111 protein-coding genes, 2 tRNA genes, 1 other RNA gene and 4 pseudogenes (1 of these 118 running past the window's edge) are annotated in these 115343 nt (G+C 52.0%); 67 read left to right on the top strand and 51 right to left on the bottom strand.

Going from position 1 to position 115343, the window contains the following annotated elements:
- From ACLJZ5_RS07835 to ACLJZ5_RS07815, 5 genes are all read right to left on the bottom strand, one after another.
- Positions 1-608 carry the 5' end (the start) of a DEAD/DEAH box helicase gene (locus ACLJZ5_RS07835; RefSeq protein ID WP_024797637.1) on the bottom strand. The gene continues 1591 nt to the left of window position 1, outside the view, so the window shows 608 of its 2199 coding nt (coding positions 1-608); the start codon lies at positions 606-608; its stop codon lies off the left edge, out of view.
- On the bottom strand, positions 605-1921 hold the full coding sequence (locus ACLJZ5_RS07830; RefSeq protein ID WP_024797638.1) for an ATP-binding protein: 1317 nt from the start codon (positions 1919-1921) through the stop codon (positions 605-607). Before ACLJZ5_RS07830 ends, ACLJZ5_RS07835 begins: the two co-directional genes overlap by 4 nt.
- A 3-nt stretch (positions 1922-1924) precedes the next feature.
- Positions 1925-4252 carry a TerB N-terminal domain-containing protein gene (locus ACLJZ5_RS07825; RefSeq protein ID WP_024797639.1) on the bottom strand — a complete coding sequence of 776 codons (2328 nt, stop codon included), beginning with the start codon at positions 4250-4252 and terminating at the stop codon, positions 1925-1927.
- Positions 4253-4434: 182 nt separating this feature from the next.
- Positions 4435-5493, bottom strand: a complete 1059-nt coding sequence (locus ACLJZ5_RS07820; protein ID WP_228373340.1) for a nucleotidyl transferase AbiEii/AbiGii toxin family protein — start codon at positions 5491-5493, stop codon at positions 4435-4437.
- A gap of 9 nt (positions 5494-5502) precedes the next feature.
- The gene (locus tag ACLJZ5_RS07815) at positions 5503-6120 is read right to left on the bottom strand and encodes a DUF6088 family protein (protein ID WP_023202708.1); all 618 of its coding nucleotides are present in this window, start codon (positions 6118-6120) and stop codon (positions 5503-5505) included.
- Positions 6121-6318: 198 nt separating this feature from the next.
- Between ACLJZ5_RS07815 and ACLJZ5_RS07810 the strand changes: the two genes are divergently transcribed.
- A complete protein-coding gene (locus tag ACLJZ5_RS07810; RefSeq protein WP_023202707.1) occupies positions 6319-6564 on the top strand; it encodes an AAA family ATPase in 246 nt (81 codons plus the stop codon).
- Positions 6565-6866: 302 nt separating this feature from the next.
- Here the strand turns inward: ACLJZ5_RS07810 and ACLJZ5_RS07805 are convergent.
- The 4 genes and pseudogenes from ACLJZ5_RS07805 to ACLJZ5_RS07790 form a co-directional block, all read right to left on the bottom strand.
- A pseudogene (locus ACLJZ5_RS07805) lies at positions 6867-6971 on the bottom strand (IS5/IS1182 family transposase); the annotation flags it as partial.
- Positions 6972-7354: 383 nt separating this feature from the next.
- Positions 7355-8698, bottom strand: a complete 1344-nt coding sequence (locus tag ACLJZ5_RS07800) for a ferric reductase-like transmembrane domain-containing protein (protein ID WP_228373341.1) — start codon at positions 8696-8698, stop codon at positions 7355-7357.
- 50 nt (positions 8699-8748) lie between these two features.
- A complete protein-coding gene (locus ACLJZ5_RS07795) occupies positions 8749-9012 on the bottom strand; it encodes a YdgH/BhsA/McbA-like domain containing protein (RefSeq protein ID WP_024797641.1) in 264 nt (87 codons plus the stop codon).
- A 25-nt stretch (positions 9013-9037) separates the two neighbouring features.
- Positions 9038-9661: an FMN-dependent NADH-azoreductase gene (locus ACLJZ5_RS07790; RefSeq protein WP_023254044.1), complete on the bottom strand. Its 624-nt coding sequence runs from the start codon at positions 9659-9661 to the stop codon at positions 9038-9040.
- A gap of 100 nt (positions 9662-9761) precedes the next feature.
- Between ACLJZ5_RS07790 and ACLJZ5_RS07785 the strand changes: the two genes are divergently transcribed.
- Positions 9762-10676 (top strand): LysR family transcriptional regulator, encoded by a 915-nt coding sequence (locus ACLJZ5_RS07785; protein WP_024797642.1) that lies wholly within the window; start codon positions 9762-9764, stop codon positions 10674-10676.
- A gap of 190 nt (positions 10677-10866) precedes the next feature.
- Here the strand turns inward: ACLJZ5_RS07785 and ACLJZ5_RS07780 are convergent, their stop codons facing one another.
- The 3 genes from ACLJZ5_RS07780 to ACLJZ5_RS07770 all read right to left on the bottom strand — a co-directional run bounded on the left by ACLJZ5_RS07780 (position 10867) and on the right by ACLJZ5_RS07770 (position 12099).
- Positions 10867-11100 carry an Arm DNA-binding domain-containing protein gene (locus tag ACLJZ5_RS07780; RefSeq protein WP_345789036.1) on the bottom strand — a complete coding sequence of 78 codons (234 nt, stop codon included), beginning with the start codon at positions 11098-11100 and terminating at the stop codon, positions 10867-10869.
- A gap of 110 nt (positions 11101-11210) precedes the next feature.
- Positions 11211-11286: transfer RNA gene (locus tag ACLJZ5_RS07775), tRNA-Phe, on the bottom strand.
- 105 nt (positions 11287-11391) lie between these two features.
- On the bottom strand, positions 11392-12099 hold the full coding sequence (locus ACLJZ5_RS07770) for a DUF554 domain-containing protein (RefSeq protein WP_024797643.1): 708 nt from the start codon (positions 12097-12099) through the stop codon (positions 11392-11394).
- Between the two features lie 424 nt (positions 12100-12523).
- Here ACLJZ5_RS07770 and ACLJZ5_RS07765 point away from each other — a divergent pair, with 424 nt between their 5' ends.
- Positions 12524-14659 carry an ornithine decarboxylase gene (locus ACLJZ5_RS07765; protein ID WP_024797644.1) on the top strand — a complete coding sequence of 712 codons (2136 nt, stop codon included), beginning with the start codon at positions 12524-12526 and terminating at the stop codon, positions 14657-14659.
- 61 nt (positions 14660-14720) lie between these two features.
- Here ACLJZ5_RS07765 and ACLJZ5_RS07760 read toward each other — a convergent pair whose 3' ends face one another.
- The 4 genes from ACLJZ5_RS07760 to mutY form a co-directional block, all read right to left on the bottom strand.
- On the bottom strand, positions 14721-15977 hold the full coding sequence (locus tag ACLJZ5_RS07760; protein ID WP_024797645.1) for a nucleoside permease: 1257 nt from the start codon (positions 15975-15977) through the stop codon (positions 14721-14723).
- A 216-nt stretch (positions 15978-16193) separates the two neighbouring features.
- Positions 16194-17279, bottom strand: a complete 1086-nt coding sequence (gene mltC / locus ACLJZ5_RS07755; RefSeq protein WP_000976289.1) for a membrane-bound lytic murein transglycosylase MltC — start codon at positions 17277-17279, stop codon at positions 16194-16196.
- 112 nt (positions 17280-17391) lie between these two features.
- Positions 17392-17667, bottom strand: a complete 276-nt coding sequence (locus tag ACLJZ5_RS07750) for an oxidative damage protection protein (RefSeq protein ID WP_000091706.1) — start codon at positions 17665-17667, stop codon at positions 17392-17394.
- Positions 17668-17694: 27 nt separating this feature from the next.
- On the bottom strand, positions 17695-18747 hold the full coding sequence (gene mutY, locus ACLJZ5_RS07745; RefSeq protein ID WP_001148959.1) for an A/G-specific adenine glycosylase: 1053 nt from the start codon (positions 18745-18747) through the stop codon (positions 17695-17697).
- A gap of 154 nt (positions 18748-18901) precedes the next feature.
- Between mutY and trmB the strand changes: the two genes are divergently transcribed.
- The 5 genes from trmB to ACLJZ5_RS07720 all read left to right on the top strand — a co-directional run bounded on the left by trmB (position 18902) and on the right by ACLJZ5_RS07720 (position 23091).
- Positions 18902-19621, top strand: a complete 720-nt coding sequence (gene trmB, locus ACLJZ5_RS07740; RefSeq protein WP_024798290.1) for a tRNA (guanosine(46)-N7)-methyltransferase TrmB — start codon at positions 18902-18904, stop codon at positions 19619-19621.
- On the top strand, positions 19621-19947 hold the full coding sequence (locus ACLJZ5_RS07735) for a YggL family protein (protein WP_001107574.1): 327 nt from the start codon (positions 19621-19623) through the stop codon (positions 19945-19947). Before trmB ends, ACLJZ5_RS07735 begins: the two co-directional genes overlap by 1 nt.
- Before the next feature lie 49 nt (positions 19948-19996).
- Positions 19997-20716 (top strand): DUF2884 domain-containing protein, encoded by a 720-nt coding sequence (locus ACLJZ5_RS07730; protein WP_000984827.1) that lies wholly within the window; start codon positions 19997-19999, stop codon positions 20714-20716.
- A gap of 188 nt (positions 20717-20904) precedes the next feature.
- Positions 20905-21951: an L-asparaginase 2 gene (gene ansB, locus ACLJZ5_RS07725; RefSeq protein WP_000394189.1), complete on the top strand. Its 1047-nt coding sequence runs from the start codon at positions 20905-20907 to the stop codon at positions 21949-21951.
- A 132-nt stretch (positions 21952-22083) separates the two neighbouring features.
- Positions 22084-23091, top strand: coding sequence for a DUF1202 domain-containing protein (locus tag ACLJZ5_RS07720; protein ID WP_024798289.1), 1008 nt, complete (start codon positions 22084-22086; stop codon positions 23089-23091).
- Positions 23092-23182: 91 nt separating this feature from the next.
- Here the strand turns inward: ACLJZ5_RS07720 and hemW are convergent, their stop codons facing one another.
- From hemW to ACLJZ5_RS07695, 5 genes are read right to left on the bottom strand one after another with little or no spacing between them, the layout of a single operon-like run.
- Complete coding sequence (hemW, locus tag ACLJZ5_RS07715; protein WP_024798288.1) at positions 23183-24319, bottom strand: radical SAM family heme chaperone HemW; 1137 nt, start codon at positions 24317-24319, stop codon at positions 23183-23185.
- Entirely contained in the window at positions 24312-24905 is a 594-nt protein-coding gene (locus ACLJZ5_RS07710) for an XTP/dITP diphosphatase (protein WP_023195148.1), read from the bottom strand. Before ACLJZ5_RS07710 ends, hemW begins: the two co-directional genes overlap by 8 nt.
- Positions 24906-24912: 7 nt before the next feature.
- Positions 24913-25203, bottom strand: a complete 291-nt coding sequence (gene yggU / locus ACLJZ5_RS07705) for a DUF167 family protein YggU (RefSeq protein WP_001277203.1) — start codon at positions 25201-25203, stop codon at positions 24913-24915.
- Entirely contained in the window at positions 25200-25766 is a 567-nt protein-coding gene (locus tag ACLJZ5_RS07700; protein ID WP_001094848.1) for a YggT family protein, read from the bottom strand. Before ACLJZ5_RS07700 ends, yggU begins: the two co-directional genes overlap by 4 nt.
- 18 nt (positions 25767-25784) lie before the next feature.
- A complete protein-coding gene (locus tag ACLJZ5_RS07695; protein WP_000997812.1) occupies positions 25785-26489 on the bottom strand; it encodes a YggS family pyridoxal phosphate-dependent enzyme in 705 nt (234 codons plus the stop codon).
- A 17-nt stretch (positions 26490-26506) separates the two neighbouring features.
- On the opposite strand from ACLJZ5_RS07695, the gene ACLJZ5_RS07690 reads away from it, so the two are divergent.
- Positions 26507-27487: a type IV pilus twitching motility protein PilT gene (locus ACLJZ5_RS07690; protein WP_024798287.1), complete on the top strand. Its 981-nt coding sequence runs from the start codon at positions 26507-26509 to the stop codon at positions 27485-27487.
- 131 nt (positions 27488-27618) lie between these two features.
- A complete protein-coding gene (locus ACLJZ5_RS07685; protein ID WP_024798286.1) occupies positions 27619-28305 on the top strand; it encodes an IclR family transcriptional regulator in 687 nt (228 codons plus the stop codon).
- A gap of 46 nt (positions 28306-28351) precedes the next feature.
- On the opposite strand, the gene ruvX is transcribed toward ACLJZ5_RS07685, so the two are convergent.
- The 8 genes from ruvX to metK all read right to left on the bottom strand — a co-directional run bounded on the left by ruvX (position 28352) and on the right by metK (position 35742).
- Entirely contained in the window at positions 28352-28768 is a 417-nt protein-coding gene (ruvX, locus tag ACLJZ5_RS07680; protein WP_000017096.1) for a Holliday junction resolvase RuvX, read from the bottom strand.
- Positions 28768-29331 (bottom strand): YqgE/AlgH family protein, encoded by a 564-nt coding sequence (locus tag ACLJZ5_RS07675; RefSeq protein ID WP_020437849.1) that lies wholly within the window; start codon positions 29329-29331, stop codon positions 28768-28770. The genes ruvX and ACLJZ5_RS07675 overlap by 1 nt, the downstream gene beginning before the upstream one ends.
- Positions 29332-29546: 215 nt before the next feature.
- Positions 29547-30494 (bottom strand): glutathione synthase, encoded by a 948-nt coding sequence (gene gshB, locus ACLJZ5_RS07670; RefSeq protein WP_000593248.1) that lies wholly within the window; start codon positions 30492-30494, stop codon positions 29547-29549.
- Between the two features lie 19 nt (positions 30495-30513).
- Positions 30514-31245 carry a 16S rRNA (uracil(1498)-N(3))-methyltransferase gene (rsmE, locus tag ACLJZ5_RS07665; RefSeq protein WP_001675718.1) on the bottom strand — a complete coding sequence of 244 codons (732 nt, stop codon included), beginning with the start codon at positions 31243-31245 and terminating at the stop codon, positions 30514-30516.
- Positions 31246-31321: 76 nt separating this feature from the next.
- Positions 31322-32029, bottom strand: a complete 708-nt coding sequence (gene endA / locus ACLJZ5_RS07660) for a deoxyribonuclease I (protein WP_024798336.1) — start codon at positions 32027-32029, stop codon at positions 31322-31324.
- A 95-nt stretch (positions 32030-32124) separates the two neighbouring features.
- Complete coding sequence (locus ACLJZ5_RS07655) at positions 32125-32622, bottom strand: SprT family zinc-dependent metalloprotease (protein ID WP_000856775.1); 498 nt, start codon at positions 32620-32622, stop codon at positions 32125-32127.
- A 78-nt stretch (positions 32623-32700) separates the two neighbouring features.
- Positions 32701-34095 carry a galactose/proton symporter gene (gene galP / locus ACLJZ5_RS07650; RefSeq protein ID WP_001113171.1) on the bottom strand — a complete coding sequence of 465 codons (1395 nt, stop codon included), beginning with the start codon at positions 34093-34095 and terminating at the stop codon, positions 32701-32703.
- 492 nt (positions 34096-34587) lie between these two features.
- Positions 34588-35742 carry a methionine adenosyltransferase gene (gene metK / locus ACLJZ5_RS07645; RefSeq protein ID WP_001062140.1) on the bottom strand — a complete coding sequence of 385 codons (1155 nt, stop codon included), beginning with the start codon at positions 35740-35742 and terminating at the stop codon, positions 34588-34590.
- A gap of 55 nt (positions 35743-35797) precedes the next feature.
- On the opposite strand from metK, the gene ACLJZ5_RS07640 reads away from it, so the two are divergent.
- The 6 genes and pseudogenes from ACLJZ5_RS07640 to ACLJZ5_RS07615 all read left to right on the top strand — a co-directional run bounded on the left by ACLJZ5_RS07640 (position 35798) and on the right by ACLJZ5_RS07615 (position 40338).
- Complete coding sequence (locus ACLJZ5_RS07640) at positions 35798-36097, top strand: hypothetical protein (protein ID WP_001543499.1); 300 nt, start codon at positions 35798-35800, stop codon at positions 36095-36097.
- 59 nt (positions 36098-36156) lie between these two features.
- Entirely contained in the window at positions 36157-36306 is a 150-nt protein-coding gene (locus ACLJZ5_RS07635) for a hypothetical protein (RefSeq protein WP_001751809.1), read from the top strand.
- 85 nt (positions 36307-36391) lie between these two features.
- Entirely contained in the window at positions 36392-36523 is a 132-nt protein-coding gene (yqgB, locus tag ACLJZ5_RS07630; protein WP_000729109.1) for an acid stress response protein YqgB, read from the top strand.
- An 8-nt stretch (positions 36524-36531) separates the two neighbouring features.
- On the top strand, positions 36532-38508 hold the full coding sequence (gene speA, locus ACLJZ5_RS07625; protein ID WP_031617850.1) for a biosynthetic arginine decarboxylase: 1977 nt from the start codon (positions 36532-36534) through the stop codon (positions 38506-38508).
- A 144-nt stretch (positions 38509-38652) separates the two neighbouring features.
- Positions 38653-39383, top strand: a pseudogene (locus ACLJZ5_RS07620) (hypothetical protein).
- A gap of 154 nt (positions 39384-39537) precedes the next feature.
- The gene (locus ACLJZ5_RS07615; protein ID WP_001576357.1) at positions 39538-40338 is read left to right on the top strand and encodes a FadR/GntR family transcriptional regulator; all 801 of its coding nucleotides are present in this window, start codon (positions 39538-39540) and stop codon (positions 40336-40338) included.
- A 314-nt stretch (positions 40339-40652) separates the two neighbouring features.
- Here the strand turns inward: ACLJZ5_RS07615 and ACLJZ5_RS07610 are convergent.
- Positions 40653-40922: pseudogene (locus tag ACLJZ5_RS07610) on the bottom strand (hypothetical protein).
- Positions 40923-41571: 649 nt separating this feature from the next.
- Here ACLJZ5_RS07610 and ACLJZ5_RS07605 point away from each other — a divergent pair.
- From ACLJZ5_RS07605 to speB, 6 genes are all read left to right on the top strand, one after another.
- Positions 41572-43044 carry a mannitol dehydrogenase family protein gene (locus ACLJZ5_RS07605; protein ID WP_023242890.1) on the top strand — a complete coding sequence of 491 codons (1473 nt, stop codon included), beginning with the start codon at positions 41572-41574 and terminating at the stop codon, positions 43042-43044.
- A gap of 2 nt (positions 43045-43046) precedes the next feature.
- On the top strand, positions 43047-44063 hold the full coding sequence (locus ACLJZ5_RS07600; protein ID WP_000853907.1) for a zinc-binding alcohol dehydrogenase family protein: 1017 nt from the start codon (positions 43047-43049) through the stop codon (positions 44061-44063).
- 13 nt (positions 44064-44076) lie between these two features.
- On the top strand, positions 44077-45084 hold the full coding sequence (locus ACLJZ5_RS07595; protein WP_000104231.1) for an Ldh family oxidoreductase: 1008 nt from the start codon (positions 44077-44079) through the stop codon (positions 45082-45084).
- A 38-nt stretch (positions 45085-45122) separates the two neighbouring features.
- The gene (locus ACLJZ5_RS07590) at positions 45123-45617 is read left to right on the top strand and encodes a YhcH/YjgK/YiaL family protein (RefSeq protein WP_024798338.1); all 495 of its coding nucleotides are present in this window, start codon (positions 45123-45125) and stop codon (positions 45615-45617) included.
- Positions 45618-45840: 223 nt separating this feature from the next.
- Complete coding sequence (locus tag ACLJZ5_RS07585) at positions 45841-46503, top strand: alpha/beta fold hydrolase (protein ID WP_077914058.1); 663 nt, start codon at positions 45841-45843, stop codon at positions 46501-46503.
- Between the two features lie 204 nt (positions 46504-46707).
- Entirely contained in the window at positions 46708-47628 is a 921-nt protein-coding gene (speB, locus tag ACLJZ5_RS07580; protein WP_000105550.1) for an agmatinase, read from the top strand.
- A 100-nt stretch (positions 47629-47728) separates the two neighbouring features.
- Here the strand turns inward: speB and ACLJZ5_RS07575 are convergent, their stop codons facing one another.
- Entirely contained in the window at positions 47729-48487 is a 759-nt protein-coding gene (locus ACLJZ5_RS07575) for a M48 family metallopeptidase (RefSeq protein WP_000701825.1), read from the bottom strand.
- 275 nt (positions 48488-48762) lie between these two features.
- Here ACLJZ5_RS07575 and tkt point away from each other — a divergent pair, with 275 nt between their 5' ends.
- Positions 48763-50754: a transketolase gene (gene tkt, locus ACLJZ5_RS07570; RefSeq protein WP_000098648.1), complete on the top strand. Its 1992-nt coding sequence runs from the start codon at positions 48763-48765 to the stop codon at positions 50752-50754.
- Positions 50755-50797: 43 nt separating this feature from the next.
- On the opposite strand, the gene ACLJZ5_RS07565 is transcribed toward tkt, so the two are convergent.
- From ACLJZ5_RS07565 to ACLJZ5_RS07545, 5 genes are read right to left on the bottom strand one after another with little or no spacing between them, the layout of a single operon-like run.
- Complete coding sequence (locus tag ACLJZ5_RS07565; RefSeq protein ID WP_000956925.1) at positions 50798-51454, bottom strand: ABC transporter ATP-binding protein; 657 nt, start codon at positions 51452-51454, stop codon at positions 50798-50800.
- A complete protein-coding gene (locus ACLJZ5_RS07560; RefSeq protein ID WP_024797520.1) occupies positions 51448-52125 on the bottom strand; it encodes an ABC transporter ATP-binding protein in 678 nt (225 codons plus the stop codon). Before ACLJZ5_RS07560 ends, ACLJZ5_RS07565 begins: the two co-directional genes overlap by 7 nt.
- Entirely contained in the window at positions 52113-52820 is a 708-nt protein-coding gene (locus tag ACLJZ5_RS07555; protein ID WP_020839035.1) for an energy-coupling factor transporter transmembrane component T, read from the bottom strand. The genes ACLJZ5_RS07560 and ACLJZ5_RS07555 overlap by 13 nt, the downstream gene beginning before the upstream one ends.
- Positions 52821-53399, bottom strand: coding sequence for an ECF transporter S component (locus ACLJZ5_RS07550; RefSeq protein WP_000124001.1), 579 nt, complete (start codon positions 53397-53399; stop codon positions 52821-52823).
- Positions 53400-53424: 25 nt separating this feature from the next.
- Complete coding sequence (locus ACLJZ5_RS07545; RefSeq protein WP_024797519.1) at positions 53425-53850, bottom strand: PPC domain-containing DNA-binding protein; 426 nt, start codon at positions 53848-53850, stop codon at positions 53425-53427.
- 373 nt (positions 53851-54223) lie between these two features.
- On the opposite strand from ACLJZ5_RS07545, the gene epd reads away from it, so the two are divergent.
- The 6 genes from epd (at position 54224) to ACLJZ5_RS07515 (ending at position 60395) form a co-directional block, all read left to right on the top strand.
- Entirely contained in the window at positions 54224-55270 is a 1047-nt protein-coding gene (gene epd, locus ACLJZ5_RS07540) for an erythrose-4-phosphate dehydrogenase (RefSeq protein ID WP_000218338.1), read from the top strand.
- 21 nt (positions 55271-55291) lie between these two features.
- Positions 55292-56455 (top strand): phosphoglycerate kinase, encoded by a 1164-nt coding sequence (gene pgk / locus ACLJZ5_RS07535; protein ID WP_000111274.1) that lies wholly within the window; start codon positions 55292-55294, stop codon positions 56453-56455.
- Positions 56456-56556: 101 nt separating this feature from the next.
- Complete coding sequence (fbaA, locus tag ACLJZ5_RS07530; RefSeq protein WP_000034387.1) at positions 56557-57636, top strand: class II fructose-bisphosphate aldolase; 1080 nt, start codon at positions 56557-56559, stop codon at positions 57634-57636.
- A 222-nt stretch (positions 57637-57858) separates the two neighbouring features.
- Complete coding sequence (locus ACLJZ5_RS07525; protein ID WP_000389833.1) at positions 57859-58719, top strand: small-conductance mechanosensitive channel MscS; 861 nt, start codon at positions 57859-57861, stop codon at positions 58717-58719.
- A gap of 200 nt (positions 58720-58919) precedes the next feature.
- A complete protein-coding gene (gene argO, locus ACLJZ5_RS07520; RefSeq protein WP_000626876.1) occupies positions 58920-59555 on the top strand; it encodes an arginine exporter ArgO in 636 nt (211 codons plus the stop codon).
- 93 nt (positions 59556-59648) lie between these two features.
- Positions 59649-60395 (top strand): oxidative stress defense protein, encoded by a 747-nt coding sequence (locus ACLJZ5_RS07515; protein ID WP_000669854.1) that lies wholly within the window; start codon positions 59649-59651, stop codon positions 60393-60395.
- 265 nt (positions 60396-60660) lie between these two features.
- Here the strand turns inward: ACLJZ5_RS07515 and argP are convergent, their stop codons facing one another.
- Positions 60661-61554 carry a DNA-binding transcriptional regulator ArgP gene (gene argP, locus ACLJZ5_RS07510; protein WP_000828345.1) on the bottom strand — a complete coding sequence of 298 codons (894 nt, stop codon included), beginning with the start codon at positions 61552-61554 and terminating at the stop codon, positions 60661-60663.
- Positions 61555-61707: 153 nt separating this feature from the next.
- On the opposite strand from argP, the gene rpiA reads away from it, so the two are divergent.
- Together rpiA and serA are read left to right on the top strand one after the other, a co-directional pair.
- Positions 61708-62367 carry a ribose-5-phosphate isomerase RpiA gene (rpiA, locus tag ACLJZ5_RS07505; protein ID WP_000189741.1) on the top strand — a complete coding sequence of 220 codons (660 nt, stop codon included), beginning with the start codon at positions 61708-61710 and terminating at the stop codon, positions 62365-62367.
- Between the two features lie 266 nt (positions 62368-62633).
- Positions 62634-63866, top strand: coding sequence for a phosphoglycerate dehydrogenase (gene serA, locus ACLJZ5_RS07500; protein ID WP_001151627.1), 1233 nt, complete (start codon positions 62634-62636; stop codon positions 63864-63866).
- 381 nt (positions 63867-64247) lie between these two features.
- On the opposite strand, the gene ACLJZ5_RS07495 is transcribed toward serA, so the two are convergent.
- From ACLJZ5_RS07495 to zapA, 3 genes are all read right to left on the bottom strand, one after another.
- Positions 64248-64844 (bottom strand): 5-formyltetrahydrofolate cyclo-ligase, encoded by a 597-nt coding sequence (locus tag ACLJZ5_RS07495; protein WP_031617851.1) that lies wholly within the window; start codon positions 64842-64844, stop codon positions 64248-64250.
- A gap of 20 nt (positions 64845-64864) precedes the next feature.
- Positions 64865-65048: non-coding RNA, 6S RNA (ssrS, locus tag ACLJZ5_RS07490), on the bottom strand.
- 41 nt (positions 65049-65089) lie between these two features.
- Entirely contained in the window at positions 65090-65419 is a 330-nt protein-coding gene (gene zapA, locus ACLJZ5_RS07485; protein ID WP_001276011.1) for a cell division protein ZapA, read from the bottom strand.
- 166 nt (positions 65420-65585) lie between these two features.
- Here zapA and ACLJZ5_RS07480 point away from each other — a divergent pair, with 166 nt between their 5' ends.
- From ACLJZ5_RS07480 to ACLJZ5_RS07445, 8 genes are all read left to right on the top strand, one after another.
- Positions 65586-66164 carry a YecA family protein gene (locus ACLJZ5_RS07480; protein WP_000027236.1) on the top strand — a complete coding sequence of 193 codons (579 nt, stop codon included), beginning with the start codon at positions 65586-65588 and terminating at the stop codon, positions 66162-66164.
- A gap of 25 nt (positions 66165-66189) precedes the next feature.
- Positions 66190-67506, top strand: a complete 1317-nt coding sequence (pepP, locus tag ACLJZ5_RS07475; protein ID WP_000193681.1) for a Xaa-Pro aminopeptidase — start codon at positions 66190-66192, stop codon at positions 67504-67506.
- Complete coding sequence (gene ubiH, locus ACLJZ5_RS07470; protein ID WP_024797517.1) at positions 67503-68681, top strand: 2-octaprenyl-6-methoxyphenyl hydroxylase; 1179 nt, start codon at positions 67503-67505, stop codon at positions 68679-68681. The genes pepP and ubiH overlap by 4 nt, the downstream gene beginning before the upstream one ends.
- Positions 68682-68806: 125 nt before the next feature.
- Positions 68807-70009 (top strand): FAD-dependent 2-octaprenylphenol hydroxylase, encoded by a 1203-nt coding sequence (gene ubiI / locus ACLJZ5_RS07465; RefSeq protein ID WP_001192143.1) that lies wholly within the window; start codon positions 68807-68809, stop codon positions 70007-70009.
- 454 nt (positions 70010-70463) lie between these two features.
- Positions 70464-71558 (top strand): glycine cleavage system aminomethyltransferase GcvT, encoded by a 1095-nt coding sequence (gcvT, locus tag ACLJZ5_RS07460; protein WP_000068736.1) that lies wholly within the window; start codon positions 70464-70466, stop codon positions 71556-71558.
- Between the two features lie 25 nt (positions 71559-71583).
- On the top strand, positions 71584-71973 hold the full coding sequence (gcvH, locus tag ACLJZ5_RS07455; protein ID WP_001295377.1) for a glycine cleavage system protein GcvH: 390 nt from the start codon (positions 71584-71586) through the stop codon (positions 71971-71973).
- Positions 71974-72135: 162 nt separating this feature from the next.
- Complete coding sequence (gene gcvP, locus ACLJZ5_RS07450; RefSeq protein WP_024797516.1) at positions 72136-75009, top strand: aminomethyl-transferring glycine dehydrogenase; 2874 nt, start codon at positions 72136-72138, stop codon at positions 75007-75009.
- 455 nt (positions 75010-75464) lie between these two features.
- Complete coding sequence (locus ACLJZ5_RS07445; RefSeq protein ID WP_000819375.1) at positions 75465-76358, top strand: transporter; 894 nt, start codon at positions 75465-75467, stop codon at positions 76356-76358.
- Positions 76359-76405: 47 nt separating this feature from the next.
- On the opposite strand, the gene bglA is transcribed toward ACLJZ5_RS07445, so the two are convergent.
- Complete coding sequence (bglA, locus tag ACLJZ5_RS07440) at positions 76406-77839, bottom strand: 6-phospho-beta-glucosidase BglA (protein ID WP_024797515.1); 1434 nt, start codon at positions 77837-77839, stop codon at positions 76406-76408.
- 158 nt (positions 77840-77997) lie between these two features.
- Here bglA and yqfB point away from each other — a divergent pair, with 158 nt between their 5' ends.
- Both yqfB and trhA read left to right on the top strand, forming a co-directional pair.
- Positions 77998-78309, top strand: coding sequence for a N(4)-acetylcytidine aminohydrolase (yqfB, locus tag ACLJZ5_RS07435; protein WP_001182976.1), 312 nt, complete (start codon positions 77998-78000; stop codon positions 78307-78309).
- A 163-nt stretch (positions 78310-78472) separates the two neighbouring features.
- Positions 78473-79132 (top strand): PAQR family membrane homeostasis protein TrhA, encoded by a 660-nt coding sequence (trhA, locus tag ACLJZ5_RS07430; protein ID WP_000250289.1) that lies wholly within the window; start codon positions 78473-78475, stop codon positions 79130-79132.
- A gap of 115 nt (positions 79133-79247) precedes the next feature.
- Here the strand turns inward: trhA and ygfZ are convergent, their stop codons facing one another.
- On the bottom strand, positions 79248-80228 hold the full coding sequence (ygfZ, locus tag ACLJZ5_RS07425) for a tRNA-modifying protein YgfZ (RefSeq protein WP_024797514.1): 981 nt from the start codon (positions 80226-80228) through the stop codon (positions 79248-79250).
- A 249-nt stretch (positions 80229-80477) separates the two neighbouring features.
- Between ygfZ and sdhE the strand changes: the two genes are divergently transcribed.
- Positions 80478-80744, top strand: coding sequence for an FAD assembly factor SdhE (gene sdhE, locus ACLJZ5_RS07420; RefSeq protein ID WP_000351186.1), 267 nt, complete (start codon positions 80478-80480; stop codon positions 80742-80744).
- The gene (locus ACLJZ5_RS07415) at positions 80725-81138 is read left to right on the top strand and encodes a protein YgfX (RefSeq protein ID WP_000244756.1); all 414 of its coding nucleotides are present in this window, start codon (positions 80725-80727) and stop codon (positions 81136-81138) included. The genes sdhE and ACLJZ5_RS07415 overlap by 20 nt, the downstream gene beginning before the upstream one ends.
- Positions 81139-81190: 52 nt before the next feature.
- Here the strand turns inward: ACLJZ5_RS07415 and fldB are convergent, their stop codons facing one another.
- Positions 81191-81712 (bottom strand): flavodoxin FldB, encoded by a 522-nt coding sequence (gene fldB, locus ACLJZ5_RS07410; protein ID WP_001055885.1) that lies wholly within the window; start codon positions 81710-81712, stop codon positions 81191-81193.
- A 112-nt stretch (positions 81713-81824) separates the two neighbouring features.
- On the opposite strand from fldB, the gene xerD reads away from it, so the two are divergent.
- The 5 genes from xerD to lysS all read left to right on the top strand — a co-directional run bounded on the left by xerD (position 81825) and on the right by lysS (position 87927).
- Positions 81825-82721, top strand: a complete 897-nt coding sequence (gene xerD, locus ACLJZ5_RS07405) for a site-specific tyrosine recombinase XerD (RefSeq protein WP_024797513.1) — start codon at positions 81825-81827, stop codon at positions 82719-82721.
- Positions 82722-82744: 23 nt separating this feature from the next.
- Complete coding sequence (gene dsbC / locus ACLJZ5_RS07400) at positions 82745-83458, top strand: bifunctional protein-disulfide isomerase/oxidoreductase DsbC (protein WP_000745614.1); 714 nt, start codon at positions 82745-82747, stop codon at positions 83456-83458.
- A gap of 5 nt (positions 83459-83463) precedes the next feature.
- On the top strand, positions 83464-85197 hold the full coding sequence (recJ, locus tag ACLJZ5_RS07395; RefSeq protein ID WP_023181521.1) for a single-stranded-DNA-specific exonuclease RecJ: 1734 nt from the start codon (positions 83464-83466) through the stop codon (positions 85195-85197).
- A 104-nt stretch (positions 85198-85301) separates the two neighbouring features.
- Positions 85302-86400 (top strand): peptide chain release factor 2 gene (gene prfB / locus ACLJZ5_RS07390; RefSeq protein ID WP_010989230.1). Its coding sequence is split into 2 segments (ribosomal slippage): positions 85302-85376 and positions 85378-86400, totalling 1098 coding nucleotides; the frame shifts between segments, so codons are not numbered across the junction.
- 9 nt (positions 86401-86409) lie between these two features.
- Positions 86410-87927 (top strand): lysine--tRNA ligase, encoded by a 1518-nt coding sequence (gene lysS, locus ACLJZ5_RS07385; RefSeq protein WP_000003339.1) that lies wholly within the window; start codon positions 86410-86412, stop codon positions 87925-87927.
- A gap of 75 nt (positions 87928-88002) precedes the next feature.
- Here the strand turns inward: lysS and idi are convergent, their stop codons facing one another.
- Positions 88003-88548 (bottom strand): isopentenyl-diphosphate Delta-isomerase, encoded by a 546-nt coding sequence (gene idi, locus ACLJZ5_RS07380; protein ID WP_000133994.1) that lies wholly within the window; start codon positions 88546-88548, stop codon positions 88003-88005.
- 264 nt (positions 88549-88812) lie between these two features.
- Between idi and actS the strand changes: the two genes are divergently transcribed.
- Positions 88813-89571 carry an amidase activator ActS gene (actS, locus tag ACLJZ5_RS07375; RefSeq protein WP_000244328.1) on the top strand — a complete coding sequence of 253 codons (759 nt, stop codon included), beginning with the start codon at positions 88813-88815 and terminating at the stop codon, positions 89569-89571.
- Positions 89572-89650: 79 nt separating this feature from the next.
- Positions 89651-89724 (top strand) — tRNA-Gly (locus ACLJZ5_RS07370).
- 121 nt (positions 89725-89845) lie between these two features.
- Here ACLJZ5_RS07370 and ACLJZ5_RS07365 read toward each other — a convergent pair.
- Complete coding sequence (locus tag ACLJZ5_RS07365; RefSeq protein WP_077914059.1) at positions 89846-90652, bottom strand: DUF1460 domain-containing protein; 807 nt, start codon at positions 90650-90652, stop codon at positions 89846-89848.
- 189 nt (positions 90653-90841) lie between these two features.
- On the opposite strand from ACLJZ5_RS07365, the pseudogene vapC reads away from it, so the two are divergent.
- The 9 genes and pseudogenes from vapC to ACLJZ5_RS07320 all read left to right on the top strand — a co-directional run.
- Positions 90842-91012, top strand: a pseudogene (vapC, locus tag ACLJZ5_RS07360) (tRNA(fMet)-specific endonuclease VapC); the annotation flags it as partial.
- An 805-nt stretch (positions 91013-91817) separates the two neighbouring features.
- Positions 91818-92354 (top strand): STM3031 family outer membrane protein, encoded by a 537-nt coding sequence (locus ACLJZ5_RS07355; RefSeq protein ID WP_001038499.1) that lies wholly within the window; start codon positions 91818-91820, stop codon positions 92352-92354.
- 46 nt (positions 92355-92400) lie between these two features.
- Positions 92401-93033 carry a YfdX family protein gene (locus tag ACLJZ5_RS07350; protein ID WP_024798158.1) on the top strand — a complete coding sequence of 211 codons (633 nt, stop codon included), beginning with the start codon at positions 92401-92403 and terminating at the stop codon, positions 93031-93033.
- A 718-nt stretch (positions 93034-93751) separates the two neighbouring features.
- Positions 93752-94336 (top strand): fimbrial protein, encoded by a 585-nt coding sequence (locus ACLJZ5_RS07345; protein ID WP_017441094.1) that lies wholly within the window; start codon positions 93752-93754, stop codon positions 94334-94336.
- Between the two features lie 119 nt (positions 94337-94455).
- Positions 94456-96945, top strand: coding sequence for a fimbrial outer membrane usher protein StdB (gene stdB, locus ACLJZ5_RS07340; protein ID WP_024798159.1), 2490 nt, complete (start codon positions 94456-94458; stop codon positions 96943-96945).
- A gap of 40 nt (positions 96946-96985) precedes the next feature.
- Positions 96986-97729 carry a fimbrial biogenesis chaperone StdC gene (gene stdC, locus ACLJZ5_RS07335; protein WP_024798160.1) on the top strand — a complete coding sequence of 248 codons (744 nt, stop codon included), beginning with the start codon at positions 96986-96988 and terminating at the stop codon, positions 97727-97729.
- Complete coding sequence (locus ACLJZ5_RS07330) at positions 97726-98793, top strand: fimbrial protein (RefSeq protein ID WP_024798161.1); 1068 nt, start codon at positions 97726-97728, stop codon at positions 98791-98793. The genes stdC and ACLJZ5_RS07330 overlap by 4 nt, the downstream gene beginning before the upstream one ends.
- Positions 98794-98902: 109 nt before the next feature.
- A complete protein-coding gene (locus tag ACLJZ5_RS07325; RefSeq protein ID WP_000093333.1) occupies positions 98903-99409 on the top strand; it encodes a CaiF/GrlA family transcriptional regulator in 507 nt (168 codons plus the stop codon).
- Positions 99396-100151, top strand: a complete 756-nt coding sequence (locus tag ACLJZ5_RS07320) for a transcriptional regulator (protein WP_024798162.1) — start codon at positions 99396-99398, stop codon at positions 100149-100151. Before ACLJZ5_RS07325 ends, ACLJZ5_RS07320 begins: the two co-directional genes overlap by 14 nt.
- 212 nt (positions 100152-100363) lie before the next feature.
- Here ACLJZ5_RS07320 and ACLJZ5_RS07315 read toward each other — a convergent pair whose 3' ends face one another.
- On the bottom strand, positions 100364-101212 hold the full coding sequence (locus ACLJZ5_RS07315; RefSeq protein ID WP_025714788.1) for a nickel/cobalt efflux protein RcnA: 849 nt from the start codon (positions 101210-101212) through the stop codon (positions 100364-100366).
- Between the two features lie 122 nt (positions 101213-101334).
- Here ACLJZ5_RS07315 and rcnR point away from each other — a divergent pair, with 122 nt between their 5' ends.
- On the top strand, positions 101335-101607 hold the full coding sequence (gene rcnR / locus ACLJZ5_RS07310; protein WP_000019953.1) for a Ni(II)/Co(II)-binding transcriptional repressor RcnR: 273 nt from the start codon (positions 101335-101337) through the stop codon (positions 101605-101607).
- Positions 101608-101637: 30 nt separating this feature from the next.
- Here the strand turns inward: rcnR and ACLJZ5_RS07305 are convergent, their stop codons facing one another.
- Both ACLJZ5_RS07305 and ACLJZ5_RS07300 read right to left on the bottom strand, forming a co-directional pair.
- Positions 101638-102867: an amino acid permease gene (locus ACLJZ5_RS07305; RefSeq protein WP_000036837.1), complete on the bottom strand. Its 1230-nt coding sequence runs from the start codon at positions 102865-102867 to the stop codon at positions 101638-101640.
- Positions 102868-103008: 141 nt separating this feature from the next.
- On the bottom strand, positions 103009-103464 hold the full coding sequence (locus ACLJZ5_RS07300; RefSeq protein WP_001519547.1) for a multidrug/biocide efflux PACE transporter: 456 nt from the start codon (positions 103462-103464) through the stop codon (positions 103009-103011).
- A gap of 103 nt (positions 103465-103567) precedes the next feature.
- Here ACLJZ5_RS07300 and ACLJZ5_RS07295 point away from each other — a divergent pair, with 103 nt between their 5' ends.
- The 6 genes from ACLJZ5_RS07295 (at position 103568) to ACLJZ5_RS07270 (ending at position 110408) form a co-directional block, all read left to right on the top strand.
- Positions 103568-104431 (top strand): LysR family transcriptional regulator, encoded by an 864-nt coding sequence (locus ACLJZ5_RS07295; RefSeq protein ID WP_023138777.1) that lies wholly within the window; start codon positions 103568-103570, stop codon positions 104429-104431.
- 122 nt (positions 104432-104553) lie between these two features.
- Complete coding sequence (locus tag ACLJZ5_RS07290; protein ID WP_000665980.1) at positions 104554-105732, top strand: acetyl-CoA C-acetyltransferase; 1179 nt, start codon at positions 104554-104556, stop codon at positions 105730-105732.
- Between the two features lie 429 nt (positions 105733-106161).
- A complete protein-coding gene (kduI, locus tag ACLJZ5_RS07285; protein WP_000383270.1) occupies positions 106162-106998 on the top strand; it encodes a 5-dehydro-4-deoxy-D-glucuronate isomerase in 837 nt (278 codons plus the stop codon).
- Between the two features lie 56 nt (positions 106999-107054).
- Positions 107055-107816 (top strand): 2-dehydro-3-deoxy-D-gluconate 5-dehydrogenase KduD, encoded by a 762-nt coding sequence (gene kduD / locus ACLJZ5_RS07280; RefSeq protein ID WP_000602490.1) that lies wholly within the window; start codon positions 107055-107057, stop codon positions 107814-107816.
- Between the two features lie 353 nt (positions 107817-108169).
- The gene (gene araE / locus ACLJZ5_RS07275) at positions 108170-109588 is read left to right on the top strand and encodes an arabinose-proton symporter AraE (RefSeq protein WP_000253650.1); all 1419 of its coding nucleotides are present in this window, start codon (positions 108170-108172) and stop codon (positions 109586-109588) included.
- 112 nt (positions 109589-109700) lie between these two features.
- The gene (locus tag ACLJZ5_RS07270; protein ID WP_024797768.1) at positions 109701-110408 is read left to right on the top strand and encodes an aspartate/glutamate racemase; all 708 of its coding nucleotides are present in this window, start codon (positions 109701-109703) and stop codon (positions 110406-110408) included.
- On the opposite strand, the gene ACLJZ5_RS07265 is transcribed toward ACLJZ5_RS07270, so the two are convergent.
- Entirely contained in the window at positions 110380-111315 is a 936-nt protein-coding gene (locus ACLJZ5_RS07265) for a LysR family transcriptional regulator (protein WP_024797767.1), read from the bottom strand. The genes ACLJZ5_RS07270 and ACLJZ5_RS07265 overlap by 29 nt on opposite strands.
- Before the next feature lie 117 nt (positions 111316-111432).
- Between ACLJZ5_RS07265 and lysA the strand changes: the two genes are divergently transcribed.
- The gene (lysA, locus tag ACLJZ5_RS07260; RefSeq protein WP_031617852.1) at positions 111433-112695 is read left to right on the top strand and encodes a diaminopimelate decarboxylase; all 1263 of its coding nucleotides are present in this window, start codon (positions 111433-111435) and stop codon (positions 112693-112695) included.
- A 9-nt stretch (positions 112696-112704) separates the two neighbouring features.
- Here the strand turns inward: lysA and ACLJZ5_RS07255 are convergent, their stop codons facing one another.
- Together ACLJZ5_RS07255 and galR are read right to left on the bottom strand one after the other, a co-directional pair.
- Positions 112705-113727: a LacI family DNA-binding transcriptional regulator gene (locus tag ACLJZ5_RS07255; protein ID WP_077914060.1), complete on the bottom strand. Its 1023-nt coding sequence runs from the start codon at positions 113725-113727 to the stop codon at positions 112705-112707.
- Between the two features lie 10 nt (positions 113728-113737).
- Positions 113738-114766: an HTH-type transcriptional regulator GalR gene (galR, locus tag ACLJZ5_RS07250; protein ID WP_000201028.1), complete on the bottom strand. Its 1029-nt coding sequence runs from the start codon at positions 114764-114766 to the stop codon at positions 113738-113740.
- Between the last annotated feature and the right edge of the window lie 577 nt (positions 114767-115343).

Genomic DNA, 115343 nt, shown 5'->3' with positions numbered 1-115343 from the left:
GGTACTCGCTCCAGTTCCCCCAGCGTTGCGCTGAGTGCGACCCGAGGAACTGGATTGTCGATTCTTCCGAGCAGGTGATCGATTCGATTTAACAGAGAGAGAAGCTGCATACCTCGCTCAGAACCGATGAAAGCATGGAATTCATCAATGGCGATATATGTCAGTGGCGCGAAAGCCTGCTTTAACCATCCCGCATTGCGGATCAGCATCGCTTCCAGCGACTCCGGGGTGATAAGCAAAATACCGGCAGGGTTTTTCTTCGCTTTCAGTTTTTTGCTCTGCGCAACGTCACCATGCCAGGGCGTGACCGGTATCTCCAGCGCATCGCCGAGGCTTTCCAGCCGTCGATACTGATCGTTAATCAGGGCCTTAAGTGGGCTAATGTATAGAATGCCAAAACCGCCCTGAATATCCGCAATGGCAGAACAGGCGGGCAGGAAAAAAGCTTCCGTTTTACCCGCGGCAGTCGCGGCGCTGATCAGGACATCCCGATCGCCCGCTAATATCGGTGGAACGGCTTTTTTTTGCAGTTCCCGGAGATCGGCCCATCCCTGCCGGTATATCCACTTCTGTATCCGTGGATCCAGCCGCTGGTATTCGTTCATCATAATCTGAAGTCGGCCAGACCATCCTCATCGGCATCTTCTGCCGACGCTATTTCATCCATATCGCTGGGCTTTTCTTCCGCGATCGCAACATCAGCGATTAACTGTGACCACTGAATGGACGGGTTTTGTTCCAGCACGGCCAGCATATCCAGGAAGGCTTTAATGGTGTTTCGTGGCGTACGGAAATAAGCATCACCGATGGTATTGCTACAGTGGCGTAAGAATGCCGTCAGCGCATCATCAGGAACCAGATAGTTATCCGCATCGCCGCCGGAATAAACGTGACGCAGGTTTTTCAACAGAATATAGAGCTCTTCCGGCGTCAGGCTGGCTAAGTGTAGGGAAGGGGACGAATAATCAATCACCCCGGCACGCTGGGCGAAGCTGTTTTCCGCCAGCCGAGACTGGAGCGCTTCGTAGCTGTATAGCCCCTTGCGCGGATCGAACAGGAACTCTGGCGTACCGCCAAGTAAAAAGCCAATATACTCAGCCGTTCCTTGCAGACAATCATTCAGAATACGCAGTATCTGTTCATAGTTCGCAACCCTGGCCTGCGTATTGCTTAGTTTGTACAGATTGACCATCTCATCCAGATTAACCAACAGACCAGCGTATCCAGCCTGACGGACAAACAGGCTCATCAGCTTTAGCGAATCGTAGAAAGAGGCATCAGAGATAATGGTGCGCACACCCAGATCGTTACGGGCGTCGGTTTTCGTGGTGTATTCACCTCTTAGCCAGCGGATGGCATTTGATTTCAGTGTCTCATTATCCTGCTCGTGGCCCTGCCAGTAACATTCAATGACTTTGGCGAAATCGTAACCGCCAACCATATCAGATAGGTCAGCGAGCTTTTGGTGAATAATCGTCGGAACCGTCACGTTTGTACTTTCTGCTTCTTTTCTGGCTTCCGTAATAAAGCGCTCAACCACGCTTAATAATGCATTTCCGTCAGGCTTATTGCGCGTGGACAGATTTTTCATTAGCTCAGAATAGAGGTTACGCGCCTGTCCACCCGTCGCGTGGATACGCCTGTCCGGGGATAAATCGGCACTGATTGTCACCAGCTTTTTCTCTAGTGCGATTGAGCGCACAACGCTTAAAAAGAATGTCTTACCGGAACCGTATTCCCCGATAACCAGCCGGAATCCAGCACCGCCATCAGCGATACGCTCAATATCCTGATACAGCGCTTTTATCTCGTTGACCCGACCAACCTGAATATGCTGAATGCCAATTTTAGGCGTAACGCCTGACTTCAGTGACTGAATAATGGCGTCTCTTTCTTTGAGACGAATACGAATGTCAGACATAAATTATCCTTTGAGTTCTTGTGCAATTTCCAGGTCAACGTAAATATCATCGTCATCATCAAGCACCGGGGCGTCAACCTGTTCGAAAGACCAGTCATTAATTGCTTCAATCGCGCCGCTTAGCATCAAATTAAATTGCTGGCATAGCTCAGCGACTTCGTTTCGCGCCCAACGCTCTTTTTCCAGCAAACGTTGGTAAAGCTGGTGATGTGCCTCATCAAGACCTGCGCCAGTATGTGGCGGGATCTCCGCTGGGGATTCGTCTGCGGGTTCATCTTCGGTGAAGATGGTGTTCAGTAACTGGCGTACGTCCGTGGTATCAGACTCATGACGGGCAAGGATCCGTTCATCAAGAGAAAACGCGCCGCTCGTCGTTGATGGGGTTTGTAACGTAGCTGTCGGAGTTGTTTCTGCGGTTGACAGACGGTGGATATCGCTGGTGACGGTACTGCTGTCCAGGCCGAGGCTGGTGTAGATTTTTTCCAGTTGCTTAATTTCCGCCGGATCGATTTTTCCATCTGCGCAGGCGACGCTGATAATCACGTTGCCAATAGTGGATTTATCTTTATCGCTGAGTTGCTCAATTTTACCTTTCAGACCGGCCTGATTTGCAGGCGTATTGAGCCGCCAGGTGAGGTAGGCGTGCAGCGAGCGTTTTTCTGTTGGCGACAACGCATCATTGTGATCAATGGTTTTTTCCAGCGTGACCTGTTCAGCAACATCCACGCACTTGTCCATTTGCGCAATCATGGCGCCCAGCCGAAGCGCCACAGAGACTGACGTAAATTCCGCCGACGGTACGTAGAATTCCGCATGTCCTTCGGGAAACAAAACAATATGTCCTTCTGGTTCTGGCCGGACAAGGTGATAGCGCATATCCGGCGCAATGCCGTAGCCTGCTCGTCTGGCGAAATTTTGCATCAGCTCGGCTTCTTTCTTATTAATCTTATCCGGTACAGGCATACCCAGGCTGGCCCAGAAATCAGCTACTGTCGCTAGTCCTGAATGTTCACGGATTTTCTCATCTGCCCAGTGTTTAAATTCAGCAAACAAACGTTCTGCATCTTCGGTCAGTATTTCATCGGGAAGCAGCATGATGGCGGCGACATCACTTGGTGATGCATCTTTTTTACCGAGATAGCGACTGTAGGCATCCAGCGCGTTGATACAGGATTCTGCAACAGGAATTAATTTCTGAACTGGGGCTTTTAAAACGCTGGGATCGGGAAGATCCATCTGTTTTTTTACCTGAAGTTCCCGAAGCGTACCACTGGCGGGGGTATAGCTTAAATATAACCGTGTTTTGTTGGGTTTGACGACAATACCGTCACCGTATTTTTGAGTATAACGCTGTTTGAATAACGCGGAAAACTCAGAATGACATCGACGGGCAGGCGTGCGCAGGGTGTAATCGGGAAAATAGTGTATCCATGCCAGTGCCAGATCGGCACAAACAGGTTGTCCTTTATCGACCACTGTCGCCAGATTTAATCTGAACAGTAATGAACTCCTCGACGAAAAATACTCGTTCTCGCTGTGCATAGATAGCAGCTTTGGTCTGAGAATGATCATCATTTCCAGCAACTGCGTTGCATAATGCCGGAAGGAACCGCTTGCCTGAAATACGGTTCTCAGGCGCGATATCTCTTCAAATAATGCTTTGAATTCATTGTCAGAAATGGATTCTTGTGTGCCATCTGCCAGTACGCGGCGTTCAAGACCATAAAAATAGATAAAAACATAGCCAACAGGGCAACTCGCATCGCTGCGATCGCTTGCCAGCCAGTCAAGATAGGCACCACGGCAGCGAGGGGAGAGTGTGGCAAAGGTGGGCCAATATCCCAGAGATTCATCATAATAGTGGCGTGAACCAGGCTCAATGGATAAAGAGTCATTAACCAGAGAAGCATCGGAACCATCGTTATAAAGATATCCATATTCACTGTATGAATATGTTTTTAACTGCCCACCAAAATAAAAATTACCGTTCTTAATGACGATGTTTTGAATGGTGATGCTTTCTCCCGGTTTGACCCATCGCGCTGGCGTGGTATTGCTACGGGCAGCGCTTTCTCGCAATGGCTGGCGGCTGGTGCTGTATTCAACCGCCTGTCCATTAACAAAGCTAAAGGTTGCCAGTTCGTCATCATCGGATGCCTGAGAATGCATATTTGTCACGCTGCTGTCTGGCTTATTGAGAGATTCTTGTCGGGATGAATGATTTGTTTTGGTGATGATTTTGCTGTTTATATTGGGGGGAGGCGATTTTTTCTTTTTGGAAAACAGAAGCCAGATAACCGCCAGCATAATAACAAATATCCAGAAGCCCATTCCGTGCCCTTAATTGCTGATAACGCTTCCCGGCATTGTTCTACGAGCGGCAAAGGCGGTAAGCATAAAACTGGAAGAGAGATCGTAAAATGATACCGCGAATAGACTGGAGTACAAGCATAAAACTATTTTATTCAAAAGGCTTATGTCATATGGCTGAGGGATCAATTAGCAGGAATAATTTATATCGATGAACCACACATAAAACGATTGATATTATCCTGAGTATGGCGAAGGCGGTCAGCAATCTCAGTAAATCCGTCAGGCTCACGAAAGAACATTCCCCCTTCCACTGCCGTTTGATGATCCCCGGCGATCGCGGCGAACCGTTCAGCATCGTCAGGCAACAGTTGCAGGTTTCCGACAATCACCTGAGTAAAATCCACGCCCGGTACAGACCAGCGACGTTGCTTCATTTCGACCACATTGCCCATGGCTTCCAGCGTTTCATAGGGGCTGGCAAAATGATTACGCAGCAGACAATCCACATCATACCAGTGGCGTGCCAGTCGGGCCGGATTTGGCGCTTTGGTTTGCGTGCAGAATTGGTGCAGCGCCGTCAGCTTTTCCCAAAGAATATAGCCAGTGTCATAAGCGTTTACGGTCGCGGTGGATAACTTGAGTGTATCCATGCCTGCAATCCCGGACAGATAGCTTACAACAGGCATCAGATCGGTTGGCTTGCCACGATTTCGTCCGCCAAATTCCAACAGAATATGATCGCGCTGATAGGCCATACTGTCTTCTTTCACCCGTGGAAAATAGATATCGACTTTTTCGCCACCGCTGTTGAGTTCCATTTTTGCTTCAAGGCCCGAAATATCATAAATTTGAAAGCGTTGGTTTAACCGTTCTGCCAGCGCGTTTGTCCATTCTGTTAAGCGCTCTTGCTGCTGCTCTCTGAACCGGCGATTCTGGCTGTTATTTAGCGTGCTTTGCTCCCATGCCTGCTGTTCTTCCTCTTCTGAGTGACCTGCCAGATCGGCCCAGTGAACAGAAAGATCGATATCTTCAGAAAAACGCTCAATCACGTTCCAGCATTTGCTTAACGCCGTTCCACCTTTAAACGCGACAGATAAATCTCCCAGCAGATCCTCATTAAAAAGCAGCCGAAGGATCTCCGTTACCCAAAGATCCTTTTCCAGAAAGCTGGCTCCCAGCCCGGAGGGATGCTGCTGTGCCGCGTAAGAGAGGATTTCCTGAAGCTCAAGACGTTGTGATGCAGCTCCGGTAGTAATCAAAAATGTCCATCAGAGCGCCTTTTGCAACGTCATCAGGTGCGAGCGCCACGCGTGAAGCGCAGGCTCATTCATTAACTTTCCGGCAATCTGCCGCGCTTCAGCGGACGGGATGCTCAGCCGATGAAAAGCATTCTTCAGTGTTTCCGGTGGGGTATGTTGCTGATCCAGACTCAGCAAACCGCGCATCAGCTCTCCTTCAGGTCGGTTCAGCCAACGTAACCGGCTTGCTGATTTATGCTGGATCCGGACCAACTCATTGCCGACGCGGAACTCTCGCGTAGGGCCGTTTGACCAGTAGATGCGTTTAACCGGCGCCTGCGTTTGCAGCCCTAGCCGGTAAGCGGCTTCCAGCCCCTGAAGGGTGATTTTGTAACCGCGTTCCTTTGCCCATGCGGCGGCAACGGCATTGGCGCTGGCGACAACGTTTACGGATGGAAGGTTTTTTAACGGTTTTGGCCGGGAGTAGAAACCGCGTTCAACCCGGACCAGCAGGCCTTCTTTGACCAGACGACTCATTGCCTGTTGTACCGACGCGCGACTTCCCAGCGAGTAAAATCCGCTGATGGAAAAGGGAACGCCCCGCTTCATGCGGTGAACCCGCTGGCGGGCCAGAGCGGCAACAGACATTGATTCTCCTGTACTGACATTTTAATTGATATGTGATTTCATTGTATCCCTTGTATATCAAGGAGTCTAACATAAAAAATGTCAGTAACGTTCATTATAGAACAATTTATAAAATGGCAGTTATCAGTGAGGTTGCTTGCTGTAGGGAATGCCGGCGATAAAATATCCACATACAGAAGGCGGTGACAATGATATAGCATGGCCATTCTCTCCATCCACGGCGTTCGCAGTTATCAGGGTGAAAAGCCAGTAGAGTTCGACTTGAGTAAGTATGTCACTCTTATCTATGGACAAAACGGTTCTGAGAAATCAACCGTTTCTGGCTACTTTTATAAGCATGGTCGACCAGATTACAGCCGGTGCAGCCTGCAACCTCCATTGGATATGAACTACCTGGTGTTTAACCAGCAGTATGTAGACGATATTTTCAGTCAACCTTCTTAGCCGGGCATTTTCACTTTACATAGTGAAAATGCAGAAATAAAAACGGAAATAGATGATCTGGAAGCGGAGAGTAAAGTTTTTTTGCCCGGCGTGATGCTTTGGACGTGCAAAAACGCGACGTTGAGGGTATGGAAGAAAACATTAAAAATGGTTCTGCGAGACATATTTATGGGATTTGATGGCTGGAATCATGATCTTACCCAGTAATAGTGGACCCGCAACTAAGTGGGTAAACTCTCAACCAGAGGTGACTCACATGACAAAACCAGCATCAACCACCAAAAAGGCACGCAAGCAGCACACGCCTGAATTGCCTCGTCGTCCAGCCAGAAAGTGATGGAGTCGCGGTGGATAAGGGCTTTATTGTAGTTGCGCCAGTTGGTGATTCTGAACTTCTGCTTTGCCATGGGACGAGCTGTGTTGCCGGATGATGTGTGAACTGATCCTTCAACTCATCAAAAGTTCGATTTATTCAACAAAGCCGAAGATAACCCGTCTCTATCGATCATTACGTAGTAATGGAAACGGTGTGGAGGGGCGCACCTCTTTTTCATATCTAAGGGACGCCGTAGTGGCGTCCCTTAATTATTTACATAATCCCTTTTCTGACCAGAGGAGTATTAACCCACTCATGAGCTTCTTTACTTATCTCAGCATCCGGATCGCATTGTGCCAGTAGTCCGGAAAGTAAATTACAGAGCTATTTCTGAGATTCGGTTTCTTCGATTTGTTGTAAACCAATACCGAGGTAGCCTGAGAAAAATATGTATATGAATTTTCTCATCAATAATTAACGCATATTAAAACGATCATAATGGAAGGCTTTCTCTGATATCCCGTACTTTTGTAGTCCGGATAGTAGACTTTTCGCAAAACCTGCTGGCCCGCAAAACCAGACGTGAACGTTTTGGCTATTATCGCTTTCCATCATAATATGTTTGGCTTCCAGTTTCATCCCGGCATCGATACGGTGTAAAGTCACACCTGCTGCTGTACATAATAAATCGAGATTTACAGGGTACTGCAAATCATCATGCTGACCAACGCAATACCATAAATCAATAGGGCAGAGTTGGTGGTCTGAGTTTTTTAAATATTCCAACTGAGATATAAAAGGAGTGATACCGATCCCTCCCGCAACCCAGACCTGACGCTCAGATTGAATATTAAAGTCTAAATAACCCCAGGGGCCCTCAACAATCACGTCCTGTCCAGTTTTTAATTCTTTCTTTAGTGAATGTGTATGATCCCCTAATGATTTAATGGCAAAACGCAAGTGTTTTTTATCCTGGTAATAAGAGGCTATAGTGAATGGGTGTGCCTCTGCATCATGTTGAAATGTTAAAAATGAAAACTGCCCAGGTGTATGCAATAGAGGAGTGTCAGTATGTAGAGTTATTTCTATAATATCATTTGGGTAATAGTCGATGTTTGTGATGATCGCAACGCGTTTGTTTTTATAACCAATCATATTAAATAGTGAAAGGACGGCAGCGTAAATACCTGGAATACTCACAATTACCAGCAGAATGCCCGCAGGTGAATTCCACCAATATGTTTTAAATAGAACGGTAAAAATATGGAAAGCAGTAGCCAGGTAAAAAACAGGAAACAGACGATGTATAAAATGGAAAATGTTATAAGGGATTTTTTTTACAAGAGAAACCAGCACCAATCCTATCATCAGGTATGTAGACCATTCAGCAGCTAACAATCCTGCATAGATCAGTTGAGATTGCCATGAGCTTATCTGAACACTTCCCAGTGATCCTGGATGAGCAAGCCAGCCATTTTGCACCAGCCAGTGAGGTATTTTTTCGTCCAGCCAGTGCGCCAGCGTAAAGACTGTCGCGATAATACCAGCTTGTTTGTGTAAACCCCACGATTTATCCAGACCTTTCAGAATTCGATTCAACCAGGGTGAACGCAAAATCAGACACATAGCTAATGTCATAAAACACCATGCGACGCACCCACTAAAAAATAGAAAGTTTTGCCGAAACAGCCAAAAGATTTTAGATGTTTCAGCGTGGAATATTTCACCTGATAAGACAAAAATAAGACTTGCTGTGAGTAATGTTAAGCTACTCACAAAATACGTTATTTTCATAATGGCCTGTTTTTTAGCAGGCACGGGCAATTACCCGTGTCCTGGATAATAATTACGATTGATTGTAATTGTGATTATTTATAAAGAATAGCGGTGGCGTGTGATTGATTATCGATATGAAATGAAGTGATTCGATAATAATGAGCACCTGACGCTTCAGTTTTATTCTGAAGGAGTTGTATGATGCTTTCAGGATTTGTATTTATGGATGATACACTAACATGAGCAATTTCTTTCATGTCTGTTTCTGGATGACTAATTTCTGTTGCAGCAATGGATGTCTGCCCAAATAAAGAGAGTAAGAAAAAAGAGGTGACAATTTTTTTACTGATATTCATAAGAATTCCTTTCATATTAATAAACTTATCGATTAAAAGCATGAGCCAGCATACAGGGAATTTGCGCCAGCGAGTTTTTTTCTGCCAGAGATCTGCCTGGTACGGTTTTATCCACTCCTTCGGTGGGCAATATATGGACGTTAGTGATCCCCATCAAATTTAACGTTGACCGCAGATAGCTTTCCTGATGATCCAATTCCCGATGCCTGGTATCTGAATAAATTCCACCACGCGTGGAGACAATAAATGCTGGCCTGTCGACCAGTAACCCCGTTGCACCCGTAGAGGTAAAACGAAATGTCAGACCAGCCTGGCAAACCTGATCTATCCAGGTTTTCAGACCCGAAGAGACAGAGTGGTTAATCATCGGTGCACCTATTACTAATATATCGCAGAGGCTCAACTCCGCGATCGCGTTTCTGATACCCTCCACTTCACTTTGCGTTTGTGCGTCTGTAGACATTAACTTTCCCCCAAGCACCAGAAATGTCTCTTCGCGTAAGTGGGGTGGCGGTGTCCGTCCGAGATCGCGGTATGTCACGCTGGCATTCGGAAAGCGCTGGCAGATAGCTTTTGTCAGCGCCAGGCTCAGCTTTCGTGAGCTGGAGTTGCAGAGCATAGGGCTGCTGTCAATGTGGAGGATCTTCATGGTGTTCGTCTCATTTAAAACGTGTGGCTAGTTTAACCGTTCTTAAAATGATGTTTAAATAGACGAAATTGAACTTCATTGTTGCGATAAAAGAACAATCATGATTGACTGGAATGATTACTGGTATTTTGCCCTGATTGCAGAAGAAGGAAGCTACAGCCGGGCGGCAATACGTGCGCAAGTGTCCAAATCGGTGCTAAGCCGACGGATGTCGGCATTAGAGGAACAGCTTGGTGTACATCTGATTCAGCGGACAACCCGACGCCTTGCGCTGACCAAAGTCGGCGAGCAATTTGCGCAGGAGTGTCAGAAGCTGGTAAATCAAAGTGAGCGAGCCCGCGCTGTTGTTCAGGCGGTGCAGGAGTATCCACAGGGGACATTACGGATCAGTGCGCCGGTATTCATGGCAGAAACGTGGCTGGGAGCGCTCATCAACGAATTTATTGCTCGTTGGCCGCTGGCAAATGTGCAGCTCCTTGCTGTCAATCGCCCGGTGGATATGATTGCAGAAGGCATTGATATTGCGCTATCAGTAAGTTCAGGGGCATTGCCTGATTCTTCGTTGCACTATAAAAAAATCAATACGCTATACGATATTTTGGTTGCCAGCCCCCAGTGGGCCGAGCAACATCCTGATTTAAAGACCATTGGAGATCTTCACAGGGCTCCGGCAATGGTGAGACTGGCCGACGGTCGTATGCAATCGTGGCATTTAATCAATGGGAGTCAGGAAATCACCCTGTCACTTTCCCCCCGTTTGTATTCCAATAATCTGCGGGTTCTGTTACAGGCAGTCGCTGGCGGCAATGGTGTGGCTTTATTACCGTTTCCGGCCTGCAAGGAAGAATTGCAAAACGGGGGACTGGTACAAATTTTCCCCGAGTGGTCTGGCCAGCCAAGACAGATTTATGCACTATTCCCAGCGAACAAAGGAATGCCCGCAGTTGCACGCTATTTTATGGACGAGTTAACCATGCGGCAGGAGAAACTAAATTCAGGACATCAAAAATGTTAATTCATAGCGGCAGGGAACTGTCGCCGTGTTGTTGTAACAAATGACCAGACATGACTGTGGCAGATAATCCCGGCTTAGACATTCTGCAATCAGTTCAGAAGTCTTAAATATACGCTATGTTGCCGGGCATAAATATAGGGCGCAACGTCCCCCTCGCGGCTCACGTCCAGATAATCTGACCACCACTGCATCATCTCCATACGCGCCTCCATGTACTAACCTGCGGATAGGGGCCGAAAGTCAGACGATTTTCTTTACCGCCGAAGCGATAGCGGAAATACCATAGCTTAGAGCCGTCAGGTACAGAATTTGTGAATCGGTGATTTTTGTAGGTTTTTCGAGGGGGCGCGGCGCAGATCTTGCCATCAGTTAATATGAGGGTCTCTCCGTTCCTCGAACTGAATGAACCCTTAATCTGACCCACAATTTTCCGGATACGTAGGGATAAATCAAAACGCACCTGAAAAGATTTCCACGCTAAATCATTGAATTAAAAACACATGGGGATTTTTAAGGAAGTATAAAAAGGAAAGGTGGTGCCCGGACTCGGAATCGAACCAAGGACACGGGGATTTTCAATCCCCTGCTCTACCGACTGAGCTATCCGGGCAACGAGGCGCATTAAACCGTAATCGCCTCGCTTCGTCAACGAAATTTCTTCAAATCAACGTAGACTGCACAATCTATCACCACTTTGTTGCTATTGCACGCAGAATCAGGCAAAAAACATCGTCCATGCGGCGGAAATCGGCATCGCCAGCAACAGCGCCGGGAGCATATTCACTACCGGAAACATTTTGATTCCACATACACGCAAGCCGGTCGCCACCAGCAGCAGTCCGCCTACAGCGCTAAAGTCGCCCATCATTGCCGGCGTGGTCAGTGGAAGAATGAGGGTGGCGCAGGCGGCAAGCGTTAACTGGATAATCAACATCGGCGCGCAAATCGCCGAAACGGCGATGCCAAGCGAACAGGCGAAAATAATGGCAGTGAAAAAATCCAGAAAAGATTTAGCGATCAAAATGTTTGGATCGCCAGTCATCCCTTCATGCATCGCGCCGAAAATACCGGTGCCGCTGGCGCAAAAAAGTACAATGATAGCGACGTAACTTTGAATAAATGAGTCGTGTGTCGGCTTCTTACCCGATGCCATAAATAATTGTTGGATTTTCGCGACTGCGCCATTAATGCCTTTTTCCAGCAAACAAAACTCGCCGATAAGCGCGCCGACCAGCGTCGCCAGCACCATCACCGGAAGATTAGCGCACTTCATCACCAGCAGAATGCCAATTCCCAGAGAGCACAGACCAAAAATAGACGTCATTGAGACGCGAATCCGTTCTGGCAGACGCTGACTTAACAGCGCGCCAATAACGCCGCCGAATAAAATTGCGCCAGCGTTAATAAAAGGTCCAATTACCACAATGACTCCTGTTATTTGTCTTTCAAATTGCCTTATTATCACGCGATTAAGCTGTTAATAGCTTGATTATCTGTGACGTATAGAGCGCTGATTTTACCTTGCGCCGTCTGGTGAAAGGTGCCATGATTGCGCGAAATTTCTCCTGCCAGCATGGGGCTCGCCGGGATGAACATAGCGCCTTTATATTGTCTTCACTGTCGCCTGACTGCGCGAGGTTTGCCCCTTTCTTTCCTTTTTTTTGTCATCCCCGCTATGCGGTGAGGGCAGCGCACGCTCACTGCAGGACAACAGTAAAATCAGAAACAGTCTGTTTTTACTGATGTCTGGCGGTCGGAGCTGGTATCCAGTTTGACCCGGCATCTCGTTGGGCAAGGCATCGGCCTTGTCCGGGGTTACTCTACTCCCGAAACGGGTATTTGTGCTTATGAAATCAATGAATATTGCCGCCAGCGGTGAACTCATCCCCCGTCTCTCCACCCACCGAAACGTAGTGGCGCTGGACAGTACAGACTTTACCGATGTGGCCGCAGTCGTCATTACCCCTGCCGACAGCCGTAGCGGTATTCTGGCGTTGCTTAAACGCACCGGTTTTCACCTGCCGGTATTTATGCTTGCGGATGAACCCGTCAGCGCGCCTGTCGGCGTTACGGCGGTAATCGGCGGGAACGCGCAGGAATGGCTGGAGCTGGAAAACGCTGCCTGTCGCTACGAAGCGGAACTTCTGCCGCCCTTTTATGGCACCCTGACCCAGTATGTCGACATGGGGAATAGTACCTTTGCTTGTCCGGGGCACCAGCATGGCGAGTTTTTTAGAAAACATCCCGCAGGCCGCCATTTTTATGACTTTTTTGGTGAAAACCTGTTTCGTGCGGATATGTGTAACGCCGATGTGAAACTTGGCGATCTGCTCATACATGAAGGTTCTGCCAAACACGCGCAGAAATTTGCGGCAAAAGTGTTTAATGCGGATAAAACCTACTTTGTGCTGAATGGAACTTCGGCGGCGAATAAAGTGGTCACCAACGCCCTGCTGACGCGCGGCGATCTGGTGCTGTTTGATCGTAATAATCACAAATCCAACCACCACGGCGCCCTGATTCAGGCCGGGGCGACGCCGGTCTATCTTGAAGCGGCGCGCAACCCGTTTGGTTTTATCGGTGGTATTGATGCGCACTGTTTTGATGAAACGTACCTGCGCGACCAGATTCGTGACGTGATGCCGGAAAGCGCCGATGCGTCGCGTCCGTTTCGCCTGGCGATCATTCAGCTGGGTACCTATGACGGCACTATTTACAACGCCCGTCAGGTGGTGGATAAAATCGGGCATCTCTGCGATTACATTCTGTTTGACTCCGCGTGGGTAGGCTATGAGCAGTTTATCAATATGATGGCGGATACCTCGCCGTTGCGGCTGGAGCTTAATGAAAACGACCCAGGGATCTTTGTGACCCAATCGGTACATAAGCAACAGGCGGGGTTCTCACAAACCTCGCAGATCCACAAAAAAGATAACCATATTCGCGGCCAGGCGCGTTTTTGCCCGCACAAACGCCTGAACAACGCCTTCATGTTGCACGCCTCGACCAGCCCGTTCTACCCGCTGTTTGCGGCGCTGGATATCAATGCCAAAATCCACGAAGGGGAGAGCGGTCGCCGCCTGTGGGCGGAGTGCGTTGCGCTGGGCATTGACGCGCGTAAAGCCATTCTCGCCCGCTGCAAACTGCTTCAGCCCTTTATCCCACTGGTGGTTGACGGCAAGCCGTGGCAGACATATCCGACGGAGACCATTGCCAGCAATCGTCGTTTCTTCAGTTTTGAACCTGGGGCGAAATGGCATGGCTTTGAGGGTTATGCGGATGACCAGTATTTTGTCGATCCTTGTAAACTGTTACTGACCACGCCAGGTATTGATGCCGATAGTGGGCGGTACACCGAATTCGGCATCCCGGCGACCATTCTCGCCCACTATCTGCGTGAGAACGGTATTGTGCCTGAGAAGTGCGATCTCAACTCGATTCTGTTCTTGCTGACACCCGCCGAGAGCGAAGAGAAACTGGCGCGGCTGGTCGCGATGCTGGCGCAATTTGAACGGCACATTGAAGACGATACGCCGCTTGCGGATGTATTGCCGACGGTTTTTCAGAAATACCCGGTGCGCTACCGCGATTACACCCTGCGTGAGCTATGTCAGGAGATGCACAACCTGTACGTTAGCTTTGACGTTAAGGATCTGCAAAAAGCGATGTTCCGCAAAGAAAGCCTGCCGCATGTGGCGATGAACCCACAGGACGCCAACAGCGCCTTTATTCGCGGCGATGTAGAGCTGGTGCGTATCAGCGAGGCGGACGGGCGTATTGCTGCCGAGGGGGCATTGCCATACCCGCCGGGCGTACTGTGCGTGGTGCCGGGGGAGATTTGGGGCGGCGCGGCGCAGCGTTATTTTTTGGCGCTGGAAGAGGGCATCAATCTGTTGCCCGGTTTTTCGCCGGAATTGCAGGGGGTATATAGCGAGACCGATGCCGATGGAATTCAACGCTTGTACGGATATGTTTTAAAGTAACGTTGCCTGCAGGCCGGATAAGGCATTTACGCCTTATCCGGCCTGCGAAACAGGGCAAGGATTAATGTGCAACGGGTTGCGAACTTGCCGGAACGCGAACGTGTTTGTATTTGAACAAGGCTACGAACGCAAAGGCCAGCACCAGCGAGTAGCCTGCGAAGATGAGCCACACGGTCTGCCAGTCGGTAATGCCGTTTTGAGTGTAATACTCCACCACTTTACCGCTCACAATGCCGCCCAGGATACAGCCGAAGCCATTGGTCATCATCAGGAACATCCCCTGCGCGCTGGCGCGGATTTCCGGGCGTACTTCTTTTTCGACAAACACCGAGCCAGAAATGTTGAAGAAATCGAAGGCGCAGCCGTACACAATCATCGACAATACCAGCAGAACGGTACCGAACGGCGTCGGGTCGCCATAAGCGAACAGGCCGAAACGCAGCATCCACGCCACAATACTGATAAGCATAACGTTCTTAATACCATAACGGTTCAGGAAGAACGGAATGGTCAGGATGAATAACGTTTCAGAAATCTGCGAAATCGACATCATCACCGAGGCGTGCTGCACGATAAAGCTACTGGCGAATAGCGGATCTTTATCAAAGCTATGCAGGAAGGTGTTGCCAAACATGTTGGTGATCTGCAGTTCCGCGCCCAGCATCATGGAGAAGATGAAGAAAATCGCCATCCGCTTATTTTTAAACAGCGCAAAAGCGTCAAGGCCCAGCATTGATGTCCAGCTCTGGTTTTTCTGTTGGTTCGCCACCGGAATGTGCGGCAGGGTAAAGGTAAACAGTACCAGCAGAACGGAAAGCGTCGCGCCGATATAAAGCTGCATATGGCTCAGCTCGAAACCGGAGAAACTCACGCCCCACATCGCCAGAATAAAGCCAATGGTGCCCCAGATACGGATAGGCGGGAAGTCAGTCACAATATCCATGCCGGCAGACTGCAGGCGGTAATACGATATTGTATTGATCAAGCCCAACGTCGGCATATAGGCCAGCGAGTTAAGCAGGATCACAAAGAACATCGCCCCAGGCGTAGTGACTTCCGCGGCCATGAATAGCGTGATGGCGCCGACGACATGACACAGGGCATAGACCCATTTCGCGCTCAGCCATTTGTCAGCCACAATGCCTAACAAGGTCGGCATAAAGACGGCGGCAATCCCCAGTGAACTATAAACTGCGCCAATAGATGCGCCGTCAAATTTTAAGGTGACGAACATATACGAGCCCAGGGTAGTGAGCCAGCTTCCCCACAGACAGAACTGCAGAAAAGAGAGTATTTTAAGCTGCAGCTTAAGATTCATGTTAATTTCCTCACACCTGAGAGCGGATGAATGTTTTAAAAGGCACATTTGCCGTTGTGATTTGGTGTGATTCTATCAATGAGAGGCGGGCTTTTTTTGTTACCTGTGACAAATATTTGCAAACAATTTCTGATTGCAAAGCAAAAGAGTGACGGAGTTAACACTTTTACCTTTCCCGCCTCTGTCATTTGCCGGCCAGAGACGGGATGCGATGGTTTATCGGCGGCGATACGATCGCTGGGCGGAATTCACCTTATACAGATAGCGGCGCGACTCCGCAGATGGATGTCGGGTGGTTAATATCTGGTACACATCCCCCGGCGACATGCGGTTAATCATATTCGCGGCCTGAATCTTATCGTTCGAGAATACGCGTAATACGCTGCCTGCGCCGCCATTGTAGGCGGTAATGACCGCATAGCGCCGCGACGTCGGATTCTCAATACCGCTCAGATAGACATTATTCAACATTGCCAGATACGCTGTGCCGGTATCGATATTGCTGGCGGGGTCGAACAGGAAGTTACGGCTTGGCGTGCCGGACTTACCCTGAGAACGGAAAACATCTTTCCCGGCGCTGTGTTGCACCACCTGCATCAGGCCCAGCGCATCCGCGTGGCTGACTGCATACGGGTTAAACGAGGACTCCGTTTGCATAATCGCCAGAATCAGCGACTCGTCAACGCCGTATTTACGGGAGGCCTGGCGTACCATGCCAATATATTTATGCGCGCGTTTATCAAGGTGGTTCGGCACCAGATTAATGGTGACGCTGTAAATAATACGCAGGCCGTTACTGCGGCTTTTGAGCCGCGTTTTCAGCAAGTAATCCGCGAATGTCGTGGCGCGGCCTTCCCAGCGAATAGGCTGGCCGGTATTGTCGAGGACCTGACCATACAGGAAGGGTTCTTTAGAAATTTTTATGTCATCGACATCGGAGTAAAGATCGACGGAGGTTGGGTCGTCACCCATGAGCAACGTTTTAATAATGGCCCGGCGCAGATGTGCGGTAGGTTCCGTCCCGGCGATGGTTTCAACGGTAATGGTCCCATCATCAAAGTTGATGTGGCTGCGGGTCTGGAACTGATCGGTATATTTGACGTAGTCTTTCGGCCCGGCGATCAGGACTTCCTTATATCCCCACAGATTTTCAATATTGTTGGCAAATTGCCCCATCAAAATATCAAAGCCGTTGGTATCCTTGACCCAGGCTTCATTATACGTCTCGCCTTTTTTGGTCGAACTGGAGCAGGAGATGAGCAACGGCGCAATAACAGCAAGCGCGAGTAATTTTTTCATCATTCCGGGAGTGCATGTTGTGTTGTCGTTATGCCATGTTGCCGGGCAGCGGCGCTAAGGGCTTATCCGGCATAACTCACAGGCCGAATAAGCGCAGCTTCATTCAGCAACGGGCCTATTTTTTATCTTCTGGCGTATAACCTTCGATATGAACGTCTTTGCCTTCGAACAGGAAGCTCACCATCTCCTGTTCCAGCAGCTTACGGTGCTCGGCGTTCATCATGTTGAGCTTTTTCTCGTTAATCAACATGGTCTGCTTATGCTGCCACTGCGCCCACGCGTCCTTAGAGATCTCGTTATAGATACGTTTTCCCAGTTCGCCAGGGTAGAGCTGAAAATCTTGCCCTTCAGCGTCGCGTTGCAGGTAAGTACAAAAAATCGTTCTGCTCATAAGTCATCCTCTTCATCGACCGGGGCGTTAAACTGGCGCTCCGGTACGTAACTGCTGTAACAAGCGCTCCACGGGGGCCGCCAGTCCGACTGACGGCGGTTGCGCTAAGTTATACCAGAGCGCGCTGCCTTCATCCATGCAGGCGTCCAGTGACGACACGGGAAGCCACATAGGCACAATATCCAGGTGGAAATGGCTAAATGTGTGGCGAAACGCGTTAAGCTGGGTCAAATTATCAGCATTAACATGCCGTTGCGCCAGCCATTCACGTAATTCATCTTCGCTGGCGAACTGCGGAAAGCAGTAGAGTCCGCCCCATAAACCGCTGGGAGGGCGCTGCGCCAGGAAAATCTCCTGATTATGCTGTAACAATAAAAAGTAACCCGTCCGCTCCGGCAACGTCTGTTTCGGTTTCTTGCCCGGATAGCGTGACCAGCTTTCATGCGCAGCGGCGATACAACCGTTTTGCAGCGGACACAGGGTGCACTTTGGCTTTGAACGCGTACAAACCATCGCGCCCAGATCCATCATCGCCTGATTAAAACGCTCCACGCCGCGTGCGGGCGTCACTTGCTCGCTCAACGTCCACAGCGTATTCTCCACCTCTTTTTTTCCAGGCCAGCCGCTAACAGCATAACAGCGAGCCAGCACACGTTTAACGTTTCCATCAAGAATCGGATAATGTTTACCTAACGCGAGGGAGAGAATTGCGCCGGCGGTTGAACGCCCGACGCCGGGTAGCGCGGCGATTTCGGCAAAAGTTTGCGGGAATTCTCCACCGTGAAGCGTCGCCACCTGTTGCGCCGCTTTGTGCAAATTACGCGCGCGGGCGTAATAGCCGAGCCCGGTCCATAAATGGAGTACTTCATCCAGCGGCGCATTCGCTAAATCCGTTACCGTCGGAAAGCGCGCCATAAATCGCTCAAAGTAAGGAATCACCGTCGTCACCTGCGTTTGTTGCAACATGACTTCCGAGAGCCATACTTTGTAAGGCGTCTTGTTAATTTGCCAGGGCAGCGTTTTCCGCCCGTATTTGTCGTACCAGTCCAGAACCTGGGCTGAAAATTGAGACGCTTGCATGGAAACTCATTCATTATTGCCGGGGGCAAGATTGCAGCACAGAGGCCGCAGGGTGTAAACCGGAACTTTCCGCAGTGCGCTTCATGCTTGCATCCGGCAACTAACTTTGGATAATGCCCGTTTTCAGAACTCAAACACAGCAGACTACACTTTTATGAAAAACGACGTCATTTCACCGGAATTTGATGAAAACGGTCGCCCACTGCGCCGTATTCGTAGTTTTGTTCGTCGCCAGGGGCGACTGACAAAGGGGCAAGAGCACGCGCTGGAAAACTACTGGCCGGTGATGGGCGTCGAGTTCAGCGAAGCGCCGGTAGATTTCGCCACGTTGTTTGGTCGCGAAGCGCCGGTGACGCTGGAGATTGGTTTTGGCATGGGGGCGTCTCTCGTGGCGATGGCGAAAGCGCGCCCGGAGCAGAATTTCCTCGGCATTGAAGTGCATTCGCCCGGCGTCGGCGCGTGCCTGGCGTCCGCTCATGAAGAGGGCGTTGAAAACCTGCGCGTCATGTGCCATGACGCGGTAGAAGTGTTGCATAAAATGATTCCTGACAATTCTTTATCGATGGTTCAGCTCTTTTTCCCTGACCCGTGGCATAAAGCGCGTCATAATAAACGCCGTATCGTTCAGGTGCCGTTTGCTGAACTGGTATTGAGCAAGCTGAAATTGGGCGGCGTTTTCCATATGGCGACCGACTGGGAAGCGTATGCGGAACACATGCTTGAAGTCATGTCTTCTATCGACAGGTACAAAAATCTGTCAGAGAGCAATGATTATGTACCGCGCCCGGAATCGCGCCCGGTAACGAAATTTGAACAACGTGGCCATCGTCTTGGTCATGGCGTATGGGACTTAATGTTCGAGAGGGTGAAATAATGGCAAAGAACCGTAGTCGTCGTCTGCGTAAAAAAATGCACATTGACGAATTCCAGGAATTAGGATTTTCGGTGGCATGGCGTTTTCCGGAAGGTACATCTGAAGAGCAGGTCGATAAGACTGTCGATGACTTTATTAATGACGTTATTGAGCCTAATAAACTGGCGTTTGACGGCAGCGGCTACCTGGCCTGGGAAGGGCTGATTTGTATGCAGGAAATCGGTAAATGTACCGAAGAACATCAGGCGATTGTGCGTAAGTGGCTGGAAGCGCGCAACCTTGAAGAAGTCCGAACCAGCGAACTTTTCGACGTTTGGTGGGACTAATGAGTACAGGGTCGGCAAATGCCGGCCCGCTTTGTCTTGAGGGAAAGTTATGATGCGCAAAACGCTGCTGGCGGCAGTGCTAACGTTTACGGCGATGGCCGCTCATGCAGATTACAAATGCAGCGTCACGCCGCGTGACGATGTGATCCTGAGTCCACAAACGGTGCAGGTGAAAGGTGAAAACGGCAACCTGGTGATCACGCCGGACGGCAATGTGATGTACAACGGTAAGCAGTACACCCTTAGCGCCGCGCAGCGCGAGCAGGCGAAAGATTACCAGGCGGAACTGCGAAGCGCGCTGCCGTGGATTGATGAGGGCGCCCGATCGCGCGTCGAAAAAGGCCGCGTGGCGCTGGATAAAATCATCGCTAAAGAGGTGGGCGAAAGCAGCAACATGCGTAGCCGTCTGACGAAGCTTGATGCGCAATTAAAAGCGCAAATGAACCGTATTATCGAACATCGTACGGACGGCCTGACGTTCCACTATAAGGCTATCGACCAGGTGCGTGCCGACGGTCAGCAGTTGGTGAATCAGGCGATGGGCGGTATTTTGCAGGACAGCATTAACGAAATGGGCGCCAAAGCGGTGCTTAAAGGCGGCGGCAATCCTTTACAGGGCGTGATGGGCAGCCTCGGTGGTTTGCAAACCGCTATCCAGAACGAATGGAAAAATCAGGAGAAAGATTTCCAGCAGTTTGGCAAAGATGTCTGTAGCCGCGTAGTAACCTTAGAAGATAGCCGCAAAGCGCTGGTTGGCAGCCTGAAGTAATCTTTCCTTTTTAAACAATGGTGTAGATCGTATCTGCGCCTTTTTATTCTGTTTTTTCCTGCATTTTGTTATCCATCTCTAAAAAATACTCTCTGTTGGATATATATCGCTGGTTAATCGTATGACATCACATTATTCGTCTGCAATATAGGGATAATGCGACCAGTTGACATAACTGGAGATATAACATGGAGTTTTTCAGGAAAACGGCATTAGCTGCTCTGGTAATGGGTTTCAGCGGCGCAGCGTTCGCTTTACCGAATATCACCATCTTAGCGACCGGCGGAACGATCGCTGGTGGCGGTGATTCAGCAACAAAATCAAATTATACGGCAGGTAAAGTTGGCGTCGAAAATCTGGTGGATGCCGTTCCTCAATTGAAGGACATTGCGGTAGTGAAAGGCGAGCAGGTCGTTAACATTGGCTCGCAGGATATGAACGATGAAGTCTGGCTCACGCTGGCGAAAAAAATCAATACCGAGTGCGACAGCACCGACGGTTTCGTGATCACCCACGGTACTGATACGATGGAAGAAACCGCTTATTTCCTCGATCTGACCGTGAAATGCAATAAACCGGTGGTACTGGTCGGCGCGATGCGTCCTTCCACGTCAATGAGCGCAGATGGCCCGTTCAACCTCTATAATGCGGTAGTAACAGCGGCTGATAAACAGTCTGCCAATCGCGGCGTGCTGGTGGTAATGAATGATACCGTGATGGACGGACGCGACGTCACTAAGACCAATACGACTGACGTGGCGACGTTTAAAGCGGTTAACTACGGCCCGCTGGGTTATATCCACAACGGTAAAATTGACTACCAGCGTACGCCAGAGCGTAAACATACCACCTCCACCCCGTTCGACGTGTCGAAGCTGACCGCGTTGCCGAAAGTCGGTATCGTTTATAACTATGCGAATGCGTCCGATCTGCCGGCAAAAGCGCTGGTAGACGCGGGTTATGACGGGATCGTGAGCGCAGGCGTGGGTAACGGCAACCTGTATAAAACGGTCTTTGATACCCTGGCGACCGCCGCGCACAACGGTACGGTAGTGGTGCGTTCTTCACGTGTGCCGACTGGCGCAACCACGCAGGATGCGGAAGTTGACGATGCAAAATACGGCTTTGTCGCTTCCGGCACGCTGAACCCGCAAAAAGCGCGTGTCTTACTGCAACTGGCGTTAACCCAGACTAAAGATCCAAAACAGATCCAGACGATGTTCAATCAGTATTAAAGAGAATGCCCCGGTCGGAAGGCCGGGGCCATCTTTGGAAGACCTCTCGCACAACCAACACTATTATCTTGCTAATTATCATCCTGGTTATGATAATCGTGGGCGTCATGTCTCTGGACGGGAGGTCCACAAGTGGTTCGACAATGGATTGCTGGCGCAGTGCTATTTGCCCTGATTTCAGGCTATAGTTGGGCAGAGGTTGCTCAACCCTCCGATAACATCTTAAAAGAACAGTTTAGTAAGCAGTACCACGGCATACTTAAACTGGATTCCATTACCTTAAAAAATCTTGATTCGACGGGCAATCAGGCCACCTGGTCTGCCGAAGGGGATATTTCTTCCCGTGAAGATATGTATACCGGCGTTGGTATGGCGGCGGATTATTATTTTGTTGAAAAAACCTGGACCAAAGAGCGTCCCGTTAAATTTTCTGCCATGTTAACCAGTAAAGGGACGCCAGCCTCTGGCTGGACGGTGAACTATTACTCATTACAAATGGCAGCCAGCGATCAGGGCCGGGCTATTGACGACATTAAAACGAATGATAAATACCTGATCGTCAACAGTGATGACTTTAACTATCGGTTTGGCAACATTGAAGCCTCCTGGCGTGCGCAGAAAGCGTCGATCCCCGGTCTTGAAGAACAACTCTCTGCCCTGGATAAGAAAATAGCGGTAGCTAAAAAAGAAGCGGACGCATATTGGGGAAAAGGCGCTGATGGGAAACCGTTGACCCGCGCCGAGGCGTTTAAAAAGACGTTAAAAGAGCGCGATGATTATGTAAAAGCCAACGATAGCAGCGTATATGCCGAGAAATACGAAAAAGAGGTCTATCAACCGGCATTAGACGCGTGCCGTAAGCAGAGTGAGCCGTGCAATGAAGCGGCTATTCAGCAGAAAAGAGATTTAGACATACACGAGCAACGGCGGCAGGTATTTTTGAAATCAGAAGAGCTGCGTCGAAAAGCGCAGAATGACTGGATAACGTTAGAGAAAGGACAATATCCGCTGAATATAGCGGTACAGAAACTTCAGATGCAACAGAGTGATATCCGTGTGAAAATTATGGATATTAATGACGGTTACGAGCGCTGGAAAAAAGATACGGACGATTTGCGTCGTAAAGGGGTTATTAAATAATGCGCTTGCCGGCGGCGCATTAACCGCCACAGGTCGGTAAGCGTCGCGCTATCAGGTATTTTACCCGCTGGCGCGACAGGCTTATTCCTTGTTATTCCGCGAGAAACAACTCAAGAAGAGAGTTTAAAAACAGTTTACCGTGCCGGGTAATCTGCCAGTATTGCTCGCATTCGGTCAGGTAGCCCTGGGCAATAGCCTCGTCGATTGGCTGACGAATAACCGCTTCCGTAAGCCCGGTATAGGCGACAAATTCGGCGCGAGGCGCGCGCTCCAGCAACCGAAAACGATTCATAAAGAACTCAAAGGGTTTATCGTCATCACTCACGTCACGCTGGCTTTCCAGGTAACGTCCCTGCATATAACCGCGTGGGTGACGGGTTTTGGTGGTGCGCAGGATCCTGCCGCCCGGGAAGGTGACTTTACCGTGGGCGCCGCAGCCAATCCCCAGATAGTCGCCAAAGCGCCAGTAGTTCAGATTATGCTGGCACTGATAACCGGGTTTGGCATAGGCCGACGTTTCGTATTGCTGATAGCCCGCGGCGGTTAATAACTGGTGGCCCTGCTCAAAGATATCCCACAGTGCGTCATCGTCCGGTAAAACCGGCGGACGCGAACCGAACAGAGTGTTGGGTTCAATCGTCAATTGATACCATGAGAGATGCGGCGGATTAAGCGCAATCGCCTGTCGCAAATCATTCAGCGCCTCTTCCAGCGTTTGGTCCGGCAATCCATGCATCAAGTCGAGGTTAAAGCTGCGTAGCCCAAGCCCATTTGCCAGTCTTGCTGCCCGCATCGCCTCTTGTGGACCGTGAATACGGCCAAGACGTTCCAGCTTAGGCTCACTAAAGCTCTGCACGCCAATGGAGATCCGGTTTACGCCGGCACGCTGATAGTCGATGAAGCGGTCGGCTTCGACCGTGCCGGGGTTCGCTTCCATGGTAATTTCTGCATCCGCCGCCAGATTCAGGCGTGCACGCACGCCGTCCAGCAGCGTTTGCATCGCCGGCCCGGAAAGCAGGCTTGGCGTACCGCCGCCAATAAAAATGGTCTTTACTTCACGCCCTTGCGCCCAGGCGACATCGGCGTCCAGATCGCTTAACAGATGCTGGACGTAGTCGTCATGCGGCACCTCGCCCTTCAACGCATGGGAATTGAAGTCGCAATATGGACATTTTTGTACACACCAGGGAATATGAATATAAAGACTGAGCGGCGGTAGTTTAGCCATTGCGTAACGCATCCAGCAGCAGCTTGAGCGCTTGTCCACGGTGGGAAATCGCGCTTTTTTCTTCACGGGTCAGTTCTGCGGCGGTTTTGCCTTCAGACGGTACGAAGAAAATGGGATCATAGCCAAATCCGCCATTTCCGACCGCCTGGCGAGTAATGACGCCAGGCCAGCTACCGTGACAGACTATCGGTGTGGGATCTTCGGCATGACGCAAATAAACCAGCACACAATGGAATCGCGCCTGGCGTTTGTCGTCCGGAACATCCCGTAGAGTATGCAGCAGTTTTTCCAGATTTTGCTGATCTGTCGCGTTTTCGCCAGAATAGCGCGCGGAATAGATACCCGGCGCGCCGCCTAAAACGTCAACGGCCAGACCGGAGTCATCGGCAATGGCGGGCAGACCGGTCATTTTAGCGGCATGGCGCGCTTTGAGAATCGCGTTTTCAATAAACGTCAGGCCGGTTTCTTCCGCGGAGTCAACGCCCAGTTCCGTTTGTGCTACCACATCAAGCCCAAAATCGCTTAACAGCGACGCGAGCTCGCGCACTTTACCGGCGTTGCCGGTTGCGAGAACAACTTTTTGCATGGAATACCTACTCAGTTAACGCCGCAATTTCCGGCGGGATCTGTTGCGGGTGAATAATTTTTACCTGTTTGTGACGGCCCAGCTCGCCTTTTTCGATGACGATCTGACTTTTCGCCACGCGAAACTGTTTACCGAGAAACTTGATCAGATGGCTGTTTGCCTGACCGTCAACCGGCGGGGCAGTAATGGCGACTTTCACCTCGTCGCCATGTAAGCCCACAATACTGTCGCGGCTGGCTTTCGGCTGAATATAAAGCCGTAACACCAGACCGTCTTCGCAGCGAGTCACAGCACTCATAACGCCATCCACAGCCCCGGCAGCAACATGTTGCCCGTCGCTTGTAAGACTTCAGCGATTCCCATATTAACGACATACAGCAGCAGCACCAGAACCATCGGCGAGAAGTCGATGCCGCCCATTGCAGGCAGTATACGGCGAATCGGGCTGAGCAGCGGCTCGGCAAGCTGAATCAATACATATTCAATCGGGCTACGACCCTGGCTCACCCAGCTCATGATAGCCATGACCAGCAGCACCCAGAAGATCAGCAGGCCGATTGTTTTAAGTAAGATAAGCACCGCGGCAATCCAGATAATCGCCTGAAACGTAATTACCTTAAACAGCACTATCGCCTTAATAACGCTAAGAATAAACGCCACCAGCAGGGAAGCGCTGTCAATCGGCCCCATTGGCGGGATAATGCGACGCAGCGGTCCGATGATGGGCTGCGTAATTTTCACCACGAACTGGGAGAAAGGGTTGTAAAAGTCACAGCGGGCCCACTGCATCCACACGCGCAATAATAGCACCATGGTATACAGCTCAATTACCGTTGAGAGCAGGAAGGTCAACGTATTCATGGCGTTCCTCAGTTTTCCTTAATTTTTTGTGTAATCACGAGCACCAAAGATAGCGGTGCCGATGCGCACCATTGTGCTACCTGCCGCAATCGCGGCTTCCATATCGTCGCTCATACCCAGAGATAGGGTATCAACGTCAGGGTAGCGTGCTTTCAGCCCGGCAAATGCTACAGCCATTTGACGTGCGACTTCAAACTGCCTTACATAATCTGACTCTGGCGCCGGGATCGCCATCAGTCCGCGAAGTCGCAGACGCGGCAGTGTAGCCACCGCAGCGGCCAGCTCATCCAGTTCCGCCAGCGGAATGCCTGATTTGCTGTTTTCATCGCTGATATTAATTTGGATCAGAACATTTAGCGCCGGCAGATTATCCGGGCGCTGTTCGCTCAGCCGCGAGGCGATACGCAGGCGATCGATGGTATGACACCAGTCAAAATGCTCGGCCACCAGCCGACTTTTGTTGGACTGTAAAGGGCCAATAAAGTGCCAGTGCAGGCCTTCCACTTTCGCTTCCTGAAAGTGGCGGATTTTTTCCACCCCCTCTTGTACATAATTTTCACCAAATGCCCGTTGTCCGGCGGCAATGGCTTCTGCGATGTCGCTCGCAGGTTTGGTTTTACTCACTGCAAGCAACGTAACTTCTTCTGAAGAGCGGCCGCAACGCGTCGCCGCGGCGGAGATTTTGTCCCGGATGTATGCCAGGTTATGCGCGATATCGTTCATTTTCCGAGGATGTTTATATGAATATGGAAGAAATTGTGACGCTTAGTGTAAAGCATAACGTCTCGGATCTACACCTGTGTAACGCCTGGCCTGCGCGATGGCGCAAACAAGGACGCATGGAGAACGCGCCTTTTACCGCGCCTGATGTCGACAGGCTTCTGCTTGATTGGCTTAATGATGCGCAACAATATCAGTGGCGAACGCACGGCCAGCTTGATTTCGCCGTCTCGCTGTCTGGCACGCGGCGCCTGCGCGCCAGTGCGTTCACACATCAACAGGGAACGTCGCTGGCGCTACGGCTATTGCCCGAGCGTTGTCCTGATCTGGCGGAAATCCAGACGCCGCCGATAGTACCCGCACTGCTTGCCAGCGAGAACGGACTGATTCTGGTCACTGGCGCTACTGGCTGCGGGAAATCCACCACGCTGGCGGCGATGGTGGGATATCTTAATCAACATGCCGATAAACACATCCTGACGCTGGAAGATCCTATTGAGTACCGTTACACCAGCAAGCGTTGCCTGATACAGCAGCGGGAAATCGGCCAGCATTGCGCCACTTTTGCCGCCGGGCTGCGCGCGGCGTTACGTGAAGATCCCGATGTCATTTTACTGGGAGAGCTGCGTGACAGCGAGACCATTCGCCTGGCGCTGACGGCGGCGGAAACGGGGCATCTGGTACTGGCAACCCTGCATACTCGCGGTGCGGCGCAGGCGGTGGAAAGATTAGTGGATAGTTTTCCGGCGCAGGAAAAAGAACCGGTACGCAGTCAACTGGCGGGTAGTCTGCGCGCTGTACTATCGCAAAAACTGGAGGTCGACAGACAGGAGGGGCGCGTGGCGTTGTTTGAATTACTGATTAATACGCCAGCCACAGGGAATTTGATCCGTGAAGGCAAACTCCATCAGTTGGCCCACGTGATACAAACCGGGCAGCAGCAGGGGATGATGACATTCGCCCAGAGCGCGCAATGGCGTCAGGCGCAGGGACGACTGTAGCGAAGATGGCGGCGTAGGGGCGTTGTAAAGTGTTGGCTGGCGCGGTGGATTGAACGGCATGCAGGCTTGTATCCTGGCGAACCGGCGTTAAAATCGCAGCTTTGTTAAAACCACAGCGAAGCCATTTAACGATGTCATCACAACCGAATCAAAGCCTGATAGATGGCATTCGCTGTCTGCAATATCTGGTCTCCAGCGACCGTGCTATCGGATGTCGCGAGCTTGCCCGGCTGATGGATATTAATACCACGCGCGTTAATCGCCTGTTAATGACGATGGCCTCTATTGGACTCACGATGCAGGATGAGCACCGACGCTATTTACCCGGGCCAGGCATTCATGCTTTGGCGGCGCAGGCGATTCGCGGTTCAGCGCTGTTCTCCCATGCGTTGCCTATCCTTGAGCGCCATGCGCCCAGAGACATCGTGGTGGCATTAGGCGTGCTATGGGAAGACCAGATTATCTATATTTATCACTCTACGCCGGGTTCGCAGGGAAGTCAGGCGTTGGCGGGGTTTCGTATGTGCCCGGCCTGGCAGTCGGTAACAGGAGTGGCGTTACTGGCGGCAGAAAGCGATGAGGCGCTAATGCAGCGTTTTACTCCGGAGCAGTGGCGTAATCTGGCGCCGCATGTGGCGCAGCAGCGCCAGCGGGGATACGTGCTGTGGCATCACGCTGATGGTGAAGTTTCTATGGCGCAACCGCTAGGCAAGCACGCCGCAGCGCTGGCCTTTGCGGGAATGTGGCGGATTGATGAGGCGGAGGCGACTGCGCGTTTACAGGCGTTGAAGGCATTAAACCAGCTTATTGCCCAGTAAGCCTGGCAACCGTGACCGCGTTATCCGCCTGCTGACAAAAACGGCTTTAATACCCCTGTTCAAAATAGCTTTCGAGGATAATCACGGCGGAGGCCGAGTCCACTTTGCCTTTGTTCAGCGCGCGATACCCACCTCGTTCAAACAGACCGGAGCGTGCTTCAACGGTGCTGAGTCGTTCATCGTGCAGCGTGACAGTTACCCCGAAACGCCCATGAATACGGTTGGCGAATTTACGTGCGCGCGCCGTCAGCGGTTGTTCAGTGCCATCCATATTGAGCGGTAGCCCGACAATAATTTCGTCCGGCTGCCACTCTTTCAGCAAACGTTCAATGAGCGTCCAGTCGGGCGTGCCGTCCTGTGCTTTGATTGCCGGAAGCGGACGGGCGGTGCCGGTAATGCGTTGTCCTATTGCAACGCCGATGCTTTTTGTGCCGAAGTCAAAGGCCAGTAAGGTGCCGCTCATCAGGCGTGCCCCGCAACGCCAGGCATGGTCAGAATATCAATGCCAATAAGTTTTGCCGCTTCGCGCCAGCGCTCGGCAATGGGCGTTTTGAACAAAATATTGAGATCGGCGGGCGCGGTAAGCCAGGCGTTATCAAGCAACTCTTGTTCAAGCTGGCCTTTATCCCAGGAGGCGTAGCCCAGCGCGACCAGCACATCGGAAGGCTGTTGTTGGGTACCTAACGTTTCCAGCACATCGCGGGAGGTGGTAATCACGGTATTGTCTGAGATACGAATGCTGGAGGCGAAACGTGACGGCGGAGTATGGAGAATAAATCCGCGATCTTCCGCCAGCGGGCCGCCGAGCATCACGGCTTTATCAAGACGAATTGACGAATCGCGCGGTTCCGGCGTAATTTTTAGTTTTTCCAGAATCCCTTCAATTTGCAGATTTTCCAAAGGCTTATTAATAATAATCCCCATAGCGCCGTCCTGGTTGTGCTCGCAAATATACACCACGGAACGGCGGAAAATCGGGTCCTGGAGCGCAGGCATGGCAATAAGAAAGTGATGCTGTAAATTCATTGTCAGAGGTTCTGTTTCCTGGTTCAAAAAAACGACAGCGTTCAGTATGTGGGGAAAGCGGACGGTTGTCACTCATATAAGCCGTCTTTTGCCAAAGGACGGCGGCCTTATCGGGCAATAGATTGCCGGATGGCGATGCTGATGCGCCGCCTTATCCGACCGGGGCGGCGTGATTGCTCAGGCCCGGTAAGCGCACGCCACCGGGCAATAAACCTTTACTTCGCCAGACGCGCTTCGATGGCGTCCATCAACATCCCGGTGATAGAGATCGGGTATTCCGCTTCAATTTCACGCACGCAGGTTGGGCTGGTCACGTTAATTTCCGTTAAGCGGTCGCCGATAATATCCAGACCGACGAAAATAAGCCCTTTGGCTTTAAGCGTTGGCCCAACGCGGCGGGCGATTTCCCAGTCGCTTTCGCTCAACGGACGGGGTTCGCCGCGACCACCAGCCGCCAGGTTGCCGCGGGTTTCGCCGCCCTGCGGAATACGCGCCAGGCAGTAAGGCACCGGCTCGCCGTCGACGACCAGGACGCGCTTATCGCCATCTTTGATAGCGGGCAAATAGTTCTGTGCCATGCAGTAGCGGTTGCCCAGCTCGGTCAGCGTTTCGGCAATAACGCCTATGTTAGGATCGCCTTCCTTAACGCGGAAAATGGACGCGCCGCCCATACCGTCCAGCGGTTTCATAATGATATCGCCGTGTTTTTCCCAAAACGCTTTGAGCTGCGCTTTATTGCGCGTTACTAGCGTTTCCGGCGTCAGGTCGGCAAACCAGGCGGTATACAGTTTTTCATTACAGTCGCGCAGGCTTTGCGGTTTGTTGACGATCAGTGTCCCTTCCTCTTCAGCGCGTTCCAGAATATAGGTCGCATAAATAAACTCGGTATCAAACGGCGGATCTTTGCGCATCAAAATGACGTCCAGATCGGCGAGTTTAATCTCCTGCTCGCTGCCGAACTCGTACCATTTATCGTAATTTTGCTCCACGCTCAACGTTCGCGTGCGGGCGCGGGCTTCGCCGTTAATCAGATAAAGGTCGGCCATCTCCATATAATGAAGTTCATAACCACGACGTTGGGCTTCCAGCAGCATAGCGAAACTGGTGTCTTTCTTGATGTTGATGTGTGCGATGGGGTCCATCACGATGCCGAGCTTGATCATTATTTTCTCCGTTAACGCTTCATCCTAAGTCGCCAAAACGCACCTGTAGCGCGGTAATGGCGGTGAGCGCGGTTGTCTCAGTACGCAGAACGCGAGGTCCTAACAGAATATCAGTAAACTGATAGCGCGCGGTCATCGCGATTTCGTCCGCCGACAGCCCGCCTTCCGGGCCGATCAGCAGTCGGACGCGTTCAACCGGCAGCGGCAGAGTGTTGATGCTGGCATGGGCGCGCGGATGAAGATTGAGCTTCAGCCCGGAATCTTGCTCGGCGCACCAGGCTTCCAGCGCCATCGGCGGGCGAATTTCCGGCACCCGGTTACGCCCGCATTGTTCGCAGGCGGCGATGGCGATCTTTTGCCACTGCTGGCGCTTTTTGTTCAGACGTTCATTATCCAGTTTAACGCCGCAGCGCTCAGAGAACAGTGGCGTAATGAGGCTTACACCCAGTTCGATCGATTTCTGGATAGTAAATTCCATTTTTTCACCGCGCGACATCACCTGGCCCAGATGGATATGTAGCGGCGATTCACGATCGTCGATTTCGCCTTTCATCACTTGCACTTCAACGCTTTTCTTACTGGCGCTAATGATTTCAGCATCGAATACCTGATTGCTGCCGTCAAACAGCTGTAACGCTTGTCCCGCTCCCATGCGCAGTACACGACCAATATGGTTGGCCGCATCTTCGCATAACGAAATCTGCGTACCGGACGTCAACAATTCAGGGTGATAAATGCGGGGAATACGCATAATAAAAAAATCCGCGTCATGGCCCCGGCGTTTGGCTATCCAGGGCATGGGTTAACAAGAATCCCGCTAGTGTAGGTTAGCTCTTTCGCGCCTGGCAAGCGCGTTGCACATAGGGATTATGATTACCCTGGACCTTCGCGATACGCGCATCGCGCTCGCACTCCCAGGCGGTAACGGGGTACTGCTTATCCCAGACGTTAAAAAGCTGCGTTTGTTGGCGGGAAAGTTTCAGTTGGTATTGGTCGCGCATATAAAAATAAGTGCGGGCGATTGCGCCACGGGCGCGGGCGGGCGGCTCGGCGATTTTCGCTTTAAAATCCACTTTCATGGCGCATTGCCCGTACTGACCTTCGCCGCCGTTCCACTGGCTATACATAAAGTTGCCGCGATCGCCATTCACTTCGCCAATCGCGGGTTGCAGGTTATGCATATCGCTTTCCATTTTGCGGTAGACCGGGTCTTTAGCGCAGTTTTTTCGCCCGCCGTCCTGCCAGCACTGGCGCTGATGACCGAATTGCCAGGCGGGGACAACGTGCTCCCACTCAATGCGTCTGGCGCGATTCTCGTTTTTACGCACCTTATAGCCGCAGGACTCCAGGTCTACGACGCCTTTTTTACCCTGCCAGCGGATTTGGCACCCGCAGTAAAAGCTGCCGGGCGCGTCGGCATTGACTTTGACGCTCGCCGCTTTGGCCTGAGAAAAATTGTTAATGCCGTCGGCCAATGCATGGCCTGAAAACGCTGCGGCCAGCAACGCAGCGGCAAAAGAAAAATTACGGTACATTGCACACTCCATAGCAAAACGAGCCCGCAACGTAACGAAAGTTGTGTCTGTATGCAATCAGTCCGCTCAGGAAAGTTCCCGGACGTTTCGGGAAACTACCCGGCGACCAGTGGTTCGCCGCAGTGAACGCAACGATAAACCGCTTCGCCGCGTACTACCCGATTATGACGGCGGACGGTGAGTTGATGTTGCTGGCATTGGCAATGGTAGGGAAAGGTATTGCGCCGTACGGATTGCAGCGCAAATTGATGAGTACGTCTGGCCGGAACGCCCAGCACGCTTTCCATCATCCACTTCCATTCCTTGCCATGCGGAGCCTTGCGTCCGAAGTGCTTCCACACCAACAGATGCGCCAGTTCATGCGGCACGACCTCTGCAATAAAGGTGTCGATGTTTTCCAGCAGTAACACCGGGTTGAGGCGGATTTCGTAGCTCTCCAGCCAGGCGGTGCCCGCCGAGGTGCCGCGTTGCGTATACACCAGTTTCGGCTCCGGATAATGTCTATCGAGCTTGAGGTTCGCTTGGGCGAGATTTTCCCGCAGGCGGCGCATTACGGCCTGCTGGATAGCGATAGGGAGACGAGGGGTTTTCATAGCGGCAGAGAATAGTGCGACGGAAGAGGGACTGCAAGAAAAACGCTTCCTCCTGTGGCAGGAGGAAGCGTGGAGGGATTAGTCGTGGGCGCCGATTTCGCGCAGTTTACGACCTTTCATCAGGTTACGTTCAATGTGTTCCAGCGAAACGTGTTTGGTTTCCGGCACCAGCCACAGGGTCAGCAGGATAAACAGCACGTTCAGGCCAGCGTAGACCCAGAAGGTGTTGGCGTTACCCAGATTGTTCAGCATGGTCAGGAACGTTGCGCCGACGATCATATTGGCGATCCAGTTGGTCGCGGTGGAGCAGGTGATGCCGAAATCGCGGCCTTTCAGCGGCTGGATTTCGGAGCACAGTACCCAAATCAGCGGACCAGCGCTCATCGCAAATCCAATGATGAACATCAGCAGCATAGCGATAGCGAAGTATTGCGCAGACGGCGAATGGATGCCGATGTGCATCATCGTACCCAGAATCCCCATACCAATCGCCATGACCAGGAAGCCCAGCGTCAGGGTCGGCTTGCGGCCCCAGCGGTCAACCAGGCCGATAGCGATGAAGGTTGCCAGGACGTTAGTCAGACCAACAATAACGGTGCCCCACATCTGCTCCGTAGTATTCGTGTACCCCGCCAGTTCGAAGATTTTCGGCGCGTAATACATGATGACGTTCATCCCGGTAAATTGCTGCATTACCTGCAACAAAATGCCAAGAAACACGGCGCGGCGGAAGTTGCTGTTCTCTTTGAACAGCGCCCAACCGCTCTGTTTAACCTGCAAACTTTCGCGAATTTCATCGAGCTCACGTTTTGCTTCCGCACTGGTGTCACGCAGGCGCAACAGGACGCGTTCAGCATCATGGAAGCGGCGTTTCGCCGCAAACCAGCGCGGGCTGTCCGGCAGGAAGAAGACGCCGATCAGCAGCAGAATGGCCGGGATGATGATCACGCCGAGCATCCAGCGCCATGCGCCGCTGTAGCTGAACGCGGTATCTGACAGATAAGCGCCCAGAATCCCGATGGTGATCATGAGTTGGTACATTGAGATCATACTGCCGCGAATTTTTTCCGGCGCGATCTCGGACAGGTACAACGGTGCAGTGTAGGAAGCGACGCCGACGGCCAGACCCAGCAGCACGCGAGAAATAATCAGGACTTCAACGTTAGGCGCCGCAGCGGAGAACAGCGAACCGGCGACGAACAGGATAGCGCCGATCATCAGGCTTTTTTTACGACCCAGCTTAAAGGAGAGCCAGCCGCTGCCGACAGCGCCGACGGCCGCGCCAAACATCATGGAGCTGACCACCCATTCCTGAGTGTGTGCGGTAATTTGAAACTCGTCGGTAATGAAGGGTAAAGCACCGGCGATAACGCCGATATCCAGGCCAAAAAGTAATCCTGCCAGGGCTGCAAGAAAGCAGACAAAAAATGTCATGGCCTTGTTGGAACGCCCTTGTTTTTTATTGTCAGGCATTATGCCCTCCGGTTGGGTTAGCAATTTTATCGATGTTAAGAGTAGGTGAGTACGCCGTAAAAAGATGTGAGGCTAATCACAATGGTGTAATCGTTTACACTACTATTTATCTCGGTGATTATTTAATTATCTGAAAAATAATAGTTTTAATAATCTTATAACTATATCAATCGCCTGGTATTCAGACAAAGTTGAAAAAATATGTAATATTTTCATCGCAGAATTAGCATACCGATAGTGATGCGGTCAGTTCTTAATGAAAATGAATGTAACCGCTTTCATGATGACTGAAACTGAATGATAAAAAGTGTAGTCGAAGAAACGAAAGGGGAGAGTGGATTGTGCTGCGCATCACAAAAAGGTCAGTATAAATACACGCTGGAACATCTGATAACGTTGCGTGTATCAGCAATGATAAAGGCCAGCAGGGCGCTGGCCTTGATAAGTACGGTATGGTTTACCTGACTGAAAAACAGCGTCAGGTGCGGGCGATTATTTCAGACCGGCAGCATCGCGCAGCAGTTGCGCTTTGTCGGTTTTTTCCCATGGGAAGTTTTCGCGACCGAAGTGGCCGTAAGCCGCAGTTTCTTTGTAGATCGGGTGCAGCAGATCCAGCATCTGAATCAAGCCGTACGGGCGCAGGTCGAAGAATTCGCGCACCAGCAGAATCAACTGTTCAGCAGGCACTTTTTCAGTACCGAACGTTTCCACCATGATGGACGTCGGCTCCGCTACGCCGATAGCGTAGGAGACCTGGATTTCACAGCGATCCGCCAGACCTGCCGCCACGATGTTTTTCGCGACATAACGCGCAGCGTAAGCTGCAGAACGGTCAACTTTAGACGGATCTTTACCGGAGAAGGCGCCGCCGCCGTGACGCGCCATACCGCCGTAGGTATCAACGATGATCTTACGACCGGTCAGACCACAATCGCCCATCGGGCCGCCGATAACAAAACGCCCGGTTGGGTTGATAAAAAACTTAGTGGACGTATTTAACCATTCAGACGGCAGAATGGGTTTGATGATCTCTTCCATCACCGCTTCTTGCAGCGATTTTTGGTCGATATCTTCTGCGTGCTGCGTAGAGAGAACCACGGCGTCGATACCGACGATTTTGCCGTCGTCATACTGGAAAGTGACCTGGCTTTTTGCATCCGGACGCAACCATGGCAGGGTGCCATTTTTACGCACTTCAGCCTGACGCTGTACCAGACGGTGCGCGTAGGTGATTGGCGCAGGCATCAGTACGTCGGTTTCATTTGTCGCGTAGCCAAACATCAGGCCCTGGTCGCCCGCGCCTTGTTCCAGCGGGTCTGCGCGGTCAACGCCCTGGTTGATATCCGGAGACTGTTTGCCAATTGCGCTCAGTACCGCGCAAGAGTTGGCGTCAAAGCCCATGTCGGAATGCACATAGCCAATTTCGCGCACCGTATTACGGGTAATCTCTTCGATATCGACCCAGGCGCTGGTGGTGATCTCACCGCCAACTAAAACCATGCCGGTTTTAACGTAGGTTTCACAGGCAACGCGTGCTTTCGGATCCTGTTGCAGGATAGCGTCCAACACGGCATCAGAGATTTGGTCTGCGATTTTGTCAGGATGCCCTTCTGATACGGACTCAGACGTAAAAAGGTGTTTTGCCATATTTAATTTCACCTAAGGAGAATTTAGTTAGCTCAAACTGTTGTGCGGAATAGTCATGACAGAAGATTCTACCATGAGTCTGAAGGTTACTGACACTGGCAGTCTGAGTGTTAATCAGTATGGATGGATTAACATCTGGACGGCTATTTTAGGTCACTTCTTCGCCCAATTTCCAGCTTTTTTTGAAGGCCGTCGCAATGTCGGTCAAAATCAGGCGGTAAACGTTTCTGATAATGCTGACATTATGCGCATTTATGCTTTGCTTTTTTTCTGCGTTCTGGGTATAAAACGCGACGCGCGGCTCATACAAAAGCACACGACGTTTTCTTCGTGTCGCCACTTCCAGCCGGGTTAAAACGTTGCTTTGGCTTGTGGGTTCGTCTTACGAGGCGGCCGTGGAGGTGATACGAGATAATGAACCGTTGTATTCTGCTGAATCTGTCGCATCGTTCTGGTGCGCGCATGTCCCCCGCAATCTGCATCTCTGCTTTGCATACCTGCCGATGTTATACCCATCTCGGCGCTTCTCAGGATTCCAGAGCCGGCAATGGCGCTGAAGACTGAACAAGGGCGCTCTTGTTAACGCAAGAGTTTTCTCGTGGTTTCGCCGAACCGTTATCTGTGAGTTCGGTTACGTGTTTACAATGATATGAAAAAGAAACCGGTCGCGCAGGCGGAGCATCAGCGCTATCTGCTGGAAAATCCGCTTGTCTATGGGTTGTTATCGCGTCTTCGGATTGCGATAGTAGTCAACTGTTTTACACTTGCTAATAAAAATTGAGGTTCGCTATGTCTGACGACATGTCTATGGGTTCGCCTTCGTCAGCAGGCGAACAGGGTGTACTACGCTCCATGCAGGAGGTTGCAATGAGCTCCCAGGAAGCCAGCAAGATGCTGCGCACTTACAATATTGCCTGGTGGGGCAATAACTACTACGACGTCAACGAGCTGGGCCATATTAGCGTATGCCCCGATCCCGACGTACCGGAAGCGCGTGTCGATCTTGCCAAACTGGTGAAAGCGCGCGAAGCGCAAGGTCAGCGTCTGCCGGCGCTGTTCTGCTTCCCGCAGATCCTGCAACACCGTTTGCGTTCAATTAACGCGGCGTTTAAGCGTGCGCGTGAATCTTACGGTTATAACGGCGACTACTTCCTCGTTTATCCGATTAAGGTCAATCAGCATCGCCGCGTGATCGAGTCCCTTATCCATTCCGGTGAACCGTTGGGGCTGGAAGCGGGGTCGAAAGCGGAACTGATGGCGGTGCTGGCGCATGCCGGCATGACCCGTAGCGTGATCGTCTGTAATGGTTATAAAGACCGTGAATACATTCGGCTGGCGCTGATTGGCGAGAAGATGGGCCATAAGGTTTATCTGGTCATCGAAAAGATGTCTGAAATCGCGATTGTGCTGGAAGAAGCCGAGCGCCTGAACGTGGTTCCTCGCCTGGGCGTACGTGCGCGTCTGGCCTCTCAGGGGTCCGGTAAGTGGCAATCCTCCGGCGGCGAAAAATCAAAATTCGGCCTGGCGGCGACCCAGGTGCTGCAACTGGTGGAGACCCTGCGTGACGCCGGGCGTCTGGACAGTCTGCAATTGTTGCACTTCCACCTGGGATCGCAGATGGCGAACATTCGCGATATCGCGACCGGCGTGCGCGAGTCCGCACGTTTCTATGTTGAGCTGCATAAGCTGGGCGTTAATATCCAGTGCTTCGACGTGGGCGGCGGTCTGGGCGTGGATTATGAAGGTACCCGCTCGCAGTCCGACTGTTCGGTGAACTATGGCCTGAACGAATATGCCAATAACATCATCTGGGCGATTGGCGATGCCTGCGAAGAGCATGGTTTACCGCATCCGACGGTGATTACCGAGTCTGGCCGCGCCGTCACTGCGCACCATACGGTACTGGTCTCTAACATTATCGGCGTGGAGCGTAACGAATACACGGATCCGACTGCCCCTGCTGAAGATGCGCCGCGCTCGCTGCAAAATCTGTGGGAAACCTGGCAGGAGATGCATAAGCCTGGCACTCGCCGCTCGCTGCGTGAATGGCTGCATGATAGCCAAATGGATCTGCACGATATTCATATCGGCTACTCTTCCGGCGCGTTTAGTTTGCAGGAGCGCGCCTGGGCGGAACAACTTTATCTCAGCATGTGCCATGAAGTGCAGAAGCAACTGGACCCGCAAAACCGTGCGCATCGTCCGATTATCGACGAACTGCAAGAGCGAATGGCGGACAAAATGTACGTCAACTTCTCGCTGTTCCAGTCAATGCCGGACGCGTGGGGAATCGATCAGCTCTTCCCGGTGCTGCCGCTGGAAGGGTTAGATCAGGTACCGGAACGTCGTGCCGTGCTGCTGGATATAACCTGTGATTCCGATGGCGCTATTGACCACTATATCGATGGCGACGGTATCGCCACGACGATGCCGATGCCGGAATACGATCCAGAGAATCCGCCGATGCTCGGCTTCTTTATGGTCGGCGCCTATCAGGAGATCCTCGGTAACATGCACAACCTGTTTGGCGATACTGAAGCGGTTGACGTGTTTGTCTTCCCGGATGGTAGCGTCGAGGTTGAGCTGTCGGACGAAGGCGATACCGTTGCGGATATGCTGCAATATGTGCAACTGGATCCGAAAACGCTGTTAACGCATTTCCGCGACCAGGTAAAACAGACGGATCTGGACGATGCGTTGCAGCAGCAGTTCCTTGAGGAATTTGAAGCGGGACTGTACGGTTATACTTATCTTGAAGATGAGTAATTAAGAGTATTCCGCTTGTGGGTCGATTTAATTATTTAAATCGACCCTTTTATATTTTATAAATTCTTAATTATCAGCGGCGTCGCTTCTCTATGTAATTTTATGCGCCTACAATCCCCCTAATAATTAAAAAGGGGGGTGAGTATGAGCAAATTTAAATTTAATGCCGTCATTGTTGGCTTGTTTTTGCTGTTAGGCGGCTGTTCCAGCGGAATGCAATCTAATAATGGCTCTTCATCCGACGTCGGCACCGCCTGGGGCGGCGACGGGCATTCATCGGTACAAAGCGTTTCGGTAGAACGTGCCGATCGAGAACCTGCCGAAATGGTGGTAATAAATTACTCCACTCAATATCCGTCAGGTTACGATAAAGTTTATAGTATACGTATCAGCGATCTTGAATATGCTGTGCGCGACGCTAATTTTAATTCGATTCCAATTACGCGTCGCTACAACGCATCAATGGGACAATGGCAATATAGTATTCCTGCAAGATCAGGGATGAACTATCAGTTATATATTCGTAATTACAGTCATGATACCAATTACGAAATCGTCGCAACGGTTGATGGCCTGGACGTGTTGAACGGAAAAGCAGGCTCGCTGAATCATCATGGCTATATTGTTAACGCTGGCGATTCACTGGCGATTAAAGGGTTTCGCAAAGATAAACACACTGAGGCGGCATTCCAGTTCGCCGACGTAGCTGACGCTTATGCGACCCACTCCGCGCAGGGCGATGTACGCAACATCGGCGTCATCGGCTTTGCCGCTTTTGCATTGCAGGGTAAAGCACAAATACGCTACCGCCTTGTTCCTCGCAGGCTTTCCCGGCAGACAATAACGGGTATGCGCCGCCGCCCTGCCGCAAATAAACCTGGCGTCAGGGCGTCAAATACGCGCTAGGCGAATCAGCGCCTTTCCTGCCGAGTCTGGTGGGGAAGGACTGTGTGACGCGCATAGCCGTAGGTTGTGGGAAAGAAACGACCACTCTCTGGCAGGGAAATTGTTTACCATAAACATTAGGATTTGTTTACACTACCCTCAAGTGGAGCAATTGCTGTCTACATAGGTATGTGCATGGAACAAATTTTAACCAAGCGGCGCTATTTTGATATAGGGCTGCAAATAGAAGAACTACTCTATTCAGGGGTATTTAAAGCTGGCGAGCGACTTCCGGCGGAGAGAGAACTCAGCGAGCGTTTTCAAACCAGCCGCACGACGATTCGTGAGGCGATTATTATGCTTGAGCTGAAGGGAGTGGTAGAGGTTAAGCAAGGCGCAGGCACTTACTTTATTGATAGTCTGGAGAAAATCAATCAAAAAGCGCTCTTGCCTTACTCAGACATAGGCCCCTTTGAATTGCTACAGGCCCGGCAGGTTATCGAAAGCAACATCACCGGTTTTGCCGCTACGCAAATAAGATTTAATGAACTTAAGCAGCTTAAACGTATTATTGAGCAGCAGGAAAAGCAGATTGGCGGCGACAGCGACAAATTTGAAGAACTGGATCGCCAGTTCCACAATATCATCGCGGAATCCACGCAAAATCGTGTATTAATGAAACAATCTGCCGAGCTGTGGCGGGCTGTCAGGACCGAAAATCCGCGCTGGAAGCAGTTAAACTATAAGTATTTACATAAAAAAGAGTTAAGAATGAAATGGGTGGAAGATCACCGTAGTATCTTCCTTGCATTGCAAAAACGCGATGCTGAGCAGGCCAGACAGGCTTCGTGGACCCATCTTGAAAACAGTAAAAATGAGCTGGTAAAAATCTTCCAACAGGATGATTCGCTGGAGGATTTTGATGATTTTTTCTTCGCCACCTGACGGCTATTTTCAGGCGGATGACATTTTTGTCAGCGATTAACCGGGCCTGCCGCCAAAAACAAGCCCGGAGAGAGGGAATCAGGCTTCGTAAATGCTCAGCTTATCCCAGTCAAACTCTACGCCAATGCCGTAGGTGTCCGGTGCCACGGCGCGATAATTGTCGACCACCAGCGGATGTTTGGTATATTGATCGATCGGGAAACTGTGAACCTCCAGTCAGCCAGTCTCGAATGCGGAAACCAGTCTGACGTGTAATTCCTGCATACCGAGCGAGCATACCAAACGACCGCCATTCGTCGACAGACGCGCCGCCTTCAACCAGCCATTTTCCACAGCGGCAGTTTTTCACGTTTGCCTTTCAAATCCCAAAGGGCGATATCCACCGCAGACATCGCAAACGACGCGATGCCTCCGCGACCCACATAGTGAATATGCTATTCCATAAAGTCATAGATATCGTCAATCGCAGCGCCATCTTTCTCTGACAGTACCGGGGCAAGATCGTGATCGATCATCGCTTTAATTGCATACCCTCCCTTTCCGCCGGTATAGGAATATCCGGTGCCAGTTGAACCGTCTTTCAGCGTAATCGTCGTGGTTACCAGTTCGAAATGGCTATTATGCCATGTTTCGCGTCAACTAAGACCTCGGCCAGAGGGGCTTTGAAAGCTTTGTTTCAACGTGCCTAATCTGCGTCTTCATCAATTTTTTCCTTTTTTCAATCAATGGATTAATTTGCCAATTACGTCTAAAGGCGGCTCACTCCTCATCGCTTTAGCAGCGACCCGGATGATCAAAACCGTAACTGATGTTCTTAGGTTAACGTTGATGCTGATAATAAATTGAGTTCATTAATTCACTAGACAAATTATCAGATTTGGTTTGCTGTATTTCGGGTAGTTATTGAACCAATCATGCGTGACATATACGCTCGCAGCGGGCGTGTTATTCAATAAGGTATTGTTTTTCATGTTTTTTAATGGTTTCAGGTTGTATGGGTGGTATGCCAATTCGTGGCCGATTTTTCTAATCAAAATCACGCTTTTGTGAATCGTAAAATTTATCCTGAGAAGCTAATTTTATAAATAATTGATAAATAAATTATTTTTATTCATTGGCTATTAGTCAGCATACCGAGATGAAGAATCCGGTGCCGTGAGTGTGATCATATTCACGGATTTTGGTATGCTGTTTAAGCAGAATTGGTAAACAAAACAGGAGTGGGAAAAATTCATGGACACTATAGCTCGCCAGTTAGACGCCGCAAGGCACCAATTCAAAACGACTTATTCACGTCAGGGAATGGAAGCCAACATCGTACATATTGGATTTGGCGCCTTTCACCGTGGTCACCAAGCGGTTTATAACGATCTCACGAATGAGATAACCGGCAACCGCTGGGGGATTTTTGAACTAAATCTGTTCGGCGATGCGGAGCTGGTGGATGCGCTAAATGCGCAAGAGGGGCTGTTTTCAGTGGTGGAAACGTCAGCCAGCGCCATCAACAGTCGCCTGGTTCGTACCGTCACCGGCGCGTTGCATACGCCGAAGTCAGGTATTCAGGCGGCGATCGAGAAGCTAACTGAGCCGCAGGTAAAAATTGTTTCGTTGACGATAACGGAAAAAGGTTACTGCACCGATCCGCGGTCCAGAACGCTCGATCTCAGCCATCCGCTCATCAAACACGATCTTGCCGATCCTGAACATCCCCGCTCAGCACTCGGACTGATCGTCGAAGCGCTACGGATACGCCGCCAGCAAGGGCTTCCCCCGTTTAGTGTACTGTCGTGCGATAACATTCCGGAAAACGGTCATTTGACCAAAACGGCGATCGTTACGTTTGCCGATAATCTCGATCCGCAACTGGCGGCCTGGATAGCGAAGCATGTCACCTTTCCTGGCACCATGGTCGATCGCATCGTGCCGGCAATGACGCCAGAGCAATTTGACATGATTAAAGACCAGATCGGTTTTGCCGATCCCTGCGGCATCGTATGCGAGGATTTCCGTCAGTGGGTTATCGAAGATAATTTCGTTGCCGGTCGTCCTGACTGGGATAAAGCAGGGGCGATGTTCGTCTCGGACGTGCTTCCCTATGAAGAAATGAAACTTCGTATGCTGAATGGCAGCCATTCGTTTCTCGCCTATAACGGCAGCCTGGCTGGATATGAGTTTATCTATCAGTGCATGGAAGACGACGCTTTTAAAACCGCCGTACATCATTTAATGACGGAAGAGCAGGCAAAATCGCTGCGCCCGAATTTGGCGGTAGATGTACATCAATATGCGCAGTTGCTCATTGATCGATTCAGCAACCCGAATATTAAACATAAGACCGGACAGATTGCGATGGACGGTTCTCAGAAGCTGCCTCAGCGGGCCGTCGATCCTTATCTGACGCTCCAGGCGCGCGGCGTTAAGGGCAGGGCGTTGGCGACGCTGATTGCGGGCTGGCTCCATTACGTCATTAATACCCTCTCTCAGGGGCAGAGTGTGGCCGACCCGCTCAATGATACCTTCAATGCGGCTATTAAAAATAAAAACACGCGATGGGAACAAGCGCTGTCTTTGCTGCAGATAAATAGCATCTTTGGAACGCTGGCCGGCGACAACGCAGACTTTTTAAACGACATTCAGCAGGCCTTTAACCATATTGAGTTACATGGCGTCACGGCCACCATTCACCGTTTATCTTCAAAGGGTTAAGTATGAAAACGCTTATCTGTAATAATCCGGGAAATATTGAATACATTGAAAGGGATATTCCTCATTTAAAAGACGATGAAGTACTGTTAAAAATTAAAGCGGTTGGTATTTGCGGCACCGATATCCATGCGTTTGCCGGCCGCCAGCCCTTTTTTGCCTATCCGCGCGTGCTGGGTCATGAAATTTGCGGCGTGGCGGAAATATTGGGTAAATCGTGCAGCACGGCGAAGGTTGGCCAACGCTATAGCGTTATTCCCTGTATTCCTTGCGGCGCTTGCGCAGCCTGCCGGGAAGGAAAAACCAACTGCTGTGAGAACGTCTCGCTGTATGGTGTTCACCAGGACGGCGGCTTTAGCGAATATCTGGCCGTTCGTGAACAAAATCTGGTTGAACTGTCGGATAACCTCACCGACAGCGCGGGCGCGCTGGTTGAGTGTTTCGCCATCAGCGCCCACGCAGTACGCCGCGCTGACGTGAAGCCGCAGCAAAACATTGTGGTGGTCGGCGCCGGGCCGATTGGGCTGGCCGCCGCCGCGATAGCAAAAGCCAAAGGCGCTCGCGTCGCGGTAGCTGATATTGACGCCGAACGCCGTCGTCTGGTAGCCGAAAAGGTAGGCGTTGCAACGCTCGATCCGTCGTCAGACGACTATATTGATGCGCTGAAAGCCTGTTTCTCCGGTGAATTAGCCGGCACTGTGCTTGATGCCACCGGCAATAAATCCTCCATGAGCCGCGCTGTCGATCTGATTCGTCACGGCGGAAAAATCGTCTTCATCGGGCTGTATATCGGCGAGCTCGTCATTGACGATCCGACCTTCCATAAAAAAGAGACCACGCTATTGAGCAGCCGTAACGCGACGCGGGAAGACTTCGAATGTGTCATTGAGCTCATGGCTCAGGGCGCTATTAGCGAAACAATGATGAAAAACCAGGAATTCGATTTCTATACGTTCGGCAACCAGTACCAGAAGAACGTGGTAGAAAACAAAAAATTGGTTAAAGGCGTTATCAAATTTTAATAGCGGGATAGTTATGTCAACAATATTAGTCAAAGAAAATGAATTGAAAGCGCTGGCGTTTAATAAACTCACCCAGGCGGGTCTTGACGCGCAAACGGCGCAGCAGGTAGCCGACGTTTTGGTTCATGCCGATATTACCGGCGTTCACTCCCACGGCGTTATTCGCGTAGAGCACTATTGTACCCGCCTGAACGCAGGCGGGCTCAATCCAAAAGCAACATTCAGCATCGAACAGATTTCGCCTTCAGTCGCTATTCTGGACTCTGATGATGGAATGGGACACTGCGCGCTGATAAAGGCGACAGATCACGCTATTAGTCTGGCAAGAGAGACGGGGCTGGGCTTCGTCAGCGTCAAAAATACGTCCCACTGCGGCGCGCTCTCGTGGTTCATTGAGCAGGCGACAAGCCAGGGAATGGTGGCTATCGCCATGACGCAAACGGATACCTGCGTTGCGCCGTATGGCGGCGCGGAGCGCTTTCTGGGGACTAACCCAATCGCCTTCGGCTTCCCCGTTAAAGACAGCCATCCGATGATCGTCGATATGGCGACCAGCGCCATTGCGTTTGGTAAAATTCTGCACGCCAAAGAAACCGGGAAACCAATAGGTCATGGTCTGGCGCTGGATAAAGAGGGACATATCACTACCGATCCGCATAAAATTGAAAATCTGCTGCCCTTTGGCGGACACAAAGGTTCTGGTATTGCCCTGGCGATTGATGCGCTCACGGGCGTCCTGATGGGGGCAAACTTTAGCAACCATATTGTTCGGATGTATGGCGACTATGACAAGATGCGCAAGTTAGCGAGTCTGGTTATCGTTATTGATCCGCAGATGTTGGGCAATCCGCTGTTTTCCTCAATAATGAGCACAATGGTCAATGAGCTAAGGGCTGTAAAACCGATGCCCGGTGTTGATAAAGTGCTGGCGCCAAACGATCCGCAAATCGCCTATAAAGAAAAATGTTTAAAAGAAGGTATTCCTGTGGCTGAAGGTATTTACCAGTACCTGATTGGCTGATAATTATAATCACGACCATTATTTAGGATAACTATAGTATGCTATATGGAAATATAGAGCAGCTTACTTTATTACCTTACGTTAACCACATTATTAAAAAACTTATCATCGAAGCGGTGAAGATAGCTGAAGATCAGCCTGCTGGTAGATATGAACTTTCTTTCCCGGAGTCATTTCTTATGATAAGCGAAGGAGAAACGCACTCTTCGTTAAACCGCAAAGCTGAACTTCATAAAAAATATATCGATGTTCAGATTTTACTAAGCGGTTATGAGGAGATTGGCTATTCCAACAAAATTGATACCAGGATAAAGGAGCTTGAGCATCTTCCTGATGACATCATCTTTCCTGAATGTGTCGCTAATGAGCAGTTCGTTACATTAAATCCTGGCGATTTCGCGCTTTTTTACCCCAACCAGGTCCACCGTCCGCTTTGTACGCGTGGTAAACCTGCGCCGGTTAAAAAAGCGATTGTGAAAATTCCGGCCACGGCATTTAGCGAGTTAAGCTCGCCCTGTCAGACGAAGGAATAAAGAAAGCGCCAAATGCAATTCAGGAAAGGACCTTCAAGTCATCCTGAATTGCAGCCAGAATGAATAAGGTGGCACTTTTCTGACTTCAGAGCCTTTTCGCGTTGAGGCTAATCGCGGAAAGGCTTTTTACGTTCTGTAAAAAGAGGATGCGGGGTCTCCCCGGTAAATAAGTGAAAATGATACGAATCGATTTTGATATTGTTTTTTGTTCAACCTGAATAATATGGTCTTTTACACGGAAAGTGATTGGCGAGGTGTTATGAATCATATTTTTAAATTCGCATTTATTTTTATTATCAATATTATATTTTTAATAAATGCTTCAGCAACAACGATGGACAAAGATAAATTTGTAGAAGCGAATGGTATCAAAATTCATTACGTTGAAGAGGGCGAGGGGCCTCCGCTGCTGTTGATTCACGGTGGTGGTCTGACGGCGAAAAGCTGGCAGGGATTAGCGAAAGAGGCATCTCGATATTTTCGCGTCATCATGCCGGACAGTCGTGGACATGGATTGACCAATAACCCGCAAGGAACGTTTAGCTATGATCTGATGGCGGAAGATATGGCGGCTTTTGTTAAAGCGCTGAAGCTGGAAAAACCGCTGGTGATGGGTTACAGCGATGGCGGCATGGTCGTTCTGAAGTTAACCAGCCGATACCCGGATCTAGCGCGCGCTGCTATCGTCGGCGGCGCAACGCATCGCTTTGCTACGACCCATTACATGCAGGGGATGGAAATTTTTTATGGTAAAGGAATGCCTCAGGCGGAGATGCCCCTCATTCCCGGTAGCGGTCACGCCATTTTCCAGACGCCGGGGAAAACACCGCTGTTTTACGCATTAGTGCTTGAGTTTTTACAGCGGCAAATCCCTAAGACCTCTTAACTGGCCGCGATGGACGTATGAGCCTACTGATTTGCGCTGGATATATATTTTTTTCGGGCGTTGTCTACTGTACCTGGCTAAACTGACTTCAATAATGCGGTCTGTCAGAGTAAACTTTGAGCCGTAAACAAATTCAAACCCTTCCTCGTCGGGCCTAACGACGCGGGAGGGTTTTTTTATATTGACTAAGAAGAGGTTTTTGCCATGAGCACCTTAGGTCATCAGTACGATAACTCACTGGTTTCTAATGCGTTTGGTTTTTTACGTCTGCCAATGAACTTCCAGCCGTATGACAGCGATGCCGACTGGGTGATCACTGGCGTACCGTTTGATATGGCAACGTCCGGTCGCGCTGGCGGCCGTCATGGCCCGGCGGCGATCCGTCAGGTGTCGACCAACCTCGCCTGGGAACATCACCGTTTCCCGTGGAATTTTGACATGCGCGAGCGCCTGAACGTCGTGGACTGCGGCGATTTGGTGTATGCGTTTGGCGATGCCCGTGAAATGAGCGAAAAATTACAGGCGCACGCTGAAAAACTGCTGTCTGCAGGCAAGCGTATGCTCTCTTTCGGCGGCGACCACTTCGTCACGCTGCCGCTGCTGCGCGCCCACGCGAAACATTTTGGCAAAATGGCGCTGGTACATTTTGACGCGCATACCGATACCTACGCTAACGGCTGCGAATTCGATCACGGCACGATGTTCTACACCGCGCCGAAAGAAGGCCTGATCGATCCGCATCATTCGGTACAGATCGGTATTCGCACTGAGTTTGACAAAGACAATGGCTTTACCGTGCTGGATGCCTGCCAGGTCAACGATCGCGGCGTGGATGATATTCTCGCTCAGGTGAAACAGATCGTCGGCGATATGCCGGTCTATCTGACCTTTGATATCGACTGTCTGGACCCGGCGTTTGCGCCTGGCACCGGTACGCCGGTGATCGGCGGTTTGACCTCCGATCGCGCCATTAAACTGGTACGCGGTCTGAAAGATCTGAACATTGTCGGTATGGATGTAGTGGAAGTCGCGCCGGCTTACGATCAGTCGGAGATCACCGCTCTGGCGGCCGCGACGCTGGCATTAGAAATGCTCTATATCCAGGCGGCGAAGAAGGGCGAGTAAGTTGTTTTGCCGGATGGCACTGCGCTTATCCGGCCTACGCTTACCGGGCCTGTGTAGGCCGGATAAGGCGTTCACGCCGCCATCCGGCACTGTTCGGGGATTATTTAATCCCGTCCGCGCTCATACGATCGCGCACATGCTGTGCGCGTGCGGCGGACGCCGGGTGATCGTCGAACATCGAGCTTTGACGACCCGCTTCCAGTTTTGCCAGTTTCTCAAAGCTGGTGGCGAGTCCTGCCGGACTGATACCGCGTTTGCGCAACAGATCGTAAGAATAATCATCCGCTTCGGACTCCTGACGCTGGGAGAACTGCGAGTTCACCAGTTTTTCGCCAAGATCGCCAAGCTGCGATTGCGACAGGCTGCCGACTACTCCTCCTGCCGATGCCGCCGCGACGCGCACGGCGTTAGTGCCCAGCGCGACCTGCATCCCTTTCTTTACATGACCCAGAGCGACATGGCCCATTTCATGGCCGATCACGGCTTCAACTTCGTTGTCGGTCATCATGTCCATCAGTCCGCTGTAGACGCGGATACAACCGTTCGCCATGGCAAACGCGTTGACGTCTTTCGTCTCGTAAACCTTATAGTTCACCGGCTGGCCGTTAATGTTATCCCCCAGCGCGGCGGCAATTTTTGTCAGTCGTTTAGCGTATTCGCTGCTCGCCGGCGCGATTTTCGCTTTGCTGTCGAGCTCTTGACAGGATTGATCGCTCAACGCTTTTACCTGCGCATCGCTTAACGTATAGGCCTGAAAAGCTTCAGCGCCCGAAGAAAGTAGTCCATTAGAGTCCATATTCTGGCAACCGGTCAGCACCGTCGCCATGCCCAGAGCAAGCAGTAAAGCGCGAATTTTCATTTTTCTCTTCCATACGAATTAATATTATTTTGAAATGCGCCCGTTGCAGATGAATTAGCGCCTGGGTTAAGTATAAAGAAAAGCGTGGCAGGCAAGTTAGCTAATTGCGCAACATGCGAGCACGATCCGGAGATTTCTGAAGCGGTAAAAGGATGTTCCATGTACATGACGCGCGGCTTGGGGTAAATTGTTGGCAAATTTTCCGGCGTAGCCCAAAACGCGCTGTCGTCAAGTCGTTACGGGCATGGCCTTTCAACATCCGATCTGGAGTCAAAATGTCCTCACGTAAAGAGCTTGCCAATGCTATTCGTGCGCTGAGCATGGACGCAGTACAGAAAGCCAAATCCGGTCACCCGGGTGCCCCGATGGGTATGGCTGACATTGCCGAAGTCCTGTGGCGTGATTTCCTGAACCACAACCCGACCAACCCGTCCTGGGCCGACCGCGACCGCTTCGTGCTGTCCAATGGCCACGGCTCAATGCTGATTTACAGCCTGCTGCACCTCACCGGCTATGACCTGCCGATGTCCGAACTGCAGAATTTCCGTCAGCTACATTCAAAAACCCCTGGTCACCCGGAAGTGGGCTACACCGCTGGCGTTGAAACCACTACTGGCCCGCTGGGTCAGGGTATTGCCAATGCCGTCGGGATGGCGATTGCAGAGAAAACTCTGGCGGCGCAGTTTAACCGTCCTGGCCACGACATCGTTGACCACTTCACCTACGTCTTTATGGGCGACGGCTGCATGATGGAAGGCATTTCTCACGAAGTGTGCTCTCTGGCTGGTACTCTGAAACTGGGCAAACTGATCGCGTTCTATGATGACAACGGTATCTCTATCGACGGTCACGTTGAAGGCTGGTTCACCGATGACACCGCGAAACGTTTTGAAGCCTACGGCTGGCACGTTATCCGTGGCATTGACGGTCACGATGCCGACGCCATTAAACGCGCCACGGAAGAAGCTCGCGCCGTGACTGACAAACCGTCCCTGCTGATGTGCAAAACCATCATCGGTTTCGGTTCGCCGAACAAACAGGGTACCCACGATTCCCACGGCGCGCCGTTGGGCGACGCGGAAATCGCGCTGACCCGCGAACAGTTGGGCTGGAAATACGCGCCGTTCGAAATCCCGTCTGAAATCTACGCCCAGTGGGATGCGAAAGAAGCCGGCCAGGCGAAAGAGTCTGCATGGAATGAGAAATTCGCGGCTTATGAGAAAGCCTTCCCGCAGGAAGCTGCTGAATTCACCCGTCGTATGAAAGGCGACATGCCGGCTGACTTCGATGCGAAAGCGAATGAATTCATCGCTAAACTGCAGGCTAACCCGGCGAAAATCGCCAGCCGCAAAGCGTCCCAGAATGCCATCGAAGCCTTCGGTCCGCTGTTGCCGGAATTCCTCGGCGGCTCCGCTGACCTGGCACCGTCTAACCTGACCCTGTGGTCCGGTTCGAAAGCGATTAACGAAGATGCCGCAGGTAACTACATTCACTACGGTGTGCGCGAATTCGGTATGACCGCTATCGCCAACGGTATCGCCCTGCACGGCGGTTTCCTGCCGTACACCTCCACCTTCCTGATGTTCGTCGAATATGCCCGTAACGCAGTGCGTATGGCAGCGCTGATGAAACAACGTCAGGTGATGGTGTACACCCACGACTCCATCGGTCTGGGCGAAGATGGCCCGACGCACCAGCCGGTCGAGCAGGTGGCAAGCCTGCGCGTAACGCCGAACATGTCCACATGGCGTCCGTGCGACCAGGTGGAATCCGCGGTGGCGTGGAAATATGGTGTAGAGCGTCAGGATGGTCCAACCGCGCTGATTCTGTCCCGTCAGAACCTGGCGCAGCAGGAACGTACTGAAGAGCAACTGGCGAATATCGCCCGCGGTGGTTACGTACTGAAAGATTGTGCGGGCCAGCCGCAGATTATCTTCATTGCGACCGGTTCTGAGGTTGAGCTGGCGGTTGCCGCTTACGAAAAACTGACTGCCGAAGGCGTGAAGGCGCGCGTGGTTTCCATGCCGTCCACCGACGCATTCGACAAGCAGGATGCGGCCTACCGTGAATCCGTGCTGCCGAAAGCGGTCTCTGCGCGTGTGGCGATTGAAGCGGGTATCGCTGACTACTGGTTCAAATACGTCGGCCTGAACGGCGCTATTGTCGGGATGACCACCTTCGGTGAATCCGCCCCGGCAGAGCTGCTGTTTGAAGAGTTTGGCTTCACGGTGGACAACGTGATCGCCAAAGCGAAAGCGCTGCTGTAATCCTTAATACGGCATAAAACGGGTCGCTTCGGCGACCCGTTTTTTATTCCCCCTTTGACAACCTGCCGTTTTCCAGCCGTACCACCCGTGAAAAATGACGCCGGGTAAACGCAGCGTCATGGCTAATCGCCACGACGCTGGTTCCCCGTGCCCGGCATGTCGCCAGCCAGTGTTCAAATACGGTTAGCCAGTGGGCGTCAAAATCCCGGCTGGGTTCATCCAGCAATAACACAGGCGGCGCCATCGCCTCCAGACTGGCGACCGCCACCATCCGGCGCTGCGCGGCGTGCAGATCAAGCGGGTGTGCCTCGGCGACGTCCGTTAGCTGGCATAACCGCAGCGCGGCCTGCGTGCGCCGTGAAATTTCCTCTGCCGATAAGCGCTGTAGTTTCAGCCCAAAAGCGACCTCTTGCGCGACATTGCTGTGGAAAATCTGGTTTTCCGCTTCCTGAAAGAGTACGCCGATAGCGGCGGCGCGTTGACGATTTTTAAGCTGCGCAATCGGCTCTCCATTAAGCGTTACCGAGCCGGAAGTGGGGGAAAGCAGGCCGGCCATAATCCGTAACAGCGTTGATTTTCCCGCGCCGTTATCGCCGGTCAACGCCAGCCATTCGCCGTCACGAAGTTCAAGCGAGATGGCGTGCAGACAGTCTGCTGCGGCATCCGGCCAGCGATAAGCGACCTGATTTAACGTCAACATAATGGGGTTAGCGCTCCGTCGCGCAATTGCCATACCCGCTGGCATCGCGTCAGAAAAGGAAAGTGATTACGTTCAAAAAGCACAATGAGAGAATGACGTTCCTGCGCCCACTGTTGTAACCGTTCCAGCAGCGTCCCGGTGGCCGCTGAGGTCAGCCGACTGAAGGCTTCATCAAGAACTAATAGCCTGGGCTGCATGGCAAGCGCGCTGGCAATCACTACCCGCTGCGTTTCGCCGCCGGAGAGCGTGCCGGGATGGCGATGGCGTAACGACTGGCAGTTTGTCAGAGTCAGCGCCTCGTCAATGCGCCGTAGAATTTCTGCTTCATGGAGGCCGAGATTCTCCGGGCCAAACGCCACCTCTTCCTCTACGCTAAAGGTACAGCCGGAAAGCTGTAAATATGGCGATTGCTGCACCAACTGGATGGTGGGCGACTGTTCTACCAGCGGGAGCCGCCCGATAGGGACGCCAAGCAGTAAGCCTGTGCCGTTAATATCGCCGGGGAGATAATCCGGATACCAGCCAGCCATCAGTTGCGCCAGCGTACTTTTTCCGCTGCCGTTATCGCCGACTATCGCCACTATTCCGGGTGTTGAATAGTGGAAATCAAAACATGCCGGCGGGCGTGTCGCATCGGACGGAAGATAACGAAACTGCTCTAACGTAACCATATCCACACTCCCGCTTCCGCCAGTATTAGCAGTACCATGCCATACCGCGCAACCCGTTGTAACATGCTATCTTTCGGCGCCCACAGCGTGGTTCGGGCTCGATGCAGCCGAAACCCCCGCATATCCAACGCCGCGCCGCGTATTGTCAGATCGTTAAGCGCATTTTGCGTAAGCGGCACGATCAGCGCAGGCATAGCCCGTAGCCGCTGATACCAGCCTTCATCCAGCGGTACGCCGCGCGCGCGCTGGGCTTCATGAACGATCGTCAGTTGTCGTTTGAGTTGTTCGACGACCAGCAGCGGGCCAGCGAACAGGTAAGCGATGCCGGGTGGCAGACGTGAAGCGAACAGGGCGCGAATAAACCGCTGAACCGGCACATACTGCATCCATAGCTGCGACGTCGACACGATCGCCAGCAGGCGTAGCCATAGCGTAACGGCATATATCCAGCGCTGCGGATCGCGAGGCTGCCCGCTTATCCATTCCGTTAGCCAACCGCCATGTACCAGCCATAGCCCAAACCCTAAAGACAGCATCAGCCAGGCGACATACTTCGCCCGCCGCCGCGTTGATTTCAGCGCCAGCAGACAGAGGAAGGCCGCCGCGCTATAAACCGGGAGCACGGTCTGCGCAGGGAGTAGCAGCGTGGTGCAGGCCGCCAACGCCCATAAGGTTAACGAGGTAAACGGATGCATTTAGCGTACGGCTGACATCGCAGGAAAATGCCGTGTCGTACGTAACGGTAGCTGACGCAGCAGCACCCAAACGATGATCGCCGTCAGAATTTTATCGACCAGATTAGCGCCTATGACGGTAATCGCGACCGACTCCACCAGGTTTTGGCCCATTGAATGCATCCAGGCGACGAATAAATCAGCGCCGCTACCGGTAACGCCGCCAAAAAGCGCGGTACGAAGCGGTACGGCGACCAGCGTCACCGCTAACGTAATGACGACCCCGCTGACGATCACTTTGGGCAGGGTACGAAACCAGCCTGCGCGCGCCAGCCACCCGGCGACCAGACCGATAACCATCGCTACCGGGGCAAACGCGGCAGCGATAGGGTCGGTAAGCAGCCCCCACAGCAAGTTGGTCAGAAGCCCAGTCAACATGCCGATGAACGGCCCTAACAGTACCGCGCTAATTAAGGTGCCGATCGAGTCGAGAAAAATAGGCAGCTTCAACATGCTAATAAGCTGTCCGCCAATCATATTGATGGCAATAGCGATGACAATCAGCACCAGAGACTGGCTGGAAAACGGGCGACGCGCCATAAAGTACCTCTTAAAGAGTCGTCAATTAACAGGAAGAAATATGCAGTTCGTCATAACCGGAAATGGCGCACGGTTGACGGCTGAACGTCAGCGCTGGCAGCTCGCCGATAACCAGTTCCAGCGTGGTACGCACGGTACACCCTGGCATCATATGGCCGCCGAGCATGGCCCCGTAGGGATCCGATACCGCGAGATGCAGATGCTCGCCGGTCAATTCAAGCGTGCCGTTTAGCGAGATAACTTCAAACGTGCCTGTGAGCGATGTGGTCGCCTCTTGCCCGGCATAACGCAGCGCAACGTCGGTCAGACTGCCGGTACACCCTGCAATCCAGGCGGCATGTAATTGGTTCTGTTGCACAAAGGCGTGTAATTGGGAAAACACTTCCTGGCCGGGAAGCAGACGAAGCGCGTAAAAGCGCGCTGTAGAGGCATTGTGGTGAGATACAGTCATCGTTACAGGACTCCGAGACTCGGACGTGGCGCTGATAATATAGACGCTGGCGACAGCGCTTTCTGATATAAATCAGTATTTGTGACGCGACGATGAAAAGATCTGACGGATGAACTGGTGATTCTTAAATATGGAATAAATTGCAGCGTAAGCGGCCATGAAATGTGATGCAGGTCAGATAACTGTCTTCTTCGACTGGACAAACATTCCTTTTATTCCCCGTTTCGCTTATTCTAGCTGAAGCGTTTCAGTTAATTAAATGTTCGACAATTAACCAATCAGTCGCAGTTTGCGACAGGTGAGGTTTTACTCGACGATGAGCTGCATTACTCTGTCAGCCTCATCTGAATCGGGATAGCCTTGCAGGAGACCTATGACCGTACGCATAGCGATTAATGGCTTTGGTCGCATCGGGCGTAACGTGGTTCGTGCTTTGTATGAATCCGGACGTCGGGCGGAAATTACCGTGGTGGCCATCAACGAGCTGGCGGATGCCGCAGGCATGGCGCATTTGTTGAAATACGATACCAGCCACGGGCGTTTTGCATGGGAGGTTCGCCACGAGCGCGAGCAGCTTTTTGTCGGTGACGATGTCATTCGTATTCTGCATGAACGAACGCTGGCGGATCTGCCGTGGCGCGAACTGGGCGTGGATGTCGTGTTGGATTGTACGGGCGTATATGGCAACCGGGAGCATGGCGAGGCGCATATTGCCGCTGGCGCGAAGAAAGTGCTCTTTTCTCATCCGGGCAGCAACGATCTTGACGCCACCGTCGTTTTTGGCGTGAACCAGAACCAACTGCGTGCGGAACATCGTATTGTCTCAAACGCGTCCTGTACCACGAATTGCATAATTCCCGTCATTAAATTGTTGGATGATGCTTACGGCATTGAGTCTGGTACCGTCACGACGATCCACTCCGCGATGAACGATCAGCAGGTGATCGACGCGTATCACTCCGATCTGCGGCGCACGCGCGCGGCCAGCCAGTCGATTATCCCGGTAGATACAAAACTGGCGGCAGGCATTACGCGTATATTTCCGCAGTTTAACGACCGTTTTGAGGCGATTGCGGTGCGCGTTCCAACCATTAATGTGACGGCGATCGATTTAAGCGTAACGGTGAAAAAACCAGTAAAAGCCAGTGAAGTCAACCAGTTGCTGCAAAAAGCAGCACAAGGTGCATTTCATGGTATAGTTGACTATACGGAATCACCGTTGGTCTCGATAGATTTTAACCACGACCCGCACAGCGCCATTGTTGATGGCACGCAAACCCGGGTCAGTGGCGCCCACCTGATCAAGACGCTGGTCTGGTGCGATAATGAATGGGGCTTTGCTAACCGGATGCTCGACACCACGTTAGCGATGGCCGCAGTTGGTTTCAGGCTCGACGCGTCAGCGTCGACAAAACTTTAAGCATCATTGAGAGGATTCACCATGTCTGTAATTAAGATGACCGATCTGGATCTGGCCGGGAAACGCGTTTTTATCCGTGCGGATCTGAACGTACCTGTTAAAGAAGGGAAAGTGACCAGCGACGCGCGTATCCGCGCCTCTCTGCCGACCATCGAACTGGCTCTGAAACAGGGCGCGAAAGTGATGGTAACTTCCCACCTGGGTCGTCCTACCGAAGGCGAGTACAACGAAGAATTCTCTCTGCTGCCGGTTGTTAACTACCTGAAAGACAAACTGTCTAACCCGGTTCGCCTGGTCAAAGATTACCTGGACGGCGTTGACGTGGCCGAAGGTGAGCTGGTGGTTCTGGAAAACGTTCGCTTTAACAAAGGCGAAAAGAAAGACGACGAAGCGCTGTCTAAAAAATATGCCGCCCTGTGTGACGTATTCGTGATGGACGCCTTTGGTACCGCGCACCGCGCGCAGGCTTCTACCCACGGTATCGGCAAATTTGCTGACGTTGCGTGCGCAGGCCCGCTGCTGGCCGCTGAACTGGATGCGCTGGGTAAAGCGCTGAAAGAACCGGCTCGTCCGATGGTGGCTATCGTTGGTGGTTCTAAAGTATCTACCAAACTGACCGTTCTGGATTCCCTGTCTAAAATCGCTGACCAGCTGATTGTCGGCGGCGGTATCGCCAACACCTTCGTTGCCGCTCAGGGCCACAGTGTCGGTAAATCCCTGTACGAAGCTGACCTGGTTGACGAAGCAAAACGTCTGCTGACCACTTGCGATATCCCGGTTCCGACCGATGTTCGCGTTGCCACCGAGTTCTCCGAAACCGCACCGGCGACTCTGAAATCCGTTAACGACGTGAAAGAAGACGAGCAGATCCTGGATATCGGCGATGCTTCCGCTCAGCAGCTGGCTGAAATCCTCAAGAATGCCAAAACCATTCTGTGGAACGGCCCGGTTGGCGTGTTTGAGTTCCCGAACTTCCGTAAAGGGACTGAAATCGTGGCGAATGCCATCGCTGATAGCGAAGCGTTTTCCATCGCTGGCGGCGGCGACACCCTGGCGGCAATCGACCTGTTCGGCATTGCTGACAAAATTTCCTACATTTCTACTGGCGGCGGCGCATTCCTCGAATTCGTGGAAGGTAAAGTTCTGCCAGCCGTAGCGATGCTCGAAGAGCGCGCTAAGAAGTAATCGTTACGGGCAGGGATTCCTGCCCGTTGATTTATTGCCGATCTGACATTCAGGGCGGCCCGTGTTTTTTCCCAAAGCCCGACGATACAGGACAACGAAACATGTCTAAAATTTTTGATTTCGTAAAACCAGGCGTGATCACTGGTGATGACGTACAGAAAGTGTTCCAGGTAGCAAAAGAAAACAATTTTGCTCTGCCGGCAGTTAACTGCGTGGGCACTGATTCCATCAACGCTGTTCTGGAAACCGCTGCAAAAGTTAAAGCACCGGTCATCGTTCAGTTCTCCAACGGCGGCGCTTCCTTCATCGCGGGTAAAGGCGTGAAAACTGACGTACCTCAGGGCGCGGCAATCCTGGGCGCTATCTCTGGCGCGCATCACGTTCACCAGATGGCTGAACATTATGGCGTTCCGGTTATCCTGCACACTGACCACTGCGCGAAGAAACTGCTGCCGTGGATCGACGGTCTGCTGGACGCGGGTGAAAAACACTTCGCGGCTACCGGTAAACCGCTGTTCTCTTCTCACATGATCGACCTGTCTGAAGAGTCTCTGCACGAAAACATCGAAATCTGCTCCAAATACCTGGCGCGCATGTCCAAAATTGGCATGACTCTGGAAATCGAACTGGGTTGCACCGGTGGTGAAGAAGACGGCGTGGACAACAGCCACATGGACGCTTCTGCCCTGTACACCCAGCCGGAAGACGTTGATTACGCGTACACTGAACTGAGCAAAATCAGCCCGCGTTTCACCATTGCCGCTTCCTTCGGTAACGTACACGGCGTTTACAAGCCGGGTAACGTGGTTCTGACCCCGACCATTCTGCGTGATTCTCAGGAGTATGTTTCTAAGAAACACAACCTGCCGCACAACAGCCTGAACTTCGTTTTCCACGGCGGTTCCGGTTCTACTGCTCAGGAAATCAAAGACTCCGTAAGCTACGGCGTAGTGAAAATGAACATCGATACCGATACCCAATGGGCAACCTGGGAAGGTGTTCTGAACTACTACAAAGAAAACGAAGCGTATCTGCAAGGCCAGCTGGGCAACCCGAAAGGCGAAGATCAGCCGAACAAGAAATACTATGACCCGCGCGTATGGCTGCGTGCTGGCCAGACTTCGATGATCGCTCGTCTGGAAAAAGCATTTAAAGAACTGAACGCGATTGACGTTCTGTAATGTAGTCTGTTGATTAAAATGGCTTCCCTCGGGAAGCCATTTTTTTATCGTTATTTCCGGAGAGCGGCGTTAACGCTTTCATCCGGCCAACTCACAGTGTGCCTGCCTTTTTGGGGATGATGCCGAAAAATGGCATATTCCTCTGTTTTTGTTTACCTTTAAAAAGTTCTTTTCGTGAGAATGATCTCATTTGCTTGTTTTGCTATGACCAAGGAATATTGAATGGAAGATTTGAATGTTGTCGACAGCATAAATGGTGCGGGCACCTGGCTGGTACGCAACCAGGCGTTATTGCTCAGCTATGCTGTGAATATTGTTGCGGCTATCGCTATTATCATCATCGGCTTGATTGTAGCGCGCGTGATCTCCAATACGGTAAATCGTCTGATGCGTGCGCGTCATATTGATGCGACAGTGGCCGACTTTCTTTCTGCGCTGGTGCGCTATGGGGTTATCGCTTTTACGCTGATTGCGGCTTTGGGGCGCGTGGGGGTTCAAACCGCCTCGGTTATTGCCGTACTGGGCGCCGCTGGTTTAGCCGTTGGCCTGGCATTACAGGGATCGCTTTCTAACCTTGCGGCTGGGGTATTGCTGGTTATGTTCCGTCCGTTCCGCGCCGGTGAGTATGTCGATTTAGGCGGCGTTGCCGGTACGGTACTGAATGTGCAAATCTTTTCCACAACAATGCGCGCGGTAGACGGCAAAATTATTGTAATTCCGAATGGCAAAATTATCGCGGGAAATATCATCAACTATTCTCGTGAGCCGGTTCGCCGTAACGAATTCATTATTGGTGTGGCCTACGATTCGGATATCGATCAGGTGAAACAGCTGCTAACGACGATTATCGAGTCCGACGATCGTATTTTAAAAGATCGCGAAATGACGGTGCGTTTGAATGAGCTGGGCGCCTCATCGATTAATTTTGTGGTGCGTGTCTGGAGTAAAAGCAGCGACCTGCAAAATGTCTACTGGGACGTGCTGGAACGTATTAAACGTGAATTCGACGCCGCTGGTATTAGCTTCCCGTACCCGCAGATGGACGTCAATTTTAAACGCGTGAAAGATAACGCCGCGGAGTAATTTTCCTCCCGTGCTGCCTGCCGGTGCTGCGCTTATCCGCCTCCAGTATTCTCTGGTTATTGAGCGGATAAGCGTAGCCGCCATCCGTTATTCAGTCTCTTCATTAGCTTTTCTTATTAGTGATTAAAATTATCAATTTCCGCTAATAATATTCCCGCGCTATAGTCTGCCTTTAAGAAAAACAGCTCAGGGTAGTTAACGTGATATCTTATTATTTTCAAGGGCTTGCCCTTGGCGCCGCCATGATCCTTCCGCTTGGCCCGCAAAATGCGTTTGTGATGAATCAGGGAATTCGTCGCCAGTACCACCTCATGATAGCGCTGCTTTGCGCGTTAAGTGATTTAGTCCTGATTAGCGCCGGTATTTTTGGCGGTAGCGCGTTGCTGATGCAGTCGCCGTGGCTGCTGGCGCTGGTCACATGGGGCGGGGTTGCGTTCTTGTTATGGTACGGTTTTGGCGCGCTGAAAACGGCAATGAGCAGTAATCTGGAGCTGGCCAGCGCCGAGGTTATGAAGCAGGGGCGCTGGAAAATTATTGCTACGATGTTGGCGGTAACGTGGCTGAATCCGCACGTTTATCTGGATACGTTTGTCGTGTTGGGCAGTCTCGGCGGACAACTGGCTATGGAGCCAAAGCGCTGGTTCGCCCTCGGCACGATTAGCGCGTCGTTCTTATGGTTTTTTGGGTTAGCGCTACTGGCGGCCTGGCTTGCGCCTCGACTGCGTACGGCGAAAGCTCAACGCATTATCAACATTCTGGTTGGGGTGGTGATGTGGCTTATCGCCTTCCAACTGGCGCGGGAAGGCGTCGCGCATATGCACGCGCTTTTCAACTAAGCGTTGTCTGATGGACAACAGGCCGATATCCGCTAAGCTTGCCTGCATGCGCCCTGTATATCAGGGCAATGACTGCAATATGGAGGAGAGACTGTGAAGTTCAAAGTGATGGCCCTGGCGGCATTAGTGGGTTTAAGTGCAATGTCGGCGCAGGCAAGCGAATTGCCGGAAGGCCCGCACATCGTGACTTCCGGTACGGCAAGCGTCGATGCTGTGCCTGATATCGCCACCTTAGCGATTGAAGTGAACGTCGCGGCGAAGGATGCGGCGACGGCGAAGAAGCAGGCCGATGAGCGCGTGGCGCAATATCTTTCCTTCCTTGAGCAAAATCAGATTGCGAAAAAAGACATTAGCGCGGCGAATCTGCGCACGCAGCCGGATTATGATTACCAAAACGGTAAAAGCATTCTGAAAGGGTATCGCGCGGTGCGAACCGTTGAGGTGACGCTGCGTCAGTTAGATAAACTTAATTCGCTGCTGGACGGCGCGCTGAAGGCGGGTCTGAACGAGATTCGTTCGGTATCGCTGGGCGTAGCGCAACCGGACGCCTATAAAGACAAGGCCCGCAAAGCCGCCATTGATGACGCGATTCATCAGGCGCAAGCGCTGGCAGCCGGTTTTAACAGCAAATTGGGGCCGGTTTACAGCGTTCGTTACCATGTCTCTAATTATCAGCCGAGTCCGGTGGTGCGAATGATGAAAGCCGCAGATGCTGCGCCGGTATCCGCGCAGGAAACTTACGAGCAGCCGACCATTCAGTTCGACGATCAGGTCGATGTGGTATTCCAGCTTGAACCTGGAACAGGGCAGACGTCGACAACGGCCGCCAGCACGCAGTAATCTCGCCCGGCCTGGGCGCTTCCAGGCCGCGTTTTCTCCCGGTGTTCTCGTTTTTTGCTCCGTATTACGCAATGAAATGAAGATTTGCTAATACGGTGAGCGTTTTGAATCGCCTTGTCGCCAGCAAAAAATAGCCAATGGCGCGTCGTTTTTTGCCGCCTGAACGCAATGATTTTGTGATGAATTTCAAAGAAGTGACGAGGGAATAATGGGTCATGCAGGCCGGATAAGACGTTCACACCGCCATCCGGCATTCATAGAGAGGCTAATCCTGACGCAGCACCTTGTGCCCGTACTCCAGCAGCGCGTCGGTCACTTTGCGCATCATTCGGCTTTCCGGGGCAAAGCGGTGCCAGTAAAGCATCCGGCGCTGTAGCAAACCAGGCGTTAAGTTGATCAACTCGCCGCTTTCCAGCTCTTTCTCAATCTGCAGGTGAGGGATCATGCAGCAGGTCGTGCCCTGACGCGCAAGCTGTACAAACGCTTCGGATGAATTAACGATATGGCACGGCACGCTGCCGGGCGGTAGATCGAAATTCTGTTGCAAAAAGGCCTGATGCATATCATCCAGATGGTCGAACGCGACGGCGGGCGCTTTCAGCAGCGACGACCGGGTAACGCCATTGGGGAAATAGCGCTCGGCAAACGGCTTTGACGCGACAAACAGATAGTCGAGTGCGCCCAGTTTGTCTACCAGGCAGCTGGGCAGCGCCTGATGCTGAATACTCACCGCGCCCACCACCTCGCCGCGCCGCAGACGTTCTTGCGTGCGCGTTTCATCTTCCACCTGTAAATTGAGACGGATAGGGGAGTCCGCCAGCACCGGCGCCAGCGCCGGAAGCAGCCAGGTCGCCAGACTGTCGGCGTTAACCGCCAGCGACAGAAGCAGCGGCGTAGAGCCGGTTTGTTCATCGCCCAGCCACTCTTCTTCCAGCAGTTCAACCTGACGCAGCAGAGCCAGTAATTTTTGTCCTTGTTCCGTGGGGCGAGGAGGAACGGTACGCACCAACAAAGGTTGTCCGAACATATTCTCAAGCTGTTTTATGCGCTGTGAGACGGCGGATTGCGTGATGCACAGCTTCTGGGCGGCGCGCTCGAATCCTCGTTCACGTATAACGGCATCCAGCGCCTGTAGTGTTCTGTAGTCCGGACGTTTCATTGTTGTGTCATGCTCCTGTTATTTTTTTCCGCACTATGACATAAATTTGCCGTCGGTACAGATGAAATCCGTAGCCTGTGTACGGACACGGAGATTTTTCCCGACAATGTTCTATAATGCGGCTGTATTTTCACACCACAGGCGAAACGATCTATGACGCAGGATGAACTGAAAAAAGCGGTAGGATGGGCGGCACTTCAGTATGTACAGCCCGGCACCATTGTGGGCGTTGGTACAGGCTCAACGGCCGCACACTTTATTGATGCGCTGGGCACAATGAAAGGCCAGATTGAAGGCGCGGTCTCCAGCTCGGACGCCTCGACTGAAAAACTCAAAGGCCTCGGTATTCATGTGTTTGATCTCAACGAAGTGGATAGCCTGGGTATCTATGTCGATGGCGCGGACGAAATCAACGGTCATATGCAGATGATCAAAGGCGGCGGCGCGGCATTAACCCGTGAGAAAATTATTGCTTCCGTGGCGGAGAAATTTATCTGCATTGCGGATGCCTCTAAGCAGGTAGATATTCTTGGCAAATTCCCGTTGCCGGTCGAAGTGATTCCGATGGCGCGCAGTGCGGTCGCTCGTCAACTGGTGAAGCTGGGCGGGCGTCCGGAGTACCGTCAGAACGTGGTCACGGATAACGGCAACGTGATTCTGGATGTTTATGGTATGGAAATCCTTGATCCCATCGCGCTGGAAAACGCCATTAACGCGATTCCGGGCGTCGTGACCGTAGGGTTGTTCGCCAACCGTGGCGCCGATGTCGCACTGATCGGCACGCCGGACGGGGTGAAAACCATCGTAAAATGATCCCGCCAGGCGTATTTCCTGCCGCGTAAAAAATTCGGTCAGGGCAAATTTGGTGACATGTATCACGTTTAATCGTTTGCCCTGCCGATCCCTCCAAAGAAAAAGTTATTCCCGGTATTTTCATCTGCTATTTCCCGCTGTATGCGATTCCTTCACGACGCTGGCGCAAACGTTCATATTGCCGTGATAATTTTTTTTGATATGTTGAAGGACGGATGCAAATCCATACACAACATCAGATGGCAAAAAAAGACAGGATCGGGGAAATGGCAAAGGTATCGCTGGAGAAAGATAAAATTAAATTTCTGCTGGTTGAAGGGGTGCATCAAAAGGCGCTGGAAAGCCTTCGTGCGGCAGGTTACACCAACATTGAATATCACAAGGGCGCGCTGGACGCTGAACAGTTGAAAGCGTCCATCCGCGATGCCCACTTCATCGGTCTGCGATCCCGTACTCATCTGACAGAAGAAGTGATTAACGCCGCAGAGAAGCTGGTGGCGATTGGCTGTTTTTGCATCGGCACCAACCAGGTGGATTTAAATGCGGCGGCAAAACGCGGTATTCCGGTCTTTAACGCGCCATTCTCGAATACCCGTTCCGTGGCGGAGCTGGTGATTGGCGAGCTATTGCTGCTGCTGCGCGGCGTGCCGGAAGCGAACGCCAAAGCGCACCGCGGCGTATGGAATAAACTGGCGGCGGGATCGTTCGAAGCGCGCGGTAAAAAGCTTGGCATTATCGGTTACGGCCATATCGGAACGCAGTTGGGCATTCTGGCGGAATCGCTGGGGATGCATGTCTATTTCTATGATATTGAAAATAAACTGCCGCTTGGTAACGCAACTCAGGTGCAGCACCTGTCTGAATTGCTGAATATGAGCGATGTGGTCAGTCTGCACGTACCTGAAAACGCCTCCACCAAAAACATGATGGGCGCAAAAGAGATTGCCCTGATGAAGCCGGGTTCGCTGCTGATTAACGCCGCGCGCGGTACGGTAGTGGATATCCCGGCTTTGTGCGACGCGCTGGCGACGAAACATCTGGCGGGGGCGGCTATCGACGTCTTCCCGACGGAACCGGCCACTAATAGCGATCCGTTTACCTCTCCGCTGTGCGAATTCGATAACGTGATCCTGACGCCGCATATCGGCGGCTCGACGCAGGAGGCGCAAGAAAACATCGGTCTGGAAGTCGCAGGAAAACTGATTAAGTACTCGGATAACGGCTCGACGCTGTCCGCCGTGAACTTCCCGGAAGTGTCGCTGCCGCTGCACGGCGGTCGTCGCCTGATGCACATCCACGAAAACCGCCCGGGCGTATTGACCGCGCTTAACCAGATCTTTGCCGAGCAGGGCGTTAACATTGCCGCACAGTATCTGCAAACCTCCGCCCGAATGGGGTATGTGGTAATTGATATAGAAGCCGATGGCGATGTGGCGGAGAAAGCGCTGCTGGCGATGAAGGCGATTCCGGGCACCATTCGCGCCCGTCTGCTGTACTAATTTCCTCTAAATGGGCAGGAGATGACCTGCCCATCCTTTCTTCTGGTTTCCCTGCCTCAACATCTCTTCGTGTAACGCATACATTCTGTTTTCGAGCCTTGCCGCAATTGGTAATTAAAGGCAGCGTTGCGTGTTGTACAGCAATAAAAGGAATTTACGATAAGGGCTCAGCATAGCGCTGAAACGGGAAAGCCCCTACCGAAGCAGGGGCTCTAAAAAGGAAAGGGACGATGATGAGATACGTCATCATGCTGCTGATCCTGTTAATCATCGCTACGCCAGCATATTAACAGAGAGTACGCAGGAGGGAGGTTCGCCTCCCTCACCCTTCACCGAGAAATTTAGGTCAAAAAAGCGACGCTGTCAATCGGCAAAACACGGCTACCACTCCCAAATTTTGGACGGCGTCACCACCGCAGGCAGCGGGATATCCCACTCTTCAACCGGCAGCTTTTCCACTAACTGGCAATCATGCGCGTAACCCACAGGTAGGATCTTATGCTGCTGCCAGTTTTGTAGCGTACGGTCATAAAATCCGCCGCCCATCCCCAGGCGCTGCCCGCCTTCGTCAAACGCCACTAACGACGTTACCAGCACATCCAGCTTTGCCAGCGGCAATACGTCGCGGACATCAAGCCGTGGCTCCTGGATCTTTAAGCGGTTGGTCACCAGCGCACTCTGCGGATGATAGTGCAGGAACAGGAGGTTGCCAGGGCTAAAGGGATGAAGAACCGGAAGGTAGACGCGCTTGCCCGCTTGCCATAGCTGTTCTATCAGCGGCTGGGTGTCGAGTTCGCCATCAAAGGAGAGAAACACGGCGACAGTGTGCGCCATCACGACGGGAGGAAAGCTGAGCATTCGGGCGGCGGCCTGTTGACCAAAGCGGCGTTGCTGCTCTGGCGTCAGCGCACGGCGACGTTGCCGAATCATTCGGCGGATTTCTTGTCGTGATAAAGAGAGTTCGGGAAGTTGCGTCATGGCTGTCGCCAGTCAGAAGGGGAATCTCCGAGATGCCGCCGCAGGCTGTAACCCTTGAACCCTTGGTTCAAGGTGAATGTGTCGTCACAGTTTTAAGGCTTCTCGGACGAACCGAGCATGCTCACCAACCGCGGAGCGCCACATTCTTGTGGTATGAAATATCGGCTCAGGGGACTGGCCCGCTTGCAAACATCTCAGAGAAATTCTGTTTTCACAATCACTTTACCATAGTAAAGCGAAAAGTGTTATTCAAAGTTTTGGCCCGTTTTTTCGGTTATGCGACCTTGATCAAGCAACGCCTGTTCGATGGTCTGTTGTAGCATCCGAATACGTTGTTCCATGCTCGCCGCGTAATCGCGGGTCTTCGCTTTTTCCTGAGTTAACTCATAGCTGATATTCAATGCGGCAATGAAAACCAACTGCTCAGTATTTGTGACTCTAGTGCGAACTTTCAGATCTTGCAACCGCTGATTCAGATCGTCCGCAGCCTGATTCAACGCATCCCTTTGGTCAGGCGGGCAATTCACTCGCAGTGAACGGCCAAATATTTGGATATCGACGGGTTGTGCAGACATGCCACCTTCCTGCTGATTGACTGCGCTGCCTTCGTCTCCAGACCCAGGGTCCGCGAAGGGGCGACACTATAGCTACCCTGGTGTGAAGATACAAGCCCTTTTCTGGTTCACCAGGGTCCAAAGTGGTAGCATATCATGAATATCCTCCCTTTGATGACGAATGCTTATGTCTATACAGAACGAAATGCCTGGTTACAACGAAATGAACCGGTTTTTGAATCAACAAGGGGCCGGTCTGACCCCGGCTGAAATGCATGGTTTAATCAGCGGGATGATTTGCGGCGGCAACAACGACAGCTCATGGCAGCCGCTGTTGCACGACCTGACGAACGAAGGTCTGGCCTTCGGGCATGAGCTTGCTCAGGCGCTGCGCAAAATGCACGCGGCGACCAGCGACGCGCTGGAAGACGACGGCTTTCTTTTTCAGCTTTATCTGCCTGAAGGCGACGATGTCAGCGTATTCGATCGCGCAGATGCATTAGCCGGGTGGGTTAACCACTTTTTGCTTGGCCTCGGCGTAACGCAGCCTAAACTTGATAAAGTCACCGGCGAAACGGGTGAAGCGATTGACGACCTGCGTAATATTGCGCAGCTTGGTTATGATGAGAGCGAAGATCAGGAAGAGCTGGAGATGTCGCTCGAAGAGATCATCGAATATGTCCGTGTTGCGGCGCTGTTATGTCATGACACTTTCACGCGCCAACAGCCGACCGCGCCGGAAGTGCGTAAACCGACGCTACACTAAGAAAAAACGAAATGGAGGCCATGTCATGACTCAGCAGGAATACCAACGCCGTCGCCAGGCATTACTGGCGCAAATGCAGCCCGGCAGCGCCGCGCTGATCTTTGCCGCGCCGGAGGCGACGCGCAGCGCAGACAGTGAATATCCGTATCGCCAGAGTAGCGACTTCTGGTATTTCACCGGTTTTAACGAACCGGAAGCCGTGCTGGTACTGATTAAGAGTGATGACACCCACAACCACAGCGTTTTGTTCAACCGCGTTCGCGACCTGACGGCGGAAATCTGGTTTGGTCGCCGTTTAGGACAGGATGCCGCGCCGGAAAAACTGGGCGTTGACCGGGCGCTGGCGTTTAGCGAAATCAACCAGCAACTCTTTCAGTTGCTTAATGGTCTGGATGTGGTGTACCACGCGCAGGGCGAATATGCGTATGCCGACGAGATTGTTCTGGCTGCGCTGGAGAAGCTGCGTAAAGGCTCCCGCCAGAATCTGACCGCGCCGGCCACCATGACTGACTGGCGACCGATCGTCCATGAGATGCGCCTGTTCAAATCGCCGGAAGAGATTGCTGTCCTGCGCCGTGCCGGGGAAATTAGCGCGCTGGCGCATATCCGCGCGATGGAAAAATGCCGTCCGGGGATGTTTGAGTATCAGCTGGAGGGGGAAATTCACCACGAATTTAATCGCCACGGCGCGCGCTATCCCTCCTATAACACCATTGTCGGCAGCGGCGAAAATGGCTGTATCCTGCATTACACTGAAAACGAAAGTGAAATGCGCGACGGCGATTTAGTGCTTATCGACGCGGGCTGTGAATATAAAGGTTACGCGGGCGACATCACGCGTACTTTCCCGGTGAACGGGAAATTCACGCCAGCCCAGCGTGAAATTTATGACATCGTTCTGGAATCGCTGGAGACCAGCCTGCGACTGTTCCGTCCTGGCACCTCTATTCAGGAGGTGACCGGCGAAGTCGTGCGCATCATGATAACCGGGCTGGTGAAGCTGGGGATTTTGCAAGGAGAGGTTGATCAACTGATTGCCGAAAATGCGCATCGTCCTTTCTTTATGCATGGCTTGAGCCACTGGCTGGGGCTGGATGTTCATGATGTCGGCGTTTATGGGCCGGATCGCTCCCGCATCCTGGAGCCGGGCATGGTACTGACCGTAGAGCCAGGCCTCTATATCGCGCCGGATGCCGACGTGCCGGAAGCGTATCGCGGCATTGGCGTTCGAATTGAAGATGACATTGTCATTACCGAAACCGGTAATGAAAACCTGACCGCTGGCGTTGTGAAGAAGGCGGATGACATTGAGGCATTAATGGCGGCGGCGCGGCAGCAATGAGCGTCATTATCGTTGGCGGCGGCATGGCAGGCGCGACGCTGGCGCTGGCTATCTCTCAGTTCAGTCATGGGACGTTGCCGGTACACCTGATTGAAGCGAAAGCGCCTGAAGCCGACGGTCATCCCGGCTTTGACGCCAGAGCGATTGCGCTGGCGGCGGGCACTTGCCAGCAACTGGCGCGAATTGGCGTCTGGCAGGCGATTTCCGATTGCGCAACGGCAATCAACACCGTACACGTCAGCGATCGCGGTCATGCCGGATTTGTGACTCTCGACGCGCAGGACTACAGTCTGGCAGCGTTGGGGCACGTTGCGGAGCTGCATGATATCGGGCTGCGTCTGTTTGCGCTCTTGCGTAAAGCGCCAGGCGTTACGCTGCACTGCCCGGAGCGCGTAGCCAGCGTGTCGCGTACCCAACAGCAAGTTAACGTCACTCTGGAAAACGGCAATGTGATAGCTGGCAGCGTGCTGGTGGCGGCTAACGGTACCCACTCCGCGCTCGCGTCAGTCTGCGGCGTTGACTGGCGTCAGGAGCCTTACGAACAGTTAGCGGTGATAGCGAATGTCGCAACCGCTATCCCGCATCAGGGACGCGCCTTTGAACGTTTTACCCCCAATGGCCCGCTGGCGATGTTGCCGATGTCGCATGGCCGATGTTCGCTGGTTTGGTGTCACCCGCTCGACCAGCGCGATGAGGTGCTGAGCTGGTCCGACGCGCAGTTTTGTCATGCGTTGCAGGCCGCGTTCGGCTGGCGGCTGGGGCGAATTACTCAGGCGGGTAAGCGCAGCGCGTATCCGCTTGCCCTGACTACGGCGGCAAAAGTGTTTACTCACCGGACTGTCGTGGTCGGCAATGCGGCGCAGACGTTGCATCCTATCGCCGGACAAGGGTTTAATCTCGGTCTGCGCGATGTCATGAGCCTGGCGGAAACGCTGGTCGCGGCACAGGACGCGGGCGAGGATATTGGCGCCTGGCACGTGTTATCGCGCTATCAGCAGCGTCGTCAGGTTGACCGGGATACGACGATTGGCGTAACGAACGGTCTGGTCCATCTATTTGCAAATCGTTGGGCGCCGCTGGTTATTGGGCGCAATATCGGTTTAATGGCGATGGAATTATTACCACCTGCGCGCGATGCGCTGGCACAGCGGACCTTAGGTTGGGTTGCGCGTTAAGCCGATCTGTAGGCCGGATAAGGCGTTTACGCCGCCATCCGGCATCGTGTTCGTAAAAATACCGGATGGCAGTTTCGCCTTATCCGGCCTACGGTTTTGATTGTTCCGGTTTCCAGGAGTAAATAGTGCAAAGTGTTGATGTAGCAATAGTTGGCGGAGGTATGGTGGGACTGGCTGTCGCCTGCGGCTTGCAGGGGAGCGGCTTGCGCGTTGCGGTACTGGATCACGTTGTCCCCCAGCCGTTGGCGAACGATGCGCCGCCTCAGCTTCGGGTGTCGGCGATTAATGCCGCCAGCGAAAAACTGCTTACCCGTCTTGGCGTATGGTCAAACATTGTGGCGCGACGGGCAAGTTGCTACCACGGTATGGAAGTCTGGGATAAAGACAGCTTTGGCCGTATTACGTTTGATGACGCAAGCATGGGATATAGCCATCTGGGGCATATTGTTGAAAACAGCGTCATTCACTACGCACTGTGGCAAAAAGCGCAGCAAGCGGCGGATATCACCTTAATGGCGCCAGCGGAGTTACAGCAGGTTGCCTGGGGAGAGAACGACGCCTTCCTGACTTTAAAAGACGGCGCGATGTTAACCGCGCGTCTGGTGATTGCCGCGGATGGCGCCAACTCCTGGCTGCGTAACAAAGCGGATATTCCCTTAACTTTCTGGGACTACCGTCACCATGCGCTGGTAGCGACTATCCGCACCGAAGAGCCGCATGGCGCGGTTGCTCGCCAGGTGTTTCATGGTGAAGGTATTCTGGCGTTTTTGCCGTTAAGCGATCCGCATCTGTGTTCCATTGTCTGGTCGCTTTCTCCGCAGGATGCGGAGCGTATGCAACAGAGCGGCGACGAGGCGTTTAACCAGGCGTTGACTATCGCCTTCGATAATCGGCTGGGCTTATGCCGCCTGGAAAGCGAACGGCAGATTTTTCCGCTGACGGGCCGCTATGCTCGCCAGTTTGCCGCGCATCGTCTGGCATTGGTCGGCGATGCCGCGCACACCATCCACCCGCTGGCAGGGCAAGGCGTCAACCTCGGCTTTATGGACGCGGCCGAACTGGTGGACGATCTGCGCCGGCTTCAGCGCCAGGGCAAAGACATTGGTCAACATCTTTATCTTCGTCGTTATGAGCGTAGCCGTAAACATAGCGCGGCGATGATGCTTGCCGGGATGCAAGGTTTTCGTGACCTGTTTGCCGGCGAAAATCCGGCAAAAAAATTGCTGCGTGACATCGGGCTGAAACTGGCGGATACGCTCCCCGGCGTCAAACCCCAACTGCTTCGCCAGGCAATGGGGCTAAACGACCTTCCGCAATGGCTTCGTTAAGCGTCTGACTGCACGCCAGCAAGAGTTTGAAACCCGTCACACTTTGCTTTCCCGGCTATCGCGCCGGGGGGCTTTCCTCGTTTGAAATAATCTAATTTCACCGCTTATTTCGCATTATATTTTCTAATGCCACTATTTTTGGCGAACGCGATTTTAGACATTTTTTCCGCATTTAATATTAATTTATGTTGTGGTAAATCGTATCAGCTTCCTTTTTATGACGGTTATTTAGTGTGATATTGGTTTTTTGTGCTGATGAGATTTTAGCGTTTTTTAGTCATAAGCTAATGTGATGGTAAATTCAGCCTTATGGTTTAGCGCCTGGTTCGGTGGTAAGTTCAGGAGCAAGAGAACGTTTGCGTCGGCGCAGGAAAAAGGGCGTCGATGCCAGGTTTCGTGGCGAAGATTTCCCATGAAAATGGTTGTTAGCCCCCGCTAATTCAACGAGGAAAAGATGGCCCAACAGACGCCTTTGTACGAACAACACACGCTATGCGGCGCCCGCATGGTCGATTTTCATGGCTGGATGATGCCCCTGCATTACGGCTCTCAGCTTGATGAACACCACGCTGTGCGCACCGATGCCGGGATGTTTGATGTATCGCATATGACCATTGTCGATCTTCATGGCAGCCGCACCCGGGAGTTTCTACGTTATCTGCTGGCAAACGACGTCGCGAAGCTAACGAAGACGGGTAAAGCCCTCTACTCCGGTATGCTTAACGCATCGGGCGGCGTGATTGATGACCTTATCGTCTACTACTTCACTGAAGATTTCTTCCGTCTCGTTGTTAACTCCGCCACCCGCGAAAAAGACCTCTCCTGGATTACCCAACACGCTGAACCTTATGCCATCGACATCACCGTTCGTGACGACCTGTCGCTGATTGCGGTACAGGGGCCGAATGCGCAGGAAAAAGCGGCGACTCTGTTTACTGACCAACAGCGCCATGCAGTAGAAGGTATGAAGCCGTTCTTCGGCGTACAGGCGGATGATTTGTTTATCGCCACCACCGGTTATACCGGCGAAGCGGGCTATGAAATCGCCATGCCGAATGAAAAAGCGGCGGATTTCTGGCGTGCGCTGGTGGAGGCGGGCGTGAAGCCGTGCGGTCTTGGCGCGCGCGACACGCTGCGTCTGGAAGCAGGCATGAACCTGTACGGTCAGGAGATGGATGAAGGTATCTCTCCGCTGGCGGCTAATATGGGATGGACTATCGCCTGGGAACCTGCTGACCGCGACTTTATTGGCCGTGAGGCGCTGGAGATGCAGCGTGAAAAAGGCCATGAGCAGCTTGTCGGTCTGGTGATGACCGAGAAAGGCGTATTGCGTAATGAACTGCCGGTGCGTTTTACCGATGCGCAGGGCAATCAGCAAGAAGGCATTATCACCAGCGGGACGTTTTCCCCAACGTTGGGCTACAGCATTGCGCTGGCGCGCGTTCCGGCGGGCATCGGCGAGACGGCGATTGTACAAATTCGTAACCGTGAAATGCCGGTAAAAGTGACTAAACCTGTTTTTGTGCGTAACGGCAAAGCCGTCGCGTGATTCATCCTTTTTTGGAGATTAATTGATGAGCAACGTACCCGCAGAACTGAAATACAGCAAAGAACACGAATGGCTGCGTAAAGAAGCGGATGGCACTTACACCGTTGGCATTACTGAACACGCTCAGGAGCTGTTGGGCGATATGGTTTTTGTTGATCTGCCGGAAGTCGGCGCGACCGTAAGCGCGGGCGACGACTGCGCCGTGGCGGAGTCCGTAAAAGCGGCGTCCGACATTTATGCGCCGGTAAGCGGCGAGATCGTGGCGGTAAACGATGCGCTGAGCGACTCCCCGGAGCTGGTGAACAGCGAACCGTATGCCGGTGGCTGGATCTTTAAAATCAAAGCCAGCGATGAAAGCGAACTTGAATCGCTGCTGGATGCCACCGCGTATGAGGCATTGTTAGAAGACGAATAATGTTGTGCCGGATGGCGCTAATGTTTATCCGGCCTACTCACTGCAACGCGAATGATTTTGCGTATTCGTTTTCGCACGCGTAGGCCCGGTAAGCGTCAGCGCCACCGGGCAATTGAGTTAGAGACACCTACGATTCACTGCACGTTTCAGGAACCATCGCCCATGACACAGACGTTAAGCCAGCTTGAAAACCGCGGCGCTTTCATTGAACGCCACATCGGACCGGACGCCGCGCAGCAGCAAGAGATGCTGAATGCGGTTGGCGCCGAGTCGTTAAACGCGCTGACAGGTCAGATTGTGCCGAAAGACATTCAGCTCGCGACTCCGCCGCAGGTTGGCGAGGCGGCAACCGAATATGCCGCACTGGCGGAATTAAAAGCCATCGCCGGGCGTAACAAGCGCTTCACGTCGTACATTGGCATGGGCTACACCGCCGTGCAGCTACCGCCGGTTATCCTGCGCAACATGCTGGAAAATCCAGGCTGGTATACCGCCTACACCCCTTATCAGCCGGAAGTCTCTCAGGGGCGTCTGGAAGCGCTGCTCAACTTCCAACAGGTGACGCTGGACCTGACGGGGCTGGACATGGCTTCCGCCTCTCTGCTGGATGAAGCGACCGCCGCCGCTGAAGCGATGGCGATGGCAAAGCGCGTCAGCAAACTGAAAAATGCCAACCGGTTCTTTGTCGCCTCTGATGTCCATCCGCAAACTCTGGACGTCGTGCGTACTCGCGCCGAAACCTTTGGCTTTGACGTCATTGTGGATGACGCGGCGAAAGCACTGGATCACCAGGATGTGTTTGGCGTGCTGTTACAACAGGTAGGCACCACCGGTGAAATTCACGACTACAGCGCACTGATTGCTGAGCTGAAATCCTGTAAAGTTGTGGTTAGCGTCGCCGCCGATTTTATGGCGCTGGTGCTGCTTACCGCGCCGGGTAAACAGGGCGCGGACATTGTTTTCGGCTCTGCGCAACGCTTCGGCGTACCGATGGGGTACGGTGGCCCGCATGCGGCGTTCTTTGCCGCCAAAGACGAATTTAAACGCTCCATGCCAGGCCGTATTATCGGCGTCTCAAAAGATGCGGCGGGCAATACCGCACTGCGCATGGCGATGCAGACTCGCGAGCAGCATATCCGTCGTGAGAAAGCGAACTCCAACATTTGTACCTCGCAGGTACTGCTGGCTAACATCGCCAGTCTGTATGCCGTTTATCATGGTCCGGTCGGTCTGAAGCGCATCGCTAATCGTATCCACCGTCTGACCGATATTCTGGCGGCAGGTCTGCAACAGAAAGGCTTAAAGCTGCGTCATGCGCATTACTTTGACACGCTGTGTGTGGAAGTCGCTGATAAAGCTGCGGTACTGGCGCGTGCGGAAGCGGCAGAGATCAATCTGCGCAGCGATATTCATAACGCGGTTGGTATTACGCTCGATGAAACCACCACCCGTGAGAATGTGGCGCAGTTGTTCAATGTTTTGCTGGGCGACAGCCACGGTCTGAACATTGAAACACTGGATAAAGACGTGGCGCTTGATAGCCGTTCCATTCAGCAAAGTATGCTGCGTGACGATGCGATTCTGACGCATCCGGTATTTAACCGTTACCACAGCGAAACCGAGATGATGCGCTACATGCACTCGCTGGAGCGTAAAGATCTGGCGCTGAATCAGGCGATGATCCCGCTGGGTTCCTGCACCATGAAGCTGAACGCCGCCGCCGAGATGATTCCTATCACCTGGCCGGAATTCGCTGAACTGCACCCGTTCTGCCCGCCGGAACAGGCCGAAGGATATCATCAGATGATTAGCCAGCTTTCTGACTGGCTGGTGAAACTCACCGGGTACGACGCCGTCTGTATGCAGCCTAACTCCGGCGCACAGGGGGAATACGCGGGGCTGCTGGCGATTCGTCACTATCACGAAAGCCGCAACGAAGGGCATCGCGATATCTGCCTGATTCCGGCCTCTGCTCACGGCACTAACCCTGCTTCTGCACATATGGCAGGAATGCAGGTGGTGGTTGTGGCGTGTGATAAGAACGGCAACATCGACCTGGACGATCTGCGAGCAAAAGCAGAACAACATGCTGCGAACCTCTCTTGCATCATGGTGACCTATCCGTCCACCCACGGCGTCTATGAAGAAACGATCCGTGAAGTGTGTGAAGTTGTGCACCAGTTCGGCGGTCAGGTTTACCTTGACGGCGCGAACATGAACGCCCAGGTCGGCATCACCTCACCGGGCTTTATTGGCGCGGACGTTTCGCATCTTAACCTGCATAAAACTTTTTGCATTCCGCACGGCGGCGGCGGCCCAGGCATGGGACCGATCGGCGTTAAAGCGCATCTGGCACCGTTTGTACCGGGTCATAGCGTGGTGCAAATCGAAGGGATGCTCACCCGTCAGGGCGCGGTGTCTGCCGCGCCGTTCGGTAGTGCCTCTATCCTGCCAATCAGCTGGATGTACATCCGCATGATGGGCGCAGAAGGCCTGAAGCAGGCAAGCCAGGTCGCGATTCTTAACGCTAACTACATTGCCAGCCGTCTGAAAGACGCGTACCCGGTACTGTATACCGGTCGCGATGGCCGTGTGGCGCACGAATGTATTCTTGATATTCGCCCATTGAAAGAAGAAACCGGCATCAGCGAGCTGGATATTGCCAAGCGTCTGATCGACTACGGTTTCCATGCGCCAACCATGTCGTTCCCGGTGGCGGGCACGCTGATGGTAGAGCCGACGGAATCTGAAGGTAAGGCCGAGCTGGATCGCTTTATCGATGCGATGCTGGCTATCCGCGCAGAGATTGACCAGGTGAAAGCCGGTGTCTGGCCGCTGGAAGATAACCCGCTGGTGAACGCGCCGCACATTCAGAACGAACTGGTCGCCGAGTGGGCGCATCCGTACAGCCGTGAAGTTGCCGTATTCCCGGCAGGCGTGGCAGACAAATACTGGCCGACGGTGAAACGTCTGGATGATGTTTATGGCGACCGTAACCTGTTCTGCTCCTGCGTACCGATTAGCGACTACCAGTAATTTACTGATTCGACTGTTTTCTAAAGGCGCTTCGGCGCCTTTTCAGCTTGTTAATAAAGTGCGCTTTGTTTATGTCGGATGCAGTGTGAGTGCCTTATTCAGGCTACAAAGTGTTACTAATTCAATATATTACACTAAATCGTTGGCTCCTGTCAGGCAACCTGGCGTTTGTATCAGTGTATTAGCCAGAATTAAATTACCGCTTTTTTAGAGCCTAATGATTCATTGTGCATCATTTTTACCTTGCTGTTATTTAATCAAAACAACACAGTATATTTACATGTAGTTACAAATGGTTTCTCTCCGGAATCGTTATTTACCTCTCAATATAGTTACAAAAATTTCCGTATATTAAATTCATCAAGTTATTAATTTAAATTATAAATTAAAAATAAACATAAATAACGTAAATATTTATTAACTTAGCGCTTTGTTTTTTATACCTGGAGGGAATAATGAAACGATTTATATTTCTGCCATTAATGACATATTTTCTATTAATGAATGCAATGGCAGCTAACGGAGAAAATAATCCCAGTAATCTATTAGGTGCACCAGTTAATACCGCTATTTCTGGTGGTTCAGTATTGCCGGAAGGAAAGTTATTAACCGCCGTGAATAGCTCATTTCGCGATAAAGATCATCAAATCGAGGGGCACGGAAGTCCGGATGTTTACTCCCAGATATGGTTATTGAAGATTCGTTACGGTTTGACCGACAGACTGGAATTATCAACTGTGGGTTCCTATATCAATAACAAACGAGACAATCTGTCTCCTGAGCACATAGAGGGAATGGGCGACCAATCGGTGGGGGTCAATTATGCTTTAATGAGCCAGCGAAGAGGTGATCCGTTTTGGGTTACGGTAGGTGGGGCAGTATTACTACCCACCGGGCAAGATGGAGATAATCATTTGCCTGGGAATAGCGCCTGGGGAGGAAGAGTAACACTCACTTTAACAAAATTATTTACTCCTAACATTAAAGGGGATATGGGTTTTGTATATCAGGGACCATTTGAGCGCGGTAACCAGGACGTGAAACGAGGTAACGAATTCCAGTGGAATACCCAGGTGCGGTATATGTTTAGCGATTTACCGCTGGATCTTGGTCTGGAAAGTGCCTACAGCAATAATGCCTCTGGAACGAAAAAACTGTCTAATGGCAGCGTAATTAATAACCATTCTGGAACTACCGAATGGGTTGTTGGTCCGTCATTTAATATTGCCGTCGATTCACTGAAATTATGGTTTGGTGCCGGAGCCTTCTTCCCGGTAATGCAGGAAGCGAAGTCGCCAACCAAAATGGAAGATGTACGCTGGGAATTTAAAATAGGTAAGACCTGGTAAGACTCGTTCAAAGTGTTACCCGCCGACTGGCGGGTAACGTGCAGGGGTTAAAGCTTCTCGCCGTTGCTGGCAATCACCTCTTTGTACCAGTTGAAGCTTTTCTTACGCGAACGCGACATATCGCCCGTACCGTCATCGTGCTTGTTCACGTAGATGAAGCCGTAGCGCTTGCTGTACTGACCTGTGGTGAACGACACGCAGTCGATGCAGCCCCACGGCGTGTAGCCCATCAGGTCGACACCATCGTAAGTCACCGCTTTTTTCATCTCTTCAATATGGGCGCGCAGGTAGTCAATGCGATAGTCGTCGTTGATGCTGCCATCTTCTTCTACTTTGTCGTAAGCACCAAAACCGTTTTCGACAATAAACAGCGGCTTTTGATAGCGTTCGTACAGTTCACACAATGAATAACGCAGGCCCACCGGGTCAATCTGCCAGCCCCAGTCAGAGGCTTTAACATAGGGGTTCGGTACGCTGCCTTCAAAACCGGAAATCGCATCGCCGCTACCGCCTTCGGCTTTGACCGCGTTGGTCATGTAATAACTGAAACCTAGATAATCGCAGGTTCCTTCGCGCAGCACTTCAAGATCGCCATCTTCCATTTTGATGTTAAATCCGCGGCGCTCCCACTCGTTCAACACATAGGACGGGTAGTAGCCGCGCAGCTGTACATCGGTAAAGACGTAGCGTTCACGCATCGACTCCTGAGCAAACATCACATCTTCTGGTTTACAGGAGAAAGGATACAGCGCGACCATCGCCAGCATACAGCCCACTTTCATCTGTGGATTAATACGACGTGCCGCTTTTACCGCCAGCGCGCTGGCGACAAACTGATGATGTAAGACCTGATACATGGTTTCTTCTGGATTCTCATGCTCGGTATACACTACGCCGGAACAGCAGTAGCCAAACTGCGGCGCGCGCCAGTTTCGCTGATTGTTGATTTCATTGAAGGTCATCCAGTATTTGACCTTATGTTTGTAGCGTTCAAACACGACTTCAGCAAAACGGACAAAGAAATCAACGACCTTACGATTGGTCCAGCCGCCGTAGTGCTGTACCAGATGTAATGGCATTTCAAAGTGAGAAAGGGTAATGACCGGTTCGATGTTGTATTTGAGTAACTCATCAAACATGTCGTCGTAGAATTTCAGACCGGCCTCGTTTGGCTGGGATTCGTCGCCATTCGGGAAGATACGCGTCCAGGCAATAGAGGTACGGAAGCATTTGAACCCCATTTCGGCGAAAAGACGGATGTCTTCTTTGTAATGTCCGTAAAAATCCACCGCCTCGTGGTTCGGATAGTATTTGCCAGCAACGACATTCTGGGTGATTTCGCGTGGCACGCCGTGTGCGCCGCCGGTTAGCACGTCGCAGATGCTGGGGCCTTTACCGTCTTTATTCCAGCCGCCTTCAACCTGGTGTGCAGCAACCGCGCCGCCCCATAAAAAATCTTTTGGCAGGGTGAGTTTTCTCATTGTTGCATAATCTCAATTTATTTAGTCTGTTATCATTCATTCTGCACCAAATGACATGTAAAGCGTACGCAAAATTCCAGGGTGCTCGCGTGTCGGGGCAAGAACACATTCAGATCGTAACATCCACTTCAAGGGGCCATATTCAGGGGGATAACCACATGCAGCCAAATGACATTACTTTCTTTCAACGTTTCCAGAATGACATTCTGGCAGGGCGTAAAACCATCACTATTCGTGATGCCTCCGAGTCCCACTTTAAAGCAGGCGATGTGCTACGCGTGGGGCGGTTCGAAGATGATGGCTATTTTTGCACAATCGAAGTGACAGGAACGTCAACTGTGACGCTGGATACGCTGAACGAAAAACATGCGCAACAGGAAAATATGTCGCTTGATGAGCTGAAACGGGTCATTGCTGAAATCTATCCCAACCAGACGCAATTTTATGTGATTGATTTTAAATGCCTTTGATAAACATGAACGCGTGTTAGTTGAGTTTTTGTAATTAACTTATTGAATAATAAACAAAATTTAATTTTGCGAATTTATTTTAGCTAACATGTGTTCACTGGAACCATTCTCAGTTACGCTAGAGGCGCAGTTCATCGTTATGAACGTTTCTCCGGAGTAAGTTATGGTGCAAAAACCATTAATGACGCAGGGATATTCGCTGGCTGAGGAAATCGCCAACAGTATTAGCCACGGCATTGGATTGGTATTTGGTATTGTCGGCCTGGTGCTGTTGTTGGTTCAGGCGGTAGAGGCGAATGCGGGTATGACGGCTATCGCCAGCTACAGTTTATATGGCGGGAGCATGATCCTGCTTTTTCTTGCCTCAACGCTTTATCATGCCATTCCTCATCAGCGGGCAAAAATCTGGTTAAAGAAATTTGATCACTGCGCTATCTATCTGCTCATTGCCGGAACCTATACGCCATTTCTGCTGGTAGGTCTGGATTCGCCGCTGGCGCGCGGACTAATGATTGTGATCTGGAGCCTGGCGCTATTCGGTATCCTCTTCAAGTTGACGATTGCGCACCGATTTAAAGTGCTTTCACTGGTTACGTATCTGGCAATGGGCTGGCTGTCGCTGATAGTGGTTTATCAGTTGGCGATTAAGCTGGCGATAGGCGGCGTGACGCTGCTGGCGGTAGGTGGCGTCGTTTACTCGCTGGGCGTAATTTTCTATGTTTGCAAACGCATACCTTATAACCACGCCATCTGGCATGGCTTTGTGCTGGGCGGCAGCGTGTGCCACTTCCTGGCCATCTATTTGTATGTGGGACAGGCGTAGTTCCCGGATGCCCGTGCCGGATGGCGGCGCTGTCGTACCTTATCCGGCCTATGAGAACAGCACGTGCGAGCCTGATGGCGTTGCGCTATCAGGCTATCCGGCTTTTAACGTGATATCACTCTTCCAGCGAGTAGGGCAGCGGGACGATATGCAGGGTGTTGGCATCGTCGCGAACACGGAAGACGCTTTCGGCTTCTAAATCGTTATTCATGACGGCCTGAACCAGTAACTGACCATCGTCCAACTGTGTCGCCGCCAGAATAGCGCCGGTACGACGCCAGTTCTCGCCCATCTGTAGCTCCAGATCTTCTCCTGCTTCCGGTACCCGGCTGGCTTTGCCCGCCAGCAACCAAAGCGCGCGTTTATTGGCGCCGCGGAATTTTGCCCGTGCGACCATCTCCTGTCCGGTGTAGCAGCCTTTCTTGAAGCTGATGCCGCCCAGCGCCTGTAGGTTAGTCGCCTGGGGGATAAACTGACCGCTGTTCGCCGCGTCAATCACCGGAATGCCTGCTTCAATATCCAATGCCAGCCACTGTTGGCTGTTATTCAGTTCGGCTTCGCCATGCAACTTCTCTGTTAACATGTTGGCCGTCGCGACATCGGTGACAAGCAGGAATCGTTCCGCAGGATGTTCAAACCATAGCAGCGTGGAGGCGCTGTCTCTGACCACCTGATTTTCGCTATTGGGCAGTTCGCTAAAGACATTAGCCAGCGCCGCGCGGGCCTGAAAACCTGCCACGCCAAGCAATACGCGTTCGTCATCCGGCGCGATGACCACTTTGGAAAATACGGCGTACTTTTTCAGCTCCGTTAATTGTGCTTCACGCACGCTACGGCGTTCAATCCAGGCGAAACCGTCGCGCTCACGGAACAGGCGCAGAGTGCTCCACATCTTACCTTTAGCATCGCAGTGGGCGGCGAGAAGGTGTTGCTGTTCAGTCATCTGGCTTACGTCAGCGGTGACCTGGCCCTGAATATACTTTTCACTGTCTACGCCGGTAATGGTCGACAGCGCCCAGTCGTCAAGCGCGATCAGCGTCAGCGGCAGGCGGGCTGACGATGAAGGATGACGCGGTGGAAAGGAGATAAAAGCCATAAATAATGTCCTGGTTAGCTGCAACAATAATGGTTAATGGTAAAAGAGCCATCGGTCATTGCAAGTGCTTTAAATAGCCCATTGAGAGCGGATTGATCGTTTTGCGAGGCGGTATCCAAAATGGATGAACATATTGATTCCCAGCCTTTTATTTCGCGATCGCGTTCCAGATTACTGAGATTCCCGTAAAACAACGCCAAAAACACGTTACAATAGCCCGGTACTTCATTTTCGCGAGGCAGGAAGAACATGGATATTCACAATAAAGCACGTATTCACTGGGCATGTCGTCGCGGTATGCGCGAACTTGATATTTCCATCATGCCGTTTTTTGAACATGAGTACGATAGTTTAAGTGATGAAGAAAAGCGTATTTTTGTCCGTTTGTTGCAGAGTGATGACCCGGATTTATTTAACTGGTTAATGAATCACGGTAAACCGGCTGACGCTGAACTGGAACAGATGGTCCGACTCATTCAGACACGGAATCGGGAACGTGGTCCTGTGGCAATCTGATTTACGCGTCTCATGGCGCGCTCAGTGGATCTCATTGCTCATTCATGGGCTGGTTGCCGCGGTGATTTTATTGATGCCCTGGCCGCTGAGTTATACCCCGTTATGGATGATACTACTGTCGCTGGTCGTGTTTGACTGTGTACGTAGCCAGCGCAGGATTAATACCTGTCAGGGAGAGATCAAGCTACTCATGGACGGGCGCTTACGCTGGCAGGGGCAGGACTGGACGCTCTTGCGTCCGCCCTGGTTACTGAAGAGCGGGATGGTGTTGCGTTTACGTGCAGAGTCTGGACGTCATCAGCATTTATGGCTGGCGGCGGATAGCATGGAAGAAGCGGAATGGCGTGAGTTGCGTCGGATACTGTTACAGCAGCCGATATCAGGCCAACACTGACGGAACGGCGTAAACGCGGTTCCGTCGAGAGGGAAATACAGCGAGTAAGGCTTCAGGCGTAGTGTTCGGCCATTTCGCCGAGAATTTGTTCACACCAGGTCTGTATACGCTCATCGCTGAGATCGTACTGGTTCGTTTCATCCAGCGCCAGGCCGACAAACAGTTGCCCATCCGCAATGACCGGTTTATTGCTGGTAAATTCGTAGCCTTCTGTGGGCCAGTAGCCGACAAATTTAACGCCTTTGAGGGCAAGTTTGTCATGCAACATACCCAGCGCATCCAGGAACCACTCACCGTAGCCGAGCTGGTCGCCCATACCGTAAAGCGCAACGATTTTGCCTTCCAGATTGAGATCGTCCAGTTGCTCCCAGACGGCTTCCCAGTCCTCCTGAATTTCGCCAAAATCCCAGGTGGGGATGCCTAAAATGAGCACGTCGTACTGCTCCATTAAGGCGGGGGCGTCATCCTTGAGGTTATGTAATGTCACCAGCTCCGGGCCGAGAATATCGCGAATTTTCTCTGCGGCCATCTCGGTGTAGCACGTGCTGGAACCGTAAAAAAGACCCATGTTCATTACGTTACATCTCGATTCTGCTATAGCGTTGCGGGTAGTGTAACAGAATCGCTGCATTCACGGCACAATGAGGCATAATGCACCCAAAGTCAGCGTGAAGTGGGGAGCGCGAATGGAACAGGATTTAGCGCGTATTGAGCAGTTTCTGGATGCCCTGTGGCTGGAACGAAATCTGGCGGAAAATACATTAAGCGCGTATCGTCGCGATTTATCGATGGTCGTTGCGTGGTTGCATCATCGCGGAAAAACGCTTGCGACGGCGCAGGCTGATGATTTACAAACGCTGCTGGCTGAACGGGTGGAGGGCGGATACAAAGCGACCAGCTCCGCACGCCTGTTAAGCGCTATGCGGCGCTTTTTCCAGCATCTGTACCGTGAAAAGTGTCGTGAGGATGATCCGAGCGCGCAGTTGGCCTCGCCTAAGCTTCCGCAGCGTTTACCGAAAGATCTTAGCGAGGTGCAGGTTGAGCGGCTCTTGCAGGCGCCGCTTATTGATCAACCTTTGGAGTTGCGCGATAAAGCTATGTTGGAAGTGCTGTATGCCACCGGTTTGCGCGTGTCGGAACTGGTGGGGCTGACAATGAGCGATATCAGTCTGCGGCAGGGCGTGGTGCGGGTTATCGGTAAAGGCAATAAAGAGCGGTTGGTGCCGTTAGGCGAAGAGGCGGTATATTGGCTGGAAACGTATCTGGAGCATGGGCGTCCCTGGTTACTTAATGGCGTATCGATTGACGTATTGTTCCCCAGCCAGCGTGCGCAGCAGATGACGCGGCAGACCTTCTGGCACCGTATTAAACATTATGCGGTACTGGCTGGAATCGATAGCGAAAAACTGTCGCCGCATGTTTTACGTCACGCTTTCGCCACGCATTTGCTGAATCACGGCGCCGACTTGCGCGTTGTACAAATGCTACTTGGGCATAGCGATCTTTCGACGACACAAATTTATACGCATGTCGCAACGGAGCGTTTGCGTCAACTTCATCAACAGCACCATCCGCGGGCATGAGTGCTGACAGGAAAGGATAGTTTATGAAAAAGCGTTTTATGATGTTCACTTTACTGGCGGCGGCGTTTTCAGGCGTGGCCCATGCGGATGATGCGGCTATCCGTCAGTCGCTGGCTAAGCTGGGCGTTCAGAGTACGGAAATTCAGGCCTCGCCAGTGGCTGGGATGAAAACCGTCCTCACTCACAGCGGCGTACTGTACGTTACTGACGACGGCAAACATATTATTCAAGGGCCGATGTATGACGTGAGCGGCGCGCATCCGGTAAACGTGACGAACAAACTGCTGATGAGCCAGCTAAATGCGCTGGAAAAAGAGATGATCGTCTATAAAGCGCCGGATGAGAAACATGTCATTACTGTTTTTACCGATATCACCTGCGGCTATTGTCATAAGCTACATGAAGAGATGAAAGATTATAACGCGCTGGGGATCACGGTACGTTATCTGGCCTTCCCGCGCCAGGGGCTGGAAAGCCAGGCGGAGCAGGATATGAAATCTATCTGGTGCGCCAAAGACAAAAACAAAGCGTTTGATGACGCCATGGCAGGTAAGGGCGTGAAACCGGCAAGCTGTGACGTGAACATTGCTGATCATTATGCGTTGGGCGTGCAGTTGGGCGTTAGCGGTACGCCAGCCATTGTATTGAGTAACGGCTATGTGGTGCCTGGCTATCAGGGACCGAAAGAGATGAAAGCGTTTCTTGATGAGCATCAAAAACAGACCAGTGGTAAATAATACGCGTGAAACAACAGAGACAACTTCGTCGGCGCGAGGCTGATGAGACGGCGGAACTCCCCGCCGATCTTCCTCCATTACTACGACGTTTATATGCCAGCCGGGGCGTTCGTAGCGCCCGCGAACTGGAGCGCAGCGTGAAAGGAATGCTGCCCTGGCAACAGCTTAGCGGCATAGATAACGCGGTGGAGATCCTCTACAACGCCTTTCGCGAAGGTACCCGCATTATTGTTGTTGGCGATTTTGACGCCGACGGCGCGACCAGTACTGCGCTAAGCGTATTGGGAATGCGTGCGTTGGGATGTGACAACATCAGTTATCTGGTGCCTAATCGCTTTGAGGACGGCTACGGTTTAAGCCCGGAAGTGGTCGATCAGGCGAAGGCGCGCGGCGCGCAGCTTATCGTCACCGTAGACAACGGCATCTCATCCCACGCCGGAGTAGCGCATGCAAAGACGTTGGGGATTCCGGTGATCGTGACCGATCACCACCTGCCTGGCGACACGTTGCCGGAGGCCGAAGCGATTATTAATCCTAATCTGCGCGACTGCGAATTCCCGTCTAAGTCGCTGGCGGGCGTCGGCGTGGCGTTTTACCTGATGCTGGCGTTGCGAACATTTTTGCGCGACAAAGGATGGTTCGACGAGCGCAACATCGCGCCGCCGAATCTGGCGGAGCTGCTGGATTTAGTGGCGTTGGGAACGGTAGCAGACGTTGTGCCGCTGGACGCTAACAACCGTATTCTGACCTGGCAAGGGCTAAGTCGTATTCGTGCCGGGAAATGCCGTCCGGGAATTAAAGCGTTGCTGGAGATATCGAATCGCGATCCGCAGCAGCTTGCCGCCAGTGATTTAGGCTTCGCGTTGGGGCCTCGCCTGAATGCCGCCGGCAGGCTGGATGATATGTCCGTTGGCGTGGCGTTACTGTTATGCGATAACCTCGGCGAAGCGCGTGTTCTGGCCAGCGAGCTGGATGCGCTTAACCAGACGCGCAAAGAAATAGAGCAGGGGATGCAGGCGGAAGCGCTTATCTTGTGCGAAAAGCTTGAGCGCAGTAGTGAAACGCTACCGGGCGGTCTGGCGATGTATCATCCTGAATGGCATCAGGGCGTGGTCGGAATTCTGGCGTCGCGCATTAAAGAGCGTTTTCACCGCCCGGTGATTGCCTTTGCGCCTGCGGGCGACGGCACGCTAAAAGGCTCAGGCCGATCGATTCAGGGGCTGCATATGCGCGATGCGCTGGAAAGGCTGGATACGCTTTACCCTGATCTGATGATCAAGTTCGGCGGTCATGCGATGGCGGCGGGATTGTCGCTGGAAGAGCATAAATTCGAGCAGTTTCAGCAACGTTTTGGCGAGCTGGTGACGGAATGGCTCGATCCTGCCCTGTTGCAAGGCGAGGTGATCTCCGATGGTCCATTAAGCGCGGCGGAGATGTCTATGGAAGTGGCGCAACTGTTGCGGGATGCCGGACCGTGGGGGCAAATGTTCCCGGAACCGTTATTCGATGGTCGTTTCCGTCTGCTACAACAGCGTCTGGTGGGCGAGCGCCACCTCAAGGTGATGGTGGAGCCCGTCGGCGGCGGCCCGCTGTTGGATGGCATCGCATTTAATATTGATACGACCTGTTGGCCGGATAACGGCGTGCGGGAGGTAGAACTGGCTTATAAACTGGACATTAACGAGTTTCGCGGCAACCGTAGTTTACAGATTATTATCGATGATATTTGGCCGCTATGATCGGGGCGATTTAACAACACTTTCGCTGTAATTAAGGGGCGAAATCCGCTAATATTTCGCCCTTATAACCGCATTTTGACAAGTCAAATAAAAGAAATCAGACCATGTTTGAAATTAACCCGGTGAATAACCGCATTCAGGACCTCACGGAACGCACCAACGTTCTTAGGGGGTATCTTTGACTATGATGCTAAGAAAGAGCGTCTGGAAGAAGTAAACGCCGAGCTGGAACAGCCGGATGTCTGGAACGAACCTGAGCGCGCGCAGGCGCTGGGAAAAGAGCGTTCATCGCTCGAAGCGATCGTCGATACGCTTGATCAAATGACTCAGGGGCTGGACGACGTTTCCGGGCTGCTGGAACTGGCGGTAGAAGCTGACGACGAAGAGACGTTTAACGAAGCCGTCGCGGAACTGAATACGCTGGAAGAGAAACTGGCGCAGTTGGAATTCCGTCGGATGTTCTCCGGCGAGTACGATAGCGCCGATTGCTATCTCGATATTCAGGCCGGTTCCGGTGGTACTGAAGCGCAGGACTGGGCCAGCATGTTGCTGCGTATGTATCTGCGTTGGGCGGAAGCGCGCGGCTTCAAGACGGAAGTCATTGAAGAGTCGGAAGGGGAAGTCGCCGGCATTAAGTCCGCGACTATCAAAATCTCCGGCGAATATGCCTATGGCTGGCTGCGCACTGAAACCGGCGTACATCGTCTGGTGCGTAAAAGCCCGTTCGACTCCGGCGGTCGCCGTCATACCTCGTTTAGCTCCGCGTTTGTGTACCCGGAAGTGGACGACGATATCGATATCGACATTAACCCGGCGGATCTGCGTATCGACGTCTATCGCGCGTCTGGCGCAGGCGGTCAGCACGTTAACCGTACGGAATCCGCAGTGCGTATCACCCATATTCCCACCGGGATCGTGACGCAGTGCCAGAATGACCGTTCGCAGCACAAAAACAAAGACCAGGCCATGAAGCAGATGAAAGCGAAGCTTTATGAACTGGAGATGCAGAAAAAGAACGCTGAAAAACAGGCGATGGAAGACACTAAGTCTGATATCGGCTGGGGAAGCCAGATTCGTTCCTATGTCCTGGACGATTCCCGCATTAAAGACCTGCGTACTGGGGTGGAAACCCGCAATACACAGGCGGTACTGGACGGTAGTCTGGATCAATTTATCGAAGCAAGTTTGAAAGCAGGGCTATGAGGAATCAACATGTCTGAACAAAACGCACAGGGCGCTGACGAGGTAGTCGATCTTAACAATGAAATGAAGGCACGTCGCGAGAAGCTGGCTGCACTGCGTGAGCAGGGTATCCCGTTCCCGAACGATTTCCGTCGTGACCGTACCTCAGACCAACTGCACGCAGAGTTTGACGCGAAAGAAGCTGAAGAACTGGAAGCGCTGAATATTGAAGTGTCCGTCGCGGGCCGTATGATGACTCGCCGTATTATGGGTAAAGCCTCTTTTGTTACCCTGCAAGACGTAGGCGGCCGCATTCAGCTGTATGTGGCGCGCGATGATCTGCCGGAAGGCGTTTACAACGAGCAGTTCAAGAAGTGGGATCTTGGCGATATCCTCGGCGCAAAAGGTAAGCTGTTCAAAACCAAAACCGGCGAGCTGTCTATCCACTGCACCGAACTGCGCCTGCTGACGAAAGCGCTGCGTCCGTTGCCGGATAAATTCCACGGCCTGCAGGACCAGGAAGCGCGCTATCGCCAGCGTTATCTGGATCTCATCTCTAACGATGAATCCCGTAACACCTTCAAAACCCGTTCGAAGATCCTGGCCGGTATTCGCCAGTTTATGGTTGCTCGCGGCTTTATGGAAGTCGAAACGCCGATGATGCAGGTGATCCCAGGCGGCGCGTCTGCCCGTCCGTTTATCACCCATCACAACGCGTTGGATCTGGACATGTACCTGCGTATTGCGCCGGAACTGTACCTCAAGCGTCTGGTGGTTGGCGGCTTCGAACGCGTATTCGAAATTAACCGTAACTTCCGTAACGAAGGCATCTCCGTGCGCCATAATCCTGAGTTCACCATGATGGAACTCTATATGGCGTATGCGGACTACAAAGACCTGATCGAATTGACTGAGTCTCTGTTCCGTACGCTGGCGCAGGATGTTCTGGGCACCACCCAGGTTCCGTACGGTGATGAAGTGTTTGACTTCGGTAAGCCGTTCGAAAAACTGACCATGCGTGAAGCGATCAAGAAATATCGTCCGGAAACGGATATGGCTGATCTGGACAACTTCGATTCCGCGAAGGCGATTGCTGAAAGCATCGGCATTCACGTCGAGAAGAGCTGGGGGCTGGGCCGTATCGTCACCGAGATCTTTGACGAAGTCGCTGAAGCGCATCTGATTCAGCCGACCTTCATCACCGAATATCCGGCTGAAGTGTCTCCGCTGGCGCGTCGTAATGATGTGAACCCGGAAATCACTGACCGCTTCGAGTTCTTTATCGGCGGTCGTGAAATCGGTAATGGCTTTAGCGAGTTGAACGATGCGGAAGACCAGGCGCAGCGTTTCCTGGATCAGGTTAATGCAAAAGCGGCGGGCGACGACGAAGCCATGTTCTACGACGAAGACTACGTGACGGCGCTGGAACACGGTTTACCGCCGACAGCAGGTCTGGGAATTGGTATCGACCGTATGGTGATGCTGTTTACTAACAGCCACACGATTCGCGACGTTATTCTGTTCCCGGCGATGCGTCCGGTGAAATAAGATGTAAATTGCCGGATGGGGCATTAGCCGCCATCCGGCATCTCTTCGTTCAGGCGTAGCGCCATCAGGCAATTTTTAACGCTGGCAGTAATTGAGCAGTCGTTCACGCGCTTGTTCGTCTGACGCTTGCATGACCATCCACGGGCTAAAGGCCCACGGCGTAGCGAGAAGGCTTTTCCATACGCTTTTAAATTCGCTCCACTGATAGTCCATCACCTCTTCGCTGTTAACCTGTAACACACTGGTTGCCCGCGCGGCAAATACCGGACAGACTTCATTTTCCACAATACCGTTTGGATCTGTCGCCCGATAGCTGAAGTGCGGATAGACGGGGGTGAGATCGGTAATTTCCACGCCGAGTTCGAACCGACAACGGCGGATGATCGCCTCTTCGGTGGTTTCGCCTTGTTGCGGATGACCGCAAACCGAATTCGTCCACACGCCTGGCCAGGCTTTTTTGCTCAGCGACCGTCGTGTTACCAACAACTGACCATCTTCGTTAAATAGCCAGCAGGAGAAAGCCAGATGCAAAGGCGTATTAAGCGTATGAGCCGCATACTTTTCCAGTGTGCCGGAAGGCTTATCCTGCTCATCCAATAAAACGACATGTTCCTCAGTCATGAAAGCTCCTGAAAATTAAAATGACCCGGCAGCATGGCCAGGCCATATACTCAGACGATCAGCGTAGCGCATAACAGAAAGAAAGGCATTACCAAAACAGGCCCTGACAGAACGCAGACGAGCACCATTGTGCCGTGATTCGATATTATGCTGGCATATCGGATATTCGCGGCATCATCATCCGCGCGGACCCTTTCCGGCGTCAATGGATTGGGCATACGGCATTTGGCTGCTATCATAAGGCGTCTGTCAATAGAGTGAGGAATGGTTTTGAGCGCAGGACGCCTGAACAAAAATAGCCTGGGTATTGCGGTGCTGTTATGCACAGGGCTGCTGCTGGCGGGGTGTTCCAGTAATTCCGGCTCAGGAACGTATTCCGGCTCCGTCTATACCGTTAAGCGCGGCGATACGTTGTATCGTATATCGCGCGCCACGGGAACCAGCGTGAAAGAACTGGCCCGACTGAATGGCATTTCTCCGCCTTATACTATTGAGGTGGGGCAGCGAATTAAAGTGCGCGGCAGCGCAAAGAGTAGTAGTTCAACACGCAAAACCAGCAATAAAACAGCAACAAAAACTGCTGCGGTCAGACCGTCATCTTCGGTGCCAAAATCCTCCTGGCCGCCGGTGGGGCAGCGTTGTTGGGTATGGCCTGCTAACGGTAAAGTGATTTTACCTTATTCCACCGCGGAGGGCGGAAATAAGGGGATCGATATTGCGGGCGCGCGCGGAACGCCTGTTTATGCGGCGGGAGCGGGTAAAGTTGTCTATGTCGGGAACCAGCTGCGCGGTTACGGCAATCTCATCATGATTAAGCACAATGAAGATTACATTACGGCTTACGCTCATAATGACACCATGCTGGTTAATAATGGGCAAAGCGTTAAAGCGGGGCAAAAAATCGCTACGATGGGCAGCACGGATGCCGCATCCGTAAGACTGCACTTCCAGATTCGCTACCGGGCGACGGCCATCGATCCGCTGCGTTATCTGCCGCCGCAGGGGAGTAAACCGAAGTGCTGACGGTGAATTAATCGCCAGTCAGCCAGTAAGTCTCTTGCCAACCAGAGCGTAAGGTTTATAATGCCTTACGCATCTCAAAGCGGGCGTAGTTCAATGGTAGAACGAGAGCTTCCCAAGCTCTATACGAGGGTTCGATTCCCTTCGCCCGCTCCAGACAAATATCTACTAAATCCACAAATTTACAGCCATTTTTTCTGTACTGCCCACAGTACACAGGGTTTCAATGCCTATGTCGGACGGCTATTATCCGCTGGCGACTCCGGTAATGACTTTATCATTCAGCCCGCAGCACAACGATGCCCGGTCTGGAATGCATGTATTCCATAAACGGTGTGTCCACTACTTTTCTGTTTGCGGCCAATGAGGAGGCGTTCCTGAACCACACCTGTTCATCATGACGAACTACGATACCCACATGTGAAACGTCCAGCCCGTCAAGCGGGGAGTAGACACCGATATAATCCCCGTTTTTTAGGTGGTTCATGACCTGCTGGTTGATGGCTCTTCCGGGAATATAATTTATTTTACGAGGATGGATGCCCAGACCAGGAATGTACTCGCCGCCATCAGGTTTATGGTTAAGCTGCTTGTCAACAACGATATAATCAGGGCTGATATACGGCGTTACATCCCGTGCATTACGCGGTGCTGCGGCGAACCAGTCAGAGAAGAAGTGCCTGCGGCTGAGATAAGCAACTTTGCCCGCGGCGTAGCGAGTCCTGGCAAGATTATGCAGAAACGATTTCTGATTATCGCTGCGGGCCAGGGCCTCAACGTAATCAGCCAGGGTAAAGCAGTCCACGCCGTTGAAATTCGCTACAAGGACTTCGGGGGTTCCGGGCCCACCGATGAGCGTATTTGCCTGATAAGGTGTTCCGAGAAAAGCAGACGATACGCGGCTGATAACTTCTCCATGGTTTTCGCCTTTATAAGGAATGACATCCGACTGGATAATCCGGCTTACTTTTTCTGCCGTAACGCTGTCCATGCTGGTCTGATATTTTTCTGTGCCAGGGACGGTACAGGCCGTCAGATGCGCCGACATAAGCAAAATTGTCCATGCATTTACCTTCATTATCATCTCCGGAAAGGTTCAAATCCTTTTTTACCTTTACCGGAAATGGTTGTGATGGATACAGAAAAACGCCAGAGGTTGATTACAGGTTGAGTAATATGAACGCTGATGATGATAAATGTGAAGATCATCATATGACTTTATTCGCCGTTGTTTTTTGCCTGATCGTCAAAGCCAACATGCCCCTTCAGGCTGGCGATACATACCGGTCAAATCCGTGCCGAACTGGCCCGCAAGGGAACACCTGTCGGGCCTTATGACCAGATGATTGCTGGCCATGTCCGTAGCCGCGGACTGGTCGTCGTCACAAACAATCTCCGCGAGTTTGAACGCATTCCGGGTATCCGAATCGAAGACTGGTGCTAATTTCTGCATCAGATGTTATCCCCGGATTCAAACTCTTTTCCGGATTTAGTGGCACAGTCAGTTTGGTTACCTGCTTAATGGTGGTTTGCATCACATTTTTAGCTGGTGGTATTTTTTTATGTTGACTGGAGATACCTGCCAACAGCATAACTTTTACGGCCAGATAATAAATAAAAGAGTACCAAAATGTCGTATTCTGACATGTTTACGAAGGGAGTACCGCTCCCTTCTTTTTTTGTTTCCTGGATACTCACTGAACAATGCCGTTACTGCCCGATAACTGCCGCCCCCCCCTCACCATAGCCGTTTCCTGCAACTAAGTCACAGACGTTGATTTACCAGGCCGATATGCCTTCTTTCCCGTTATATACCCTTCATACTTCAAGTGGCTTATGTGTTGGCTACGGATTACTCAGTCCATCCATGGGCCTCGCCCTGACGGGCCGTCGCACGCGACGTTCAAATCTGCTCCCGGCAGATTTGTCGCTCACCCCAGTCACATAGTTATCTATGCTCCTGGGGACTCACTCCCTTGCCGCCTTTAAGCAACTCAAATTATTTTGGGTATATATCAGTGAACTTCTATTTTTGTCAGTTTTTATTTTTCAGTTTATTTATTATTAAATGCTGTTTCTGGCCTGGATATATTTTCGTGAATAGCCTCCCGACAGCCGCAGACAAAGATATTTGCTGGCGTAACAGTGCTCATAATTTAAAAGATTTATTTATAGTTTGTTATCACGGAAAGATTTTAACTTAATACATGCCAGTAAGGCATCAGGTAAAAATAACCGGAGAGAAGAAGATGAACAAAATGCTATTAGCCGGAAGTGCCGGTATTGTTCTGCTGTCTGCTGCAGCCAGTCCGGTATGGGCAGACGATAATGCCAGTACATTTTCGCTTGGATACGCCCAGTCCCATACTAATCACGCCGGGACGTTGCGTGGGGTTCGGCTGGCAAACAACTATGAAATGTCACCGGACTGGGGGCTGACAACCTCATTTGCCTGGCTAAATGGAAGCCAGCGCTATTCCGATGAAAGCAGTAATGGTCGTGTAACAACTCGTTATTACTCCCTGCTTGCAGGCCCCTCATGGAAAATAAATAACCAGTTAAGTCTGTATAGTCAAGTGGGCCCCGTATTATTGCATCAGCGTGATCACGGAATAAATGAGTCTGACAGTAAGGTCGGATATGGTTATTCTGCAGGCGTGGCTTATACCCCGGTCAGTAATGTCGCTATAAATCTGGGTTATGAGGGTGCGGATTTTGATGCTACCCATAACAGCGGAAGCCTTAATAGCAACGGCTTTAATCTTGGCGTGGGTTACCGGTTCTGAATAGGATAACCCGATAAAAAATGTTACTTTGTGGAGATGATGGATTATGAAAAGCCATATTATACCGGGCGTTGCGCTGATGGTTATCCTGTTTTCAGGAAATATTATGGCCGCAACAAACATGACTGATAACGTTACTCTGAATAATGACAAGATATCCGGACAGGCCTGGCAGGCCATGCGTGATATCGGAATGTCGCGATTCGAGTTGTTTAATGGTCGAACCCAAAAGGCGGAACAACTGGCTGCGCAAGCAGAAAAACTCCTGAACGATGACAGCACTGACTGGAATCTGTATGTCAAATCAGATAAAAAAGCCCCAGTTGAAGGAGACCGCTATATTCGGATAAATTCATCGATTACGGTAGCCGAAGATTATCTCCCTGCGGGGCAGAAAAATGATGCTATTAATAAAGCAAACCAGAAAATGAAAGAAGGAGATAAAAAAGGGACTATAGAGGCCCTGAAACTAGCAGGCGTCAGTATGATTGAAAATCAGGAACTCATTCCTCTTCAGCAAACCCGTAAGGATGTGACCACAGCGCTTTCCTTGATGAACGAAGGAAAATACTATCAGGCAGGTCTGATACTGAAATCAGCTCAGGATGGCATAATTGTGGATTCTCAGTCAGTTCAGGAATTACCCACGGCCCCCGTGCAGCACGATTCCGCGCATTAATATCCCCCAGCCTGCTGTATATATTACAGCAGGCAGCATTATGTCTGACAGCTATTACCAGTTTGTTCTTTGCTGTCGGCATTGTTTTTAAATTTCATCCGCGAAGTTCAGGAATGTCAGGGTACCTGCATTTATATCTATTGTGATGCCCATCACAAATACAGAAGAATATCATTTCATTTATTATTTTTTATTCCTTCCACTTATGATGGTTCATAATGATTTATTAAGTTAATGTTTTGGAATTAAATGCCTTTTACTTGCGTTATATCTAGTTTTTTATGCTACCAGTAATTTCATTGTTATATATGATTAGTATTATGTTTTGTAAATATCCAGTGTAATGGAAAAGCAAAACATACATTCCCGATAACATATTACAAAATATTTCATGCCCGCTGCGAATATCTGTCTGTTAGGTATTCATCCGCTTATAATTACATTAAAAAGTATTTCTTTGATGATTATTCTTAAATTACGATCATAATCATCGATCGTATCGATCTATTTTTATTGTTTTAATTTGAATAAGAATTTTCTTACAACTGATTAGGCATTAGCTGAAATCAATATTTTTCGATGGAAAGTTCAGGTGCTTCGTTTAACACCCGGCGTTTATTATTCATACGAATCTTTTCTGAACGCTTTCATTAATACCCTCAGATTTGTTTTCAGCCTTTGCAAAATAATTCTCATTCACCCAAAGGACATATTATCTATGCGTAATAAAATAATACTTGCCATGGCGGCTGCCGGTATGATGTATGGCGCTTCTGTATTTGCCGCCGATACTACACCCACAGCAGGCCCGTTCGGCTCAGGTAAAATTCTTTTCACTGGTACCATCACCAACTCACCCTGTGATATCGCACCGGGCGACGATGCAATCACCGTTCCGTTTGGACAGATTTCTTACCGTAAACTGAATACCGCCAATGCAACCACGGACTCAAAACCGTTCACCATTCATCTGCAGAACTGCGCCTTCGATCCGAATGAAACTACAATAGCCGGCTCCGCAGGGAAAATGTCTAAAGTAACCGTCTCTTTCAGTGGCACAGCTGATACCTCAGGTAAAGCTTACGTCAGCACCGGCAGTGCCCAGCATGTTGGTGTGCAGCTTCTGAAAAGTGACAACACCTCACTGATTACACCCAATACCCCGATGCCGGATGGCGACGCCCAGCAACTGCAGGCCGGGAATAACGAACTCAACTTCTTTGCCCGCCTGATAGCCCTGACAGATGCCGCAACTCCTGGCGATGTTAACGCCTCCGTCACCTACACCCTGAAATACTTGTGATTTTACGCGGTAAATAACGACAGGGAGAAGCCGTCCACGGAGGGGATCGGACGGCTTTTATATCTGACTGTGCCTGCGGGCTGTCTGTTACACGGACGACAACACGAAAGCGCCATGCCATGAAAATTACCCGGCTTGCCATTCTGATTACCCTGACATTTTCCGTCCTGAAGTCGCAGGCCACGGAGTTCAATGCCAGCCTGCTGGACAGCGGGAACCTGTCTAACGTGGACCTCACGGCCTTCAGTCGCGAGGGGTATGTGGCGCCCGGTAACTATATTCTCGATATCTGGCTCAATGACCAGCCGGTACGGGAACAGTATCCGGTCAGAGTTGTACCGGTGGCCGGACGCGACGCGGCCGTCATCTGTGTGACAACAGACATGGTGGCCATGCTGGGTCTTAAGGATAAGATTATTCATGGCCTGAAACCCGTTACCGGTATCCCGAACGGGCAATGCCTTGAGCTGCGCTCCGCTGACAGTCAGGTACGGTACAGCGCTGAAAATCAGCGTCTGACCTTCATTATCCCCCAGGCCTGGATGCGTTATCAGGACCCGGACTGGGTGCCCCCTTCACGCTGGAGCGACGGCGTCACCGCCGGCCTGCTCGATTACAGCCTGATGGCCAATCGCTATATGCCGCAGCAGGGGGAGACCTCTACCAGCTACAGCCTCTACGGCACCGCCGGGTTTAATCTCGGCGCCTGGCGGTTGCGGAGCGATTACCAGTACAGCCGTTTTGACAGTGGGCGGGGCGCATCACAGTCCGATTTTTATCTGCCGCAGACGTATCTGTTCCGTGCCCTGCCAGCACTGCGCTCAAAACTGACGCTCGGACAGACGTACCTCAGCTCCGCTATTTTCGACTCCTTCCGCTTTGCCGGGCTCACTTTGGCCAGCGATGAGCGCATGCTGCCGCCCTCTCTTCAGGGGTATGCCCCGAAAATCAGCGGCATTGCGAACAGTAATGCACAGGTTACCGTCAGCCAGAATGGTCGCATTCTGTACCAGACCCGGGTGTCGCCGGGGCCTTTTGAGCTTCCCGACCTGAGCCAGAATATCAGCGGCAACCTGGATGTCAGCGTCCGGGAAAGCAACGGTAGCGTCCGGACATGGCAGGTCAACACGGCCAGCGTCCCCTTTATGGCACGCCAGGGACAGGTTCGCTATAAGGTGGCCGCCGGACGTCCGCTGTACGGCGGGACGCATAACAACAGCACGGTCAGCCCTGACTTTCTGCTCGGGGAGGCCACCTGGGGAGCATTTAACAACACGTCGCTGTATGGCGGCCTCATTGCCTCCACCGGCGACTACCAGTCCGCGGCGCTCGGGATCGGCCAGAATATGGGGCTGTTGGGCGCTCTGTCTGCGGACGTCACCCGCTCAGATGCGCGGTTGCCGCATGGGCAGAAGCAGTCCGGTTACAGCTACCGTATCAACTATGCCAAAACGTTTGATAAAACCGGCAGTACCCTGGCGTTCGTCGGATACCGCTTCTCGGACCGCCATTTTCTGTCCATGCCGGAGTACCTGCAGCGTCGGGCCACTGACGGCGGCGATGCATGGCATGAAAAACAGAGCTACACCGTGACTTACAGCCAGTCCGTTCCGGTACTCAACATGAGCGCGGCCCTCTCGGTAAGCCGGCTCAATTACTGGAATGCGCAGTCCAACAATAACTACATGCTCAGCTTCAACAAAGTGTTCAGTCTCGGCGACCTTCAGGGGCTCTCGGCCTCGGTGTCGTTTGCCCGTAACCAGTACACCGGCGGGGGGAGCCAGAACCAGGTCTACGCCACCATCAGTATCCCGTGGGGCGACAGCCGCCAGGTGAGCTACAGCGTGCAGAAGGATAACCGGGGCGGCCTGCAGCAGACCGTGAATTACAGCGATTTCCATAACCCGGACACCACATGGAACATCAGCGCCGGTCATAACCGCTATGACACCGGCAGTAACAGCAGCTTCAGCGGCAGCGTGCAGAGCCGTCTGCCGTGGGGCCAGGCGGCAGCGGACGCCACCCTGCAGCCCGGACAGTACCGCAGCCTGGGCCTGAGCTGGTACGGCTCGGTGACCGCCACCGCCCACGGCGCCGCCTTCAGCCAGTCGATGGCCGGGAATGAGCCTCGCATGATGATAGATACTGGAGACGTGGCCGGTGTACCGGTGAACGGCAACAGCGGGGTGACCAACCGCTTCGGGGTGGGCGTGGTGAGCGCCGGCAGCAGCTATCGGCGCAGCGATATTTCGGTTGATGTGGCCGCCCTGCCGGAGGGCGTGGACGTCAGCAGCTCCGTCATCAGCCAGGTGCTGACGGAGGGCGCGGTGGGCTACCGGAAGATTGACGCCAGCCAGGGGGAGCAGGTGCTCGGTCATATCCGACTGGCTGATGGTGCCAGTCCGCCGTTTGGCGCCATGGTAGTGTCCGGGAAAAGCGGCAGAACCGCGGGGATGGTCGGAGATGGCGGTCTGGCCTACCTGACAGGTCTCAGCGGGGAAGACCGCCGGACCCTGAATGTGTCCTGGGATGGCCGGGTGCAGTGCAGACTCACCCTGCCGGAAACGGTGACACTCAGCCGGGGGCCGCTGTTACTGCCCTGCAGATAAAAATATCCCTGTCACAGAGCAGGACTAACGGAGAAAACAGGTGAAAAACAGCAGAAGAAGCCGTGTGATTTTACTCGCGCTGGCGGCAGCATGGAGCCAGTGCAGCCCGGCGGCCGTCAATGTCGACCGGACCCGTATTATCATGGATGCGCCGCAGAAAACGGTGGCCATCACGCTGAATAACGATGACAAAACCACGCCGTTTCTGGCGCAGTCTTGGGTGACGGACGCTGACGGGGTGAGAACCGATGCGCTGATGGCGCTGCCGCCGCTGCAGCGTATTGATGCCGGACAGAAATCCCAGGTCCGTATCACCCAGGTTCGTGGGCTGACAGATAAGCTCCCTCAGGACAGGGAAACGCTGTTCTGGTTTAACGTGCGGGGCGTTCCCCCGAAGCCGGAAGACGACAACGTCCTGCAGCTGGCCATGCAGAGCCAGCTGAAACTGTTTTACCGTCCGAAAGCCATTATCAGAAGCAGCAATGACCAGCCGGAAAGAAAGCTGACTGCTGAGCGGAATGCGGGACACCTGACCCTCAGAAACCCGACGCCGTACTACATCACTGTGGCGTGGCTGGGAGCAGACCGTAGCCACAGGCTCAGCGGTTTCAGCGAGGGCGTGATGGTGCCGCCCCTGGGGAGCCTGCCTTTAAAGGCTGTTCTGCCGGCAGAAACCCGGACGCTGTGGGTAGGGTATATTGATGATTACGGTGGACTGCAGATGAATCGCTACGCCTGCGATGCCCTGAACTGCGCGTTTAAGGACGCAGGGGCGACATCATGACAGGACGATTATTCAATATGAAATCACTGATACTGTCAGGTGTGTTTCTTTTCTTTGCTGTCTGTGATTCTGCGAGTGCAAATATCGAATGGTCATATTGTGACGCGAATGGACATGTCGGCATTCAGAATATTAATCTGAAGGGTGGAACATTCTTCACTGGTCAGGAGCTGCAGAGCGTTACCGTTCCCATTAGTTATACCTGTTATACAAAATGGAAAAGTTACGGACCCTCTTACTACACAACTCTTAATCTTTACAATATGGGGGAGGTAGTAACTGCACTAAGAAAAAGCGGTCTCGGCATGGATATCACTGTTCAGGAAGGGACGTCGGCTTCCGTAACATTTACATGGAAAGAGATACAGGCAGGATTTTCTGGCTGGAGCAGCTCAAAAGTATTCGGGCAATATATGGACCCGGAGAAAACATATAACCGGAGCGGAACGCTGACGTTTCGTATATTTGTGTATCAGGCGTTTAAGAATAACTTTTTGAACATAACTATACCATCAAGCACGATTAACATATTACCCTATGACCCAAATGGTGTAAGCCCCCCATCTGTTTCATTCAGACCTTTAACTGTTTCTGCGTTTAATCTCAGGTTTATTCCTGACAACTCAGGCACGGTTATTATCTCTCCTTCTAATACTATCAAAATGGGGCATTTTTATACGGAATATAAGGAAACCATGGTGCCCAGGGAAGTACCTTTCACCGTTACAGCACAACAGAATGTCGGAACGCAGATCCCGTTCGTCGCCCCACTGGCTATAGAGTTCAGGACCAACGGTCTGACACTGGCAGATGCTGACAGCACCGTGATTCTTAAGAATAATAAACAAGAAAACAATGGTTTCAGACTGTCGGTAATGGATGTAGATAATAACACACCAGTTAAATTTAATGTGAAAACAGATATGGGATCTATCCATCTTGATAACGGTGCCGGTGGCAGAATTATAAAACAGTATAAAGCAAAGGTCGAAGCTATACCCGGTGCGGTAATTAAAACAGGTGCTTTTTCAGCCGCAATGACAGTGATTGTTACTTACAATTAGCAGGATTAAATACCATTTCCTGATAGTTAATTAAAAAATAGCTATAAATTTATCTTTATGATTATTTTTTTCTTCTCGGTCTTTTTCACTAAAAAAACGGAGAGTTTGCATGTCTTCTGATAAATCAAAAGGGAAGATAGTTTTTTCAGGTAACGATATTCATTATCCCGGACAGACCAACCATGATGCCTGTTTTATTCCGGTAAGTGTCCGCCAGTATGCCGGCGAGCCCCTGTATATCATCGTGGCACACTGGTGCCTGTTGCAGCAGAACTGGGTTCAGCGTAACCAGATAGCAGAGGCGTTTCACATCACGGCCAGACGGGCCAGCTACCTGATTGCCTATCTGCGAAGCAAAACATCGCGGGTGGTCAGCATCTGCCGTCACCAGACCCTGCCCAATAAAGCACGACGCTATGAGATTTATGTTATCCGGGTTCTTGACAGTCCCACCCCGTCCACGCGCCGTGAAAAAGCCGGACCGCCGCCGGTATCAAAACGCCGGGTCGGTAATGGTGACAGGTCGATGGCAAATGAACTGTGGAACCGGCTGTGCAGTAACAGAAATGCGGGAAAGATCCTGAAAAAGAAGGAGGATGAGGATGACGGAACATAACCGGATACCGGCCCGGCAGATTATCGTTTACGGTGACTGCTGGCCGGTGACGATCGCCGTGGCACACCTGGTCCGGAGATTTCTGCCGGGCTGCAACTGTGAAACCGCATACAGGCTGCCTGTTCTGTTGCAGCAATTACGTCGGAAACCGGAGGCCATACTGATACTGTGTCTGCGTCCCCGTGAACATCTCTTTTTGTTCTATTCCCTGAGACAGATACTGCCGGACTACCCGGTTATGATTATCAGCGATGAGCTGTTTTTCAGCGACCGGGTGGTACTGAAGGTATACGGCGGCATCCCGGCGCTGCTGGAGCAGGAATTGGCGGAGATACTTATTCGGTGGCGGCGGGATGAACAGTGGGCCGGGGGCGCACGCCTGCGCAGGACAGGAGGGCTGGACGCCTTTTTGTTATCTCCGGCTCCGGTGACGGGCTTTCTGGAAGTGCCACCGATATTTAACAATCCGAAGCGGTTGATGAACTATATGGACCAGTTGATGCACCGGGAGATACTGGCATGCGGAGTGAGCCTGGCCCAGTTACGCTTGCTTCAGGAAGTTTACCGTGGACGGGGAAGGTTGTCAGCGTTGTGTGGAAGGCTGAATACGCAGGAGAAGCAAATCTGGCAGGACAAATACCGGTTACTGGTGAAGCTGGGAATGCGGAACCGATTACGGGAACTGCTGTTTGGTACCCGGTTTTGTAAATCATTGCAGCGAACTCCGTTTATCGCTCCGTAGTAACCCGCCTCCGGCGATCCTATCCAGAAACACTGACACTCCGGCTAAACCCGGTGGCGGTGGGGTATGTTTTGCCTGTGGTGTAGTGGAGTAAAATACAGAATTCAGGCGGGACGCTGAATGTATGGCCTTTCATACCGTTTGATAAGTAAAAACGCTTCTGGAATGAAACCCGAAGTGAATGATACGGCCTGAGCAGAAGCGTTACATATTTACTGCATGATCCCGGTATAGCCATGAATTCCCATATACACGCCGACCAGACCAATCAGAATGCTCGAAAAATAGGGCGCCCGCCGGGCAAGCGTCGAAAAACCACTCCAGCGCTTTGCTGCCTGTTGAACGCTTATCGCCGCGCCAACGCCTACCGTCACCAGCGTTAATGCCAGGCCAAGACTAAAGCTCAGCACCATCGTGGCGCCCAGCGTAAACGCTTTAAGCTGGATACAAATCAGTAAAACGGTGATCGCAGCCGGACAGGGGATAAGCCCTCCGGTCAGTCCGAACAGCAGGATCTGTCCATTAGTCACTGTTTGACCATCAAAACGGCGTTGAATATCGGCAGCATGGGCGCGTTCATGGGCATCCTGATACGCTTTTGACGTTGCGCCTTCCGGATGTATGTGACCATGATGGTCATGGTCATGGTCATGGTCATGGTCATGGTCATGGTCATGGTCATGGTCATGGCCGTGGTCGTGGTTTCCCGCCAGCCACTGCTGCTCGCCTCGCCATGTCCGCCAGAACATCCAGCACGCGGTGCTCAGAATAATAATCGCAGAAATTAACTGCAGCCATGGTTCCACTGATTGTGCGGTGAATGCCCGGCTAAGATACATCCCACCCAGCGCGATTAACCAGACGATCGCGGTATGAGAAAGCGTTGCTGCCAGACCGAGCATGACAGCCTGTTTAACCGTACCTTTAATGGCAATGATAAAAGCCGCCATCATAGTTTTGGAGTGCCCTGGTTCAAGCCCGTGCAAAATACCTAATAAAATGGCGCTGGGAATGAAGAACCAGCCGTTTCCTTGCTGAAGAAGTGTCGAAAATTCACCCATGAGAATGATTCTTAGTTGTTTTATGTGGGGCGTCATTCTACTCCCCCCCAGTATGGAATACTACCCCCCAGTAGCATCGTAATGCTATAATTTGTATTCGTTAATGTTAGTGAGGTGTTGCAATGTCACATACCATCCGGGACAAACAAAAGCTTAAAGCCAGAACCAGCAAGATTCAGGGACAGGTGATAGCGCTAAAAAAAATGCTGGATGAACCGCATGAATGCGCGGCCGTGTTACAACAGATCGCGGCGATTCGCGGCGCGGTAAATGGCTTAATGCGTGAGGTGATTAAAGGGCATCTGACCGAGCATATCGTTCATCAGAGTGATGAAGCCAGACGTGAAGAAGATCTGGACGTAATATTAAAGGTGCTGGATTCTTATATTAAATAGCCGGGAGCTATATCCCGGCTATCTTTTACTTTAGCCGAAAAACATCACCGATACGCAAAGTAAACCGACGACCAACGTAATGAAATTGCCTACTGAACGGTAGGGTTTCAATGCCGGTATCAGGTACGTTGACAACGTGGGCATAATAAACAGAATCATCGCAATGAGCGGGCCGCTAATGGCATAAATCATAGAGATGGCATTCGGGTTAATACAGCAAATAATAAACGTAATCCCGGAAACCAGCATGATAGACAGCGCGCGATTGAACGCCCGGCTTTTTTTCACGCCAACCTGCTGTAGGGTGGTTCTTACCATTTCGGTTGCGCCCTCAATGACGCCGAAATAGGTGCCGAGGAAAGATTTCGACATGGCCACGACGGCAACGATAATACCGGAAATAGAGAGCCAGGCCGGCGCATTGGGCATCATCGAGAGCGCGGAAAGGATGGTAACGCCTTCGTTGCGCGCGTCTTCAATGTATGACGGCGGAATGGAGAGCAGGCAGCTAAAGACAAAGAACAGCACGCTCAGGCAGATAATCAGATAGGCGACCTTCATGATCTTTTTGCATTTATCCATGGCCTGATCGCCAAAATTTTCCCGTCTGTCGATGGCAAACGTCGAAATAATGGGCGTATGGCTAAAAGCAAAAACCATCACCGGAATAGAAATCCATACCTGGTGCAACGTGTGACTATCCAAAGACATCTGCCCGGTCAGTAACGAGGGTTGCCAGCTTCCGGTTAAGTAGAGCGAAAGGAACAAGAAGTAAGCGATAAGTGGAAAGACTAAAAAGCCCATTACGCGAAGAGTGGCATGTCTTCCCATTAAGAAAATCATATTCAGGATAAGTACTACGCCGAAGCTAACTGCCATCCGGATGCGAATATCTATCTGAATATGCTTCGCTAATTGCTCTGTCAGGGAATTGGTAATCGCCACAGCATAAATTAATACCACGACAAAAAACGCAATGAAATAAAGCGTGGTAATAATACTGCCGATTTTCTTGCCGTAATAATGAGTAACGGCGCCAGTAATTCCCTCACCGGCAGAAGTCTTTGAGGAAAGAATAAACTGACACAGCGCCTTATGCGGCCAGTATGTCAGCGGCCAGGCGACCAGCGCGGTAATAAATAGCACGATTGCGCCTGCCGATCCCAACTGGATGGGAAGGAAAAGAGTGCCTGCGCCTACAGCCGTTCCGTATAATGCAAAACTCCAGAGAGTCTCATCTTTTGACCAAATTTTAGACATTATTTGAATTTATCAACTATAAAACACACAAAAAGAAGCGCAATTTACCATAAATAGCGTCAGTTGGGGGCGTTTTAAGCAGATGGATGTCGTGGAGGAGGAGGGCCGGGAGCGTTGCGATCCCGGCAAAAAAGAGCAATATCATGCACTAACGCGCTGTTGGCGGCGGGTCACTATTCGCTGGCGTAAAACATCGTACGCCCAGTTGTACAGCATCGTGTACGGCAAAAAGAACAGGAAGAAACCAATTTCTAGGGTGAATGCTTGTAGCAGGCTGACATTCAGTACCCAGGCGACAATACTCACGCCAATGACAATAAACCCACTTTCAAATCCTAACGCATGGAGTGCGCGCACTTTGGCGGTTCGTCTCACCTGATGCGCGGGCCACAGTCGATCAAACAGAGCGTTATAAATGATATTCCAGATCATGGCCGTCGTTGCCAGCAATATCGTCAGGCCGCCCATCTCCAGCACCGAGCGCTGCATTAGCCAGGCGGTCGTTGGCGCCAGTATCGCAGTCGCAATACCTTCAAAACAGACAGCATGGAAAATACGCTCCGGCAGCGAGCGACGTTGTATGGCGTCATGTTGCATAAACGAAAAAACCTTACTCTTAATCAAGCTAAAGAAATTTCCGCTATTTTATCGTTTAATGTGATACCTAAAAGATAACATCCATCGATAAAGTAGATAGGTTATGCGTTACTCACCTGAAGCGTTAATGGCATTTGTTGAGACCGTCTCTTGCGGTTCGTTTTCTGCGGCGGCGCGCCGCCTGCGTAAAAGCCAGTCCACCATTAGTACCGCCATTGCGCATCTGGAGGCGGATCTGGGATTTTCATTATTTGATCGATCTTCGCGCCAGCCCGTTCTGACCGAAGAAGGAAAACGGGTGCTTAGCTATGTTCAGGCTATTTTATCGGCGAGCGATCGTCTGGATGAGGTGGCGCTGACGTTATCCGGCGAGACGGAGGCAAGACTCACGTTCGTCCTCTCTGATACCCTGCACCCTGACAGTCTGGAAGAGTTAATGGCGCAGTTTGATCGTCAATTTCCGCATACCGAGTTTGAATGCTTGATCGGAGAAAATGATGATGTCATCGACCTGCTGCAAAAAGGGCGCGCCCAGATAGGCCTGATTGAAGCGCGTGATGACTATCCCACAAACATTGGCGCGACGCGTCTGCCTGTTCAAAGCTGGATGGGGGTTTATGTGGCGACCACGCATCCGTTGGCGTCGCAGACGAACCTGCAATGGGAACAACTGCATACCTGGCGCGAGCTGCGTCTGAATACCTATCTTGACTCTAACGCCAACATTACGCGCGGCCCGGCCTGGTCAGCGCCAAACTATTTATTGCTGTTGAGCATGGCGGTTCAGGGATTTGGCTGGTGCGTATTGCCCTGCGCGCTGGTGGAAGAGTTTGCGGCGGAAAAACCGCTGGCGCAGCTGGATGTTCCTGGCTGGCCGAGGGCGATTGCTATTGATTTGCTGTGGAACAAGAAAACGCCGCCCGGAACGGCGGGGAACTGGCTTCGCTACCATTTGCAGCAGAAATAAGCTGCGTCACCGTCAAATCAGCGTCATTTCCTTTGTGATAAAACTCACTTTTTTTAAACAATCAAGATAACTAATTTTAACAATGCTCTACTATGGCGGTGTCATTTTGCGCTGAGGTGGTAATGAAAGAGGTTGTGATAGTGGGGGCTTTACGGACACCCATCGGCTGTTTTCAGGGAACGCTGGCCCGTCATTCCGCCGTCGAGCTGGGGAGCATGGTCGTAAAAGCGTTAATTGAGCGCACCGGCGTGGACGCTAACGCTATCGATGAGGTCATCCTCGGTCAGGTGCTGACGGCTGGTGCCGGGCAGAATCCGGCGCGCCAGTCAGCCATCAAAGGAGGGCTGCCGACTACCGTTTCCGCCATTACCATTAATGACGTTTGTGGTTCCGGTTTAAAAGCGTTGCACCTGGCGACGCAGGCTATTCAGTGCGGCGAAGCGGACATTGTTATCGCGGGCGGGCAGGAGAATATGAGCCGTGCGCCGCATGTCCTCAATGACAGTCGTACCGGCGCGTTGCCTGATGCCGACAATCTGGTGGATAGTCTGGTACATGATGGCTTATGGGATGCCTTCAACGATTATCACATTGGCGTGACGGCAGAAAACCTGGCGCGGGAATATGGCATCAGCCGCGAGTTACAGGATGCTTATGCGCTCAGTTCGCAGCAAAAAGCCAGGGCCGCGATTGATACCGGACGTTTTAAAGATGAGATTGTCCCCATCGTCACGCAACGTAATGGGCAGACCGCAATTGTCGATACGGATGAACAACCGCGGGCCGACGCCAGTGCGGAGGGGTTAGCCCTGCTGCATCCGGCGTTTGATAGTTTAGGTTCGGTGACGGCGGGTAATGCCTCCTCAATCAACGATGGCGCCGCCGCGGTGATGATGATGAGCGAGGCGAAAGCCCAGGCGCTGGGGTTGCCGGTGCTGGCGCGCATTCGCGCGTTTGCCAGCGTCGGCGTCGATCCTGCGCTAATGGGGATTGCGCCGGTATATGCTACCCGGCGCTGTCTGGAGCGCGCCGGCTGGCAACTGACGGAGGTCGACCTTATCGAAGCCAACGAAGCGTTTGCCGCCCAGGCGTTGTCGGTAGGAAAAATGCTGGAATGGGATGAGCGACGGGTAAACGTTAATGGCGGCGCGATTGCGCTGGGGCATCCCATTGGCGCTTCCGGCTGTCGAATTCTGGTTTCACTGGTGCACGAAATGGTTAAACGCGACGCGCGTAAAGGCCTGGCGACGCTGTGTATCGGTGGCGGCCAGGGCGTTGCTTTAACCATTGAACGCGACTGATCCTACGCCAGCCACCCTTTTCCTGCTTCAGTATTCCGTTATAAAAAGCCCTCTATCACGAGGGCAAAGCCAGTGACAGAACCCCCTTTTTCGTTATAGCGCAGAACGTCTTGCCGCGTCGGGCATTGCAGACGCATACCGCTTTTAATTCAATTCGCACATCAGACCCCGTTCCAAAACAAGCTCCAATTTTTATCTGAGTAACCGCATACAGCATCTGGCGCACATGTCTGAAAATCAGACAAGTGCGTAAATTTTAGCGCCGATCGTGATCGCTACAGCAGTTTTAAAAATAACCAGACATAAAAATGAAACGTTGTTTTATTTATTGTTGAAAACCTTTATCCAGGCGACTATGATGCCGTTAAATAAATCAAAACAGTGTTTTGATTTTATGCCATTGCGATCGATTTATCATTGGAGGGAAAGGTGGACGTAAGGCAAAGTATCCATAGCGAGCACGCTAAAACGCTGGACACCCAGGCGCTGCGACGCGAGTTTTTAATAGAAAATATTTTTGTCGCTGATGAATATACGATGGTCTACAGCCATATCGACCGTATTATTGTCGGCGGCATTATGCCCGTCAGCCATCCCGTTGAAATCGGCGGAGAGGTGGGTAAACAGCTTGGCGTTTCCCGGTTACTGGACCGCCGCGAGCTGGGCGTCATTAATATTGGCGGCGCGGGCGCCATTATCGTTGACGGGCAGCGCCATGACATTGGTCATCGTGATGCTCTGTATATTGGTAAAGGGGCGAAAGAGCTGGTCTTCGTCAGCAATGAGGCGAGCAGACCGGCGAAGTTTTATTACAACTGCGCGCCAGCGCATACCGCTTATCCGACGAAAAAAGTGTCGCCTGCCGACGTTGCGCCCGTCACCTTAGGCGATAACCTCACCAGTAACCGTCGCACCATCAATAAATACTTCGTACCGGATGTACTGGAAACCTGTCAGCTCAGTATGGGACTCACCGAACTGGCGCCCGGCAATCTATGGAACACCATGCCATGCCATACCCATGAGCGCCGTATGGAAGTGTACCTCTATTTCAATATGGAAGAGGACAGTTGCGTTTTCCATATGATGGGGCAGCCTCAGGAAACCCGTCATATTGTGATGCGTAATGAACAGGCGGTTATTTCCCCAAGCTGGTCAATACATTCTGGCGTTGGCACCAAAGCCTATACGTTTATTTGGGGCATGGTGGGAGAAAATCAGGTCTTCGATGACATGGATCACGTTGCGGTACAAGATCTGCGCTAGTCGCGACCGGTGATAACGCCTGTGCGTGACAGGCATGACAAAAATAAGGATTAACAATGATTTTGAATGCATTTTCTCTTGAGGGTAAAGTCGCGGTTGTGACGGGGTGCGATACCGGATTGGGGCAGGGGATGGCGTTAGGGCTGGCGGAAGCGGGCTGTGACATTGTCGGTATTAACATTGTTGAACCGACGGAAACTATTGCGCGCGTCACCGCTCTGGGACGTCGTTTTTTAAGCCTGACAGCCGATCTGCGTCAAATCGATGGTATTCCGGCATTACTGGAACGGGCGGTGGCGGAATACGGTCATATTGATATTCTGGTGAATAACGCGGGTTTAATCCGTCGTGAAGATGCGATTGATTTCACGGAAAAAGACTGGGATGACGTCATGAACCTGAACATCAAGAGCGTGTTCTTTATGTCTCAGGCGGCGGCAAAACATTTTATTGCCCAGGGCAACGGCGGCAAAATTATTAATATCGCGTCTATGCTCTCCTTCCAGGGCGGTATTCGCGTTCCGTCTTATACCGCATCGAAAAGCGGCGTAATGGGAATAACACGTCTGATGGCGAACGAGTGGGCGAAACACAATATCAATGTGAACGCCATCGCACCGGGCTATATGTCCACGAATAATACCCAGCAATTGCGCGCTGATGCACAACGTAGCGCCGAAATTCTCGACCGTATTCCGGCTGGACGTTGGGGGCTACCGGGCGATTTAATGGGGCCGGTAGTCTTCCTGGCATCCAGCGCCGCTGATTATATTAACGGCTATACCATAGCGGTAGATGGCGGTTGGCTGGCGCGTTAATCCGCTACTGACAAATGCGTTTCTGGGAAAGTCGACTCTTTGGCCGAAAAAACTGATAAAGCCCTGTCCTCGTACAGGGTTTTTTTATGATCTCATTAGCATAGTCCATATTGTGGGTTTAACTTAATCCATATATTGTTAAATAATAGCTATGATCAATGGTTTAATTCATTGAAATATTGGTGGTTTAAAAAAATACCCGGCAACGGCGTTAAATTTAAAAAGTGTAATATCCATCACATATCGCTATAGCGTAGCCATTTAATCCATATTTATGCCGTTTCCAGCCTGACACTTGAGGAAGAGTATCCCGTACTTTCAGGCTATGTCTTACTCTGTTGTGGCAGGAAAATATGGTCTCTATTAATCATGACTCTGCTTTAACGCCGCGTTCGCTTCGCGACACACGACGTATGAATATGTTTGTTTCGGTTTCTGCAGCGGTAGCGGGACTGTTATTTGGTCTGGATATCGGCGTTATCGCCGGGGCGCTGCCTTTTATTACCGACCATTTCGTACTGACCAGCCGGCTGCAGGAATGGGTCGTCAGCAGTATGATGCTTGGCGCGGCAATTGGCGCATTATTTAACGGCTGGCTTTCATTCCGGCTGGGGCGTAAGTATAGCCTGATGGCCGGCGCGATTTTGTTTGTGCTCGGCTCGCTGGGGTCGGCGTTTGCTTCCAGCGTGGAAGTATTGATTGGCGCCCGCGTGATACTGGGCGTAGCAGTAGGGATTGCCTCCTATACCGCGCCGCTTTATCTCTCTGAAATGGCAAGTGAAAATGTTCGCGGCAAAATGATCAGTATGTATCAACTGATGGTGACGTTAGGCATTGTGCTGGCTTTTTTATCCGATACGGCATTCAGCTACAGCGGCAACTGGCGCGCGATGTTGGGCGTACTGGCGCTGCCTGCGGTGTTGCTCATTATTCTGGTGGTATTCCTGCCGAATAGTCCGCGCTGGCTGGCGCAAAAAGGTCGCCATATTGAAGCGGAAGAGGTGCTGCGTATGCTGCGCGATACCTCGGAAAAAGCCCGTGATGAACTGAATGAGATTCGGGAAAGCCTCAAACTCAAGCAGGGCGGGTGGGCATTATTTAAAGCTAACCGCAATGTTCGTCGCGCCGTGTTCCTCGGTATGCTGCTACAGGCAATGCAGCAGTTCACCGGCATGAACATCATTATGTACTATGCGCCGCGCATTTTTAAAATGGCCGGCTTTACCACCACGGAACAGCAAATGATCGCCACGCTGGTGGTCGGGCTGACCTTTATGTTCGCGACGTTTATCGCCGTCTTTACGGTCGATAAGGCCGGGCGTAAACCGGCGTTAAAAATCGGTTTCAGCGTAATGGCGTTAGGGACATTGGTGTTGGGCTACTGCCTGATGCAGTTTGATAACGGTACGGCATCAAGCGGCCTCTCCTGGCTTTCCGTTGGGATGACGATGATGTGTATCGCCGGTTACGCGATGAGCGCCGCTCCGGTGGTGTGGATACTGTGTTCGGAAATCCAGCCGCTGAAATGCCGTGATTTTGGCATTACCTGTTCAACCACGACAAACTGGGTATCGAACATGATCATCGGCGCGACATTCCTGACACTGTTGGACAGCATTGGCGCGGCAGGTACATTCTGGCTTTACACCGCGCTGAATATCGCTTTTATCGGCATCACCTTCTGGCTGATTCCGGAAACCAAAAATGTCACCCTGGAGCACATCGAACGCAAGCTGATGGCGGGCGAGAAGCTAAGAAATATTGGCGTGTAATCACCCCTCCCATGCCGGATGACGCCTGTTATCCGGCATGATGAAAAATAGACTGGAAACGGATGTGTAAGTTTGCTTCACTGCCATAATGCTTTAAAAAAAGGAGAGCGCAGTGAAAACGATCGGGCTGTTGGGGGGGATGAGCTGGGAATCGACTATCCCTTATTACCGTTTAATCAATGAAGGCATTAAACAGCAGCTGGGAGGCCTGCACTCGGCGAGCTTACTGCTGCATAGCGTAGATTTCCACGATATTGAAGTATGTCAACGCCGCGGCGAGTGGGATAAAGCGGGCGATATCCTGGCGCAGGCCGCCCAGGGGTTACAGCAGGCGGGCGCAGAAGGCATTGTGCTGTGTACCAACACCATGCATAAAATCGCGCACGTTATTGAATCTCGTTGTTCTCTGCCTTTCCTACACATTGCGGATGCTACCGGGCGAGCCATCGCCCGTCAGGGGTTGCATCGCGTGGCGCTATTAGGGACCCGCTATACGATGGAGCAGGATTTTTATCGCGGGCGGCTGGAACAGCAATTTGCGATTGAGACCATCGTGCCGGAGGCGGACGATCGGGCGCGTATCAATCAGGTGATTTTTGACGAGCTCTGTCAGGGGACATTCACTGACGTGTCGCGCCACTATTATTTACAGGTTATCGAACAACTGGCTGCGCAAGGCGCGCAGGGCGTTATTTTTGGCTGCACTGAAATAGGTTTGCTTGTTCCCCAGACGCAAAGCGCGCTACCGGTTTTCGATACCACGGCAATTCATGCCGCAGATGCCGTGAGCTTTATGCTTTCGTCATCGGCCCCAGAATAACCTCCAGTGGTTCGACCAGGCGCGAAAGATGCGTTTGTAAATGCTGACTGAAGGCGTCAACCAGCGCGGAGGCGGGGCGGTGTAGCGGGCGAATCAGGCTGACGGTAAAGGGCACGTCAATGCTGAAGCGGCGAACGATGACGCCGCTGGCGGCATAGTCCAGCGCGGTCAGCGGGTTAACGATCGAAACGCCCGCCCCGGCGCGCACCATCGCGCAGACGGAGGCCGCGCTATGCGTTTCCACCACCATTCTGCGCTTCACCTGATGTTCGGCAAATAACGTATCCAACAACTGTCGATAGCTGTCCAGGCGGGAGAGGCTGATAAAGTTTTCCCCCTGAAAATCGTCTGGCGTCAGTACCGTTTTGGCGGCAAGCGGATGGTCGCAGGGCAGTACGCACACTTCATTTAGCGTTAGTAACTCGGTACGGGTTGTTCCTGCCGGGGCATGAAGCGTCTCCGTCAGCCCTAAGTCGTGGCGCTGGGCGGAGAGCCACTCTTCCAGCAACGGCGACTCCTGCGGCACAATATTCAGGCTGACATCCGGATAACGCGCCAGAAAAGGCGGTAGTAGCGGCGGCAAAAAGGATTGTGAAAAGACCGGCAGGCAGGCGATAGAGAGCTCGCCCTGACGGAACTCGCGCAGACTTTCCGCCGCGCTGACGATGCGATCCAACCCATACCAGGAGCGTTGTACCTCTTCGAACAGGCGTAGCCCTTGCACCGTCGGATGTAAGCGCCCGCGTGTGCGCTCAAACAGCGTTAATCCCAGCACTTTCTCAAAACGCGCCAGCTCGCGACTGACGGTAGGCTGCGAGGTATGCAGCAGCCGCGCCGCTTCGGTGAGATTTCCGGCGGTCATTACGGCATGAAAAATTTCAATGTGACGTAAATTAACGGCAGCCATACGTTTCCCTGAATCATTTATCCCATATCATTTTTGCATAGACTGACAATAAAACGATATTTTTTATTCTTTCTAAGGTATGGCGTAATCGTTAAAAAGCCTGTTCCGGAGTTTGTTATGTCATTGCCGCATTATCACGCTGAAACTGACCTTAACGCTGAAAATTTGCTCAGATTGCCTGCTGAATTCGGCTGTCCGGTCTGGGTCTATGACGCGCACATTATTCGCCGTCAGATAGCCGCCCTGCAGCAGTTTGACGTCGTGCGTTTTGCGCAAAAAGCCTGTTCGAACATTCATATCCTGCGCTTAATGCGCGCGCAGGGCGTCAAGGTGGATTCTGTTTCATTGGGGGAGATCGAACGTGCGCTGGCGGCGGGCTACGATCCGCAAACGTGCCCTGATGATATCGTTTTTACCGCCGATGTGATTGACGCCGCCACGCTGGCGCGCGTCAGCGAACTGCATATTCCGGTCAATGCCGGTTCGGTAGATATGCTGACGCAGCTTGGTCAGGTTTCGCCTGGGCATCGCGTCTGGTTGCGCGTGAATCCTGGCTTCGGTCACGGCCACAGCCAGAAAACCAACACCGGGGGCGAAAACAGCAAACACGGCATCTGGCATAGCGATCTTCCGGCGGCGCTGGCGATAATGCAGAAATACCAACTGAAACTTGTCGGTATCCATATGCACATTGGTTCCGGCGTCGATTATGGACATCTGGAGCAGGTTTGCGGCGCGATGGTACGCCAGGTGCTGGAATGTGGTCAGGATGTGGAGGCGATTTCGGCAGGCGGCGGACTCTCGATACCTTATCGTGAGGGAGAAGAGCCCGTTGATACGCGCCATTACTATGGCCTGTGGAACGCGGCGCGCGAGCAAATCGCCCGCCATCTGGGACATGCGGTCAAACTTGAGATCGAACCCGGACGTTTTCTGGTGGCGCAATCGGGCGTGCTGGTAACGCAGGTGCGTAGCGTAAAACAGATGGGAAGCCGCCATTTCGTGCTGGTAGATGCGGGTTTTAACGATCTGATGCGCCCGGCGATGTACGGTAGCTATCACCGTATTTCGGCGCTGGCGGCGGATGGTCGCGCGCTTGAAAATGGCCCGTGGGTCGAGACGGTGGTCGCCGGGCCGCTATGCGAATCAGGCGATGTTTTTACGCAGCAGGAAGGGGGAATGGTTGAAACACGCGCCTTACCTGCGGTCATCCCCGGCGATTACCTCGTATTGCACGATACCGGCGCGTACGGCGCGTCTATGTCATCGAATTACAACAGCCGCCCGCTCCTGCCGGAAGTACTGTTTGACAATGGACAGGCGCGGCTGATCCGCCGTCGTCAGACTATTGAAGAGCTGTTAGCGCTGGAGATGCTCTGAAGCGCATCATTAGGCCGGACGTTGAAAAAACGGGCCTGCGGCGACGGACTCGCGCAGAATCAGCGTGCCGGTAAAGGGCGGGATCGGGGCGACCGGCTCGCTGTTCGCCAGACGAACGGCCTGATCGATCGCGGTGGCTATCATATCCTCAATGGGTAAATAGACTGTTGAAAGCCCCGGTTCAAGCCAGGTTGCGCCCGGCGCATCGTCAAAACCAAACAGCGACACATCCTGCGGGATGCGTAATCCGGCCTGGCGCAGCGCTTTTGCCGCGCCCAGCGCCGTGTCATCATTACAGGCGAATAGCGCGCTAAACGTGACGCCTTCCTCCAGTAATTCCCGGCAGGCGTCATAGCCGCGCGTCAGCGTGTAATCGCCGTATTTCACTTTTGTCGGTTGCCACGGAATACCATACTTTTCCAGCGCCTTGCGATAACCCGCTACGCGTGATGTGCCGGTGGGAGTATGAACAGGCAGCGTAATACAGGCGATATCGCGATGGCCCTGCGTAATCAGATATTCCACCGCCTGGAATGCCGCCGTCTCCTGCTCGAAGAAAATAGCGCGATCGCGGGCCTGAGTGACGTTGCGATTAATAATCACCAGCGGCATTTCCGTGGCGTCAATCAACGACAAAATCGCCGGCTCATCCATATAGCGAGTGTAAAGAATAATAGCGTCGCACTGTCTGTCGGCCAACATTTGTACGGCTTTCTGCTCTCGTTCCGGCGTATCGTGACCATCGGTGACGATCAACTGCTTGTTATGCAACTCCGCCTGGCGCGACGCCCGGCGCAACAAACTGCCGAAATAGAAGCCGTCAAACGTAGAGACGACCAGACCGATGCTGTTGCTGGTGCGATTCGCCAGCGAGCGTGCCAGCAGGTTGGGGCGATAGTCCAGAACCTGCATCGCCGTAAACACTTTCTGGCGCGTACTTTCTTTTACCTGCCCCGTCCCATTCAGCACCCGTGAGACGGTGGCCTTTGATACGCCCGCATGGCGGGAAACATCCAGCATTGTCGCCATCATGCTACCCTGATTAATCGGTTGTCGACAGGTGTCCGGTATCCGTCGGCGTGGACACCGAATGTCGGCGTACCAGTGTCGGACTAAATACATGAGTTACTTCCGGCGTAGGGCATTTCCCCGCCAACGCTAACGCCAGCTCCGCCGCCTGTGTCGCCATGGTGACGATCGGATACCGAATGGTGGTCAGTCGGGGACGCACATAGCGTGAGACCAGTACATCATCAAAACCGATGAGCGATACTTCGCCCGGCACCCCCACGCCATTATCATTTAATACTCCCATCGCGCCGGCCGCCATCGAGTCGTTATAGCAGGCCACTGCGGTAAAATGTCTGCCGCGGCCTAATAACTCAGTCATCGCCTGCTCGCCGCCGCTTTCATCCGGTTCGCCGAACGTCACCAGCCGATCGTTAGCCGGGATATGGCTTTCCGCCAGCGCATCGTAATAGCCCCTCAGGCGATCTTCGGCATCAGAGATAGTGTGATTGGAACAGATATACCCAATACGCGTATGACCTTGCTGGATCAGATGCCGGGTCGCCAGCCATGCCCCGTAACGGTCATCCAGCGCGACACAGCGATGTTCTAACCCCGGTAAAATGCGGTTAATCAGCACCATGCCGGGGATTTGCTTCATTAATGAGGCCAGGTCCGCATCCGGAATCATTTTGGCGTGTACCACTAACGCTGCGCAACGATGACGAATCAACTGTTCAATAGCCTGACGCTCTTTTTGTTCGTTATGATACCCGTTGCCAATCAGTAAAAAATTGCCGGTGTGATACGCCACCTGTTCAACGGCTTTCACCATCGCGCCGAAAAAAGGATCGGAAACGTCGCCGACCACCAGACCGAGGGTTTCCGTTGCCTGCTGTGCCAGCGCGCGCGCGTTGGCGTTAGGGTGATAGCTCAGGGACTCCATTGCGCTGGTTACCGCCAGCCGGGACGCTTCGCTGGCTTTTGGCGAATCGTTAATAACGCGAGAAACGGTGGCGACTGAAACACCGGCCAGTCGGGCTACATCTTTTATGGTCGCCATGATAATACCTATAGTGGGTAAACGCTTACATTACGCCAGTTTTACGGAAAATGAACCTCTGTTCAAGCCTCTTGCCCCGCCGTGTCGGGCAAATGTGACCTGCACGGGAGAAATGCGTCTGTAAAGTGACAATACAAATCTTTCGTTACAGTTTGCGAAGCGCTGTTGCGATTGTCTGCTGGCAGGCTAGCGAGTCAGGTTGATAGAGTGGTGATCCCAGAGGTATTGATAGGTGGAATCAACGTCATTGTTGATCACACGAATTACACCAACCTGCGTAGAGATGCGCAGGTTTTTTTTTGTTTCGCCTGAACCTGTAACAGTAACGGATAATTTACACAACTCGTTGCATTTCCGTTTATTCCTTTGCGTTTTCGGACTGGCGATGCAGACGCGCGAAGCCCACAATCAAGATCCCAGAGGTATTGATTGGTGAGATTATTCGGTACGCTCTTCGTACCTGTCTCTTGCACCAACCTGCGCGGATGCGCAGGTTTTTTTTGTCTATGGAAAACCCCCAGCTAGGCTGGGGGTTCCGGAAAGCTTTCAGCTTTAAGCCAGTTATTAAAACCCCTTT

It is taken from the genome of Salmonella sp. 5800 (genome assembly GCF_046558195.1).
GTDB lineage: Bacteria > Pseudomonadota > Gammaproteobacteria > Enterobacterales > Enterobacteriaceae > Salmonella > Salmonella enterica.
The sequence above is the reverse complement of the archived record's forward strand: the minus strand, read 5'-3'. Positions and strand labels throughout refer to the sequence as shown.

Coding starts and splice junctions, on each gene's coding strand:
- ACLJZ5_RS07830 (WP_024797638.1), bottom strand. CDS start 1,921: ATGTCTGACATTCGTATTCGTCTCAAAGAAAGAGACGCCATTATTCAG.
- ACLJZ5_RS07825 (WP_024797639.1), bottom strand. CDS start 4,252: ATGGGCTTCTGGATATTTGTTATTATGCTGGCGGTTATCTGGCTTCTG.
- ACLJZ5_RS07815 (WP_023202708.1), bottom strand. CDS start 6,120: ATGTCTGTTGCCGCTCTGGCCCGCCAGCGGGTTCACCGCATGAAGCGG.
- ACLJZ5_RS07810 (WP_023202707.1), top strand. CDS start 6,319: ATGGCCATTCTCTCCATCCACGGCGTTCGCAGTTATCAGGGTGAAAAG.
- ACLJZ5_RS07795 (WP_024797641.1), bottom strand. CDS start 9,012: ATGAATATCAGTAAAAAAATTGTCACCTCTTTTTTCTTACTCTCTTTA.
- ACLJZ5_RS07790 (WP_023254044.1), bottom strand. CDS start 9,661: ATGAAGATCCTCCACATTGACAGCAGCCCTATGCTCTGCAACTCCAGC.
- ACLJZ5_RS07785 (WP_024797642.1), top strand. CDS start 9,762: ATGATTGACTGGAATGATTACTGGTATTTTGCCCTGATTGCAGAAGAA.
- ACLJZ5_RS07765 (WP_024797644.1), top strand. CDS start 12,524: ATGAAATCAATGAATATTGCCGCCAGCGGTGAACTCATCCCCCGTCTC.
- ACLJZ5_RS07760 (WP_024797645.1), bottom strand. CDS start 15,977: ATGAATCTTAAGCTGCAGCTTAAAATACTCTCTTTTCTGCAGTTCTGT.
- mltC (WP_000976289.1), bottom strand. CDS start 17,279: ATGATGAAAAAATTACTCGCGCTTGCTGTTATTGCGCCGTTGCTCATC.
- ACLJZ5_RS07750 (WP_000091706.1), bottom strand. CDS start 17,667: ATGAGCAGAACGATTTTTTGTACTTACCTGCAACGCGACGCTGAAGGG.
- mutY (WP_001148959.1), bottom strand. CDS start 18,747: ATGCAAGCGTCTCAATTTTCAGCCCAGGTTCTGGACTGGTACGACAAA.
- trmB (WP_024798290.1), top strand. CDS start 18,902: ATGAAAAACGACGTCATTTCACCGGAATTTGATGAAAACGGTCGCCCA.
- ACLJZ5_RS07735 (WP_001107574.1), top strand. CDS start 19,621: ATGGCAAAGAACCGTAGTCGTCGTCTGCGTAAAAAAATGCACATTGAC.
- ACLJZ5_RS07730 (WP_000984827.1), top strand. CDS start 19,997: ATGATGCGCAAAACGCTGCTGGCGGCAGTGCTAACGTTTACGGCGATG.
- ansB (WP_000394189.1), top strand. CDS start 20,905: ATGGAGTTTTTCAGGAAAACGGCATTAGCTGCTCTGGTAATGGGTTTC.
- hemW (WP_024798288.1), bottom strand. CDS start 24,319: ATGGCTAAACTACCGCCGCTCAGTCTTTATATTCATATTCCCTGGTGT.
- ACLJZ5_RS07710 (WP_023195148.1), bottom strand. CDS start 24,905: ATGCAAAAAGTTGTTCTCGCAACCGGCAACGCCGGTAAAGTGCGCGAG.
- yggU (WP_001277203.1), bottom strand. CDS start 25,203: ATGAGTGCTGTGACTCGCTGCGAAGACGGTCTGGTGTTACGGCTTTAT.
- ACLJZ5_RS07700 (WP_001094848.1), bottom strand. CDS start 25,766: ATGAATACGTTGACCTTCCTGCTCTCAACGGTAATTGAGCTGTATACC.
- ACLJZ5_RS07695 (WP_000997812.1), bottom strand. CDS start 26,489: ATGAACGATATCGCGCATAACCTGGCATACATCCGGGACAAAATCTCC.
- ACLJZ5_RS07690 (WP_024798287.1), top strand. CDS start 26,507: ATGAATATGGAAGAAATTGTGACGCTTAGTGTAAAGCATAACGTCTCG.
- ACLJZ5_RS07685 (WP_024798286.1), top strand. CDS start 27,619: ATGTCATCACAACCGAATCAAAGCCTGATAGATGGCATTCGCTGTCTG.
- ruvX (WP_000017096.1), bottom strand. CDS start 28,768: ATGAGCGGCACCTTACTGGCCTTTGACTTCGGCACAAAAAGCATCGGC.
- ACLJZ5_RS07675 (WP_020437849.1), bottom strand. CDS start 29,331: ATGAATTTACAGCATCACTTTCTTATTGCCATGCCTGCGCTCCAGGAC.
- gshB (WP_000593248.1), bottom strand. CDS start 30,494: ATGATCAAGCTCGGCATCGTGATGGACCCCATCGCACACATCAACATC.
- rsmE (WP_001675718.1), bottom strand. CDS start 31,245: ATGCGTATTCCCCGCATTTATCACCCTGAATTGTTGACGTCCGGTACG.
- endA (WP_024798336.1), bottom strand. CDS start 32,029: ATGTACCGTAATTTTTCTTTTGCCGCTGCGTTGCTGGCCGCAGCGTTT.
- ACLJZ5_RS07655 (WP_000856775.1), bottom strand. CDS start 32,622: ATGAAAACCCCTCGTCTCCCTATCGCTATCCAGCAGGCCGTAATGCGC.
- galP (WP_001113171.1), bottom strand. CDS start 34,095: ATGCCTGACAATAAAAAACAAGGGCGTTCCAACAAGGCCATGACATTT.
- metK (WP_001062140.1), bottom strand. CDS start 35,742: ATGGCAAAACACCTTTTTACGTCTGAGTCCGTATCAGAAGGGCATCCT.
- ACLJZ5_RS07640 (WP_001543499.1), top strand. CDS start 35,798: ATGACAGAAGATTCTACCATGAGTCTGAAGGTTACTGACACTGGCAGT.
- ACLJZ5_RS07635 (WP_001751809.1), top strand. CDS start 36,157: ATGAACCGTTGTATTCTGCTGAATCTGTCGCATCGTTCTGGTGCGCGC.
- yqgB (WP_000729109.1), top strand. CDS start 36,392: ATGAAAAAGAAACCGGTCGCGCAGGCGGAGCATCAGCGCTATCTGCTG.
- speA (WP_031617850.1), top strand. CDS start 36,532: ATGTCTGACGACATGTCTATGGGTTCGCCTTCGTCAGCAGGCGAACAG.
- ACLJZ5_RS07605 (WP_023242890.1), top strand. CDS start 41,572: ATGGACACTATAGCTCGCCAGTTAGACGCCGCAAGGCACCAATTCAAA.
- ACLJZ5_RS07600 (WP_000853907.1), top strand. CDS start 43,047: ATGAAAACGCTTATCTGTAATAATCCGGGAAATATTGAATACATTGAA.
- ACLJZ5_RS07595 (WP_000104231.1), top strand. CDS start 44,077: ATGTCAACAATATTAGTCAAAGAAAATGAATTGAAAGCGCTGGCGTTT.
- ACLJZ5_RS07590 (WP_024798338.1), top strand. CDS start 45,123: ATGCTATATGGAAATATAGAGCAGCTTACTTTATTACCTTACGTTAAC.
- ACLJZ5_RS07585 (WP_077914058.1), top strand. CDS start 45,841: ATGGTCTTTTACACGGAAAGTGATTGGCGAGGTGTTATGAATCATATT.
- speB (WP_000105550.1), top strand. CDS start 46,708: ATGAGCACCTTAGGTCATCAGTACGATAACTCACTGGTTTCTAATGCG.
- ACLJZ5_RS07575 (WP_000701825.1), bottom strand. CDS start 48,487: ATGAAAATTCGCGCTTTACTGCTTGCTCTGGGCATGGCGACGGTGCTG.
- tkt (WP_000098648.1), top strand. CDS start 48,763: ATGTCCTCACGTAAAGAGCTTGCCAATGCTATTCGTGCGCTGAGCATG.
- ACLJZ5_RS07565 (WP_000956925.1), bottom strand. CDS start 51,454: ATGTTGACGTTAAATCAGGTCGCTTATCGCTGGCCGGATGCCGCAGCA.
- ACLJZ5_RS07560 (WP_024797520.1), bottom strand. CDS start 52,125: ATGGTTACGTTAGAGCAGTTTCGTTATCTTCCGTCCGATGCGACACGC.
- ACLJZ5_RS07555 (WP_020839035.1), bottom strand. CDS start 52,820: ATGCATCCGTTTACCTCGTTAACCTTATGGGCGTTGGCGGCCTGCACC.
- ACLJZ5_RS07550 (WP_000124001.1), bottom strand. CDS start 53,399: ATGGCGCGTCGCCCGTTTTCCAGCCAGTCTCTGGTGCTGATTGTCATC.
- ACLJZ5_RS07545 (WP_024797519.1), bottom strand. CDS start 53,850: ATGACTGTATCTCACCACAATGCCTCTACAGCGCGCTTTTACGCGCTT.
- epd (WP_000218338.1), top strand. CDS start 54,224: ATGACCGTACGCATAGCGATTAATGGCTTTGGTCGCATCGGGCGTAAC.
- pgk (WP_000111274.1), top strand. CDS start 55,292: ATGTCTGTAATTAAGATGACCGATCTGGATCTGGCCGGGAAACGCGTT.
- fbaA (WP_000034387.1), top strand. CDS start 56,557: ATGTCTAAAATTTTTGATTTCGTAAAACCAGGCGTGATCACTGGTGAT.
- ACLJZ5_RS07525 (WP_000389833.1), top strand. CDS start 57,859: ATGGAAGATTTGAATGTTGTCGACAGCATAAATGGTGCGGGCACCTGG.
- argP (WP_000828345.1), bottom strand. CDS start 61,554: ATGAAACGTCCGGACTACAGAACACTACAGGCGCTGGATGCCGTTATA.
- rpiA (WP_000189741.1), top strand. CDS start 61,708: ATGACGCAGGATGAACTGAAAAAAGCGGTAGGATGGGCGGCACTTCAG.
- serA (WP_001151627.1), top strand. CDS start 62,634: ATGGCAAAGGTATCGCTGGAGAAAGATAAAATTAAATTTCTGCTGGTT.
- ACLJZ5_RS07495 (WP_031617851.1), bottom strand. CDS start 64,844: ATGACGCAACTTCCCGAACTCTCTTTATCACGACAAGAAATCCGCCGA.
- zapA (WP_001276011.1), bottom strand. CDS start 65,419: ATGTCTGCACAACCCGTCGATATCCAAATATTTGGCCGTTCACTGCGA.
- ACLJZ5_RS07480 (WP_000027236.1), top strand. CDS start 65,586: ATGTCTATACAGAACGAAATGCCTGGTTACAACGAAATGAACCGGTTT.
- pepP (WP_000193681.1), top strand. CDS start 66,190: ATGACTCAGCAGGAATACCAACGCCGTCGCCAGGCATTACTGGCGCAA.
- ubiH (WP_024797517.1), top strand. CDS start 67,503: ATGAGCGTCATTATCGTTGGCGGCGGCATGGCAGGCGCGACGCTGGCG.
- gcvT (WP_000068736.1), top strand. CDS start 70,464: ATGGCCCAACAGACGCCTTTGTACGAACAACACACGCTATGCGGCGCC.
- gcvH (WP_001295377.1), top strand. CDS start 71,584: ATGAGCAACGTACCCGCAGAACTGAAATACAGCAAAGAACACGAATGG.
- gcvP (WP_024797516.1), top strand. CDS start 72,136: ATGACACAGACGTTAAGCCAGCTTGAAAACCGCGGCGCTTTCATTGAA.
- ACLJZ5_RS07445 (WP_000819375.1), top strand. CDS start 75,465: ATGAAACGATTTATATTTCTGCCATTAATGACATATTTTCTATTAATG.
- bglA (WP_024797515.1), bottom strand. CDS start 77,839: ATGAGAAAACTCACCCTGCCAAAAGATTTTTTATGGGGCGGCGCGGTT.
- yqfB (WP_001182976.1), top strand. CDS start 77,998: ATGCAGCCAAATGACATTACTTTCTTTCAACGTTTCCAGAATGACATT.
- trhA (WP_000250289.1), top strand. CDS start 78,473: ATGGTGCAAAAACCATTAATGACGCAGGGATATTCGCTGGCTGAGGAA.
- ygfZ (WP_024797514.1), bottom strand. CDS start 80,228: ATGGCTTTTATCTCCTTTCCACCGCGTCATCCTTCATCGTCAGCCCGC.
- sdhE (WP_000351186.1), top strand. CDS start 80,478: ATGGATATTCACAATAAAGCACGTATTCACTGGGCATGTCGTCGCGGT.
- fldB (WP_001055885.1), bottom strand. CDS start 81,712: ATGAACATGGGTCTTTTTTACGGTTCCAGCACGTGCTACACCGAGATG.
- xerD (WP_024797513.1), top strand. CDS start 81,825: ATGGAACAGGATTTAGCGCGTATTGAGCAGTTTCTGGATGCCCTGTGG.
- dsbC (WP_000745614.1), top strand. CDS start 82,745: ATGAAAAAGCGTTTTATGATGTTCACTTTACTGGCGGCGGCGTTTTCA.
- lysS (WP_000003339.1), top strand. CDS start 86,410: ATGTCTGAACAAAACGCACAGGGCGCTGACGAGGTAGTCGATCTTAAC.
- idi (WP_000133994.1), bottom strand. CDS start 88,548: ATGACTGAGGAACATGTCGTTTTATTGGATGAGCAGGATAAGCCTTCC.
- actS (WP_000244328.1), top strand. CDS start 88,813: ATGGTTTTGAGCGCAGGACGCCTGAACAAAAATAGCCTGGGTATTGCG.
- ACLJZ5_RS07365 (WP_077914059.1), bottom strand. CDS start 90,652: ATGATAATGAAGGTAAATGCATGGACAATTTTGCTTATGTCGGCGCAT.
- ACLJZ5_RS07355 (WP_001038499.1), top strand. CDS start 91,818: ATGAACAAAATGCTATTAGCCGGAAGTGCCGGTATTGTTCTGCTGTCT.
- ACLJZ5_RS07350 (WP_024798158.1), top strand. CDS start 92,401: ATGAAAAGCCATATTATACCGGGCGTTGCGCTGATGGTTATCCTGTTT.
- ACLJZ5_RS07345 (WP_017441094.1), top strand. CDS start 93,752: ATGCGTAATAAAATAATACTTGCCATGGCGGCTGCCGGTATGATGTAT.
- stdB (WP_024798159.1), top strand. CDS start 94,456: ATGAAAATTACCCGGCTTGCCATTCTGATTACCCTGACATTTTCCGTC.
- ACLJZ5_RS07330 (WP_024798161.1), top strand. CDS start 97,726: ATGACAGGACGATTATTCAATATGAAATCACTGATACTGTCAGGTGTG.
- ACLJZ5_RS07325 (WP_000093333.1), top strand. CDS start 98,903: ATGTCTTCTGATAAATCAAAAGGGAAGATAGTTTTTTCAGGTAACGAT.
- ACLJZ5_RS07320 (WP_024798162.1), top strand. CDS start 99,396: ATGACGGAACATAACCGGATACCGGCCCGGCAGATTATCGTTTACGGT.
- ACLJZ5_RS07315 (WP_025714788.1), bottom strand. CDS start 101,212: ATGGGTGAATTTTCGACACTTCTTCAGCAAGGAAACGGCTGGTTCTTC.
- rcnR (WP_000019953.1), top strand. CDS start 101,335: ATGTCACATACCATCCGGGACAAACAAAAGCTTAAAGCCAGAACCAGC.
- ACLJZ5_RS07305 (WP_000036837.1), bottom strand. CDS start 102,867: ATGTCTAAAATTTGGTCAAAAGATGAGACTCTCTGGAGTTTTGCATTA.
- ACLJZ5_RS07300 (WP_001519547.1), bottom strand. CDS start 103,464: ATGCAACATGACGCCATACAACGTCGCTCGCTGCCGGAGCGTATTTTC.
- ACLJZ5_RS07295 (WP_023138777.1), top strand. CDS start 103,568: ATGCGTTACTCACCTGAAGCGTTAATGGCATTTGTTGAGACCGTCTCT.
- ACLJZ5_RS07290 (WP_000665980.1), top strand. CDS start 104,554: ATGAAAGAGGTTGTGATAGTGGGGGCTTTACGGACACCCATCGGCTGT.
- kduD (WP_000602490.1), top strand. CDS start 107,055: ATGATTTTGAATGCATTTTCTCTTGAGGGTAAAGTCGCGGTTGTGACG.
- araE (WP_000253650.1), top strand. CDS start 108,170: ATGGTCTCTATTAATCATGACTCTGCTTTAACGCCGCGTTCGCTTCGC.
- ACLJZ5_RS07265 (WP_024797767.1), bottom strand. CDS start 111,315: ATGGCTGCCGTTAATTTACGTCACATTGAAATTTTTCATGCCGTAATG.
- lysA (WP_031617852.1), top strand. CDS start 111,433: ATGTCATTGCCGCATTATCACGCTGAAACTGACCTTAACGCTGAAAAT.
- ACLJZ5_RS07255 (WP_077914060.1), bottom strand. CDS start 113,727: ATGATGGCGACAATGCTGGATGTTTCCCGCCATGCGGGCGTATCAAAG.
- galR (WP_000201028.1), bottom strand. CDS start 114,766: ATGGCGACCATAAAAGATGTAGCCCGACTGGCCGGTGTTTCAGTCGCC.